This is a genomic window from Glutamicibacter arilaitensis Re117, assembly GCF_000197735.1.
Classification (GTDB): Bacteria; Actinomycetota; Actinomycetes; order Actinomycetales; family Micrococcaceae; genus Glutamicibacter; species Glutamicibacter arilaitensis.
Map to the genome: position 1 here is coordinate 3,452,304 of NC_014550.1, position 113,530 is coordinate 3,565,833.

Below are 113,530 nucleotides of genomic sequence, written 5' to 3' on the forward strand. Positions count from 1 at the left end.
CCGCCGGTGTGCCAAGGCTTCGGGCATAAGTCCACGGCTCCTTGAAGCCTCCTGCGGTTCACTCCCTGGCGCCGGTATCCGGGACGTGCCACCATGCAAATAATGCACCACGCATCCACCTCGTCTACCGGCCTGATCGACTTGGTCTTCACCAGCATTAGGATCTGGGAACGTCTTGATAAGCGATAATGCCCGGGCGCAGTCGGCTCATGGCTCAATGAGCGCATGGCGGCGAACCGGTCACCAGCGCCCGCGCTCCTTGATATCTTCAGCACTCAGCCGGTGCGACAAGCACCAGCAGTGCTTCCCCCTTTCCTTAGGATTCACTACCGCTGCGAAGTCCTCCATGCGAACCTCGCTCACTGGCTTGATGGACAGCCACAGCCGAGCGGAGTCCTGAACATCTTGAGTCGGTGACATCTGGCTATCCTGCGCCAGGCCCAGAGGGTTGCCAACCCCAAAGGCCGAATTCTTCGGGTTTTCCATAATGAAGTTCTCCGGTTCCCTCGGTGTTGGCGCTGACCTGTGCGCTCTAGTGTTGAGGTATGACTTCGACACCATGGAACTTGCCGGGCACCGCAACGGCCCGCCCGCCGTTGAAACTCGGCTACACGTTGTTGCATCTGGCTCTGCTGGGAAGCTTCGGAACCATAGTCCTGACGCTGTTCGCTGCCTGGCTTGCCGTGGGCATCGGGCTGACCCCGATCCTCGGCATAGGCCTGATCGTGCTCGTTGGCCTGCTTGCCGCCCTCTTCGGATTGGCACGCTTTGAAATCCTGCGCATCAGCGGCCTGTACGGCATCGAAGCGGTCCCACTGAGCTGGCCCCAGCGCCGGGGACCGGGCTTTGGCGAATACGTCCGCTCGGTGGGACGGGCACTGTCCAGCGGGAGGATGTGGGCGGCCGTTGGCAGCTTCGTCATCTCCTGCCTGTTCGGGGCGATCCTGCTCGGGGCGCTGGAGTCGTCGGTGCACTTCGCCGTTCTGTCCTTCGCTCCGCTGGCCGGCGTGGAGACGGTCCCCGGCCCGCTCTCCTGGGAAATCCCAGCTTCCCAAGCCCCATGGATGTTCTTGCTGGCCCTAGCCGGCGCAGGTGTGGCCGTCGGATTAGGCTTCTTGCACCGCAGCATCACCGTAGGCATCATCGGCTCGCTGGCCCGGGAAACCGAGCTGACCGAGCGCGTGCGTTCCACCGCGGTGCAGCGCGAAGGCGCAGTGCGTGCCGCCGAGGTTGAGCGCACCCGCATTGAGCGCGATCTGCATGACGGGGTCCAGCCGCGCCTGGTCTCGGTAGCCATGACCTTGGGCCTGGCGCACCAGCAGATCGATGAGAACCCGCAGAAGGCTAAGGAACTGGTGGCCGAGGCGCACGCCTCGACCAAGTCAGCCATTACCGAGCTGCGCCAGCTCACCCGCGGCATCTACGCTTCAGTGCTCGATGACCGTGGACTGGATGCGGCACTCTCGGCGGTAGCCGGCCGCTCGCATATCCCGGTCCAGCTCGATGTGCTGCTGGAAGGACGCTATCCCCGCGTCGCCGAAGCGGCGGTGTACTTCGCCATCGCCGAGGCGCTGACCAACGCGGCCAAGCACTCCCGAGCCCAGCGCTGCCTGGTCACCGTGCGAGTTCGCGAAACTAACGGGCAACCCCGCCTGTGGGCACGCATCGAGGACAACGGCGTGGGTTCAGCGCGCATCACCCCCGGCGGCGGACTGGACGGAATCAATAACCGCATCGTCGCAGCCGGCGGAACCTTGAGCCTGGACAGCCCGGCCGGAGGGCCGACAACATTGGAAGTGAGTGTGCCATGCGCGTACTAATTTGCGAGGATTCAGTGCTTTTGCGCGAAGGCCTGGTCCGATTGCTCGACCACAGCGGCCACCGCGTGGTGGCCGACCTGCCAGAAGCCAGCGGACTGATGCCCTTCTTGGACTCGGCATCCGAAGAAGACTTCCCGCAGATCTGCATTCTGGATGTCCGGCTTCCGCCGACCTACACCGACGAGGGCATCCGGGCAGCCCTGGAGGTGCGCAAGAAATACCCAGATCTGCCACTGCTGGTGCTCTCGCAGTATGTGGAGGAACGCTACGCTTCGGAATTGATTTCCACCCGCTCCGGGGCCATCGGCTACCTGCTCAAGGATCGCGTGGCAGATGTCAGCGAATTCGTCGCTTCCCTAGAGCAGATCGCAGCCGGCGGAACGATCCTCGACCAGGAAGTGGTGGCACAGCTGTTGACACGAAGAAACCACGATGACCGGATGCAGCGGCTCACCGACCGCGAACGCACCGTGCTGGCGGCCGTAGCTGAAGGGAAATCCAACCAAGCCATCGCCGCACTGCTCTTCCTCTCGGAAGCCAGCGTTGAAAAGTACATCACCTCCATCTTCCAGAAACTCGGCTTGGAAGCCGATGGAACGGGCAACCGGCGTGTGCTGGCAGCCCTGGCGCATATCCAGAACCTGGGCACGACCAACACCGACAGGACAGAATCATGACTCAGACACAACCAAGCCCGATGCCACCAGCTCCCGGTGCTCCCAAAAGCAGCGGCAACGCGCTGAATATCATTCTCGCTGTGCTCGGCGGCCTGGTCGTATTGACCTTGCTGATCGGCTCCGCCCGCAGCGCGTTCGCGGCTCTGAACCGCGACCAGTCCACCCACAGTGCAAGCGTGCAAGGGGTGACCGGCTTGGAGATCTCCGCTGGGGCCGGAAACTTCGACCTGCGCTTCGCAGAGGTCAATGAAGCCACCTTGGATGTGGACAGCACGAATTCCCGGGACTGGAAGCTGAAGCGCGAGGGCAGCAACCTGGTAGTCGATTCACCCAATGGCTGGGGCAACTGGTGCTTCTTTGGCTGCGGCAACTTTGAGAACGCTGCGGTGCTCACCTTGCCCGAGTCAATGAATGACGGCAGCCTGGATGCCTTGTTCGATCTGGCCGCAGGCGACTTCAATGCGGTGGGTTCCTTCAGGAACCTGGACGTGCAGGTAGGCGCCGGGGACTTGGATATCTCCGGAACCGCCCAATTCGCTACGGTGGAAATCGGTGCCGGTAGCGCTGAGATCTCCTTGGAGGACGTGCAGAAGGCCGACTTCGAAATTTCTGCTGGCGACTTGAAGGGGACGCTCTCGGGCAAGGCTCCTGAACTCATTGAAGCAACCGTGAGCGCGGGTTCCCTGGAACTGGAACTGCCAGATGCCACCTACGATGTGCGGCAGGATGTTGCTGCTGGCGATATCTCGAACTTGCTGGCCACCGACAAGGATTCACCGAACAAGATCTCGGTTGAGGTCTCGGCTGGCAACGCGAGTTTCTACCCGCAAGATTCGGGTCCCGGCCCGTGGGAAGACTGATCTTGCTCCGATAACGGCAAAACCTCCCTTCCACAGGTCCATTCAGATCTGCGGAAGGGAGGTTTTGCGTTCCCAGCTAAATTACCTGCCCAGGTCCGCTACGAACCTGTTGCAGAGCACAAGAAGCTAGGCCTGGTTCTTCTTCAACGCGGCCAGGCGGGCTTCAATCTCGGAAACCTGCGGCTGGCCGGCTTCGATTGCGGCCGCGTCATCTGCTTCTTCCAGCACATCCTGCGGTGCGCTGCTGGCCTTCATCGCCGCCAATCTTGCATCAACTTCACTGGCAGCCCCAAGGTCTTCGAGCTGGGCGAACTGCGCATCCAGCGAGGACGCCGCCAGCTCTTGGGCACCACGAACCTTGGCTTCGTCCTGGCGGATCTTCTGCTCGAAGCGGCTGATCTCGCTGGTCGGGTCATTGACGTCCAGCGCCTTGAGGGTGTCCATCATCTGGTTCTGGGTTTTGGCATTGCGGGCACGGGCAACGAGCTCATCACGCTTGGCTACGAGTTCCTGGCGCTTGGTCTGCATGGTGTTCAGACCGGTCTTCAGCTTGGCAACGACCTCACGCTGAGTGGTGATGGTCGATTCCAGGTTCTTGGCGCGCTTTTCAGCATCCATCTGGCGCTGGATGGCCACGGTGGCCAGCTGGTTGAACTTCTGCTGGTTGTCTGCATCGCCGGCAGCAGAGTATTCATCGGCCTTGTTGGACGCAGCCAGGGCCTTGCCGCCCCACTCCTTTACTTCCTGTTGGAGCTTGGAGTGGTCGTCCTCGGCCATGCGCAGGTTGCCGATGGTCTGGGCTACGGCCTGTTCGGCCTGGGCGATGTTGTTGGTGTATTCGCGAACCGACTGGTCCAGCATCTTCTTCGGATCCTCCAGAGCATCCAAAGCGGCGTTGGCGTTAGCCTTGCCGATACCGAACATTCGAGCCCAAATTGAGCGCTTCTTGGCCATAGTGCGTCCCTTCGTCTTCCGTTGCTTAAAGCTTAGGGGAATTAGCAGCGCCGCTCTAACCGAAGACCACGCTGCGTCGGCAATCTAGTCATTGAAATGGCGTAGGTACCGTCCCGGGGCATCCAGGAAAAGCCGCCAGTTCCGCACCATGTCCAACTCGTCGTAGTCCGATTCGCGGATTCCCCACTCGCCAATTTCATAGATTCTCGCCTCCGGCAAGGAAGCAAGAATTGGCGAGTGGGTGGAGAGAATCACCTGAGAACCGGAACGCAGCAGATCTGCAATATGCGAGAGCAGCATGAGGCAGCTATTGAAGGACAGCGCTGACTCGGCTTCGTCGAAGACCCACAACCCATTGACATACGAGCGCTCGGTGAAGAACTCGACGAAGGATTCGCCATGGCTCTGGAAATTGTGCTTTCCGCGCGAGCCGATGGAGCCCAGATAGGCGAAGTGCCCGTGCATGGTTTCTGCGCGCAAGAACACTCCGGCCTTGGACGCACCGGCTCCGCGTTCCAATTGCAGGTGCGAGGACAACCCGGATTCGGTGGGCTGGGTCTGGTGCATGCTGTTGCGGGTTCCGCCCTCGGCATTCAGTCCAAAGGCCGCTGCAATCGCCTCGACGAGTGTCGATTTTCCCGCGCCGTTTTCCCCCACCAGCACAGTCAGCTGGCCCAGTTCAAGGCCCTCGTCAAGAAGTTGCTGCACCGCCGGAATCTGGGCGGCCCAATCGGAACGATCCATGGGTGCCTTGGGATGTTCGGTGATGCGGCGAACCGGCAGAGTGTCGAAAAGTGCGCTCATGCACCCGAGGCTACCAGCAGCGCGCGACAGCTTGGCGGCAGTTATGCAGGCTTGGCCCCTTGGCCGCACCCATGGTTCAGCAGGGTGCGGCCAAAAGAGCCAATAGGGTTTCCTAGCCGTTGACCGGAAGCATGTTCCCCGCGAAGAACCCGGCGATTTCCTCGCGCGACTCCAGCGGGAAGATGCCGGCGACGTACTGGTCCGGGCGGACCACCACGATGGCACCGTCCTTGCTGATCTCGCGGTCGCGGAAGATGTCGCGGCCATGGCCGGCGGCGAACACCTGGTTGATGTCATGCAGGCCGAACGGCACCTTCAGCGGCTGGAAGGCCTTGGGCACGTCGTGCAGTTCCACCTGCGTGTAGTCCTGCTGGTAGATGGCCTTGGTGTCGAAGACCGCGTCCTCGTCCCCGCCCGCCGGGGTGTACAGGTTGCGCGGCGAGGTTGGGTCCGCGCTCCACCAGGCGGCGAAGTCGGCCATGGCGGTGCCTTCCAGCGCCGGGGCGGCGGCATCGGCGAAGGCGTAGACGCGCCAGCGTCCGTCGGCTTCGTGGAAGTGGCCCAGGTGGCGCCAGCGGTTATCCGAGCGGCGGATGACCTCGGCGGACTTGAATCTCTTTCCCACCGGGAAGCCCGGGGCCAGGTCCTGGTGCTCGGTGCCGGTGGTGATCGGTGATTCGGTGTACTGGGTCATGAAGCCGGCAGGGAATTCCTGGGTCTTGGTGTAGTACTTCTCCAGTTCGTCCGGGTCTTCCCAGTCATCCACGGACTTGGCCATCAGGGTGGACCATTCCTTGTCGAAGTCGATCAGGTTCTGCGCGATGACCTTGCGCTCTTCGGCGTAGGTATCCAGCAGCGCTTCGGGGGCACGGCCTTCGAGCACGGCGGCCAGTTTCCAGCCGAGGTTGAAGCCGTCCTGGATGGACACATTCATGCCCTGCCCGGCCTTGGCCGAGTGGGTATGGCAGGCATCGCCCATGATGAAGGCCCGTGCGCAACGGGTGCCGCGCTCGTGGTCTTCTACATCGTCGAAGCCGTCGGTGATGCGGTGGGCCACTTCGTAGACCGAGAACCAGGCGACGTTCTTCACGTCCATGGTGTACGGGTGGATGATGCGGTTCGCGGTGGCCACGATCTCTTCCACCGGAGTATTGCGGATGGCCCCGGCATCCTCGGCGGTCAGCTCGCCCAGATCCACGTAGAAGCGAACCAGGTAGCCGCCTTCGCGCGGGATAAGCAGGATATTGCCCGCGTCATGCGACTGGATGGAGCACTTGACCTGGATGTCCGGGAAGTCGGTGTTGACCATGACGTCCATGACGCCCCAGGCGTGCAGCGCGGCATCGCCGTGCAGCTTGTGGCCCAGCGAGCGGCGCACCTGGCTGCGTGCGCCGTCGCCGCCGACCAGGTACTTGGCCTTCACGGTGCGCTCTTCGCCTGCGCGTTCTCCGGCCACGTACTTGATGCGCGCGGTCACCGGGTATTCGGCCGACGGATCGATCTCGCAGCCGAGGTATTCCACGCCGTAGTCCGGGGTGATCTTGCCCGGGGCGCGTTCGGCATCACGCAGGAAGTAGTCCAGGATGCGCGACTGGTTCACGTAGATGTGCGGGAATTCGCTCATGCCGGTGGAATCATCGGCGGCGCGCGAGTGGCGCTTGATGTTCTCCGGGTTTTCCGGGTCCGGGGTCCAGAAGCACATCTCGACATTGCGGTAGGCCTCTTCGATGACCTCGTTGGCGAAGCCGAAGGCCTGGAAGGTTTCCACCGAGCGGGCCTGGATGCCGTCAGCCTGGCCCACTTCGAGGCGTCCCGGGCGCATCTCGATGGCGCGGGCGTTGATGCTCGGGAAGCGCGAAAGCTGCGCGGTCACCACGGCGGCGGCCGGGCCGGTGCCGACGATCAGTACGTCCATTTCATCTGGAATCTCTTCGGCGCGGTCGATTCCGTAGCCGGCCGCTTCCTTGACGCGCGGATCTCCGGAGACATATCCCCTGTGGTGAATCTGCATTGATGGCTCCCCTAATCGTCGTGCCGCCTAACATCATTGTCTCTATAGTTGCGACACTGTTCTAACTATAGAAACAATCGTAGCTTTCACGTAGGCTGAGGGCAAGACGTAGATCACACCGGGAACGGTGCGGCGCCATGCGCGCATGCCAGATGAAATGATTGGACCATGACTAAAACCACCGAAGGCGGTTCGCAGACCCTGGGCCGCGGGCTAGAAGCGCTGACCTTGATCGGGGAATCCGCGACACCGCTGAGCGTCTCGGAACTGGCCGGAAAGCTGGGCGTGCACCGCTCCATGGCCTACCGGCTGGTCAAGACCTTCGAGCAGTACGGTTTCGTGGAGCGCAACCCGGCAGGCGAACTCGAATTGGGGGCACGCTTGGGAGCGCTGGCGCGCAACGTCGCCAAGTCCCTGCAGGCCGCAGCCGCACCGCACCTGGCAACCGTCAGCGACGAACTGCAGATGACTGCCCTGCTGGTGGTCTTCGACGGCGAAGCCGCAGTCACCCTGAGCACTGCCGAACCCCGGCTTGCCGACGCAACCGTGGCTCAGCGGCCAGGCACGCGCCACCCGATCGACAACGGCGCACCGGGACGGGTCATCCGCTCCATGCTCAACCCCGAAGAGCACCCGGCCAAGCACTACGAATTCAGCCACGACGAAGTCATCCCGGGACTGACCTCAATTGCGGTGCCGCTGCTTCTGCCCCAGGGCAAACCAGCAGCCATCGCGGTGATCTATCCCCCGCTGGAACGCGATCAGGAGCATATTGCACAGGTTCTCAAGGAAGCATCCGCACGCATCTCGACCGCGCTGGGCCTGCGGCTTGCCTAGCTACGCGGTGCAGGCCTCATTGGAGCAGCCGGCATCGCGGGGGCGATAGGTGTCGGTTCCTTCGACTTTGTCCCAGACCACGTGGCGATGCTGTCCGCAGCGTTCGCAGGACGGAGCTAAGTACGTGCTTCGCTCTTCCATGGTGTATGCCCGGAAATCACCCATCTCAAACCTCCCACTGACTAGCCCCGAATCAAGGATTCAGGACTTGCTGGACCTGCTTGGTGCCTTCACTCTACGCGCGGACACCAGATCCGGCTAGAGGAAACCTGGAGCAGTTACCCACAGCCCCTCAAGCAACTGTCGCCGCCTCGTGCCAAACTAGTGCTGTGAATCGACACCAGCCGCTTTGCAAGCCAAGAATCCGCCACCAAGGAAGAACTCATGAGCACCTCTGAGCACAAGCTGCAGCGCTTGAAAGAGCGCATTACCCTGCTGCTGAACAAAGCTGAGAACACCACGTTCCCGCATGAGGCCCAAGCCTTCCAAGAACATGCCGAGCGGCTGATGGTGCGTTATGGCATCGGCCGGGCAGAACTCGATGCGCAAAGCGCCAAGGCCGGCAAGAAAAAGGAAGCCATCGTCGAGGAGCATTTCGATATGCATGGCGTCTACCGTCTGGGGCAGCGCGATGGCCTCAGCGCCGTAGGCAGGGCTTTCCGCACGGTCTCCATGCTGCAGACCAACTATTCAAAGTCCTGCCGGTTGTACATCATCGGCCACGAATCCGATGTCGCCACCGTCAAGAATCTCTTTACCTCGCTGATCGTCCAGGCTACTGCTGCCATGACGCACTGGTGGGCGGACGAGGGCAAGCTCTACACCCAGTGGTACTCCGACTCGGAGAAGAGCATTGAACGCCGAGAGTTCCAGCGCAGCTTCTACCTGCAGGTCGCCTCGCGCATTGCCAACCTCTATCGCGAGGAAAGCGAGAGCACCGGCAACGGCAACGGCACCGAACTGGTGCTGGTGAGCCGCAAAGAGCAAGTTGACGATTTTGTCAGCAGCAAGTATCCCTTCCTGCGCCGCAGCCGCAATCGAGCGGCCTCGGGCAGCGCCAATGCTTCAATTGCCGGCCGCATTGCCGGGACCAAAGCGGATTTGGGCTTTGGAAAGCATGTTGATGCTGCCGCTGCGGGAGAAGTCGCCAGTTAGAGGATCTCCTGCCGCTGCGCATCTTCGATGTACCGGGGCAGTCCAGCCATCACGCCGACCAGGGTCTGGAAGATGATCAACCCCGCGATAAGCAGCATCGGCGCGGTCCACGAGCCGGTGACTTCGTGAAGCACGCCGACCAAAAACGGTCCGGGGAAGGCCAGCAGATAGCCCGCTGATTGTCCGAAGGTGGACAGCCTGGACACGCCGGCTGCGGTGCGCGCCTTCAGCCCGATCATGGTCAGGGCCAGTGGGAAGTTCGATCCGCAAATGCCCAGCAACACAACCCAGAGCACTGCGTACTGCAGCGGAGCAATGAGCATGCCGATAATCGCGATCATGCCGACGACGCCGTTGACGATCACCAGCGGTGCCTGGTTGGCGAATTTCGCCGCCAAGGCCGGCATGACGAAGGACAGCGGCACTCCCACGCCCAGCAGGATTGCGAGCAAGGATCCGGCGAAGGCCGGGGACGCACCAAAGTCAATGAAGATCTTGGGCAGCCAGCCCATGAAAATATAGGCCACCGCAGATTGCCCGCCAAAGAACAGCGCTACCCACCAAGCAGTGGAGTTCTTGCTCATGGGGCCAAGATCAGCGGCCTGGGTATCGGTCTTGGCCTGCTGCTGATGGTGGCCAATCTGGTTCTTGAGCCCGAAATACACCACAACCCACAGGACAAGTGCCACCAACGCCAGCAATCCCCAGAAGCCCAGGCCCACACGCCAATTGCCGCCGAGCATCTGGTTCACCGGCACGGCGATGCCTGCGACGCCTGACGCGCCAAGGGCCACTGCGGTCGTGTAGGCACCGGTGGCAATACCCACCTTCTCGGGGAACCATCGCTTAACCAAGACCGGCATGAGGATATTGCCCACGGCAATACCAGCCAGCGCCAATGCAGTGCACAGCAGGAAGAACCCGGTTCCCGGTGCGACCGAACGCAAGGCGATGCCCAGCGGCACTGCTGCCATGGCGGCGACAACCACCAGCTCCGGACCGCGCTTGCCAGCTAGCCGCGGAGCCAAAGGGCCGAGCAATGCGAAGCACAGCGGCGGAATGCCGGTGATCATTCCGGCGACGAAGCCATTCATCTGCAGATCCTCGATGACCAGATCCAGCAAAGCCCCCAAGGAGGTGACTGCCGGACGCAAGTTCAGCGAGGCAAGAATAATGGCGATAATCAGCAGAACACCCAGGCTCTTAGGCAGGGTGAGACGGTTTTTCGGGAAGTCAGGCATGGTATTCACAGGGTAGCTCTTTCACATACCGGAACCTATATAACTGCTTCAGACTACGAAAACGGGCCGTCCCTCAGCAGGGACGACCCGTGAACGTTACGATAAATAGCGCTTAAGCCAGCTTGGCGCGAACCATCTGTGAGACAGCCTTGCCATCGAATCGCCCGGCGATTTCTGCACCCACCAGCTTCATGGCCTGGCCCATGTCTTTCATGGTCAGTTCGTGATCCGCGGCCAGCTCTCCCATAATGCGGTCAACGATGCTCTGCGCCTCGGCTTCTTCCAGCATCTTCGGCAGGTAGGTGGAAATGAACGCAGCTTCAGCCAATTCTCGTTCGGCCAGGTCCGTGCGGCCATCCTTGGCCGCCAGGGCAGCGGTTTCCTCGCGGTTGCCTACTTCTTTGCGCAGCAAGGTTTCAACGTCCTGATCGTTCAGTTCGCTCGGGTTCTTTCCCGACTTCTCCTTGGTGCCGATGGCACTGAGGATATTGCGCAGGGTGGTCTTCTCAAGCTCGTTGCCTGCCTTCAGGTGGGCAATGCTGTCATCGCGCAGGCGATCTTTCAAACTCATGGAAACTCGCTTTCAAAGTACGTGTGATTTGAATTTTACTCGCTTTGCTCCTGAGTATTTTTTCCTGCACCTGTTGAACAGGTGCCAAGGCCCATTTGATACAGTAGCTAGATGAAATCACTGCGCGCTGAGGCCTTCGGGATCGCGCTGGCCCTCGTCGCGGCAGTCCTGCTCATTTGGAAGCCTTGGGATTCATGTAACGCACCCAATGAGGTTTGCAGTTTCGCCTCCGCTGTTGCACAGCAGGAGGGCCTACTGGGCTACCAAGCCTCCGCTGGCACCGTGGAACACGATGCTCTTGCCAAGCCGGAGCTTGCTGTCCAGCTGCAGTTCGTGCTCTCAGATCAGCTCGATGCCGCGCAGGCTGGTGCTCTGGCGGAACAACTCGCGCAACAGGTTCAAGGCAAAGCTGCTGAACTGCGTTGGGCGCGCACCGAGCTGAGCCTAGTGGCAGGCACAGCAGAGCAGATGCAAGGCCTTGATCGAAAGAGCTACCCGCTGGAAGTCGCCGAGTCCTTTGCTCAAGACGCCCGCAACGAACAAGAGAAGCCCGTCGAACTGGGCAAGACTGCAGCCTTCGCGTTCAGCATGCATCATCTCGGCGCGCCTGAAGTCAGGAATTACTCGGCCACCGCGAACAGCTTGGAGCAGTTTCTGGTACTCGGAAAGTCCGCGGCGGAGCAGCTATCCCCCGCGGAACTGGCCGTGAGGGATTCTTTCATCAGCTACTCCCCCGGACGGCCCAGCGACTATTCCGAAATCGAGCTCATTGCCGAAGCCGTGAGAAGCGGGCGAGTTCAGAGCGTTCGCATCGCTGGTTCCGGGCTGGAAATGACGGTTCACGAAATGGAACCAGCCGGTCGGGCAAAGGACATCCAGAAATGGCTGGACCAGCATGAGGCTTTGAACCGGCCGATGCCTTACAGGCTGTTCTCCCATGACTACAGTGAAATCCTTGAAGGGTGGGTTGGCGGCATGAAACCGGATTGGCTGATTCCCAAGCCCGTCGACCTTCCCGAGAATATTGAAGCTTGGCCTCAGGACCCAGCAGCATCGATGTGCGCAGCCGATGATCTCCAGATCATGCTCGGTTCTCCCGACGCGGCGACCGGCTCACGATACATGTCCGTCTACGCCAAGAATATTTCTGCCCACGCGTGTGCGCTGAGGTCCTACCCGCAGATCGATTTCCTCAACGAGGCCGGCGAGCCCCAACAGGAGGTCCAGTTGCAACCTGAACCGGGCATCATGCTTGAGCGTGTTCTCATTCCTGCCGGCCAGGCGGCGATTTCAACACTGGAATGGAATGCCATGTCGACCTCGCTGGATCCTGATCAAACCGTTGCCCTGCGCATCCGCGCTGCAAAGGCCATGGCCTCGGATACGCTCACGCCCGAATACGACGGCCAACCGGTGAGCCTGGACATCCTGGACGGCGCCACGATCGCGCAAAGCCCATGGGCCCAGGCCCGCGATGGGTGGGCGACGGCGCAGGATGCACTCAAGCCCAGCTCCCCTAACGCCGCCAGGCCCTAGGGCTGCAGCGTGCGCGGCGGGAACTTCTTGTACTTGCGGTAATGGTTGACCGCGTTCAGCAGCAAGTAGAGCTTTCGGCGCAGGTTCTTTTCGGCTGCGAACTTCAACGGGTTGGAGACCTTGCCGGCCTTGAGCAATGCTTCTGCCTTGCGCCCGGTATCGCTGTCCAGAAAACGGCGCAGCAGGTGGTGCGGCAGCACGGTGAACAGCTGCTGGCGCGAGAGCTGCAGGACACCGGCTTCGGTATCCACCACGGCATCGGTTTGCGGGTTCGAATCATCGAACTGCGCTCCGAGGAACTCGGTGACGTAGAAGCGGGCCGGATTCACCCCGGCGGCGGTGAGATAGAAGTGGTTGCGACCCAGCCGCGGGTTGATCTCGAAGAATTTCACCGTGCCGTCACGGTGGTCGTACTTCGCATCGATCATGGCAATGCCCCGCCAGCCCAGTTCTTCAAGCATGCGGGCGCCATCGGCTGCCATCTGGTCATTGCGGCCGGTGACAATGGCCGCGGAGTTGCCCAGCACCAGTGGCGCGTGTTCCTCGATGACCACTTCGCCATAGCCGGCAAAGATGACTTTTTCTTCGTTGGTGGCGAAGTAGGTGCACAGGCGCATCGCGTCATCGCCGCCGGGAATGTATTCCTGGAAGATGTAGCCGGAGTTGTAGCCGCTGGCATCGATCTTGGAAACCAATGATTCGAGTTCATCGCGGCTGTTGATGGTGTGGATCTTCTGCTTGCCCACGAACTTGGCGGCGATCCAATCTGCGGAGCTCGATGGCTTGCCGATCACCGGGTAGGTGAAGGAACCTGCCAGCTGCGCCAGATCCGCGCCCGGGTAGTACACCGAGGTGCGCGGGTGGGCGATGCCCAGTTTTTCGGCGAGCGCGTAGAAGTTCTCCTTCACCGCGGCAGCTTCAATGGTCTCCAGCTGCGGGTATGGGATGACATAGTGCTCTTCGAGCGCTGCGCGGTTCTTGGCGATCAGCATGATGTGGAAGTCCAGCGACCCGAAAAGCATCAGCGGTCGATCTGCTTCCGACTTCAGTTCCCTGGCCAGCTCGGCCAGGGCGCTGGCGACACGGTCTTCATCGGCCATGGAGCCGATGGGCCGCAGTTCGATGGCTACCGAATGCTCGATGACCCCGTTGCCGGCTGCCGGAAGCACAACCGAACGCACCCCGTAGGCTTCATAGAATTCGCGCGCCAGGGTGTAGGTGCCGATATCTCCGCCGAGGATGACGGGGACAAAAGGCTGGGTTGGATCGATTGCCACAGTGCTGGATTCCCTACTTCTTGCGCCAGTTCATGTATTTTTCAAAGGCCCAGGCCAGTGGCTTGTTCAATGCCAGGTCCCATTCGCCGCTGGTCTGCACGATGTCGCAGCCGGTGTTGGTCTTGAACTTGGTCAGGCCCGAGAGGTGGTGCTCCTTATCCAAGGTGGCGCTCACCCCGCCCTGGTCCAGGTAGCGGCAGCCGGCGGCGATGGAATCGCTGACCATGTGCTGCATGATTGCCTTCGGCGCGAACAGCTTGCGCTGCTCGGAGGAAGAAGCACCGTAGAGGTACCAGGCGAGATTCGAGGAGCGGATCACGATGGCGGCAGCCAGATCCACGCCTTCGTTGCTGGCGATGTACAGGGTGCATGAGCCTGGCACGGCTTCGTTGAGCACGGTGTGCATTTTTTCGAAGTAGCTCAGCGGCCGGCCGGTGAACTCCTGGCGGTCCGCGGTGTGGTTGTACAGGGCATGGAAACGTGCCATGTCCTTGGTTTCGCCGATTTCGATTTCCAGGGTGCTCTTGAGCGCCTTGCGTGTTTCGTTGCGGGTGGTCGAGGAGTAGCTGGCCATGACCCCATCGGCATCCAGCTGGTTACCCTCATCGTCTTGCAGCGCGACGCGGGCTACGTATTCGGGCTGGCCGGCGGCAAAGTCCATGCCGACGTCTTCCTTGGTGAAGCCCAGCTTGGCCAGTGCATCGTTCAGCGCCAGTGCGGTCTGCGAACTGCTCTTGAGCTCAAGGTCTGCGAGCTGGCTGAAGCCTTCCTTGCCCAGGTTCTTGCGTACCGCAGCGGCACCCCAGGTGCGCACGGCCAATCCCGGACCCATCTTCAGCTGGAACGCGCCGCGATTCTTCAGGTAGGCGGACAGCGGAGCGATGACCTGCTCGGCTGCATAGCTGCCGAAATCGATGACCGGGCCATCGGGGATGTAGGCGAGGGTCTTCTTGATGACCGGGGCCGCGCGGTGCAGTACCAGCGCGGTTCCCACCAGTTCATCCTCCTCGAACCAACCGAGGGATTCTCCACGCCAGCCACTCTTGACCTGAGCCCACTCGGGACGCTGCAGGAAGCTGACGTCTTGGGCGGTCTCAAGGAATGCTGAGTGCTCGGTGCCGGAAATCGGACGCACATGAAGTTCGTTGTGGCTCACGGGTGAAATCCTATCGTGCTTCCCTTGCCTATTGGGGGATGCCACATACCCCCAGAGGGTACTTGACTTAATACCCCCTAGGGGTATAATCGAAGTATGGATACCACCCAGAACCCGAATGGGCACGCCGAACACCATGGCTATCACGCGGATAAAAGCGCACTTGAGCGTCGCTTGAAACGCATTGAAGGCCAGGTGCGCGGGGTTGCCAGGATGGTAGATGAGGACAAATACTGCATCGACATCCTCACGCAGATCTCCGCGATCAACGCCGCATTGCACAAGGTCAGCGCGCAACTGATCGATGACCACATCGGACACTGCGTCGTAGATGCGGCCAAGTCTTCTATCGAATCGGGTGACCCGCGCATCGTGCAAGAGAAAATTGCCGAGGCCACCGCCGCCATTTCGCGCCTGGTGCGATAAGCACCTGGATTACCCGAAGTTTCCAATTCACACCGAATTCATTGAAAGAGAGCAAGATCATGAGCCACAACTGCAATTGCGGATGCTCCTCGGAGAAGAACTCCAACCAGGGCCTGCAGATCATTCCACGTGAGCAGAGCAGCCCGCTGGCCACCCGGACGGAACTCAAGATTTCCGGGATGACCTGCGGGCACTGCGTAGCATCGGTCACCGAAGAACTGAAGGAAATTGTAGGCGTGCAGGATGTAGAAGTCATTCTCGACGCCAAGGGAGTCTCCACCGCAACGGTAACCTCCGCCAGTTCCCTGGACGAAGCGAGCATCCGCAGCGCCATTGACGAGGCCGGCTACACGCTCGAAGCCATTAATTCCTAGCCGAAAAAGCCAGGCGCAAAGCCTGGCAAGCGGCAAGAAAGTGTCAAGGTAAAAATCATGACTTCCCCTGCCCCGCACGAAACCCGCGCGGAACCCCGCACAGTCGAGCTGGATATCCAGGGAATGACCTGTGCATCCTGCGTGAACCGCGTGGAACGAAAACTCGGCAAGCTGCCCGGCGTCAGCGCATCGGTGAATCTGCCGCTGGAGACCGCCAAGGTCCAGGTTCCGGCAGATATCAGCGACGAAACGCTGATCAGCACCGTTGCCGCAGCCGGCTACACCGCTTCGCTGAAGCAGCCTGCGAAGCCGGCGCACGCAGATCATGCGGGGCCGGGAGAAGAAGACCACGGCGGACACGAGCATCTGGTTCCAGAGAATCTGCTGCGGCGCCTGATCGTATCTTCGGTCTTCACCATCCCGCTCTTCATCATTTCCATGATTCCCGGGGCCCAGTTCCCGCACTGGGGCTGGGTTGCCTTCGCACTAGCCACCCCGGTGGTCTTCTATGGCGCGTGGCCATTCCACAAGGCCGCGGCGATCAACGCACGGCACTTCGCCTCCACCATGGACACCTTGGTGTCCTTGGGCGTGCTCGCCGCCTACCTCTTCTCGGCCATTCAGCTGATCCTGGATCCGCAGATGACCGCGCACACCGGCATGTCGATGTCCGAACACGCACTGTACTTCGAAACCGCCGGCGTGGTGGCTACCTTGCTGCTGCTGGGCCGCTTCCTGGAGCACCGGGCGAAGTCTTCGGCATCCGATGCCCTGAAATCATTGCTGAGCTTGGGTGCCAAGGACGCGGTCGTGCTGCGCGATGGCAAGGAAGCGAGGATTCCGGCCGAGCAGGTCCAGGTGGGAGATCACTTCGTGGTGCGCCCGGGTGAGAAGATCGCCACCGACGGCGTGGTCGTTGACGGCGCAAGCGCCGTGGACACCTCGCTGCTGACCGGCGAATCAGTTCCGCAAAAGGTAGGTGCCGGCGACGAGGTCACCGGCGCAACGCTGAACACCTCCGGACGCCTGGTCATCGAAGCCACCCGCATTGGCTCCGACACCACTTTGGCGCAGATGGGCAAGTTGGTCTCCGAAGCCCAATCGGGCAAGGCTCCTATCGCCCGGCTGGCCGACAGGATCTCCGCAGTCTTCGTGCCCATCGTCTTGGCCATTGCCGTTCTCACCTTCGCCATCTGGTTCTTCACCAGTGGCGATACTTATCAGGCATTCACCGCCGCGGTGGCAGTTCTAGTCATCGCCTGCCCTTGCGCCCTTGGCCTGGCAACCCCGATCGGCTTGCTGGTGGGCACTGGACGCGGCGCGCAGCTTGGCATCTTAATCCGTGGCCCCCAGGTCCTGGAAGATACCCGAAAGCTGGACACCATTGTGCTTGATAAGACCGGAACCGTTACCACCGGCGTCATGACCCACCTGGGCACCGAAGCCATCGATGGCATCAGCCCCGATGAAGCCCTGATGCTGGCCGGCGCTGTGGAGCACCATTCCGAGCATCCGATTGCCCAGGCCATCGCCAAGGCGGCAGCCGAATTGGGCCCGTTGCCACAGGCCAGCGGCTTCGACTCGGATCCGGGCGGCGGCGTGCTCGGCATGGTCAACGGCCATCACGTAGTCGTAGGCCGGCACAGCTGGCTGGAACTGCAGGGCACCGTTCTGGACGCCACTGCGATGGCCATGCTGGAAGAAGCCGAACAGTCTGGCGCTACCGCCATCCTGGTCTCGGTAGACCAGCAGTTCCAGGCCGTGATCTCGGTAGCAGATAAGATCAAGGACACCTCGGCCAAGGCGATTGGCGAACTTCAGGACCGCGGCCTGCGCGTAGTGCTGCTGACCGGCGATAACAAGTCGGTGGCAACCAAGGTCGCCGCACAGGTAGGCATCAAGGCGGAGGATGTCTTTGCCGGGGTCTTCCCAGCAGACAAGGCCAAGGCGATCACCGCCCTGCAAGAGCAAGGCAAGGTCGTGGCCATGGTAGGTGATGGCGTGAATGACGCTCCGGCGCTGGCCCAGGCCGATCTAGGCATCGCCATGGGTTCTGGTACCGATGTGGCCATCGAGGCAGCTGACATCACCTTGATGGGCAACGACTTGCATCAGGTCACCCAGGCCATCGATTTGTCGGCCAAGACCCTGTCCACCATCAAGATGAACCTGTTCTGGGCTTTCGCCTACAACACCGCAGGCATCCCGATTGCGGCCTTGGGGCTGCTCAATCCGATGATCGCCGGAGCCGCGATGGCAGCCAGCTCGGTGCTGGTGGTCCTCAACTCCCTGCGTCTGCGCAGTTTCGGAAAATAAGACCTGGCAAAGGGCGAGCGGGGCATCGGTTGATCCGATGCCCCGCTTGCTGCCGTTCACAGCACTACTTGCACAAACGTTACGAAGCTGGAAAGCCTTATTTCGCGTAACGAATCCCCGGATTCGCATGCCTGCACGGAAAATTTGAGTCCAGAATGTGAAATGCGATTTGCGCCACATATTAAATTCTGGGCATACTGTGATCGCAATCACCACTTATGCCGCTGACGCGTGGCGGGAGAATTCCGTCCTAGCCAAGTGCGGGTGCCGTAGGAGCAATTTCCTCCCCAGGAAACTCTCAGGCCCCCGTACCGCCACGAACAAGGCAAATCTGGAAAGCAGTGCGGAAGCATCCGCACTCACCGAAGGAGCAAAGCTTCACCCAGTATTCGGGCCGAAGTGAAAACTCTCAGGTAGTAATACAGATTGGGGAGGGACCACGAACAGTGCCGCATCAAGCGCACCAGATTCGAGGTACTCCCCGTGGCATCCGCGACTGCTGCTCCGAGCGCAGCAATTCGTGCCTGCCTAGCTGGAATGCCGCGAATCGGATGTGTCAACCGAAGCGAGTATCTGCGCTCCAAGCCAACCAGGCTTGGAGGCAGGACACCTTCGGGGCGTCACGCCACACTCCTGGAAGGCAACCAGCATGAGTACCACAAGTTCCGATCCCACTCTCGAGCGCGGACTCTCCAATCGTCATATCCAGCTGATCGCCATTGGCGGCGCTATCGGCACCGGCCTGTTCATGGGCTCGGGCAAGACCATCGCGGTCGCCGGCCCATCGGTCATCTTCGTTTACATGATCATCGGCTTCATGCTCTTCTTCGTCATGCGCGCCATGGGCGAGCTGCTGCTGAGCAACCTCAAATACAAGACTTTCGCCGACTTCGCCGGCGATCTGCTCGGCCCATGGGCCGCGTTCTTCACCGGCTGGACTTACTGGTTCTGCTGGGTTGTCACCGGCATCGCCGACGTGGTGGCCATCGCCCACTACGTCGCCTTCTGGTGGGGCGACCTGCCGTTGTGGATTCCGGCTCTAGCCTGCATCGCATTGCTGCTGGTGCTGAATCTGGCTACCGTGAAGGCCTTCGGCGAAACCGAATTCTGGTTCGCCCTGATCAAGATCGTAGCCATCGGCGCACTGATCGTGGTCGGCCTGGTCATGGTCATCACCGGCTTCGAGCACGACTCGGCCACTGCTTCCTTCTCCAACCTGTGGACCGAAGGCGGCATGTTCCCAACCGGCTTCATGGGCTTCGTAGCCGGCTTCCAGATTGCAGTGTTCGCCTTCGTCGGCATTGAGCTGGTGGGCACCACCGCAGCAGAGACCAAGGACCCTGAGAAGACGCTGCCCAAGGCGATCAACTCGATCCCTGTGCGCATCCTGTTCTTCTACGTCGGTGCCTTGATCATCTTGATGACCGTGGAACCATGGAACCTGTTCTCCGCCGAGCAGTCCCCATTCGTGGGCATGTTCGCCCTGGCCGGCTTGGCCGGCGCCGCAGGCATCATCAACTTCGTGGTGCTCACCTCCGCGACCTCCAGTGCCAACTCGGGCATCTACTCGACCTCCCGCATGCTGCGTGGCCTGTCCATGGAAGGCGATGCGCCCAAGGGCTTCTCGCAGCTTTCGAGCCGCAAGGTCCCGAAGAACGCGTTGCTCTTCTCCTGCATGTTCTTGCTCGCCGGCGTCGCGCTGCTCTACAGCGGCGATTCGGTCATGGGAGCCTTCACGCTGGTGACCACCGTTTCGGCGTTGTGCTTCATGTTCGTCTGGACCATCATCCTGCTCAGCTACCTGGTCTTCCGCGCCCGCCGCCCGCATCTGCACGATGCATCGAAGTTCAAGATGCCCGGCGGACGCGTCATGCCTTACGTAGTATTGGGCTTGTTCGTCTTCATCCTCTGGGCGCTGACCACCCAGGCCGATACCTTCACCGCGTTGATCATCACCCCGGCATGGTTCCTGATCCTGGCTGCCGGCTACCTGTACGTCCGCCGCAACCCGCAGCACCAGGCGCTGCGTGACGCGCATGTGGCCAAGGTAGCGCACGAACGCTACGAGGCAGCCGCCTACCGTGATGCGAAATCCTTCGCCAAGCGCGAGGACGAATCCTCCGTGAAGGTCACCGAGGACATCAAGCAGTAGCTGACGCAGGCACCTGTTCCAACCAGATTGGCTCCGGCATCGATTGATGCCGGGGCCAATCTGCATAGACGCTGGGATTGCTACCGCACAGGCTCAGCGCGATGCGATCATGTCCGCAGGCATCAACCACTTGCATGAATCCATCTGCTGCAGCTTGGAGGACAGACTGATGACACCAACCGGTAGGATATCGAGCTTCGAACTGGCTCAAAAGCTTCTTTCGCTGCCCGATTGGACGCTCGATGGGCGCGGACTGCGGGCCGCTTACCGTTTCGATTCAGCCAGCACTGCCTTGCAGTTCATTGTCCAGGTCGGACTGCGCTGCGAGCAGGACAACTGGCATCCGCATCTGGATTGGCGGGTCACCACCGGACGCTGAGGCCATCAGTGCTTCAGCTTCGGCGCCGGCGGGCCATGAATAGCGAGATCACGATGCTCTGCACCGCGCCCACGCCCGCACCGAGCACGGTCATGGATATGCGGTCGATGAGCAGGGACGAGGCCGGTTCGGGGCTGACCATGTGGACCATCAGCAACGCGGTGACAGTCATGAAGACCATGCCCACCGCATAGTTGCGCAAGATCACCAGCTCAATGGTGAATTGCGAGGCCAGCGCGACGGCCAGAATCGCCCAGACCGGGGAATCGAAAGCGAAGACCGAAGCGGTCAGCGCAACGCCAACGCAGGTGCCTACGCAGCGCTGCAGCCCGCGGGCTACCCGCGCATAGGTGTCAGCACCGGTAACGTTGCTCATCGCCGCGGCCGTTTGGCGATCCTGGCGACTTTGGCCGTCCGCAATTCGTCGATGCGGACCAGCACCACGCCGCACACGATCAGCAGTCCGCCAAACAGCTGCACCGCACCGGGCAGCTCTGCCAGCAGCAGCCATGCCCAAAGCACCGCGAACAGCACCTCGGTCAACGAGATGAAGCTGGCGACCTTGGAACCCAGCTCCCGGGCAGCCATCACGCCGGTGGTGTAGGAGAACACTGTTGCGATCAGGATCAGCCCGGTCAGCGCCAGCCACCACGGGGTTTCGAAGCCGGCGAAGGAACCTGTGCCGGCGGCCCACTGCATGGGCAGAATGCCCAGGCCTCCCACGGCCAGCATGGTCACCGCGCCCACTGCCATGCCTCCGGCAGAGAGCATGATTGGCGGAAGCGCCCCATCGACCCTGGCGCTGATGAAGAAGTACACCGTCAGGCCGATAGCTGCTCCCAGGCCCCAGAGCACGCCAATCGGATCAATTCGTGTCGTTCCGGTCAGGTCAAGCACCGCCACCAGCCCGGCCAGCGACAGCAAGGTCCCGGCGATGGTCGCAATGGATGGACGTTTTTGGTGCTTGGCCCACAGCACCAGCACAATCAGCACCGGTGCCAGGTATTCCAGCAGCAGCGCGACTCCCACATCCAGTCGCTGCACCGCGAGGAAGTAGCACAGCTGGCAGGCCCCCACGCCGAACAGGCCGAAGAGCGCAATCGATACCCAGTTGGTGCGCAGCAAGACCCACCGCCCGCGCATTGCCATGAGAGCTGGAATAGCCAGGACCAGCGCCGCTCCGGCCATGCGCGCAGCGACCGCGGCGGTTGGACTCCATCCAGCTTCGAAAAGGCCCTTGGCGAAGGAGCCGGACAGCCCGAAGGCCGCCGAGGAGGCCAAGGCAATCCAGATGCCCCTGGACTGGCTGGGGAGGCGGGTTCCGGCCGGGTGCGGGGCTGCAGGCAATCCAGGGTCAGGCAGTTCGCTCATAAGGGTCTTTCGCGCAGAATTCCATGTCCCATTCAGGGGCAAAAGGGGATATGAGCATGACGATACGGTTAGGCTTGAGGGGCAGTCAATCCACCCACCTTCCAGGATCGAATTATGACCTTTGCCCCAGATATCGAAGCTTCGTTGAAGTCCGTGGTGAACCTGTTGAACACCGAGGTGCAAATCGTGGACATGCTCTCCACCGTCGCTGATCTCGATGAATTCCTTGATGCCGAAAATTTTGCCGGCTCCCGCGCGCACAACCAGGCAGAGCTTCGCTCCATTCGCCAGCTGCGCTCCCAGCTGAAGAACATCTGGACTGGCACCGAGGAAGAGTCGGTCTTCCGGGTCAATGCGATCTTGCGCAATGCCAACGCCCAGCCGCAGCTGATCAAGAGCGAATCGCTGGGCTATCACCTGCACGCCACCACCAATAGCACCCCGCTCTACGACCGCATGGCCGTGGACGCCGCGATGGCGCTGGCGGAAGTGATCCGCTCCGGTGGCTTGCAGCGGCTGCGGATCTGCGCGTCGGCGGATTGCGAGGCGGCGCTGCTGGACCTGTCGCGCAACCGCTCCAAGCTGTACTGCGATACCGGCAACTGCGCTAACCGGGAGCATGTGCGTGCCTACCGTGCGCGCAAATCCGGGAAAAGCTCGCGCTAGCAAGGCGCTCGCCTTTTGCCTGGTCGGGGCCCTATGATGAACATACCACCGGTATGCCGGCAGTTGCAGTAATGGAAGGGGCAGTTCATGACTCAGGAAACCCACGCTTCAGATGATTACGAGGCACGGTTGGAAGCTGCTGAAAGCGGCCCCTTGAAAGCCGCCGCTCGCTGGGTTGTCGCCCTGGCTTCCGCCACCCTGGGCGATGCCGAGTACGAAGCGAATGAGCCCCAGGTAGTCGTGCATTCCCGCCTGGATGATTCCGTGCTTCTGCGCATGACAACATCGAGTCTCGAAGAAGCTGAGCGGCTGATTGTCCAGATCCGCGAGGACCTCCAGGCCCTGAGCACCGAGGAGTTCAAGGCGGAGTGGGAAGGCGCCGGCGACAAGTCCTAGCCGGGCCAGCTGGCGCTTAGTTTTCGACGAGAATTCCGTCGATATCCGCATACACCATGGCACCCGGACGGATCTTCACGTCCCCGATGCTGATCACTTCATCCACTGAGCCATGCGAGCGCTTGACGGTTTTGCGCGGGTTGCTGCCCAGCGCCTTGATGCCAAGCTCCATGTCCGCCAGCGCGGCACGGTCGCGTACCGCACCGTTGATCACGACTCCGGCCCACCCGTTGGCCTCGGCGCTGGCGGCGATCATGTCGCCCATCAGGGCATAGCGCAGCGAGGCTCCGCCATCGACCACGAGCACCGCTCCATTGCCCGGGAAGCTCAGGATCTCCTTGACCAAGCCATTGTCCTCATGGCACTTCACGGTACGCGCCGGGCCGTAGAAGGACAGCCGGCCGCCGAAGTCCTGGAACTGCGCCGAGATTGACTGCAGGGCGTCGCCATGCTGGTCATAGAGGTCGGCCGTGCTGATCGGTTCCTGATGCATGGTGCTTCCTTCGTGAGCTGCGATACTGGTTCACCCCACAGCTTAGCCCCCAACGCTTGCGCACCTTCGGGCATGTCGGAAAGTTTAGCGTCCTACAGGTTCAGTTCCGCTTCATAGGCTTTGGCGTCCAAGGCGCCAAGTCGCGAGTTGCGGCGGCCGAAGCCCAAGTAGATGCCAGCTCCTACCGCCATCCAGATGCCGAAGACCACCCAGGTGATCCCCGCCAGGTTGAACATCAGGAACAGGCAGGCGGCAATGCCCAGGATCGGGGTGGCCGGGTACAGCGGAACTCGGAAGGTACGCGGGGTATCCGGCTGGGTTTTGCGCAAGTACATTACCGAGACGCCCACCAGCGAGAAAGCGAACAGGGTGCCGATACTGGTCGCCTCTGCCAGCTGGCCCAGCGGAATCAGCGAGGCGGCAATGGCCACGGCCCCGCCGGTAACGTAGGTGCCGATAACCGGGGTGTGGGTCTTCGGCGAAACCTTGGCGAAGAAGCGCGGGATCAGGCCATCGCGGCCCATGGAAAGCAGGATGCGGGTCTGTCCATATAGCGTGGTGAGCACCACCGAGACGATGGCGATGACCGAAGCAAGGGCGAAGGCCAGGACCATCCACTTCTGTCCGGTGATTTCGGAAACGATCTGCACCAGGGCCGCTTCGGAGTTCGCGAACCAGTCCCATTCGCGGGCGCCGATGGCGGCCACAGCAACCAGCACGTAGATCGTGGTCACCAGCACCATGGCAATCATGATGGCCCGGGGAAGGTCCTTCTGCGGGTTCTTGGCTTCCTCGCCGGCAGTGGAGGCCGCATCGAAGCCGATGTAGGAGAAGAAGACCATCGAGGCCGCGCCGGTGACGCCTGCCGCACCCATTGGCAGCAACGGAGCAAAGTTGCCGGCGTTGAATGCCGTGAAGGCGACGACTACGAAGAAGATGAGGATGGCGATCTTCACGATCACCATGGCAGTGTTGGCCAATGCCGATTCACGGGCACCGCGCACCAGCAGCAAGGTCGCCAAGATGACCACGATCAGTGCCGAGAGGTTGATGATTCCCCCATCGCCTGGACCGGCGGCCAAGGCTTGCGGCAAGGCCAGTCCGAAGATCTCCAGCGTCTGGTTCACATACGCGCCGGCTCCAACTGCCACGGCCGCCGCGGAAACTGCGTACTCCAGCACCAGGCACCAGCCGCAGATCCACGCCATGCCTTCGCCCAAGGTTGCGTAGGAATAGGAGTAGCTGGAGCCGGAGACCGGGACCATGCCAGCCATCTCGGCATATGACACGGCGGAAAGCAGCGCGGTGATGCCCGCCAGCACGAATGCGATCCAGATGGCTGGGCCGGCCACTGGCACGGCGGAGCCGAGGATCACCAGGATGCCGGTGCCCAAGGTGGCTCCGACCGAGATCATGACCAGCTGGGTGACGCCCAGCGAGCGCTTGAGCGAGCCGAGACCGGCGTTGTTAGCTGCGTCGTTGGCCATCGCCTCGATGGACTTGCGGCGGCGCAGCTGCTTGCCCAGTGGGGTGTGGCCGTACTGCTCGGGGGTACTCCTGCTACTCACTTGAAATCCTTGGTGCATGCTTGAGGCATCCTGCCTCGGTCAATTGGCCCGGCAAACGACAACGCGCTGGGACTATCTGTGAATGGATAGTCCCAGCGCGTCAGGCCGCGTGGCTAAGCTTTATTATCAGTCTTCAAACTTCTTATCCGGGTTGGCAGAGGATCGGTTGACCCCGGTCCCCTTGCCCAGTTCAGGATCATTGTCCTTGGCTGCCATGGTCATTACCGATATGACCAGCAGGCTTGCGATGAAGGCAATGCCGAAACATGCCAGGCCGATGTCGAAGCGCAACGGATTCTGCGACCCGCCGGTGGAGGTAATCAAACCGACTATCCCAGCGACAACCGCCAAGATCAGGGAGAAGCTCAATGGGCCTTTAATTGACTGGCTCCACGGTTGCTTCTTCTTGTTGTTTCCCACCAGAAACTCCGTTTCTACTTTTGCTTCAGACCTAAAGACTAGTTGTTTTCTTGGCCTGGCGTGTTGGTCGTGGTCGGGGCAGCTGCCTTCATTTCATGGCGATGGCCAAAGGCGGCAATCAGCGCGAAGACCGCAAGAATGATGGTGCCGCCGCCAATCAGGCCGAACAGCGAGTGCGCATCCATACCTCCGCTGAAGCACAGCGAGATGGCCAAGATCACGCCAACAGCACCAGAAACAAGCTGGTTCCTAAACGGCGGGAAGGCCTCGCGGTACTTGGCGAAGACGATCAATTCAGCAATACCGCCCGCCAGGAATGCCAGGGCACCCACATAGCCAACCCATGCAATCGAGGTGACGAAGATGATGGCGATACCAGCGAAAAGCATCAAACCTGCGCCCAGTGCATATGGTGCGCGCGATTTTTCCGGCGCACTTTCCACTGCTACGTACTGCCACATGAACACGCCAGTGACAACGAGGAATGCAGCTGTGGAGTACGTGACGACCTTGTCATCTGCGCCGATCCAGAAAATCGACATCAGGGCATAGGCCAGAGCCGCCAGACCACGCAGGAAGACTGGGCGGAATACATCAGCGGCTTGAACTGGGGTGGTTTTTGGTGCAGGCACAATTTCTATTCTACCGCTCATAGAACTAACCGCCACTTCGTGCGGGTAAATCACATCAGCTACGGCGGCGAATCAGCGACTCGTCCAGATCCTTGATGCTCGCAGCGCCCATCAGCTGCATATTCACTTCCACTTCCTTGGCCAGCAGTTCGATAGCCCGGCTCACGCCCTCCTCGCCGCCAGCCATCAGCCCGTAGAGGTAGGCACGGCCAATGAGCACGAAGTCCGCGCCAGCACAAAGGGCCGCGACAATGTCCGCGCCGGACATGATGCCCGAATCCATGATGATTTCCATCTCCGGGCCTACCTCTGCACGCACTTCGCTCAAGGCTTCGAAAGCAATTGGTGCGCGGTCCAGCTGCCGTCCGCCGTGGTTGGAAACTACCAGCCCATCGGCACCGGCGGCCTTGGCCTTGGCGGCATCCTCGGTGGTGAGCACGCCTTTGACGAAGAGCTTGCCCTTCCATAGCTCGCGGATCCACCTCAGGTCCTCGAAATCCAAGGAGGAATCGAACATGGAGTTGATGATCGTTGGCAGGTCCGCAGAGGTATCGGATAATGATGCGAACTTCAGCGAATCGGTAGTCAGGAAGTTGTACCACCACTCCGGGCGGTAGGAAGCATCAAGCACGGTCTTCAGCGTCAGCTCCGGCGGAATCTTCATGCCGTTGCGTGCATCGCGCAAGCGCTGCCCGGCCACCGGGGTATCCACGGTCACCAGCAGGGTGTCGAAGCCTGCAGCGGCGGCGCGTTCCACCAGTTTCTTGGACTTTTCCCGGTCCTTCCACAAGTAGAGCTGGAACCACTTGCGGCCTTCGGGAGCTGCTGCGGCGACTTCTTCGATGGAGCGGGTGCCCATGGTGGACAGGCTGAAGGGAATTCCTGCTTTCTGGGCAGCGCGCGAGCCGCCGATTTCACCTTCAGAATGCATGAAGCGGGTGAACCCGGTGGGAGCAATGCCAAAAGGCAAGGCCGAGGGGGCACCGGCAATGGTCGTGGAAAGATCCGAATGCGCGGTGCCGTGCAGGATGCGTGGCAGCAGCTCGACGGAGTGGAAGACCTGGCGGGCCCGGGTAGCGGTGATTTCGCGTCCGGCTGCGCCGTCCACGTAATCGAAAGCGGCGGTGGGTGTCCGTCGTTTGGCGATGGTCCGCAGGTCCCACACATCAGCGGCTGCGGCCAAGCGTACGGCTCGGCGGTTGGCCGAAGGCAGCTTGAACTTCATCAGGCTGAGCAGTTCAGCCACATCTGGTAGTTGGCGCTTGAGGTTGCCCATTACTTGTTCTTTCTCCTGCGAAATTATTGGTCAGTACAGCGTGCGCGAGCTGGCGCGGGTGCCGATGAAGATTGCGATGGCCGAGGATAGGCAGCAGAGGACCAGGTAGCCGGCCGGAGGCACGATGGAACCACTTCCTGCTTGCAGAAGTGCTGCTGCAATGAGCGGCGAGAGCCCGGCGACAATCGCTCCGTTGAGTTCTCGCGCTAGGGCAATCCCGGAAAAACGGACCGATACGGGGAACAGCTCGGTCAGGAACGCTCCTTGGGCGCCGGATGTACAAGGAATCACCAGTGCGTAGCCCACAGCGATGCCGAAGAACCCCAGAAGGAATTCGCCGGTGGAGAGCAACGCGAAGATGGGGAATGCCAGAATCAGCCCGGAGATGTTTCCGGCGGCCAGCACCTTGGAAGCACCGAATTTGTCAGCCAGCCATCCTCCCACCGGCGTGAGCACTACCGAAACCAAGGAACCCAAGGTCACTGCGAGCAATGCCTGGCTGCGTTCCATTCCGCTGGAGACCATCAGGCTCAGCGCGAACACCGCAAGGATGTAGTTCGTGGCGTTGTGCCCTGTGATGGCCAAGAATCCCAAGACCACCCGGCGCCAATGCCCAGCGAAAACCTGCACAATGGGAAGCTTGGCCTGTTGCTGGTTGGCACGTGCCGACGCCATGGCCGTGGCATATTCAGGGGTCTCTTCCAGCTTGTTGCGGATGTAGATTGCCACGATGAATAGCAGGGCCGAGATCAGGAACGGGATGCGCCAGGCCCAGCCGAGCAAGACTTCATCCCCGGCCAGCGAGACCAAGAAGAAGCAGACGGTAGCCAGGGCGATGCCTAGTGGCGGGGTGGAGAGCACCAGCGAAGTGTAGAGTCCGCGTTTTTTGGGCTCCACGAATTCGGCCACCAGGGTCATGGCGCCGGTCAGTTCCGCTCCAGCACCAAAGCCCTGGATCAGGCGCAGCAGCACCAGCAGGCCTACGGACCATACGCCCCAGGTTTGGGCGGTCGGCAGCAAACCGATACCTACGGTGGCGATGCCCATCAAGATGATCGAGAGCAGCATGGCAGGACGGCGGCCCACCCTATCCCCCAGATGCCCGATGAGCACGCCGCCCAGCGGACGGGCCACGAAGCCCACCGCGAAGGTGGCAAAGGAGGCGATGGATGCCGCTGATTCACCGGCGCCGGCGAAGAACAGCGGACCGATCACCACCGATGCAGCAGCTCCGTAGAGGGCGTAGTCGTACCATTCGATGGCCGTGCCGAAGACCGAAGCGAGCAGGGCTCGACGCCGGTTGCGCGCTTGCTGCGTGCTGGCTGAGTTCTGGGTGGTCGCCACAGTCTGAGTCCTTGGGTTGAAGTAGGCTAGCGTAAGATACCTGAAATATATTTCAACCCAGACTAGAGTGTTCTCCAGAAGGACGCCTAGAACAGGTCGCTAAGTTACGACCCATCAGAATCGGAGAAGCATGGCCAACTCGATCTCCGAAAGGCTCACGCAGACCCTGCGAGAACGCATCAACCGCGGAGAGCTCGCCCCTGGCACCCTGGTGATCGAACCGGCGTTGGCCCAGGAATTCGAGGTTTCGAAAACCCCGGTGCGCGAATCATTGCGCCAGCTCACCAGCGAAGGGTTATTGCAGGTGTTGCCCAAGAAGGGCTACCTGGTGCGGGCGATCTCGATGAACGATGTCTATGAAGTCCTGGAACTGCGAAGCCTGCTCGAGCCGCATGTGGCAGGACAGGTATCTGCCATGCACTCGGCAGCCTTGATCGTTTCCCTGGCCGGGCATCTAGAAGCCCAGGAAAAACTGGCCGTCAGCGACCCCATAGCCTCAATGCACGCTGCCCAGCGCTTTCATAGCGAATTGGCCGCGGCATCGCGCAACTCGCGCATTGTGGCCAGCTTGGAGAACTGCTTCACGCAGACCGCACGCGCGCACTATGTACTGCCCTCCATGCAGCCCTACATGTCGCAATCCGATGAGCTGAGCGAGCACCAGCAAATCCTGGCCACCATCCAGCAGTCTGACCCCGAAGCGGCCACCCGGGCCATGGCACTGCATCTGGACTCCATCCGGCGCGCGATGCTCGGACAAGCCTAGTTCCAGCACCCCCTCGAATCCCAAGGCAGCGTGGCACTGGGCGCAACGACATCTACTCGGGCAGGACCTTAGCTGCCCGCCGAGCGCTTGCCTGTCCCTGGCGGTTCAGCTGCCCAGGCGCATCCATGCAGTGCTCTTGGCACGAAGCGACAAGGTCACCCCGCGAGCAGCCATATAGCCAATGGCGAAGGCAACCCAAATCCACAAGATCGAACTGTGAGCATCGGAAGCAAACGCTTGGACTGCCCAAAGCATCGGTGCATAGAGAACCAGGTTCACTACGCCCACCAGTCCGAGGTAGCGGGCATCTCCGGCGCCAATGAGTACGCCATCAAGCACGAATACCAAACCGCACAACGGCTGGGACAATGCCAGGATCCATAGGCCTACCGTGGTCAGCTGGCGGATCTGCTCATCTGGTGTGAAGATCATCGGGAACACCCACGAGGTGGCCAACAGCAAGGCGCCTGTGGCGATGCCGAAGTAGATTCCCCAGCGGCTCATGATGCCGGTGAGCTTGCGAACCCGCGCCGCATCTCCACGCCCCAGTTCCTGGCCAATCATTGCTTGGGCGGCGATAGCCAGGGCGTCCAACGCGAAGGCCAGGAAGCTGAAAATGGTGAAGACCAGCTGATGCGCGGCCAGGGTCTGCGTGCCGGAATTGGTGGCAACAATAACGGTGAGCAGCAGTGCGGCGCGCATGCTCAGGTTGCGCAGCATCAGCCACGATCCGACTTGCCCGGTGGAGATAAAACCGGACCAGCTCGGAGCCATGGATATCCCCTGCTGGCGAATACGTGGCAAGATCATCCACAAATACACCGCGGCCATAATCCACTGGGCAATGGAAGTACCCAGAGCGGCACCGGCCACCGACATGTTCGCACCGTAGACCAACGAAAAATTCAGTACGATATTCAGGCCGAATCCTGCGGTGGCAACCACCAGCGGGGTTTTGGTATCTTGCATTCCGCGCAACACTCCGGTGGCGGCAAGGACCAGCAGCATGGCTGTCAATCCGGGCAACGAATAGTGGATGTAGTCCACGGCAAATTCTGCAGTGGCGCCCTGGCCACCCATCATCGAGACCAGGCCCTCCGCGGTGAAATATCCCAAGCTGGAGAGCACGATTCCAAGCACCACGGCAAACCACATGCCATCACGGCCAGCGGCCATGGCCTTGGGCAGATTGCCTGCGCCGATGGCTCTGGCCACGGCAGGAGTAGTGGCATAGGCCAAGAAAATCATGAGCCCTACCGCGGTCTGGAGCACCGTGGTGCCCAACGCGGCACCAGCCAATTCCTGGACGCCAAGGTGCCCCACTATGGCCGAGTCGGCCATGAGGAACAGCGGTTCAGCAATTAGCGCGCCCAAGGCAGGAACAGCTAAGGCAAGGATTTGCCGGGAAATGCTTCGCGGGGAATCAGTGGGGGTTGAAGGGTTCACGCTCCCACTTTACGAATAGCCGAGGTCTTTCACCATTTGCACCCGCCAGGCAAGACATCTTGGCGATATCGACAGCTCTGGAAGAAGGTGGCCGCAGCGACTACTTTGGAAGCACACAGCAGGCCAGTTTCTTGCAGCGTTTGAAAGGGCAGGTATACCCGTGGGCTCAGAATAAACCGGGCATTGGCAGTGTGCAGGATGCGCCGTGGAATTTCCGCCGGGAGCACAACCGTCTGGACAGTGTCCTATTTGCGCCGATGAACGCCAATACTTCCCCGGCGGCACACAGCGCTGGGTGCGGACCGAAGAGTTGCTCCAGGACGGTCATGAATTGACTTTGACCTCCCTGGAACCGGGCCTGACGGCAATTTCTTGCCCCGAGATCGGGATCGGGCAAGGCGCCTTGCTGGTGGAGAGCACCGAAGGGAATTTGCTGTTTGATGTTCCCGGACTGATCACTGACCAGATCATCGATTGGCTGAAGTCGCGTGGACGCTTGGCTGGAATCGTAGCCAGCCACCCGCATATGTATGGAGTGCAGCAGCAGTTCAGCCAGGCCATGGAAGATGCGCCGATTTATATTGCTCGCAAAGATGCCCAATGGGTGCAATATTCTTCTGCCGCGATGACCCTGTGGGACGACGAGTTCGAGGTGCTGCCTGGTCTGAAGCTGCTGCAAATAGGCGGACATTTCCCCGGGAGCACCGTTGCCGGTTGGGAGGCCGGTGCCGATGGGCGCGGGGTGTTGTTTGCAGGTGACGCAATTTTTCCGGTGGCCGATGGCAATGTGACTTTCCTGCGCAGTTACCCAAATAGGATTCCACTTTCCGCCGCTGTAGTGCGCCGGCTGGCCAAGAGCGTGGAAGCGCTGGAATTTGACCGGCTCTATAATAATTTCGCCACCTGCATCCAAAGCGATGCCCACCGCATCGTGCAGTTCTCTGCTGAGCGTTATGCCCGGTGGGTATCAGGAGAACTTGACCATTTAACCTGAGTTTTCCGGCTCAAGCATTAAATATGCCTTATTTGGAATATTTCTCAGGAGCGGAGTGAAGGATCGTTCTTCGACAAGAAGGAGGCCAGAATAACCGCTAGGACTTGCAGTCCTGCCACGCTGAGCACGACGCTTCCCCAGCCATAGTGGATGAAGGGGATACCAATGAGCCAGCCCAAGAGTGACGAGCCGACGTAGTAGAACAGGTTGTACAAGCTCGATGCCTGGGCGCGAGCTCCAGTGGCCAATACCGGAACCCAACCGCTGGCCACAGCATGGGCGGCAAAGAACCCAGCGGTGAAGATCAGCAAGCCCAAAATGATCAGTACCAAATTGCCGGCCAACGTCCCCAGCAGCCCCAGTGCGCTGACCAAGATGCTGATCCGCAGGGTGTTACGGCGTCCTAGCTTGGCTACTACTTTTCCACTGGCCACCGACGTATAGGTTCCAGAGAGATAAGCCAGGAACACCAGCGCCGCCAGTGACGGCGGGATCAAGTAGGGCGCGGCTTCGAGCCGGAATGCCAGATAATTGTAGACGGCGACGAATCCACCCATGAGCAAGAACCCCTGGGCATAGACCAGCGCCATCTTGCCGCGAAATGCGCGGGCGAATTTTCCGGCGATTGCACGCAAGCTTTGATTGCGGATCGGTTCGAAGCCTTGGGCATCCGGAGCTTTGAGCAAGAAGAACAGTGTGGCTATGGCAGCCATGATGCTCACCGCGGCGATCCCCCACCGCCATCCGGCAGGATCGCCCACGAAGCTGGCTACCAAACGTCCCGCCAGGCCGCCTAAGGTGGTCCCGGAAATATAGGTCCCGCTTGCCACCGCCACGGCCCGCGGGCTGATCTCATCGACGAGGAAGGCTAGTGCCGAACCGGGTACGCCGGCAAGAGCAACGCCCTCAAAGAAACGGATCACCACCAGCACTTCAAAGTTCGCAGATTGCGTGCTGAGCAATCCCAGAGCCACCGAGGAAACCAAAGCGACGCAGATGACCTTCCGCCGGCCCATCCGATCAGAAATAATTGCCCAGGGCGTTACTGCCAGCGCCAATCCAAGGGTGGCCGAGGAGACTGCCAAAGCTGCTTGGGAGGAAGAAATCTGAAAATAGCCAGCGATGACTGGCAGCAGTCCCTGTACCGCGTAGAGCTGCGAGAAGGTCGCAACACCCCCTACGAACAGTGCCAACAGCATGCCCCGATAGGCAGGAGTATGCGGTTCAATTCCGGTAAAGGGCACGCTTTAGACTCCCATGGGAAGCAGCGGGTACAGCAGGTACACCACCAGCAGAGCCACCGTGTTGTTGATGACGTGCAGCATGTAGGAATACGCCATGGATTTGCCCGAGAGGATGTAGGCAAGGCCCATCATCACACCGAGCATGAAGTACGGAACGACTTCGAGCCACGAGCTGATGCCCGCACCGATGAAGTGGATCCCTGCGAACAGCACCGTGGAGACCAACGCACAGAGCCAGACATTGAACTTGCGTGAGAGCTTGCCGATCAGCAGATGGCGGAACAGGTATTCCTCCACGAAAGGGCCGAAGAGCGCAGTCACCACCAGCATCACCGGAAGCGGAACGGTGCCGGCCATGGATTCCAATGCAGCTTGGTTCTCGCTTGTCACCGCTTGGCCGGTCAGTCCAGCGATGATTGCGTTCACCGCAATGGTCAGCATCCAGCCGCCTGGCAGCATCAACCATTTGGCCACGGGGTGATACCGCATGGTTTTGAAGGATTCGAAGAATTGCGGGCCGCATTGGATCATCGCGAGGATGAAGAAACTGACATACAAGATCAGGTTGATCCCGAACAGCGCTTGGTCAGGCGTTGAGAATGCATCCATATATCCGGGGATCAGGCTGATCAGCCCGGCGGCGCCGCCGACAAAGAAGATCAGATAGGCAAGAACGGTCCAGAAATCACCTTTGGTAAATTTTCCGGCATCAAAGGTGCGTTGCCTAGGCCTCGGTGCCAAATAGGGATTCATGTACTCTGGCCGTTGTTGCATATGACAAGCCTAATCGTCTTCCATGTGGATTCCCCTATAAGACCAACTGCCGGCATTCCCAGCGGCGGGGATCACTGTCCGTTGTATTCGAAGTGCCAGGCTTCCGCATAGGGATTGCGACTTCCATCGGCCCGGAACTCCTCCAGATTCTTTCGGTGCAGCCAGTTGTACTTCTTCGAGTTGGATTTCAGCCACTTGTAGTATTTCCCGCGGAACGAATAGGCATGGGACTCGGGCACATCGATGGCCAGTCCCCAACCGTGGTTCGAAGTACCCGGTTTCGCTGCAATATACGCGCCGAGTTCCTTGTAGTAGTACTTCTGCGTGTCCAAGGTGCGATAGGCCAGGTCTACGTCGATGTTCTTGCCGAATTTTTTCTTGAACGCCGTGTTCATTCGCGTGAGATCCGCGAGCGCAGGAGCGGCGATCAAGGTCTTTTCCTTGTCCCAGGGAATAGCGGCGAGCATCGATTCAGGCAGCATTCCATTGGCTTTCTTCACAACCTGTTTACGGGTGTAGTTCTTCGTGTTGGAGGTTGGTGCGGTGCTTTTGCGTGCCAACGCCGAAGCCTTCATCCAGCCATCCATTCCCTGGGTGCGCACGAAATACCAACCAGCCACCGGCCCACCGGCCTTCTCCCATCGCAGGTCCCGGTAGACAATCGAGTTTTTCGGAATATCCCCGATGCGAAGCCGCTTGCCGGCAGCCGCGTAGAGATCCGTGCCCGAGGACTTCGTGAAGTAGCGATCGTTCAAGCCGGCCCGATTGGTCGTGTAGGCACCGGTATCGACTTGGCAGCCCTTGACGCAGGTTTGCACATGCTTGTGAGAAACCCAGCCAGTTTTTTTCTTGTAGGTGATCTTGTACCACCCATTGCTGGCCCGAGCTACTGCTTTGACAGCCGCATTCTCGGGCAAGGAACCTATGATCTTATGGCTGGTGCCTGCCCCTTGGCGGATGTTGACAGCAGCGGTCGCGTTGACCCACAGGTTGATTTTCTTCGATGGGCCGGACTTCGGCTTGGGTGCCGGATGGCGCGAGACGGCCTTGGCATATTTGTTGGAGATCCAGCCTGTTTTCTTCTTGTACGACACTTTGTACCAGCCATTGGCTGCCTGCTGGGAAACAGGCACCGTGGTGTTCTTCGGAATCGTGCGCACGATTGCATATTTGGTGCTCTCGCCCTTGCGCATGTTCAGGTTGGCAGTGGTTTTCACACTGGCAACGCCGGTCTTAGCCAGCGGAACGGCAGCAGTCTCCACAGCAGCCAGCGCCGGTGCAGCTTGGGACGGAACACCCAGCCCTACGAGTAGCAGTGACGCAGCCATCAAGGCCGCCAAGAATCGTGGACGCAGGATTCGCATTGCCTGACCGCTCCTTGCTTTCCGTGTGAAGACCAGTGGAAGCCGCACAGTCCGGCATCAGCCGTTGCGCCTTTGCTGGCAGAGGATCGTACCTCCCGATCCCGCCAACTGCTAAGAACAGTCGCTGGATGCTTCGCCTATTATTTCATAAAACCGGTCGTCAGGATCTGTTAATTGCCCCACGAGCCAGTCCGACGCGGAATTTCTATTCGAAGGCATAGAACGGACTCCCGACGCAGTGCAATTTGAAATGCTTCGCGAATCCGTGACGTGCAGGCAATGCCTGCCGGCTGCACGCTAGTTTTTGTCGAATCCCCCAGGGGCCTTATCGGCAAAGTCTGGGAACTACATCTTGCAGCTGACTCAGGCAATCGCAGCACCAATGATTGGTGCCACGATAAGCACCCATAGCTGCCCCAGCGCTTCTGGGCCCGCGGACCATGCCACGCCCAACGAACGTGCAGAGCAATCCCCCTTGAGCTTGGACGCGACAATGCCGCAGCCAGAAGAGGTCTTCTTCGTGCTGCGGCATTGGTGTTGCTCGCCTGGATTTAGCTCGTCAGTGGCTGATCCGGATCGTTGGCCCCAGGAGCATCGGCTAGCGGCATGCCGCCGGTTACTGCGGCTACCGCTGCAGTATCGGGATTCGCATCCACGTCCTCAGCCGGACCGGCGAACTGCGACTGGTACAACCGGTAGTACGCACCGCGGGATTCAAGCAGCTTCTCATGGTTGCCCTGCTCGACGATCTTGCCCGATTCCATCACCAAAATGGTGTCGGCATCGCGAATCGTCGAGAGCCGGTGGGCAATCACGAAGCTGGTCCTGTCGCTGCGCAACGCGGCCATGGCCTGCTGCACCAGCACCTCGGTACGGGTATCCACCGAGCTGGTCGCTTCATCGAGGATCAACAGCGACGGGTTGGCGACGAATGCACGGGCAATGGTGATCAGCTGCTTCTCACCGGCCGATACGTTTGTTCCTTCTTCGTCGATGATGGTGTCGTAGCCATCTGGCAAGGCCCTGACGAAGCGGTCCACGAAGGTCGCATTGGCTGCTTCGATCACTTCCTCATCGGTGGCATCCAGGCGTCCGTAGCGGATATTTTCCATGATCGTTCCGCCAAAGAGCCATGCATCCTGCAGCACCATGCCCACCTTGGAACGGAGGTCGGCACGGGACAGCGCAGTGATGTCCCGGTTATCGAGCATGATCTTCCCGGAGTTCAACTCGTAGAAGCGCATCACCAGATTCACCAGGGTGGTCTTGCCAGCCCCGGTAGGTCCCACAATGGCTACCGTATGCCCCGGATCCGCGTCGAAGGACAGGTCCTCAATCAGCGGCTTGTCCGGGCTGTAGGAGAAAGACACGTTCTGGAAGGAGACATGACCGTCGGCACGGACAGGCAAGGTCTCCTTCGCGTCATCCGGATCCTGCTCCTCGGCATCCAGCAGCTCGAAGGTGCGCTCGGCCGAAGCCACGCCGGACTGCAGCATGTTCGCTACGCCCGCAATCTGCCCCAGCGGCTGGGTGAACTCTCGGGAGTACTGGATGAACGCGGTTGCATCGCCCAGGCTCATGGTGCCCGAAGCCACGCGCAGCCCGCCCACTACGGCGATGCCCACGTAGGCCAGGTAGGACACGAAGTTCATTACCGGCATGATCATGCCCGAGACGAACTGGGCGCCGAAGCTGGCCCTGTACAGCTCCTCGTTGCGCACGGTGAAGCGTTCCACCATGTCTTCTTCGCGGCCGAAGACCTTCATCAGCTCGTGGCCGGAGAAGGATTCCTCGATCTGGCCGTTAAGCGCTCCGGTGTTCTTCCACTGCGCAGTGAACAGCTTCTGCGCCCGGGTGCCGATGATGCCCGCGGCAGCCGCGGACAGCGGCAGGGCCACCAGCGCGATCAGCGCCATCTGCCAGGAGACCACGAACATCATGATCACGATGCCGATAACGGTCATGGCCGAGGAGACCAGCTGGCTCAGCGCCTGCTGCAGCGCATTCTGGATGTTGTCCACGTCGTTGGTCACGCGCGAGAGCAGATCCCCGCGCTGGCGCGTATCGAAGTAGTTCAGCGGCAACTTGTTGATCTTGTCCTCGACGTCCTTGCGCAAGTTGTAGACCACGCGCATGACCAGCTTGTTCAGCAGCCAGCCCGAGGCCCACGAGAAGAGCGAGGCGACGAAGTACATGGAGAGCACAATCAGGATGTACTGCGAAAGCTGGGTGAAGTCGATGCCCTGCCCGGGGACGAAGTCCACCTTGGAGAGCATGTCGGCCTGGGTTCCCTGCCCGGAGTCGCGCAGCTGCTGGATCACCAGCTCCGCCGGCGTGCCGGCCGGGATGTTCTTGCCGATCAGCCCGGCGAAGATCACGTCCATGGCCTTGCCCAGGATCCGCGGTGCGATCACCGAGAGCACCACGTACACGGTGATCAGCGCGAACACCAGGACCATGCCCAGCTTGTACGGGGACATCAGCCCGACCAGGCGCTTGGCCGATGGCCAGAAATGCTCGGCCTTGCGCACCGGGGCGCCGCCGCTCCAGTCGTCGGCTCCCGCCGCGGCATCGAATTCGTTGACGTCCGCAAGCTCGCTTTCGAGCTGTTCCGGATCGATATTCTTCTGCTTCTTCGCCATTTAGGCCACCTCCTCCACGCTCAGCTGGGATGCCACGATTTCCTGATAGGTTTCCGAGGTTTCGAGCAGTTGCTCGTGGGTACCCCGGGCCACGATTTCGCCATGGTCCAGGACCAGGATCTGGTCCGCACCGGTAATGGTCGATACGCGCTGGGCCACGATGATCACCGCGGCGTCCTTGGTCGGTTCGGCCAGGGCCGCACGCAGCCTGGCATCGGTGTTCACATCCAGTGCCGAGAAGGAATCATCGAAGAGATAGGTGCTCGGCTTGGCGGCCAGGGCCCGGGCGATGCACAAGCGCTGGCGCTGGCCGCCGGAGACGTTGGTGCCGCCCTGCGAGATCTTGGAATCCAATTGGCCCTCGCGTTCGGCGACGAACCCGTCGGCCTGCGCTACCTTCAGCGCCTCCCACAGCTCCTCCTCGGTGGCATTCTGGGCGCCAAAGCGCAGGTTGCTGCCGATGGTTCCGGAGAACAGGTAGGGGCGTTGCGGAACCGCGGAGATATTGCGCGAAATGGTGTCGCGTCCCAGTTCGGCCAGCGGCACCCCGCCAATCAGGATTTCGCCTTCGGTGGCGTCATAGAGCCGCGGGATCAGGTTCAGCAAGGTGGTCTTGCCGGCACCGGTGGAGCCGATGATGGCAGTGGTCTGCCCCGGCTTGGCGGTGAAGGAGATATCGTTCAGCACCGGCGCCTCGGCGCCGGGGTATCCGAAGCTGACGTTCTTGAATTCCACGGTGCCCGGGGTGGGCAGCGCGATCTGCCGTTCGGCGGCATCGAGCATGCTCGGCTCGCTGTCGAGCACCTCGGAGATGCGGTCGGCCGAAACCATGGCACGGGGAATCATCATGGCCATGAAGGTACCCATCATGACCGCCATCAGGATCTGCAGCAGGTACTGCAGGAAGGCGGTCAGCGCGCCGACCTCCACCTGGTTGTTATCCACCCGGTGCCCGCCGAACCACAGCACGGCGGCGGTGGACAGGTGCAGGATCATGGTGATCGCCGGGAACATCAGCACGAACAGGTTGCCGACCTTGACACCGAGGTCGGTCAGTTTCTGGTTGGCATCGGCATAGCGTTGGGTCTCATGCTCTTCGCGCACGAAGGCGCGCACCACGCGGATGCCGGTGATCTGCTCGCGCAGCACGCCGTTGATCCCGTCGATGCGGGTCTGCATATCGCGGAACAGCGGCATGAGCTTGATGACCAGCAGGCCCACGACAATGAGCACCAGCGGTACCGAAACCCAAACGAGCCAGGACAGTCCGGGATCTTCGCGGATGGCCATGATCACGCCGCCGATGGACATGATCGGCGCGGTGATCATGAAGTTCAGCGCCATCAGGGTGAGCATCTGGATCTGCTGCACGTCGTTGGTGCCGCGGGTGATCAAGGTAGCGGCGCCGAACTTGTTCACGTCCTGGGCTGAGAAGGTCGAGACCTTTTCGAAGACCGACTGGCGGATGTCGCGTCCCACGCTCATGGCGGTTTTGGCTCCGAAGTAGACGGCTGCTACCGCGGTGGCTACCTGGATGAGGGCTACCACCAGCATCAGTCCGCCGGTACGCCAGATGTAGTCGATATCGGCTTTGACCACGCCGACATCGATGATCTTGGCGTTCAGGCTGGGCAGGTACAGCGTGGCCACGGTGGTGGCCAGCTGCAAAATGACTACGGCAATGATCCACCCCATGTACGGCTTGGAGTGTTTCAAGATGAGCTTGAGAAGCATGTGGAAAATCCTCGCTGGCATCAAGCTCTCCGGCATGCTGGACCTTCGGATTAAGGGCAGCGTGATTGAAGAGCGATTGCCAGTCTAGCGCTCGCCTTGGACACTTTGAATCATCCTTGCGATTGATTTTTATCAATCACTGGCAGGCACCCGCATTCCCGCAGGATCCCGGGCATGGTGGCGTTAATCATAAACAGTGTATTTGCCGGCAGGACAGGTGCCGGTTACTTGCCGCCAGCTCCTCTTGCGGTGGACATCACCGTTCTGCCTAGTTCAGTGCCCCGCGGCCCAGATAGGCCTAGGCGGCCACCACCTGGGCGCGGGTTCCGGTTTCCAGGGTCGGATGGATCGCCGGGGCGAAGAATGACGAGTGGTTCGCCGGGATCTTCGAGGCAACGGTGCCCTCGGCGACCGCCGCCCGGTAGGCGTCCGGATCCGCGCAGCCCACCGTCCAGTAGGTGTACGGGACCCCGAAGGCATCGGGAATGGTGCTGAAGTCTTCCGAGGCGGTGGCCGGGTCGGCCTGGTAGACCTGCCCCTCGGCGAAATGCTCTTCAAAGGCCTTGGTGACCTTCTCGTTGGACGCCGCGTCATTGCTGGTCAGCGGGAACTGGTCGTAGAACTCGAAGTCCGGTTCCTGTGGCGAGCCGGCCGCGGCGCATTCGCCGCGCACGATGCGTTCGATGGAGTCGATGACGTGCTGGCGCAATGCCGGATCGTAGGTGCGGATGTTCAGCAGCAGCTGGGCCCGGTCCGGGATGATGTTCGCGGTGCTGCCGGCGTTCACTGCGCCCACGGTGAGCACGGCGAACTGCCCAGGGCGGGTTTCACGCGAAACGATAGTCTGCAGCTTGAGCACGATGGATGAGGCCAGCACCACCGGGTCCACGGAGTTGTGCGGCATCGAGCCGTGGGCTCCGCGCCCGTAGACGGTGATGCGCAGGCTGTCCCCGGCGGAGAGGAGCGGCCCTGCGGTGGTGCCGATTTTCCCGGCTTCCACCGGCATCACGTGCTGGGCCAAGGCCACCGCGGGCTTGGGGATCTTCTCCACCAGTCCGTCGGCCATCATTGCCTTGGCTCCTGCGGCGGTTTCCTCGGGCGGCTGGAAGATCGCGATATGGGTTCCGGTCCAGGCGTCCTTGTGTTCGGAGAGCAGGCGCGCTGCGCCCAAGAGGGTAGCGATGTGCATGTCGTGGCCGCAGGCATGCATCACGCCTTCGACCGTGGATGAGTAGTCCAGTCCCCGGTATTTTCGGTGACCGGCAGTGCGTGGATGTCGGCGCGTGCCAGCTCTGCAGGTCCTTGTCCGTTGGCCAGCACGCCCACGATTCCGGTGCCGCCGATCTTGTGGATCTCATAGCCCAGGGCACCGAGCTCCGAGGCGATCCGTGCGGAGGTGTCATGTTCTTCCAGTCCCAGCTCGGGATGCCGGTGGAAATGCTGGTAGAGCTCGCTCTGCCAGGGCAGTTGCTCCTGGAGGGAATCGATAATTTCCTGTACGGCACCCATTTTTCGTTCCTCTCAGGCCCTGGCATCGGTGTCCGCCGGGGTGGCGGACACTCGGGCTACGGTTCAATCTTCAACTTGTCCATCGGCGGGGACTCAGTCCCGAACATGAAGCAAGGCTTCTGGCTCAGCGGTCCGCTTCGGTGCAGAGGCAAAAGCGGTTCCCTTGCCGGTCCGTGGCCACGTAGAAGCCCGGCGCATACTGCTCATCGATCGCGACGCCCTGCTCCTTGAGCGCGTCCAGCACCTTTGCGCTTTGGGAATAGGGGTTCCAGATATCCAGGTGAAGCCGGTTCTCATTCGGGGTCGCCGTCTGCTGGAACCAGATGGCCGGCTTCCGGTGATCCGGGTCCGCCAGGCTGCCATCTTCTTGCACCTTGTACCCCAGCCCGGCAGCCCATTGCGCGGCAATGGCCGCGGGGTCATCGGTATCGATGCCGATTTCCACCGCACCGATCAGGTCCACCCGCGGTTTGGCTCCCAACGCTTCGGCCCGCTCGGAAATCTTGGAAGCCAGCGCGATATCCCGGGCAGTGATGGCTCCACCGGCATCATGGGAGGTCGTGGAGACGAAGAGGCGGTTATAGCGCCAGTCCACATCCGGGTGGTGGTTATCCATTTCCGCGGCCCCGGCGATATCGCTGAACAGCTCAATGGCCGCGGCGGAAGTCCTGGTCTGGAACACGGCCGCGATGGCTCCTGGAATTTCGCGCCAATGCGGCAGCTCCTCCAGGTAGTCACGCAGCTGCTGGTTGCTGAGAATATCTGTGTCGCTCATGGTTCTCCCCTTTCGACAGCAACTGTGCCACCGGCCACCTGCTGGTTCAAGACCTTGGCGGCAATTCAAAGCAGACCCGGGCCGCGCATCGCATCCTGCTCGAATCCTGTGAACTTCTGCGATGCCAGTGCCACTGGTGCACAGACGCGGATAGTCTCGAATCCATTGGGTCGAAGGAGCTCACATGGTCAATATCTTCCAGGCAGAAGTCAACGACTCCACCTTGGACGACGTCGTTCCAGAAAGTGCCAACAGGTGGCGCAGGCTGCTGAGCCTGATCACCCTTGCGGTGGTTGCCGCCCTCGTGATCGCGGCGGGCTTCGGGATTTTCGAGCAGGAGCGCTCCGCATCCGTTGGCAACGGCCAGCTGCAGATGGACATCGATTTCCCTGGCACTGTTCGTGCGGGCAACGAGATGGATCTGGCCATCTCGATCACTTCTGCGCAACCGCTGCCCGAAACGGTGGAAATTTCCATCTCACAGGAGTACTTGGATTTCTTCGAGGACTTCGCGGTGCTTCCCGAAGCGCAGTCGCAAAGCAGCGGACGGCAGAGGGCCGTCGACTTCGAGCTGTCCGCGCAGCCAGGAGCGCGCCATGCGGTCTTCCACTTCAAGGGGCGCGCCGCCGATGACTGGGCTCCGAGAACCGATGGACAGGTGGCAGTGGAAGTCGGCGGTTCCACGCTGTCTGCCGATATCAGAACATGGAGGATGCCATAAATGGATATTGTCATCCGCGCTGCGATCGCATTCATTGTGCTGTGGCTGGTGACCCGCGCCGCGGGCCGCTCCACCTTGGGCGAGCTGTCCTCATTCGAACTGGTGCTCTTCGTGGTCATGGGCGATCTGGTGCAGCAAGGCATCACCATGGAGGACCGCTCGCTGCTGGGCAACCTGCTGGCCGCATTCACCATGGTGCTGCTGGCGGCCATCCTGGCCTATGCCAACATGCGCTGGCCGAAGATCGGCAAGTTGACCCAAGGCCGGCCCATCGTGCTGATTCGCGATGGGAGCATCGACCGCAAGGCCCTGCATGCCGAGCGCATCGGACTCGATGAGCTGAGCATGCTTGCCCGGCTGGCCGGCATCGAGGACTACAATTCCATCCGGTTGGCGATCCTGGAAGCAAACGGCAAGGTTTCGTTCTTCACCCACGAGGCGCAATCCCAGCAATGAGCCTGCGCCCCGGCCGGATACCGGGGGCGTGGCCCATGCTCCGGGGACTATTGCTGATCGGGGTCCTGCCGCTGGTCCGGCAGGTTGGCGTCCGGTTCCTGTTCCAGCTCTTCGGCGTAGGCCGCAAGCTCGCTCTCATCCGCAGCTCCCTGCCTGCCATCAGGCTCGGGCAGCAAGGTTTCGGGATTCAGCGCCAGTGATTCTTCGTCGTTCTGCTCCAGTATCTGCTGGACGCCGTGCAGCGGGTCTTCGCCGCCATCGCCCTGCGGTGCATCCGGGGTGCCGGGGGCTGGCTGGCCATCTCGCCCATCCATCGGTTCATCCGCATCGCGGTCCTGGCGCACATCATCGAATTCCGAATTATTCAGTGACATGATTACTCCTTTTCCGATTTCCATTGGGAAATTATGTGGTTGGTTTCCAGCAGCTTCTGCCGGTGCTGCTTGCGCATGAATTCCAGCGTGGAGGATTCGAAATCCGGATCCCCGCTTGCGGTTGCATCCCTGGCCACCGCAACGGGAAGGTTCGCCGCGAAGGCATCCGCTGCCGTTGCGGAAATGCAGGTATCAGAGGAGACCCCGGCAATCACCAGGGAGTTGGCCCGCCGGACCAGCAGCAGATCGCCCAGCCCCGTGTTCCAAAAGGCGCGCTCCCGGCGCTTGATCACCTCGATGGCACCGTCCAGCAGCAGTTCCGGCAAATACGCGGCACTGCTGGTTCCCTCGAACAGGTAGCCCTGCCCATCCTCCAGCATCTTCAGGGTCCACGTTGACCTGTCTTCCTTGTGCACCGTGCGCACGCTGATCACCGGAATGCCCGCCGCGTTTGCGGCCGCTGCCAGCCGGTTGCAGTTGGCTGCCACCTGCTTACGGCTTCTTGCCAACGCGGGGTCGTCGAAGAAGCCGACTTGCAGGTCGATCAGCAGCAGCGCCGGATTGCTGAAGTCGCTGGTGGAAGATGTCTGGCTCAAGGCTCAATCGCATTCCGCGCAATGCACGCAGCAATACGCCAGCGGCTCGTGGCGCACCACGTGGCCCAAGATGGCGCACTCGAAGCTGTAGTAAGTTTCCCGTGCGCGTGCCTTTGGTGATCGAGAACAGCGGTTCAGTTCCATTCCGGCAGGTAGCGCAGGCTTGCATCGGTTGCCTCCTGGAATCGGCTTGCCCTGCGGCTATCGCGTCTCGGGCTCATCGCTGTACTGGTCTTCGCCATCCACGTCCATATCCGGATCGGTGCCGATGGCCGGATCCTCGGCTTGCGGGTCATCCTCCAGCTCGGAGGCATCCATATCGTCGTGCGGAAGGTGCTCGTCGTCGGGCTGTCCCAGCGGCCAGGCTTTCTCCACCAGATCCTGATCCGGATCCTTGAATCGCTCGGTCGCGTTCGCAATGGCTTCCTTGGCCTTGTCAATGAATCCCATGTTCCTCGTCCTTCCAAATTGCTTTGCGTCGGTCATCTACCAATTACCAGCTGGACCCCTGCCCGGTACATGCTTAATCGGGTGTTGTCAGGTTCCCGGCCCGTCCACCTGCCAAGAGTGTCTCCTACCCGGGCAAGGCGAAGATGAAGGAGCTGGCGGGAAAACACGTAGTTTTTCCGCCAGCTCCTTCGTGTCCCTGCGCTATCTGCCGTTGGCGTCGGTACCGCCGTGCGGATCATCCAGCGTGCTAGGTCCGCGGATCACCCGATACAGTCCGTACAGGAAGACCAGCGCACCCCATCCGGCAACAATCCACATGGGGCCGGAGGTGCTGTCCGGGGCGGCCAGCACCGCATAGATGGAGAAGCCGATGGCCAGCAGGCCGCCGACCACCACCAGCCAGATGCCGGGGCGGCGCTTTCGCTGCGCTCTTGCCGGATTTCCAGTCATGGCATTTCCTTTCGCAAATGATCGGGTTCATCCCGCGTCGTAGCGGTCCTCGTTTTCCTCTGACCGCTCTTCGGTGTTCTCCTTGATGTCGCCTCGACGGGCTACGCGCTCGTCACCGGGCTGGACTTCCTGGCCAGGTTCGGCTGTGCGGGCCGGGTTCTCTTCGTTCTTGCGGTCTTCCATTACCGATCTCCTGTTCTCGGGCGGTGGGTTATGAATTCCGCAGGGCCTTGATCAGCTCTGCCTTGCGCATCTTGGATCGGCCTTCGACACCGATTTCCCTGGCCCGATCTCGCAGCTGCTGCACGCTCCAGTCCTCGTAGTCCCCGGCTTTGCCCCCGCGCTTTCCCACGGCCGAACGGCCATCGCGGGCAGCGGCATTGGCGATGCGTGCGGACTTCTGCTTGGAGTTCCCCTCATCGCGCAGTTCCTCGTAGAGTTCTTCGTCCTTGATCCGGCTGCTGTCCTTGCCTGCCATTTCTCTCCTCTCCCGTGCGCTCGGCCAGCGATCGCTCCGCCGGCATAGTGGCCTTCTGCGCACCACGGTAGCCCGGTGCTTGATGCGGCAACAGGGTGGCGACAAGACTCTGCGCTGAATCCCAGACTCCTGCGCTAGCACAGTTCCATTGCCGGTGCATGAAGCTGGATCCTTGCCTCAAGAAGGCTGGCCGTTGCCGCCAAAACCGCCGTCCGCGATTCAGCTGCGCCGCATTCAGGCGAACACTGGAATCATCCTGGACGCCGCTGGCGGCTCCGCCCCGGCGTCCTTCCGGCAACAGCAGGAGGAAAATCATGGCAGAAAATAATTCCCATCATTCCGCCGGCCAAGAGACGGCCCCGGACGGAGCATCGGGCACCGGGCAGCAAGAGCGCGCCGGCAAGGAACGGATCAGTCCTCCCGAGCAGCGCCAGCCCGAACCGGGCCTGGACCAGGAATTGCGGCCCAAGGCGGATCACGGCGAGCACAGCTACAAGGGCAGGGACCGGCTGACCGGCAAGCGCGCACTGATCACCGGAGGCGATTCGGGCATCGGGGCTGCGGTGGCCATCGCCTTCGCGAGGGAAGGCGCCAAGGTGGCCTTGGCCTATCTGCCTTCCGAACAGCCTGATGCAGATGCCATCGCCGGGGTCCTGGAAGATGCGGGAGTCGAAGTGCACCTGCTGCCCGGGGACCTGCGCGACCGCAACTACCGCGATTCATTGATTGATGAGGCGGTGGCCGCGCTGGACGGCCTGGACATCCTGGTGAACAATGCCGGCAAGCAGATCAGCGTCGAGTCCTTGGAAGACCTGAGCGATGAACAGATCGAGGCGACCTTCGATGTGAACATCTTCGCGATGTTCGCCCTGAGCCGGGCGGCACTGCGGGTGCTTCCCGAAGGCGGATCCATCATCAACACCACGTCCATCCAGGCTTTTGATCCCTCGGATCATCTGATGGACTATGCCGCGACCAAGGGAGCTATCAGCAACTTCACCAAATCGTTGGCATCCCAGGCAGCGAAGAAGGGCATCCGGGTCAACGCCGTGGCGCCCGGTCCTATTTGGACTCCGCTGCAGCCCTCCGACGGCCAGCCCATCGAGGCGCTGCCGAAGTTCGGCCACGACACCTGGCTGGGCCGGGCCGGGCAGCCGGTGGAACTCGCCCCGGCCTATGTGTTCCTGGCCAGCGACGAGGCATCCTATGTCGTCGGTTCAACGGTGCACGTGAACGGCGGCAAGAACCAGCCGTAGACGGATCCTCCTGCATTACCGGGAGCCTGCCCCAACCGTGCATCCAGCACAGGGGCAGGTTCCGGACCGCTGGAGGCGCATTGGAATAAAGCGCTCATCCGAGGATTACTGAACGTCATCCTTGCTGATGATGAATTCCATATTCCGCCGCTCGTATTCGCGCTGGCTGAAGGTGGCACGCTGGACTTCCTTCACTTCATCGAAGCTGGATCCGATGGCGCCGCCCATGGTGCCCAACGATGACGCCAGCCACGCAAGGTTAATGTATTCGGCCAGCGTGACGTCGTGGCGCAGCTGGTAGGCAAGGTATTCCTGGTCAATGACAATCAGTGATCCTGCCAGCAGCGCCAGGAACATCAGCAGGTACATGGCGGTGGCTGCGAACCCGACGGTGAGCACTGTGGCCACGTTGTAAACCACGATCCGCTCGCGGCGGCGGTGGCCCTTGGGCTTTTCCCACAGCCGGTTATGCAGCAGCAGCCACAAGGTGAGGATCAGGATGCTGGCTACCGTGATCATCACCAGCCTGCGGTTGGGCAGGTAGTCGGCCATGGACCAGATGCTGGTGTAGAACACGCCGAAGGCGCCGGTGGCCACTGCGCCGGCCATCGCCGAAGAGAGCCTGGGGACCAGTTTCCATGGTCTGTTGCTGCGCACCATCCCGGCGATCAGCAGCAGCCGCCCGCGCAGGCCCTCGATGCTGTTGATCCGGTTGTGCTCGTTTTCCAAGTCCTGCCTGCTGGCGTGCACGCTCATGGCCCGTCCCAGCGGAGTGGGCGGCAAAGCAGGCCGGCGTCCGGTGGCCAGTTCCCTGACCAATTCGGCCAGTTCCTTGGCGACCGTGCGCGGACGGGCCAGTCCCAGGCTGGGCATGGAAAGCACCGCTGACCCCTCTGCAGGGGAAATGACGGTGCGCACGGGACGGCGCTGAACGTAGTGCGGCGCATCGGTGAGGTAGATGATGAAATCCCATCCGTGCTTCTGGCGCAGCTTGGGCACATGGTCGTTTAGCACCACGCGTCCTGATTCGCCCAACGGCAAAGAGAAGGGAGCAACTTCCACATTCCATTCGGAACCGTGTCCGTGCAGCTTCTCCAGCACCGATTCCAGACGTTGGCTCACCTTATTGGCCATGGCATGCGCAATGCCAGGATCGGCAATCACGCCTACCGTGCGCGCTTGGGTTTCTTCCATGTTCAAGGATGCCTCGCTGCTAGTTGGTTCCGGCCGGGGCCACATTGCCACCCACCCTAGGCACCTTGGCCCAAGACCGCAGGGCCATCCAGCCTCTTCGCAGGATCCACCAGCTCGCATCCAGTCTGGATCCGCGGAATTCCGGGGTTTCCAGATTCACAGGCAATGCCCACCCCGGCGGTCTTGTTGTCGCTTGCCGGTTATGGAATGGTCTGGGGCATCCAACCGAACAACCCAGGAGCTGAGCCATCGATGGATTCCACCGACCGCAAAGAAGAACAGCACCCCAGCGGTTCGGGCCAGCCCGGCGCGCAGCCGGAGCAGGACCTTAATGGAGAACAGAACCAAGAAGAGAACACTGTCGGGGAGCATCCGGATGCTTTCGAGCAGCCGGCCGAAGAGCAGGATCCGAGCAACGTGGACACCGACCAGTTCAGCACCGACTGATCTGCAGTCACCTTACCGGACGAGGAACGAAGGAGAAGCATTTTGAAGGCACTGACATGGCAAGGCAAGCGCAAGATCGGCTACAGCGATGTACCGGATCCGGTGATCCAGGACCCGGGAGACATCATCATCAAGGTCACTTCCACCGCCATCTGCGGCTCGGATCTGCATCTCTACGAGCTGCTGGGCCCGTATATGCATGCCGGTGACGTGCTCGGGCACGAAACCATGGGCATCGTGCAGGAGATCGGTTCCGGGATCACCAACTTGGCGGTGGGCGACCGCGTGGTGATTCCGTTCAACATCTCCTGCGGACACTGCTGGATGTGCGAGCACGGGTTGCAGTCCCAGTGTGAAACCACCCAGGTGCGCAAGCATGGCAAGGGTGCGCAGTTCTTCGGCTATTCCGAGCTCTACGGGCAGGTCCCCGGCGGCCAGGCCGAGTACCTGCGCGTGCCGCATGCCGACTACGGGGCGGTGAAGGTCGGCCAGGAGCTGCCGGACCACCGCTACCTGTTCCTCTCGGACATCCTGCCAACTGCATGGCAAGGCGTGGAATACGCCAATGTCCCGGAGAACGGCACTCTGGCGGTGTACGGGCTGGGACCGGTCGGCCAGTTGGCAGCGCGCATCGGACGCTACCTGGGCTACGAAGTGCTGGGCATCGATCCGGTGGCTGAACGCCGGGCCATGGCCGAACGCCACGGCATCAAGACCTTGAACTTCACCAAGGACACCGTGGGCGAATTGCGCGGGCGCACCGGCCGGGGACCTGACTCCGTACTGGATGCGGTGGGCATGGAAGCCCACGGCTCCCCGGTCTCCTCCATGTTCCAGCAGGCCACCGGCCTGCTGCCGGACAAGGCCGCGCAGCTTGCCATGGAAAATGTTTCCGCGGACCGCACCAGCGTGCTGGATTCGGCCATCGACGCGGTGCGCCGAGGCGGGACCCTGTCGATCAGCGGGGTCTATGCAGGCGCCGCCACCCCGATGCCGATGCTCAAGCTCTTCGACAAGCAGATCCAGATCCGCCAGGGCCAGTGCAACGTCCGTTCTTGGACCGAGCACCTGCTGCCGCTGGCCGAGGATCCCGGCGACCCGCTGGGCTTGGATGACCTGGTCACCCACGAGCAACCGCTTTCGGCCGGTCCGCAGATGTACGAGACTTTCCAGAAGAAGCAGGATGCCTGCATCAAGGTGGTACTCAAGCCTTGAGCCGCTAGGCGCTCTTCGTCCCGGAACCGGAGGCCTTCTTCTTGCTCGGCGAGGAGGAGGCCTCCTTCGCGGTTTTCTTCTTGGCCGCCTGCTTCTTCTTCGCGGCCGGCTTCTTTGCCCCGGTCTCCTTCTTGGCCACAGGTTTCTTTTCCGCAGGCTTTGCGCTCTCCCCGGACTGGCCGGCCCGGCTGGAGGACTTTGCCTTGCGCCCGCCGATGCTGCGCTTGAGCGCTTCCATCAGGTCAATGACATCCCCGGACCCCTCCTCGGATTCACCAGCTCCGAAAGTGGCCTCGGTATCCAGATCCTCGCCCTGCTCGATCTTCGCCTCGATCAGGGCCTGCAGCTGCACCTGGTAGTCATCCTCGAAGTCCTGCGGAGTGAAGTCCCCGCTGTACTGCTGGACCAGGGTTGCGGACATCTTCAGTTCCTGGGCGCTGATCTTCGGGGCTTTCTCCGGGGCCACCTGCTGTGCATCGCGCAGCTCATCGGCCCACATCACCGCCTGCAGCACGATCACCGTGGAGCGCACGCGCAGCACGCCCAAGCGCGTCTTCTGGCGCAGCGCGAAACGCAGCTCCGCCTACGAATTGGGAGGGCGCAGCGGCAGCTGGATCAAGATCAAGCACCAGCGGCACCAGGAAGTGGTGGTGATCGGCTGGCGGGCAGGCCAGGGATCGCGCACCCGCACCCTGGCCTCGTTGCTGCTGGCCGTACCGGGCGAGGACGGCTTGGAATACGCCGGCCGGGTGGGCACAGGATTCAGCGATGCGCAGCTGGCAAGCATCCGCGAGCGGCTGGGGAAGATCGAACGCCAAACTCCACCGGCCAAGAACGTGCCTGCGGCGCATCAGCGCGATGCCCACTGGGTCGACCCCGAGTACGTGGCCCAGGTGCGCTACAGCGAGCTGACCGGCGAGCGCCTGCTGCGCCATCCGGTCTGGCGTGGCTGGCGCGATGACAAGCAACCGGATCAAGTCCGCTGGGAAGCGGAGGATCTGGCCGAAGGACCCGATTCAAAGTAACTACTGCAAGGAGCACAACATGAAATTGCTGGTAAAGATCTTCGGAACCCTCGTCTCCCTGGGCGCAGGCTGGCTCGGAGCCAAGCTCGTCTCCGGGATATGGCACAAGGCCACAGGAGAAGAACCGCCCTCGCTGGCCAATCCGGACAAGCAGCAGCAGGCCGCTGCGGGCAAGGTCCTGGTCTTCGCGGTGATCTCCGGTGCCAGCGCCTCGGTCATCCAGGCGATGGCCAAGCGCTGGACGCAGAAGCTGGAGGCAAAGGCCGGAGCCCGCTAGCGGCTGCGCCTGGTCGAGGCGCTGCTTGGAACAAGTCCGCAGGTGCCGCTAGCTGTTGATCCGTGGCTCGGCTACGGAGGATCGCAGTCCAGCGGCACCTGCGGCCTGCCGTGGAACTGGTGGCCCGGGCTCTGGATAATTCCCCACCATAGGCATAAAATGAAATACGAATATCACAATACGAAAGTAGGAACAGATGTCGGAAAATTCCACCGTACTTGCCGCAGGGGATCAGGCTCCGGACTTTTCGTTGCGCAACGCCGACGGGGACACCGTTTCCCTGGCAGACTACGCAGGCAAAAATGTCATCGTGTACTTCTACCCGAAGGCTGCCACCCCGGGCTGCACCATTGAGGCCTGCGATTTCCGGGACAACATCAATTCCCTGCTCGGCGCCGGATACTCGGTGCTTGGAATTTCCCCTGACGAGCCCGCAGAGATCGCGCAGTTCGCCAACGATGAATCACTGAACTTCCCGCTGCTTTCCGACCCGGACAGCAAGGTTGCCAAGGCATACGGTTCCTACGGCGAGAAGTCCAAGAATGGCAACACTTTCGTGGGCACCTTGCGATCCACCGCGGTGGTGGCTCCCGATGGCACCATCAGCCAGATTGAATACGGCGTGGAAGCGCGGGGCCACGTGAGCCGCCTGCGTGAATCTTTGGGCGTCTAAGCGCTACCAGGCTTCCAGCCACAACGAAAACTGCTCCTTGGCAATCGAAAATGTTCCGATTGCCAAGGAGCAGTTGCCTTTGTGCGCTAGGGATACCCTAGCGGCCGGCGATCTTCACCAGCTTGTGGTTGATGAACTCATCCATGCCGTACTTGCCCAATTCGCGGCCGATGCCCGAGCGCTTCACCCCGCCGAATGGCAGCTCCGGGAAGGAAGCTGAAGGCTCGTTGATGGCCACCATGCCGCTTTGCAGCTGAAGCGAGATCCGCTCTGCGCGCTCAAGATCCTTGGTGTGGATCGAAGCGCCCAAACCGTAATCGGTGTTATTGGCCAAGGCCACCGCTTCTTCCTCGGAATCCACCTTGTAGAGCACCGCAACCGGACCGAAGAGCTCCTCGGAGAACGCACGCATCTGCTCAGTTACTCCGGCCAGGATGGTCGGCTCGTAGAACGCACCGTCGCCTTCTACCGGCTTGCCGCCGGCCAGCACCGTGGCACCCTTGTCGATGGCGTCTTGAACCTGGGCGGCCAAGCCATCGCGAGCGGCGGCTGAAGACAGCGGGCCCAGGAAAGTCTCGGCCTGGGTCGGATCTCCCACCTTGATTCCGGAGACCTGCTCCACCAGAGCCCGGGAGAAGTCCTCGTAGACCGAGGAATCGATGATGAAGCGCTTGGCCGCATTGCACGCCTGGCCGGTGTTGCCGAAGCGGGCGCGCATGCCCAGCTTTGCGGTACGCGCGATATCCGCATCGTCCATGACCAGGAATGGATCCGAGCCACCCAGTTCCAGCACGACCTTCTTCAGGTTGCGTCCGGCAATCTCCGCCACTGCGGAACCGGCACGCTCGGAACCGGTCAGCGAAACCCCTTGGACACGGCGGTCGGCGATGATGTCTGCAACCTGCTCGTTGGTGGCAAAGATGTTCACGTAGGCGCCCGCCGGGGCCGCCGCCTCCTTGAAGATCTCCTCCATGGCCAAGGCGGATTCCGGGCACTGCGGCGCATGCTTGAGCAGGATGGTGTTGCCGTTCATCAAGTTGGGTGCGACGAAGCGGGCCACCTGGTAGTACGGGAAGTTCCACGGCATGATGCCAAGCAACGCACCCACCGCTTCCTTGCGCACCAGCGCCTTGCCGCCCGAGGCGATTTCCAGCTCCTCGTCGGCCAGGAACTTCGGTCCGTTCTTCGCGTAGTAGCGGTAGATGGCAGCTACGATGCCGATCTCCCCCATCGCTTGCTTGATGGGCTTGCCCATTTCGCGGGTGATGATCGCTGCCAGTTGCTCAGCGCGCGCCTCGTAGATATCTGCCACGCGCTCCAGCAGGGCGACGCGTTCATCCAGCGCGGAAAGCGACCACTGGGTGTAGGCGCTATCCGCCTTGGCGATGGCATCTTGGATCTGTTCATCGGTGGCAGTCGGGTAGGTTGCTTCGACTCCGCCGGTGGCTGGGTTGGTTACCGCATACATGCTCATGCTGCTCCTTGGAAATCCCGTCGATTAGTGTCCACAGCCCAGTCTGCCAGCAATGCCCCGGCGTTTGGCAAGCAGATGCCGCTGGAAGTCCAACGCTCCATGCCACCGTGGCGCAAGCTGCCGCAGTCGAGCCCTGGTCTGGCAGTATCCAGGTCCAGCGGCAGTTGGCCAACCAGCTCATCTCAGGTTCTTTTTCCCGCAAAGTGGCGCGATAAATTGCACGAGCTGCTGGTGTTTCAGCGGATTGTTGATGCGCGTCTGCAATATGGGCACTTCACCCGCCCCGATGGACAGGCTCCCCCGTTGCTCCCCGGGCCAAGCCAGCGACTTCGTTCCGCCATTCATCGGCGCACTGCAACCCGTCTGGATCGCATTGCCGCGGCCCATGCATGCGCGGTGAGCTGCAATTCCTGAACGCTGCGCCTGGGAGTTGGCCGAACCCGCCCCGCAGCGGCCAAGGTTTCCATCACCTGCTTGACCACCTCAAACGCACTTAGTTGCCCGAGTTCTCCGGAACGCGACCCCGGCTGAAGGCACAAGTCGATTTCATTAGCTAAGCTAACCATCTAAGCCGCTGATCGGAGGAAAGAGTTCAAATGAACCAATCACCGCTGCCGTTGCAGCTCATGTGGTTCCGGGATGACCTGCGCACCGCAGACAATCCGGCCTTGTCTTCTGCGCTGGCCGCAGGGCCAGTAATCGCAGTGTTCATCCTTGACCAGCAGTCCCCTGGCATCCGTCCATTAGGCGGTGCGGCAAAGTGGTGGCTGCATCACGGGCTGAAGAGCCTGCGGGCCGCATTGGAGGACCTGGGCATACCGCTGGTGCTGCGCAAGGGTCCTGCGGACAGCATCATGACGGAACTGGCCCGGCAAACCAATGCGCAGGCCGTTCACTGGAACCGGCGCTATGGCCAACCGGAGCGCGCGGTGGATACCCGGGCCAAGACGGCACTGCGCGGCCTCGGGCGGGAAGCCCGCAGCTACCCCGGCACGCTATTGCACGAACCGTGGGAGCTGCTGACCAAGAAAGGGACCGGCTACAAGGTTTTCACCCCCTTCTACAACGCCCTGGGCGACAGCGCCATCAGGCCCCCACTGCCGGCGCCATTGGGACAGGACACCTTCAGCGCAGCCGGGATCCCGAACGGCCTCGAACTGGAAGACCTCGAGCTGCTGCCAGCCACGGCGCAATGGACAGCTGGATTGGCCGCGCAGTGGGAGCCAGGCGAAGCCCCTGCCCGCCATCGGCTAGAAAATGTCCTGGAGTCAATTGCCCAGGATTACCCGGAGCATCATGACCGCCCCGATCTGGACGGCACCTCTGCCTTGTCCCCGGCCCTGCGCTGGGGGCACCTGGGTGCCCACGAGATGTGGGACGCCCTGGGCCGGCTTGCCGCCGAGAATCCCAAGGCTGGTGCAGGTGCCACTGCCATGCGGCGCCAACTGGCATGGCGGGATTTCTGCTGGCACCTGTATTACCATCACCCGCAGCTTCCGGACAGGAATCTGCGCACGGATTTCGACCACTTCGACTGGGTTTGGCCCGAGCAGGACCAGCAGGTTGCCAGCTACGTGCAGCTATGGCAGAAAGGACGCACCGGCTTCGGGCTGGTGGATGCTGGCATGCAGCAACTATGGCAGACCGGATGGATGCACAACCGGGTTCGCATGGTTGCAGCCAGCCTGCTGGTCAAGAATCTGCAAGTGCACTGGAAGGTCGGCGAGCGCTGGTTCTGGGACACCCTGGTGGATGCGGATATCGCCAGCAATACCGCCAATTGGCAGTGGGTTGCTGGCAGTGGTGCCGATGCGGCACCCTATTTCAGGGTCTTTAATCCGGAATTGCAGGCGAAGAAATTCGACCCGCAGGGAAGCTATGTCTCTCAGTTCGCGCCGTTGGCCGCACAGCCGATCGTGGATCTGAAGCAATCACGGCTCGACGCATTGGATGCCTATGATCAGATGAAGCTCCGACTTGGCGAAATCTGAGGAACGCACCCCTGCCTTTCACGCAATTGCGCATTCCCCGGCTCCGGATCATGGCAGCTGCGGCATCTTGTGGTCGCGAGGCATCGCTGGACATTCAATGGAAAACTCATTCCGGCTTCCGGGCAACAGGAAGCTGAAGCCCGCCGATCCACGAAGATCTTCACCTGCTCCTCGTTGTTCTGATCCGTAACTTCTTCAGCTCACTTCTTCAGCGCATCGGCTTCCTTGCTGGAGGGATCCAGAGCGAATACACACAACCACGGGCTTGCGTGCACCCGAAGAGTTAAAAAGATCCGGTCAAGACCAATCCGTCTCCCGTCGTTCTCCGAAGAACTTCTACAGGGTTCCTTCCGGAACCCGCAGAACTCGACACGGACTAGAATCCGTGTCCCAGGAAGGACTGATTGCCATGCGCACATCGCCTAACCGCTTGCTCGCAACGATTTTCGGGGCCGTGTACCTCCTTGTCGGCCTGCTCGGGTTCCTTGTCACTGCCGGCGTGGACTTCTTCGCAACAGAGGGCGGGAAGCTGATCATTTTCGAGGTCAATCCACTTCACAACGTCATCCACTTGGCCATCGGCGCTGCGCTGCTCATCGCTGGGCTCGGATCCGTGCGTGCTTCGAAGCTCGCCAACACCACAGTGGGCGCCGTCTACCTCCTGGTTGGCATCCTCGGCCTCTTCTTGGCCTCAACAGCGCTGAACATCATTGCCCTGAACGGTGCAGATAACGTCCTGCATCTAGCCAGCGCGATTGTCCTGCTGTCGGTAGGCCTGTCCCAGGACCGGACGCCAGCAGCCCATACTGCACGGTCATGATTTCCCACGAGGCCATGGAGCCTGCCACCGAACCTGCCACGCAAGGGCGAGATGCAGTTGCGGGCTCCGTTGCCTTCGGCGGCCTCTATGCCGGGATCGCTGGTCTGGGAGTCGCGGCGCTGGCCGCGGCCTCCTCCGCCAGTCTGGCCTCGGCATTCGGGGTCGGGTCTGCCTCGGCACCGTGGTGGGCGTGGCTCGGCGCGATAGCATCCGCGGCCTGGGCCGGGGTGGCGCTGGTGTACGCCGTCGCCAGTCTGCTGAAGGCAGCGGCCCCTGCCGTGAAGCTTGCGGTCCCCTGCCTGGCGCTCGTCTCCTCCGTGCATTTAGCCAGCATTGTTGCCGGCCTTTGGGGGTTCCCGGAGGGAGCGAAGAATCTGGATCTCACTATTGCTTCCTTGCTGCTGCTTGAGCTGTCGGTGCTGGCGGTCTTCGTGTGGCAGCGCAAGCGGCGGAAGAACTATCCGCACCGGGCAGTGCGGTCCAGCAGCCTAGTTGTCCTCGGGAGCATGTTTGCCGGTTCAGTTGCGGTTGCGGCGGTTGCCAGTTTGGGGTTGGCAGCTTCGTCCGCCGGAGAACTGGCGGTACCGCATTCCGAGCACGGCATTCACCATTCGGGAGACATCGACCCGGGAATCATTGGCAAGATGAAACAGGCAGAACACCACCACTAGCCGCAGCCCGGGGGCCAGTGCCAGGTATCCTACTGGCCCCCCATAGCCGAGGATTGCTGGCTACGCCCGCGGATCAACGATGATCTTCACGTGTTCCTCGTTGTTGTTGATCAGCTGGTCAAAGCCTTCGGACACCAGTGCATCAAGTCCGATGCGCCCGGTGATGAACGGCGCGAGATCCAACTTGCCGCTTTGCACCAATGCAATGGTGTCCGGATGGTCATTGGCGTAGCCAATGGTGCCGCGCAGGTCGATTTCCTTTAGCACCAGCTTGGGCATGTCCACTTCAGGCTTATGCCCCCAGATCGAGACGTTGACGATCACCCCGCCGGGAGCCACCGCGTCCAGGAGCATGTCCAGCACCGCCGGGACCGAGGAGCACTCGAATCCGGCATCCGCACCACGGCCGCCGGTCGCCTCGCGCACCTTGTCCGCCACGTCCCCGTCCCTCGGGTCGAAGACCTCGTCGGCAACCCCGGTTTCCCGTGCCTTAGCCTTGCGGGCCTCGGAGAGTTCCGAGATGTAGACCGTCAGCCCCTTGGCTTTGAGCACCGCTGCGGTCAGCAGGCCGATCGGGCCGGCCCCGCCCACGATGGCTACCTGCCCGGCCTGAGCACCGGAGCGGACGAAGGCGTGGTGGGCTACGGACAGCGGCTCGATCAGCGCGGCTTCATCCAGTGGGATCTTGCCGATGGGATGCACCCAGCGGCGTTCCACGACGATTTTCTCGGATAGCCCTCCGCCGCGGCCGCCCAGGCCGATGAAGTTCATGTCCCGGGAGAGCTGGTACTGCTGGCCTTCGCCGGTGTCCACATCCTCGTGGATGATGTAGGGTTCCACCACGACGTTCTCGCCGACTTCGAGGCCAGTGACGCCCTCGCCCAGGGCGGTAATGGTTCCGGAGAATTCATGGCCCATGGTCACCGGCGCGCTCTCCCCGGAAATCGGGTGCGGATGCCCTGCCGGCGGGATGAAGATCGGGCCCTCCAAGTATTCGTGCAGATCGGTGCCGCAAATGCCGCACCAGGCCACGTCGATGGCCACTGTTCCCGGTTTCAGCTGCGGCTCATCGATGTCCTCGATCCGGATGTCCTTCTGGTCGTAATACCGTGCTGCGCGCATGGTCCCCCTCGATTCTTCTGCCTGTTGTTGACCGGCCCGATGCCGGCCGGTGCTTCCAGCACCCAAGCTACTACGGCCGCCAGGGTTTGAGAACCGTTGCAAAAGGTTTCATTCCGGAAACCCAGCAAGCCATCCAGCCAAGGCCCAGCCATAGGCACACGACTTCTTGGCGGCGCACAATGGACTATGGACATCATGTCGGCGGCGCAGCGTTCGGCGCTCATGTCGCTCATGTCGCGCATTTCCAGCAAGGACACCGGGCCGGAACTGGCCTTGCGCCGATTGCTGCATGCCGCCGGGTACCGCTACCGCGTGCACGGCATCCTGCCCGCGCGGCAAGTTGCCCAGCTGCGTTCTTCGCATCCCGAGATCCCATTGCGGGGCGGAAAGCTCCCCGGTTCCCCGGATCTGGTCTTCAGCGCCCGGCGCAAAGCCATCTTCGTCAACGGCTGCTTCTGGCACGGCCATGACTGCCCGGTGGGCCAGCGCCGACCCGCGTCCAATACCGGCTATTGGAACCCCAAGCTGGATGCCAACATCGCCCGGGACCAGCGGAACCTGGATCATCTGGCTGCTCTCGGCTGGGAATCGCTGACGCTGTAGGAATGCGAGCTGAAGTCCATGGATAACGTCTTGCGCAGAACTGCAAGCTTTCTCGGCCCGGCACGAATACTGCCGCGCGGCGCAACCCCGCAGCCGCCGGGCCATGGTGTTGGCTAAGATCGGAGAGTCCACCCGGCCCAGAGCACCGCGGCCGCGCACTATAACTTTCCCAGAGGGCCATGAAAACCAGCACGTCCCGCTTCGAAGTCCCGGTACTCCTGGGGACGCAGACGCTGTTCAATATCGGCTTTTACGCTGTCGTTCCCTTCCTCGCGGTAGTCCTGGCAAACGATTTCCTGCTGGCATCAACGGCAGTGGGTCTGATTCTGGGCATCAGAACCTTTGCCCAGCAGGGGCTGTTCTTGGCCGGAGGAACTCTTGCGGACCTCTTCGGTGCCCGCACCATGATCCTGATCGGCTGCGCGGTCAGAGCCGCGGGCTTCCTGACCCTGGCAGCCTCCTTATGGGCCAGCACTCCCATGCTGTGGCTGTTCGTCCTTGGCACCCTGCTAACCGGATTCGGCGGAGCACTGTTTTCACCCGGGCTGAGCATTCTGGTGGCCGCCGCGCAAACTGCCCGGGATCAACGCCAACGTCAAGAAGTTCGCAAGACCTCGCTTTTTGCTTGGCTGAGTATCACGGGAGAAATCGGCGCCGTCACCGGGCCACTGGTGGGTTCCGCCCTGTGGGGCTGGGGCTTTTCCACCGTGGCAGGATTCGGAGCGGCATTCTTTGTGGCCATTGGCATTTTCTTGGCCATCACGTTGCGCGGCGAAGGCCACGCAAGCTCCACGGGGCCGTCCGATAAAGCGAAATCAATAGTTTCCAAGCCGCGTGGCAGCCTGCGTCACTGCATGAAAGATCGCGCGTTCCTTGCCTTCTGCGGATTGCACGCCTCGGACCTTCTCGCCTACAACCAGCTGTATTTGGCTATCCCCTTGGAGCTGGATCGCCAGGGGTTGGATACGCAGTGGCTGGGCTTCATTTTTGCATGGATATCCATCTTGACCCTGGGCCTGCAGCTTCCCGTTGCCTGGGTGGGCGCAAGAATCGGTGCTGCGTCAACGTTGCGCGCCGGCTACTTGCTGAGTGCCGCGGGATTCTGCGTGCTCGCGTTTGTCCCCGCTTCAGTTTTCGGGGACGGCACCAGCCCGGCACGCATTCTTTGCGCGGTAACCCTGCTGACTTTGGGCCACATGAGCGTCCATCCCACCGCGCTGGGACTGGTCCCCAAATTTGCTGGCCGAAATGCCTCCGGTTCTTATTTTGGCTTGCTCTCCAGCTGTGGCGGCCTGGCAGTGCTTATGGGCAACGTGCTCTTCGGCTGGCTGCTGGCGCAAGCCGAGGCTTCGACCATTGTGCCGTTCCTCCCATGGATGGTGCTGATTGTTCCGCTGGCACTTGCATCATGGCTTGGCTCGCGGGTGGTTCAACGGCGCGCACTGGATCAATACCGAGCATGAACTACGACACATAACGTGAAATTCCGGTGGAACTTCCACGGCTTACAAGAACTTTTCACTACTCAGCCGGTGTTCCCCTGATGCCGCAAATTCCTTTGGTGCACGGGATGCTTTCGGCAAGCTCACGACCTCAGGAAAACAGAGGTAATTAGGGTACGCTTACCAAGGCCCTAATGCATTAGATGCCAATTCATCACGTATTGCCGAAGGATTTCCATGAACCTTGGACGACTAAGCGCAGCCGCAGGATTTGCGGCCCTTGCCCTCGTACTGACATCTTGCAGCTCCACCGCTACTCCCTCCCCGGACGCAGCGGCAGACTCGGAGGCCCGCGTAGTCGTAGCGAACTTCCGTGCCCCAGTGTCCAACTGGGCCTTGGAAAGCGATGATGCCTATGTGCTCTCTATCGCCGGTTGCCTGGAAACCCTGTCAAAGTATGACCAGACCGAGAAGAAGGTTGAGCCGATGCTCGCCACTTCTTGGAAGCAAACCTCGGATACCGTGTGGGACTTCGAGCTGCGCAAGAACGTGAAGTTCCAGGATGGCACCGCATTTGATGCCAAAGCTGTGGCCGCGTCGCTGAATCATGTCCTTGAAGCCACTGCACCAGCACGTGCAGTGAACCCCAAGACCATCAAGAAGGTCGAGGCCGTTGATGCTGATACCGTTCGCGTCACCACCCCGTCCGCTGATCCGCTGCTCCCTTACCGGATGGCGAGCGTGAACGCTGGCGTGCTCTCCCCTGCCGCATACACCGATAAGGGCATTGACCCGATGAACCACTGCACCGGGCCCTTTGCCCCGGTCTCGGAAAAAGCCGGGCAGTCCCTGACCTTGGACCGCAATGAGAACTACTGGGACGGAGAGGTGAAGCTGGCTGGCGGCGAAATCCGCTACATCACCGAAGGCGCCACCCGAGCCACCCAGGTGCAGACCGGCGAGGCTGACATTTCCATGTCCATCCCGGCCACCAGCCTGGCTACCTTGGAAGCCGATGACAAGATCAGCGTGCTCAAGGCCGACTCGCCTCGCACCTCGACCCTGTACCTGAACAACTCGCGCGCTCCATTCGAGAACCTGGACCTGCGCAAGGCCGCCACCATGGCCTTGGACCTGCCGGCCATGGCCGCCAGCGTCTACGAAGGCGCTGCGCAGCCTGCCACCGGCCCCTTTGCCCCGAGCGAGCCTTGGGCCAACCCGGACCTGGCCGTACCGCAGGTGAATATCGAAGAAGCCAAGAAGCTGGTGGAAGCCTCCGGATACCAGCAGGACAAGCCGCTGGAAATCATTGCGATCACCGAACGCGCGGAGTTCGCCGGGGTGGGCTCCATCATCCAGGAGCAGTTCAAGCAGATCGGCTTGCAGGCCAACGTGGTGACCAAATCCTATGGCGCAGCCGAGCCCGATGTGCTGGCCGGCAAGTACGACATGATCCTCAGCCAGCGTAACCGGATGATCGACATCGCTGACCCGATCGGCTTCCTCCAGTCCGACTACAGCTGCGAGGGCGGCTACAATCTGAGCCACTACTGCAACAAGGACTACGACTTGCTGGTCGGCCAGGCACTGGTGGAGAAGGATGAAAGCAAGCGCCACGACCTGTACCGCAAGGCAGGCGATATCCTCGCCGATGACGCGGCGAACGTCTGGCTGGTCAACGAGCAGGCAATTGACGCCGTGGGAGCCAAGGTCCAGGGCTACGTCCAGGACCCGCTGACCCGATACGTGCTGACCAAGGATCTGGCGAAGACCAGCTAGCGTGCTTCCTCTAACCACCATGCTGCGCCGAGTCCTTGGACTCGGCGCAGCAGTTCTGCTTTCATCCTTCGCGGTATTCCTGGTCCCCTTTGTTTCTCCCGGGGACCCCGTGCGGTCCTTGCTGCGCGCACGCATGGATATCGGGGCTGCCGACGAGGCCACGGTGCAGGCCTACGCGCAGCAATTCGGCCTGCACGACCCGATGCTGGTGCAGTTCGGAAGGTGGCTGGGCCGGTTCGCCACCGGAGACATGGGCATCTCGCATATCAGCGGCACCCCGGTAGCCGACCAGGTGCTGCCAGCAATTGGCGTCACCCTGTCCTTGGCCGGCAGCGCCCTGGTGGTGGCCATCGCTGTGTCCATTGTCCTGGGAGTACTTTCGGCCACCCGTGCCGGGAGGTGGCCCGATAGGCTGATCACCTCGATAACCCATGCGCTGATCGCGATCCCCGAATACGCGCTGGCTCCGTTGCTGGTCCTGCTCTTCGCGGTGCGCTGGTCATTGCTTCCCTCGGCCGGTTTCGATTCCCCGGCCTCGTTGGTGCTCCCGGTCTTCATTCTGGCCTTGCGCCCCATCAGCTTTTTCACCGTAGCGGTGCGCTCGGGGGTGTGCCAGGCTTTGGACTCCGAGCATGTGCTGGCGGCCCGTGCCCGCGGGCTGAGCAGCACCCAAGCTTTGGTTCGCCATGTGGTTCCCCATGGATTGCTGCCGTTGTGGACCATGGTGGGTGTCTGGTTTGCCGGGTTGCTGGGCGGGTCGGTCATCGTGGAAGTCATCTTTGCCATTCCCGGCATGGGACGGTTGATCTTCGACTCCATCGTTGATGCTGATATCCCGGTAGCCCAGGGAGGCGTGGTGGTGGTAGTGACCTGTGCCGTGGTGGTGACCGGAATCGTTGACCTGGTGCACAAGATCAGTGATCCCAATGTGAGGATTGGTGTACGACATGGCTAGGAATCATTCCAAGGAAATCCTGCTTGCCCCTCCCGCATGCATTTTGCTGACGGTGGTCATCCTGACCATCGCCGCCCCGTGGATTTCCCCCTATGACCCTGATGCCCAGAGCTTGGCGGACCGGTTGCAGGGGCCCAACCTGTCCCACCTGCTGGGCACAGATGCCCTGGGCCGCGACACCTTGAGCCGGGTGCTGCACGGTGGCCGGTTCTCGCTGTCGGTAGCGCTGATCACCACGCTGTTCTCGCTGCTGGTTGGCACCGCACTGGGCCTGCTCAGCGCGCTGCGCGGCGGGTGGCTGGATGAGCTCTTCCTGCGCGTGAACGACTTGCTGCTTGCGCTGCCCGAAATCGTGATAGCGCTGCTGATCATCGCGGTCATGGGTCCCGGATTCTTCACCATGGTGCTTTCCGTGGGCGTTGTGGCGTGGACCCCCACCGCACGGTTGGTGCGTTCCATGGCGGCCCAGGCATTGAGCACCCACCATGTCGAAGCCTCCAAGCATGTGGGCGCTTCGCGCTGGTTCATCCTGCGCCACCACGTCCTGCCCTTCGTGGCTGGACCGGTGCTGGCACAGGCCGCATTGCGCTTCGGGCTGCTGCTCGTATTGCTCGGCTCATTGTCCTACTTGGGCATCGGTGTCCAGCCGCCGCAGTCGGACTGGGGCTCGATGCTGGCCGAGGCCCAGCCTCATGCAATCCGTTCCCCTTGGGGCTTGATTGCGCCGGGCGCCGCCATCTTCCTGATCAGTTTCTGCGTCACCCTGCTGGGCAATCGAATCACCCAGGTGCTGGGCGGGCAGGACGTGCTTGCTACCGAGGCCAAGGCGGAAGCCCATGACTAAAGAACTTGAATTCATTGATCTTTCGGTCAGCTCCGGCGATCAGCGATTGCTCTCCGAAGCGCGCGGTGCCCTGCGAGCCGGCGAATTGGTGGCGGTTGTCGGGCGTTCCGGTTCCGGCAAGACGCTGCTCACCAAGGCCATTATCGGCCTGCTGCCCCAGCAGCTGCGTGCTGAGGGGCAGATCCTGCTTGATGGCCAGCGCCTTGACCAGCAGGGCGAGAAGGCCATGGACCAGATCCGCGGACGGCGCATCAGCATGTTGTTCCAGCAGCCCAAGCGCGTGATGAACCCGCGGCTGACCATCCGCGCGCATCTGCTCGAAGCCCTTGGAGCCCACGGCTGGGGCAAAGCCCGCCAGCACGAGGAGCAGGTGCTGTCCCTGCTCGAAGAAGTAGGCCTGGCCCCCGCCAAGCAGATTGCCGGCAAGCGCCCGGACCAGCTCTCCGGCGGCATGGCCCAACGCGCCATGCTGGCCATCGCCCTGGCCGCTGACCCGGAGTTCATCCTGGCAGATGAACCGACTTCATCGCTGGATTCAATCCTCAAGTCCGAGGTGCTGCAATTGCTGCGCCGCAAGCAGCAGGAACGTGGCGTGGGCGTCCTGTTCATCACCCACGACATTGCCAGCATCCAGCACATTGCCGACCGCATCGTGGTAGTCAGCGACGGGCAGATTGTGGACCAGTGCCCCACCGCGCAGATCTTTTCCAAGGACCGCCACGCCAAGACACGCGAGCTGGTCGAGGCCAGCTTGCCTCCCCTGCGCACGCCACGAGCGAAGGATTCGCAATGCTTGCTGGAAGCGGTAGACGCGGGCAAGAACTACACGCGCCGCGCAAAGGGCCCTGCAGCATTGAAGCCCACGAGCTTGCGCCTGCACGGTGGCCAGGTCCTGGGAGTGGTAGGCCGTTCCGGCTCGGGCAAGAGCACCTTCGCCAGGCTGCTGGCCGGGTTGGAACAGCCAACGACCGGACGGATCATTCAAACGCACCATAATGGCGAAGCAACGCGGGTGCAGGTCATTGCCCAGGAACCGTACTCTTCCTTCGATCCCCGGCTTTCCATCCGCACTTCGATGAGCGCGGCAGTGCACCGGCTGCCGGCAATCCAGGCCGGGGAGCGCATGGCGCAAGCCATGGCCCAGGTGGGGCTGCCCGGGGAATTACTGGATCGCAGGCCGGGCCAGTGCTCAGGCGGCCAGCTCCAGCGGCTGGCTATCGCACGAGCGCTGCTGACCGACCCTCAGATTTTGATCTGCGATGAATCCACCTCGGCACTGGATTCGGTAGCCCAGCGCCACATCCTTGATCTGCTACTTAAGTTGCGCGACTCCATGGGGTTGAGCCTCGTGGTCATTTCCCACGACATGGACGTGATCCGCTATGCCAGCGATGACGTGGCCGTGTTCTACGAGGGCGAGCTGGTGGAGCATCGTCCGCTCTACGAGTTCCTGGGCAATGCGGAACACCAGCACAGCAAGGATCTCGTGGCTGCGCTGGATATCACTGCGGCGGTTCCTTCCGCCAGCTGATTTCCGCCGTCTGACAAAGGACGGATCTCCTTTGCCCTGACTTGGACCGCATATGGATTAATGGACTCTGACCGGCAGCTCACAAAAGAATCTTTCCAAAACCGACCGGAATTCCATTGCCTGACCTACCTGTTGCATAGTTCCTGCCGGGTTATGCGGCTCTATCCCAGATTTTCCAGCAACACCAAAGAACCTGTTTCAGAGGGGAGACGGAAGCCCGGCTGGTAGGAAGCCGAAACACACAAGGCCAGCAACAGCGGAAGTTGCTGGGCCAGCGACTATTCAGGTCCGAAAGCCGGAGGGTTAGCCGGAAATCCCGATCATGATGACAATAATTCTTGCCATGTCGATGAATGCGGGAACCGAGTTCATCCAGACCAGCTGGACGGTTTTGATCCCGAACTTCTTCTTCCGCGCGATAACGTCCTGGGCGAGGCCTGCATGTGCAGGTAACGCATTAAGAACCACTCTGGGATCGTGGAATTTCATAATAGTTGCCCCATACCCGCTACAGTGGAAACCACCTTTCCGGTGGACGGTAACGGAGGAAGACATGCAGGTAGTGGTCCGATCACTCGAAGTACTGAGGATCTTGGCACGATCCCCGAAGGGAATGACTCTTGGGGAAATCAGCGATCGGCTCGACCTGCCCGTCGCCAGTGCGCACAGAACAGCGGCAGTGCTCGAACGCGAGCGATTCATTACGCGTTCCGCCACCAATAGGCGTTATTTTCTGGGTCCGGCTGTCTTAGAGCTTGTCCAGTCAGATTACTCTCGCGAATCTCCACTCGTGACCGCGCATAAGGCGGTCGCAGAAGCAAGCAGGCTCAGCGGCGAAACTGTCTTCCTTTCAGAGTTCTCCGGCGACAAAGTCGTGTGTCTTGCGCTGTCCGAATCCAGATATCCTTTGCGTCTCTATGTACGAGTAGGGCAGACGATGCCATTACATGCTGCCGCAGCCGCGCGCACGCTGCTAGCGTGGCAGCAGCCAGAAACCGTGCAGAAATTGCTGTCAAATTCCGAGCTGACTCCATTTACGCCCGACACCCCTAGCACGATTAATGCGGTAATGGATCATTTGGCGGCCATCAGAGCCACGGGCTATGACATTTGCGAGTCGGAACTGGACGAGAACGTTTGGGCAGTTTCCGCGCCAGTTAGATCCTCCACTGGCCAAGTTGTCGCTTCAATAACCCTGGCTTCGCCGACGCAGCGAATGGCACGAGCCGATATTCGAGATGAGGCTGTACGGCTCACTTTGGCCGCTGCGCATGAAATGGCATCCGATCTGGGCTATGAAGAACCAGAGACCTAGGCATTAGAGAACAGCCCCTATCACGCTGCAGGATTTCCGTATATCGCTCGAATCGCTTGCCGCACACGCAGTTCATCCTGCCCATTTTGGAAACGCGGATCAAGTATTCCGTCGTGACTGGTTAATGGAATCTGCGTTGGGCCAACCGCCAACACCGCAGGTCTTCCCTCTCCTGAGCGCACGGTTATTGCGAACAGAAACGATTTGGGCTCTCAGGGTCATCTGCGTTGCTCCACGCGATCACTTCCGGGAATCCATTCCTGCCTCGAACCCGATGCATCCACCCCTAGAAACGGGAGCTCCTCCGCTTCTCATGCTCTCGGTAAATCATTCGTGCACTATGACCTCAGCACCTTTATATGAAATGGCATCGTTCACTAGCAGCCCTCGCCCGCAAGCATGCAGGCTTCTTTGCGTCATAATTCGGTCAAATTTGATGATCCAAAGACCATATTTGTCAAAGTTTTTTTAATCATCATTTTCCACTTCGCATGCCAAAAATCCGTTTGTGTTTTCACCTAGCGGATGAAATGGAAACTTCATCACCCGTTGCGTAGAATTCAGTGAAATGCCGTTCATTCAGCGTCGAAATCAACGAAGATCGGGATCTTGACAGGTACTTGTGATGCACCTCATGCTTGTCATAAGTTCACGTCACGGATTAAGGGATTTTGCCAAATGGAAAATGAGGTTTTACTCGACAGCCCGTCGAGCTGCGAAAAGAAGCACGCGACTGATGCTGGGGCGGATTTATCAATCGCCCTGGGCGAGCTTTCTCTGGCTAATCCGATCATGCCGGCATCGGGTTGCTTCGGACCTGAGCTTGCTCCGTTCCTCGCTTTCGACCAGCTTGGAGCGGTGGTGACCAAAACAGTCTTTTCAGTGCATCGAGCCGGGAATCCAGCCCATCGATTGACTGAAACGGAATTTGGAATGCTCAACAGTGTGGGTATTCCAAGTCTGGGCAGCGAGGGGTTTAGAAATGGGCTTCTCAAGGAATACCAGGCTAGCGGAACTCGCGTTGTAGTCAGCATTGGTGGCCTCTTCACCCAAGAGTATTTCACGGTTGCCGAGGAGCTGGGCCAGGAAGACGTCGACGCTTTCGAGGTGAATGTTTCATGTCCAAATTTGGAACATGATGGCTTGCCGATCGGAACCTCTCCCGACCGAGTTTTCGAAGTGATTCAGGGAATCCGCAAACATACTGATCATCCCTTATTCGTCAAGCTCACCCCCACGGTCAACTCGATAGGAGAAATAGCAAAAGCTGCGGAAGATGCTGGTGCAACTGCGGTAACTGTAGCTAACAGCTTTTCGGGTCTAGCTATCGACGCCCCGCGGCGGAAAAGCGTATTGGGCAGTGGAGCCGGCGGATACACCGGCCCGGCCGTCAAGCCCTTGGCACTGAAGTTAGTGCGGGATGCTGCGCAGGCAGTCACCATTCCTGTCATCGGATGCGGCGGAATCACCACATCGCGGGACGTTGCTGAATTCATGATCGCAGGTGCGACTGCAATTCAGGTAGGGACAGCAACATTTACGCGGCCCACGGCAATGGGTGAAATTCTTGCTGGATTAGATGCTCTTTGCCACCAATTGAAGGTTTCCAAGCTCTCGGATCTAATCGGAACCCTTGACACCCCTATTCCCTCCCGGAGGCTAGCATGACAAATAATCACCTGACTTCTGATCTCAAAGCGAGGCGAGGCAAGTCGTCCAACAGAACGGACGAGGAACGCTACGGACGCAAGGCCGTCTTCGCTTCCGCCATCGGCTACGGACTAGATGGTTTCGATCTCTTGATCCTCAGCTTTGCCTTGTCGGGAATTATCGCAACTTTCGGGCTTACGGACATTGAAGCAGGGTCTCTTCACACTATTACCTTGCTGGGCGCGGTTCTGGGAGGCATTGTCTTTGGCGTTTTGGCCGACAGGTTTGGCCGCGTAAAGATGTTGACCTACTCGGTAGTGCTCTTTGCGCTCTTTACGGGTTTGTCAGCCGTTGCCACTGGATTCGCGGATCTTGCGGCATACCGATTCATTGCAGGCATAGGTATCGGCGGTGAATTCGGCATTGGCATGACGCTAGCGGCAGAAGCCGTGCCAGCGAAGATGCGTGCTCGCGCTACTTCCTGGGTGGCGATCGGTTTCCAATTCGGTGTACTCGCCGCCGCCATACTTTCGGCACCTGTCATCAGCGTATTTGGCTGGCGCGGACTTTTCGTTATCGGAGCCGTCCCCGCGATCGTCGCAATCGTCCTGCGAAAGCGCTTGCACGAACCCCCGAAATTCCTCGAAAAAGTCCACAATGATGGTCAGAACTCGCAAACTAAGGCCAAGTCCAACCCATTGCGTCTGCTAGTAGGCAGCAAGAAAGCTGTACGGATCACGCTAGCCATGATCATCCTGACGTCTGTTCAGAATTTTGGATATTTCGGAATCATGAGTTGGCTTCCTCGATACCTTAATACGCAGTTCAACCTCAATTTGATGAGTTCTTCCATTTGGACGGCAGTAACCGTTGTTGGCATGATGTCCGGAATCCTCGTCTTCGGCCAACTAGCTGATCGAATTGGCCGACGCAAGACTTTCTGGATATTCCAAATTGGCGCGGCAGTTTCCGTTCTAGCCTACAGCCAGATGACCGACGCAACCTTGCTGCTCATAGGCGGCTTCGTCATGGGTGCCTTTGCCAATGGCATGCTCGGCGGCTATGGCGCTCTCATGGCCGAGTTGTATCCAACTGAGGCTCGGGCCACCGCACAGAATGTTCTATTCAACATCGGCCGCGGTATCGGTGGTTTTGCCCCAATCGTGATCGCACTCATCGCATCCCAGTACGGTTTCGCTTTCGCTCTGGGGCTTCTGCCAGCAATCTATCTTCTTGCTTTCCTCACCATGTTCCTCGTCCCCGAACGCAGCGGAGCAGAACTCAACTAAGCCCGACAGGCCGCAAGTGCATGCGGCATTCTTCGCGCCCTCAGGCAAAGGAAAACCAATGACCACGCTCTCAACAACTACTCCGCCAGAAATTGTCCAAGACAGCTCCGAGCAGCGGCTGGATCTATTGGCCGATTTGAAAGCCCTGCGACCAACCGAAGGAGACCTGCCGGACGCTCGCTTGGCCCTTCATCGTCCAGCAATATTACGACGTCTCGCGGAATCCCTTGCTGCCCGTATTCCTGCAGGCGTTGACCGTCTCGTAGCCCAGTCAGGGACAGATGCCATTCTCGCCACTGCGGTATCGCTGCACAGCGGCATCGCCTTCGCACTGGTAGATCTCGCTAACCCCGAGATCTTAGGAGAAATGCACCGATCTGAACGAACTCTACTTATCGGATTCGAACTGGACGCAAATACGCCTGGCCTCCTAGCCATCCTCCAGGCATCCGGAACAGCGCCGGAAATGAGCTTGCACGTTCTCGATACCCGGTACTCGCAGACAGCATCTCCGGACTTGACTACCCACACGCTGTTCGACTTCACTGAACTCTCACACCCTATCCAGGAGAGACACCATGACTGACAACACCGCAAGCATTCTCGAATTCGCACACACCCTCGCCCAACCAGCTGAGGCCAGCAAGATGACCTCTGTCCAAGCACCCACCGTCGCTGAACTTCTGGGAAAGGAACTGGCATCGGCCTTGGGTTCCTCCCCTATCTCCACAGTGGTGGTCTGGGACCAGATCGAGTCTGCAGTTCTTGGCCACGTCGTGGCCCGGGAACTGGATGCTGAATTAATTTACGCCTTCTCAGTTGAGGGTTCACTCGGCCTGTCCGCAGAGCTCCGCTCCGATTCACGAGTGGCCCTGATCAGCTACGACTGGTCCGAGCTCCATGGCCTAAGCGCTTTGGCCAGTTTCGTAGAGTCAAAGGGAGCAACAGTCCTCAGCGTCGGCTCGGTCATTTCTGAACCCAATCTAGAAATCGCAGCCGGAATCAAAACGCATGCCCTAACCGGCAGCCAACTTGAAATACCAGACTCATTAAAGGAACAACATGTCGTCGACAACGGCTGAAACAACTGGAGCCCTTTCGGAGTTCGCCGCTGAGCGGGTCCAATCGCACATTGAGGCATTTGCTTCCGTGTGCGAACCCGCCAGCGGTCCCGGGATCACCCGGCTGGGCTACAGCGCCCTAGAACGCAAGGCCCACGAAATCTTCCAGTCCTATATGGCGGGCCTAGGCTTAGAGGTAAGCACTGACGCTGCAGGGAATTCAATAGCGGAATTACCGGGCCAGGATCCTTCGCTACCCGCCATAGGTACTGGCTCCCACCTTGACAGCGTCCCGAATGGTGGCGCCTTCGACGGCATCGCCGGCGTCGTAGCCGCGATGGAAGTTGCCAGAACGTTGAGCACGGCAAGTCAACCGCCGCGCCACCCCATCCGATTCGTGGCTTTCGCCGCAGAAGAGGGAGCCAGATTCGGCCAAGCCTGCACCGGAAGCCGTATCATATCCGGACTGACCAAGGCCAGGGATCTGCCGGCATTATTGGATCAGGACGGAATTAGTGTCGCTCAGGCCATGGCGGCCCTCGGTATCGATCCTCTTGCAGTTGAGAAAGCCCAATGGAATCCAGACGACTGGGCCGGTTTCATAGAGCTGCATATCGAGCAAGGAAGCGTGCTCACCGACGCCGGCATGCCAATCGGAGTCGTTGACCTGATCTCCGGAAGCACGCGCATTAAAATCGAGATCAAGGGGCGTGCTTCGCACACAGGCGGAACCCCGATGCACCTTCGTGCAGATGCTCTAGCGGCAGCCTCCGAAATCGTGCTGGCGGCAGAGTCCCTTGCAAACGACCCAGGTCACCACGGGACACGCATCACGGTCGGAAAGATGGACGTATTCCCGGGTTCGATAACCACTATCCCGGGAGAATGCCAGCTTCACATTGACGTGAGGGATACGGACCCCGCGCGCCAACGCGTGTCCACATCAGAATTGATTTCACGTGCATACGATATCGCGAGTTCCCGGAAAACCGAGATCAATGTTGAAATACTCGCAGATGCTTCTCCAGTGATTCTGCCCATTGCGATCCGCAACGCAATTACGACTTCAGCAGCATCACAAGGTATTGAGTATCGGGTAATGCCCTCAGGGGCCAGCCACGACACCCAGATGATCAACCATGTTTGCCCTAGCGGAATGATCTTTGTCCCCAGCCAGAACCATGGTGTAAGCCATTCACCGGACGAGCTGACAACCTATTCTGATCTTGCCGTAGGCATCGATCTCCTCACAGTGAGCTTGCGAGAGCTCGATAGTTCCCTCAACACCCAAAATTCCCACTAGGAGCTTGCCATGTCCACAACTTCTAACGTGCCCGTGCTCAGCCCGGACAATGCTCCCTGCGCCGACGGCTGGGAACTGGCCAAATTGCCACGCAAACCACGCCCACGAGCCACCGCCGGTCATTATCAGGTCATAGACCATCGTCCGCTCGGGGACCGCTACATGGCCCTCACGCTGCATGCCCCCGCTATAGCCGAGTCTGCTCAACCAGGCCAATTTCTGATGTTGACCGCTGCCCGCAAGGGTGAAGCCACGCCTGCTTTGCCACGACCCATGGCAATTTACTCTACCGACGATGACAGCGGAAATATCGAAGTTTTCTATGGCGTTGTCGGATCTGGCACAGAACGGCTTAAATCCTTCCGAGTGAGCGAGGAAATGTTCGTTGTCGGCCCCTTGGGCCGGGCATTTGAAATCGAAGAGAATGTACAGCGCGTTTTGCTTATCGGACGGGGAATCGGCACCTGCTCATTGACCACCGTCGCGCAGCATAACGCCAAGCGGAATCTCCAGATCACAGCAGTGACCAGTGCAAGAGACTCTACGGCATTGATTGGCGCGGATTTCTACCGGGACAATGGCGCAAAGGTATATGAAGTTACCGATGTCGAAGGCACAAGCACACCAGAAGCGCTATTTGCCACGCTTACCTCTGATCTTGATTCCAATCCCCCACAGGTCATCATGACTTGTGGTTCAGAAAGACTCACGAAGTTGTGTGAAGCCCTGGCTTCCCGTTGGGATGCGAAAATCCAAGTCTCTGTGGAGGCCCATATGGCCTGCGGCTTGGGCTACTGCCACGGATGCGCTTCAGGGGCTCGCAGTGAAGGAGATGAAAGCCCTCTGATCTGCAACGATGGTCCCGTTTTCTCTTGGACCCCGGTTTCCCCAGAATTGCAGGTCCCATGAAAACGGCCGCTGCACACTGGAGCATCGGCTCATCCCTCGGCGACATGATTCTCACCGGCGTCCTTCCCTATGGTGGCCCGCCAGCTGATGTCCTGATTTCTGATGGAAAGTTCGTTTCTTTCGTTTCCCAGGATCAAGCTCGCAATCCAGAGGCCCAGGTAGTGGATTGCCAAGGACTGATCATGATGCCAGGATTCGTCGACCTCCACACCCATCTCAGAGAACCCGGCGGTGAAGCGGCTGAGACCATCTCGACCGGAACACGCTCGGCGACGGCAGGAGGCTACACCGACGTGTTCGCGATGGCCAATACCGATCCTGTCACGGATTCAGCTGAGCGCGTTCGGAACCTAGTCGCATTAGCCAACCTCCATGGTGCGTGCCGTGTACATCCGGTTGGCGCCCTGACGAAAAACTTGGAAGGAAATGAATCCGCTCCCTACGCAGAAATGGCCGCCGCCGGAGCACACATTTTTTCAGATGATGGCCGATGCCTTGACAACGCCAATCTCACTCGCCAGGGACTTCAAGCTGTTGCCGCATTTGGCGGAGTTCTTGCTCAGCATGCCCAAAGCGCCGATTTGGCAGGTCAAGGACAGATCAATGCCGGTCCAGCTGCCCAATCGACTGGGATTCCGGCGTGGCTGGGAGTTGCCGAAGAAACGATTATCGCCAGGGATGCCATCCTGGCCGCAGAAACCGGTGCCCATTTGCACGTTTGCCATATATCGACGCGTCGATCAGCAGACATAGTCCGCTGGGCAAAATCGCAAGGTTGGCCGGTTACCGCTGAGGTCACCCCGCATCATCTGTTGCTCTCCGATGAGCTGGCAGCTCTTGCAGATACCCGTTACAAGGTCAACCCGCCTTTGCGCTCAGTGGATGACGTGCTGGCCTTGCGCGCGGCGTTGCTGGACGGAACCATTGATGCTGTCGCCACTGATCATGCCCCGCACACTGCGGAAACAAAAGCCAGAAACTGGTGCGATGCTCCCTTCGGAATGACTGGACTCGAGACCGCACTGTCCGTTGTTGCCAAAGTGCTAGAGGATGCAGAACATCTGGATTGGAATCTCGTCGCAGCTGTCATGTCTGAGGCGCCGGCGCGGATAGGCGGTATCAGCGAATTCGCAGGGCGCCCGCTAGCCGTCGGAGAACCTGCCTCATTCTGCCTAATTGAAGATCAGCAGTGGACAGTAACTTCTGAAAACCGGTATTCGAAGTCCGATAATAATCCCTTCCGGGGAAATAGTTTCCGCTACAAAGTTGTAGCGACTGCCCTCGAAGGTCGCCTAGTCCACCTCGCGAATGAAAGCCGTTGACATCACCATGCCACTAATTAGCGCTTCCCATGCAGGTTCCAGAATCGAACACGATCTCATTGGAAACTACGCAATCCCCAGCTATGCGTACTACGGTGTGCACACGGCCCGTGCCGCCGAGAACTTCCAGCTCAGCGGATCGGTGCTCAGTTCGCAGCCCGTCTTCATTGCTGCTCTGGCCGCCGTTAAGCAGGCCGCCGCGATCGCAAATAAAGCCACCGGGCAGCTGAGTGCTGAGAAGGCAGATGCAATCATCTTGGCTTGTGACGAAATACGCTCAGGAAAGTTACACGACCAGTTCATCGTAGACATGATCCAAGGCGGTGCTGGGACTTCGACAAATATGAATGCCAACGAGGTTGTCGCCAACCGGGCTTTGGAACATCTTGGCTACAAAAGGGGCCAATACGAGTTCCTTCATCCGCTCCAAGACGTAAACATGGGTCAGAGTACGAATGATGTGTTCCCGACAGCGCTCAAGCTTGCGTTGGACAACCATATTCTCAGTCTCCTGGAGAGTTTGGCCCACTTGAGACGTGCATTGCAACGGAAAGCGGAAGAGTTCGCCAACGTCATCAAAATGGGCCGAACGCAGCTCCAAGATGCAGTACCGATGACACTTGGACAAGAATTCTTGGCCTATGCAGTAACTCTTGGTGAAGACGAGGCCCGGCTCCGCGAAGGACGCTTGCTGTTGCACGAGTTGAATCTCGGGGGCACTGCCATCGGTACCGAGCTGAACGCTCACCCAGAATACCGTGCACATGCAATCGACGCGCTTAGATCAGCTACCGGGATCGATAGCCTGGTATCGGCTGCCAATCTTGTCGAAGCAACTTCAGACGTTGGAGTCTTCGTTCAGCTGTCTGGGATCCTGAAGCGTGTCGCGGTCAAATTATCCAAAACGTGCAACGATCTCAGGCTTCTGTCCTCAGGGCCACGTTCCGGGTTCAATGAAATCAATCTGCCAGCAAGGCAGGCTGGTTCGAGCATAATGCCCGGTAAAGTGAACCCTGTTATCCCGGAAGCGGTTAACCAGGTGGCTTTCGAAGTAATCGGTAACGATGTCACCGTGACATTGGCAGCCGAAAGCGGACAGCTCCAGCTCAATGCCTTCGAACCAATAATCGCCAGGGCACTCTTTGCGAATTTGCAGCAACTCGGTGCCGCTAGTCGAATGCTGGCAGATAAATGCATCGATGGAATCACTGCTAACAAAGAGTTCCTCGAACAACGCGTTACTGAGTCGATCGGGCTGGTTACTGCTCTCAGCCCACGAATCGGTTACGAGAATGCAACACGTATCGCTCAAGAAGCCCTGATCACTGGGCAAGGAGTGACCGAGTTGGTACTATCATCAGGGCTGCTAACTCAGCAGGAACTTGCGATTGTGCTGTCGGAGATGCTTACCGGTGCGGGGAGGCAATTCCAAGAAGGCCAATCCGCAGAAGCCACATTGTAGTCCGCATGCAATTCAGCGACGTTGGCGAGATGAAGCGCATTTCGCCGACGTCGCGTCGAAAGGGTCTAGCTTGAGCAACCGATATAAGACGAACACCGTCTGTGTCTCCTGTCGCTAGCTTGATCAGTACTCCGTTTCACCCACGTATTTGGGGAATTCACGAAACGGACTTGACTCTTGCACCCTGACTTGGACGGCTTATAGATTGATGGACTATGACCGACAGTTCACAGAAGAATCCGTCCATTACCCGCCGGTTGCCGTTGCTGGTCCTATGCGCAGCCTTGTTCCTTTCAAGCTGTTCGGCTCCAGCCCCGGAATCCGGCGACGTCCAGAAGCCAGTTTCCGACAGCACCAGGCTGGATAGCGTTGTTGAAACCGGAACGTTGAAGGTCTGCACCACCGGCGACTACCGTCCGTTCACCTACCTCGACCCGGATTCCGGGGAATGGTCGGGAATCGACATCACGATGGCGAAAAATCTTGCCGAGACCATGGGCGTCGAACCAGAGTTCATCCAGACCTCGTGGAAAGACTTGATGCCGGACTTCCTCTCCAAGTGCGATATGGCAGTAGGCGGGGTTTCCATTTCCATGGAACGTGCCCAGCAGGCCTACTACAGCGAAGCCACGCTGGACGAGGGCAAGACGCCAATCACCCTGTGCGAGAACGTGGAGAAGTACGACACGATCAAGGAAATCAACCAGCCCGGGGTCCGTTCCATCACCCCGATCGGCGGTACCAACGAGAAGTTCGCCGATGCGAATTATCCCGACGGTGAGATCATCCGCTTCGAGGACAACAACAAGATCTTCGATGAGATCATTGCCGGGCGTGCCGACGTGATGACCACCGATGCCTCCGAAACTCGGTGGGTGGCCAACGAGCACCCCGAGCTGTGTGCGGTGCACCCGGATAAGCCGTTCAATTTCTCCCAGAAGGCCTATCTGCTGCCGCTGGGCGATGACGAGTTCCAGGAGTACGTGAACCAGTGGCTGAACATGGCCAAAAACGATGGGACGCTCGCGGCTGCCGAGAAGCCCTGGTTCGGCTAACGGCCGCCAGAACATGACAATAAGCCAGTGGCCACGCCTCGAACTCTTCGGAGCGTGGCCACTGGCTTCTTCTTTTCCTTGAACTTGCCCGGACCCAGAACTGCTAATGCATGTGGCTGCCACCATTGATGTCAATGGTGGTGCCGGTCAGGTAGGAAGCACCTTCGGATGCCAGGAAGCCGATGACCGATGCGACTTCTCCAGTGGTTGCGGTGCGCCCAATGGGGATCCCCGCGGCAATGGCCGCTTCCTGCTCGTCGGTGCTGCCAACACGGATGTTGGTATCCACAGCGCCTGGTGCAATCGCGTTGACGGTGACGCCGCTAGCCGAGATCTCACGGGCCAGCGCCTTGGTGAAACCGAGGATTGCCGCTTTCGCTGAGGAATAAGGGACCTTGCCGAAGACTCCGCCGCCACGTTGGGCTGACACGGAAGACATGTTGATTACTCGTCCCCATCCACTCTCGATCATTTCCGGCAGGAATGCCTTGGTGACCAGGTACGTGCCCGTGGCGTTGACGTTCATGATCTTGTTCCAGATATCCAAAGTCGTATCCAGGAAATCCACCGGGGAGGTAATTCCCGCGATATTCACTACGGCGCCGGCAGGAGGCAGCTCCCCCGCGGCGACGCGGGCTGCCACTGCCGCTTGTGCGGTGGCGACCGAGGACTCGTCGGCAACGTCGATCTCGTGGCCGAATGCCGGCACGCCAAATTCTTCTGCAATCTCCGCGGCTACGCGCTCGGATGCGGAGTGGTCCAGATCCAGAATCGCTATTCCCCAGCCTTCCCGGGCCAAGTGCCGGGCGGTTTCGATGCCGATCCCCTGTGGCGAGGTGGCACCGGTCAGTACTGCAGTGCGCTGGATTTGATTCATAGGATTCCTGCTTTCAATACGGCTCGCCCGAACAACGATGAGGCGAACTTGGTGGTTGCGGCGCGCTGCCCTGGGCGAGAGCACCAGAAGTTTGTGGTGCACACCACGATAGTTTTGTTTACTGTTGACAGTCAACTGTTAAATTTCTTCTTGACAGGACTTGTGTCGACACTCACACTGCTATTAGTGTTGACTGTCAACAATGAAAGTTGCCCGCATCCCACAACTCACGAAGGGAGCCACCCATGAGCAGTGAAGCTCTAGAAATGCGTGGCCCGATCCACGGCACCAAGGACGCCAAGCGCGTCGCCATAGGCTCCAGCGTTGGCGCCACCATCGAAACCTACGATTTCATCGGCTTCGGCACCGCGGCCGCCCTGTATTTCGGCCACGCGTTCTTCCCGGGCACCGATCCGCTGCTCGGAACGCTGGCATCCTTCGCCACCTTGGGCGTAGGCTTCGCCGCCCGGCCCCTCGGCGGAATTATCGGCGGCCATCTCGGTGACAAAATCGGGCGCAAGCCGGTGCTTGTCACTTCGCTGATCGTCATGGGCCTGGCCACTTTCTTCATCGGTTTGCTGCCCACCTATGAGCAAGTTGGCGTGCTGGCTCCAGCACTCCTGGTTTTTGTGCGCATCGTCCAAGGACTGGCCTTCGGCGCCGAATGGGGCGGGGCAATCCTGATGACCTATGAACACGCACCATGGATGCAAAAGGGCAGGTTCACCGGGATCGTCCAGTCCGGATTCCCGGTAGGGTTGCTGCTGGCCAATCTGGTGTTCCTGCTCAGCGTGCAACTGCCTGGCGACTGGGGCTGGCGTGTTCCGTTCCTTGCCAGCCTCCTGCTGGTCATCGTTGGATTGGTCATCCGCTCGAAGGTCCCGGAGTCGCCTGTGTTCGACGATGTCAAAAACTCAGGGCAGATCGTCAAGTCGCCGATTATGGATGTTATCCGCACCGACTGGCGCAATATCCTGCGCGGCATCGGGCTGCGCATTGCCGAGACCGCAGGCTACGCGGTCTCCATCACCTACATGATCTCCTACCTGCACACCACCGGCTTGGCGGCGAACTGGCAGACGCTGACCGCCTTGAGCATCGCCGCGGCCGTTGGCATCTTCGCGACCTACCGCTGGGGCAGGCTCACCGACCGCGTCGGACGGCGCACCGTCTACCTATTCGCTTGCGCCTTTGCCGCGCTCTTCGGCATTCCGATGTTCCTGATGGTCAACACTGGCTCGTTCCTGATGATCATTGCCACGATCGTGATCTCCTACGCAATCTGCCAGAACTCCATGGCCGGCGCCCAGGGTGCCTGGATCCCAGAGCTCTTCCAGGCCAAGACCCGCTCTTCCGGCGCATCGCTGGCCTACCAGATCTCAGCCATGGTTTCAGGTTTCACGCCATTCATCACCACCTTGCTCTTCATGCAGTTCGGCTGGATGGGCCCGGCCGCGCTCTTCATCAGCTACGCGCTGATCGGCTTGTGGGCGGCATTAGCCACCAAGGAAACCTGGGGCGCACGCGAACGGCGTCTCGCCGACCAGGCCATCGCCGCGAATCCGCAGAAAAGCTGCGTCTGACCCCGGGCAGCAACCCCGGACACCGACCCGTTGAATTCCTGAAAGGACTTCCCATGGCAATTGCAGCCACCGACAACCAGACGCTGAATTTGGGCCAGCGCACCGAAAGGGTCCGCGACGCCGCCTACCGCATCCGCCACCACTCGCTGAACATGGGCGAGGTGCAGGGCCAAGGATATGTAGGTCAAGCATTGGGCGCTGCGGACATGTTCGCGGCCGTCTACGCGGACCAGCTGGACTTCCGTCCGGCAGAACCGGACTGGGAGGACCGCGATCGCTTCCTGCTTTCCACCGGCCACTACGCCATCGGCTTCTATGCCGCACTGGCCGAAGCGGGCATCATTCCGGTCGAGGAGCTGGAAACCTACGGTTCGGATGACTCAAGGCTTCCGATGTCCGGAATGTCCACCTACACCCCCGGCATGGAAATCTCCGGAGGCTCCCTGGGCCACGGCCTGTCCGTCGCGGTGGGCATGGCCCTGGGACTGCGCCACCAGAACAGGACCCAGCGGGTGATCAATTTCCTTTCCGATGGCGAACTGGATGAAGGCTCCACCTGGGAAGCGGCCATGGGTGCCGCCCACCACCAGCTCGGCCAGCTGACCGCCATGGTGGACATCAATGCCCTGCAGGCCGATGGCGCGACCGCCGGCGTGCTGCGCACGGAACCGGTCACCGAGAAATGGGAAGCCTTCGGCTGGTACGCCCAGCGGATCAACGGCAATGACCCGCGAGCGCTGCTGCAGGCCTTCGACAACATCGCGGCCCAAGCGGCCCTCGCCTCGCGCCCCTCGGTCATCCTGTGCGACACCAAGGTAGGCCGCGGCGTTCCGCTGCTGGAAAACCGCGAGAAAGCCCACTTCATGCGCATTGAAGACAACGAATGGCAGATCTGCCGCGACCAACTCACCGAAGGCTTCGAAGGGAGCAACTCCTAAATGTCTGCCACCGCTAAACCACGGCTGAAAACCTCGGCCATGATTGCCTCCTTCGCGGAGCCCGGCCAGAAGACCGCGCCAGCGCCTTTCGGCCATGCCCTGGCCAAGGCGGCCGAGCAGGATCCGCGCATCGTGGGCCTGACTGCCGATCTGGGCAAGTACACGGATATGCACATCTTCGCCCAGCAGCATCCCGAGCGCTTCTTCCAGATGGGCATGGCCGAGCAGCTGCTGTTCGGGGCCGCCGCGGGCTTCGCCGAAACCGGCATGATCCCCTTTGCTTCCACCTATTCGGTGTTCGCGGCCCGGCGGGCCTATGACTTCCTGTGCCTGGATATCGCCGAGCCGAACCTCAATGTGAATATCGTGGGCGGCCTGCCCGGGCTGACCACCGGCTATGGCCCGAGCCACCAGGCCACCGAGGACATTGCCATCTTCCGCGGGATGCCGAACCTGACCATCGTGGATCCCTGCGATTCGGTGGACATCGAGCAATCGGTGCCGCAGCTAGCGGCTTGCGAAGGGCCAACCTACCTGCGCCTGCTGCGCGGCAAGGTGCCTACCGTCCTGGATGAATACGACTACAGCTTCGAATTGGGCAAGGCAAAAGTACTACGCGGTGGACGTGACGTCGTCTTCGTCTCCAGCGGCCTGATGACCATGCGCGCGCTGGACGCCGCGAAGGAACTGGCCAAGCACAACGTGGATGTTTCGGTGGTGCACTCCCCCACAATCAAGCCCTTCGACTCGGAAACAGTCCTGAAGGAGGTCAGCGGGGACCGCCTGGTGGTCACACTGGAGAACCACTCGGTCATCGGCGGGTTGTTCGAGACCCTGGCTTCCACCATGATCCGCGGCGGGGTTTCCTCTAAGGTCATTCCCATCGGCCTGCCCGATGAATTCTTGAACGCAGGCGCGTTGCCGACACTCCATGACCGCTACGGGTTGTCGATCAGCGCGATTGTGTCCAAGGTCCTGGCAGCGCTTAGCTAGATCTGCCTCGATCATCTTGCTGATTCGTCTTGGGAGGGTGCAGTGCTCGCACTGCACCCTCCCAAGGCGCTAAAATCAACAGTTAACAATCGACAGTTGAATTCCAATCCCTAGGGGTGCTCCATGGCCATCGCCGATTCTTCCTTGGTAGGCCTTCGCAAGAAGAGCCTGCGCGAGCAGGCCCTGATTGCGTTGCGCCGTGCCATCACCACCGGCGAATTGCAGCAGGGAACCCACCTGGTGGAAACCGAGCTGTCTGCGTCCATGCAGATCAGCCGGGGCACCTTGCGCGAAGCCTTGCGCCAGCTGGAGCAGGAGGGATTGGTGTCCGCCGGAGAACGCGGACGACTGTCCGTTCGCCACCTGGACAACAAGGAAATCCAAGACATCTTCGCGGTGCGCGCCTCGCTGGAAACCCTGGCGGCCACGACGCTGCTGCAGCGCGAAGACCTTACCGATGCGCTCGCGCAGCTGCGCGCCGCGGTCAGCACCATGGAGCAACTCGCGGGCCATGAAATCGAGGAGCGGATCGAAGCGGATCTCGAGTTCCACCGCACCCTGTGCCGGCTGTCCGAGAATGACACCCTGCTGCATGCCTGGGAGCAGCTTGAGGGCTCCATCCGCATGTCCATCATGTTCGGCGGCTACGAACGCGGGGTGCGCAATATGGATGTCGCACGCCATTTCAAGCTGGTGGACACCATCGAGGCTGGCGACAGCGCCGCAGTGAGCTCGGAAATCTCCGAGCATATGCGCATTGCCGCCGAAACCCTGATGGGCTCGTAGGAATCTTCTGCGGTCTGCCCATCTCGCTCCTCGAGGTGTTTGTGTTACGCCTCGATGCGGCGGGGCCCAACCGGACTTGTACCGGTTACGGGGATACGGTCTGGGAAAGCTGGATCGGTCATCGAACAAAGCGTTCAGTCGCCCCTGACAATGACGCCGGACGGGAACGTTGATCCGCGCCTTTTTCCACGTGCTGCCCCTCGACTGGTTACGTCGCCACCACGAACCACCAAGCGGAAAGTGATAGCAACACGGATCCTTACTATCATTTTCTAAGAAAGTGATAGTAAGGGAAATTCATACCATCGCTTTGGAGGGACCCATAGCTGGCTCTCTTTACGCCTGGCCTGCGTTCAGCTCCCCTATTTTGAGGTGCCAAGAGCACTTCTGACTGCCGAAAATCCTCATATCTTCTCCGGTGCTGAAGTTCAGCGATCGAGATGACTTGGACTCTGCGCAAATGAAAAAGCTCATCAAGAGCGATTTGACGCAAAAGCTTTTGCTATTGAGACCTCCCTGTCGTCCAGTGACCTAAGCCCAAGTGCACGTTCATTCACATTAATGAAAGTGAACAAACGTACACTTTCGTAAAAGTGTACGTACATTCACTTATAATAATGTGCATATACGTGCACAACAGGAGGTTTCATGAATCGCGACGTTTCGACCCAAAAGGAACTCGGAGCATTCGTGCATGATGCCCGGATGAAACTCGGCCTCACTCAAGAAGCCCTAGCCGACCGCGCAGGCGTTTCGCGCAAATGGCTTATAGGCCTGGAGCAGGGTGTACGCACGAGAGCTGAACTCGGCAAGGTGTTAGATACCTTTGAAGCACTCGGGATATCAATAAATCTTTCTTTCAATGCTGAACTCGAAATCGAGTCATCAGATGAAGACCGCTACCATTCGATAGCTCGTATCTCTCCGGCCGCGTCGGAAGCAATTAGAAAAGCCTCGAGTTTGGATCAGTCCTCTTTCCCAAGATTGGCACCCTCGAACATAGGTCAATCGGCCTTCCGAAAACTAGCCGCATCGGGGCTCGGCGAATCCTCATTCCAAAAGTTCGCCAAAGAACTGCGCATCCAAACAGGCATCCGAAACCTAGCCGCCTCCGATCTCGGTCAATCGGCGTTGCAACAGTCCCTTAGAAAAGGGTTGCCTAGTTCAGATGCTTCGACTTTCGATCGCAACTCAAGTACAGCGAACGACGTAGAAAGCGAGCAGGATCAAGCACTTCTTGATAATGACGAATGCAATGAACCGGACAATAAAGATGAGAACAACGAACAGGGCCCGCGATGAAAGAACTCGTGACCTTTTTATACGGGCAGCCTGTCGGAATCCTTCAACAAGATCATTTTGGTAACAGAAAATTTCAATTCGTCCCACAAGATTCTAGACAAGCCAGATTATCCCTGGCAATGCCCTATCGAGAGACCCCTTACCAGCGCTCTATTACTGATCCGTTCATCGAGGGGCTAATTCCGGAAGGCGAAGCTGTCCGCCAGTCGTTCGCTGATGACTTTGGCATTTCGGCAAAGAATCCCTTCGCCTTACTTGAGCATATTGGGTTTGAATGTGCAGGCGCAGTGCAGTTCGTACGGCCGGATGAAATTGATGAGTTCATTCACATCCCCGGTGAACTGGTGGCGTGCAGTGACAAAGAAATCGGTCAACGTATCAGGGCCTTGTCTTCGTCCCCAAGAGGATCGTGGACCGTCAATCGCGAACGATGGTCACTAGCTGGAGCCCAAAGCAAATTCGCTTTGCGCTGGCAAAACGGGTGGCATGAAGCCACAGGCAGTGAACCGACAACCCACATTTTCAAACCTGGAATCCAAGACTTTCGAGATCAGGCACTCAATGAGCATCTGTGCCTGAAGACGTTAGGACTCGTGGGGATGCAAGTCGCCGAGACCAGCTTCATGCAGTTCGACGGGCAATCGGCAATCGTGGTGAATCGATACGACCGGCTCGTCGAGGGAAACACCGTCTACCGGGTCCATCAGGAAGACTTCTGCCAAGCCACATCAACCGTACCGACCAATAAGTACGAGTCGAACCGAGGGCCCAGCGCATTAAAGATCATCAATACCCTCCGGGAAGCCCGCGCTCCCGAAACTGAAGTCCACAAATTCGTTGAAGGCCTCATTGGAAATTACCTTTTGGGGGCTCCCGACGCACACGGCAAGAACTACTCGATACTTCATCTTCCCGACGGTGGCGTACAGCTTGCACCGTTTTACGACATTGCGTCTGGCTTGCCTTACGAACACGTTGATAATGACGGTTTCCCAAAGAGAAATGATGGACTGCGGATGGCAGCCATGGCCATCGGGGGCGAGCGAAGGTTCGGACGAGTCTCATCACGACACTGGTCAAGATTTGCTCGAGAAGCAAAGATCAATGAAGAGTGGTTGCGGAATACGGTCAGCGCGATGACATACGCTCTGCCCATCTGTTTGGCACAAGTTCTCGAAAATGAATCAGAGGCTATCGGCAACAGCGAACTCCCGAGCAAGCTTTATCAAAAAGTTGAACATCTCTGCGCGACAACTCAAACACTTCTAGCTCACGATTTGTAATCCAGTAAAACAAAGAAGCCACCGCTTTCGTTCAAAACATTGAACGAAAGCGGTGGCTTCCTCAAACCTGAGTCAGTCATTTCGAAGACTTAGTTCTCCCAGAATGGGTAGTCGATGTAGCCCTTGGGACCTTCGGTGTAGAAGGTCGCGAAATCTGGTTCATTCAGCGGCAGCTGCTCCTTCCACCGGCGCACCAAATCCGGGTTGGCAATCGCAGGGCGTCCCACGACTACCGCTTCGCCCCAGCCTTCGGCAACCACGCGTGCGGCTTCCTCATAGGTGGTGATCTCCGCGAAGCCGGTGTTCAGCAGCACCGGTCCGCCAAAGGCCTTGCGCAGCGACTGGACCAGCTCGCCGGCTGGGTCATGGTGCAGGATGCTCAAGTTGGCCAGCCCCAGTGGCGCGATGCCCTGGACCAGCGCGGTGTAGGTAGCCAGCACATCCGCACGATCATTTTCTACCGCACCCTGGACATTGTGTTCCGGCGAAATGCGCAGGCCGGTCTTGCCAGCGCCAATGGCGTTGGCTACGGCGGTCACGACTTCGATGACAAAGCTGGCCCGGTTCTCCGGGGAACCACCGTAGTTGTCGGTGCGGGTGTTGGCCGAAGGCGCCAGGAACTCGTGCAGCAGGTAGCCGTTAGCCCCGTGAAGCTCCACTCCGTCGAATCCGGCGGCGATGGCATTGCGCGAAGCAGTGACGAATTCCTCGATGATCCTCGGGAGTTCTTCGGTGGCCAGGGCATGCGGAACCGGATACGCGTGCTTGCCGGTGTAGGTGCGCGACTCTCCTTCAATCGCGATGGCGCTTGGCGCCTCGACGTAGTCAGCACCGGTGGTCTCAGGGTGGGTGACACGTCCGGCGTGCATGACCTGGGCCACGATGAGGCCGCCTTCGGCGTGCACCGCGTCGGTGACCTTCTTCCAGCCGGCAATCTGCTCCTCGGTGACCAGGCCCGGCTGGCGGACGAAGCCCTGGCCGGCAAAGCTCGGGTAAGTGCCCTCGCTGACAATCAGACCCAGTGATGCGCGCTGGCGGTAGTACTCGACTACGTCGGCGTTGGGTACGCCGTCCTTGCCCGAGCGGGAGCGGGTCAGCGGTGCCATAACCAGACGGTTGGACAGCTTGAGGTCGCCGAGCTCTAGAGGGGAAAACAGATCCATGGGTGAGACTCCTGAAGGTGGAAATTGTAGTTGCACAGCGTAACTACCGCCGCTAGCAACTTATTCCTCTCCAGCGCACAATATGAGTTGGCTAACAGCACTCAGCACCTCAATCCGTGGATGCGGAGCTAGCGTGCCCCGCATCCACGGATTCAGGCGATTGCGCTAAATTGCGGTGTAGCCGCCGTCGACCAGATGATAGCTGCCGGTGACGAAGGAGGCAGCATCGCTGGCCAGGAAGGCGACGAGAGCCGCCACTTCCTCTGGCTGGCCCACGCGGGCAATGGGGTGCTTGGAAACCAAGGCATCATAGGCGTCTCTTGGCATCTGCTTCAGCAGCGGGGTCTCGATGAATCCGGGAGCCACGCTGTTCACGCGCACCCCGTCGGTGGCGTATTCAACTGCGGCGGTCTTGCTCAGGCCCACCACGGCATGCTTGGTGGATACATAGGCCGAGCTGCCGGCGAAGCCCACGGAACCGAGGATGGATGCCATGTTCACGATGGAACCGCCACCGTTCTGGCTCATGGCGTTGGCCTGGGCACGGGTTCCGCGGAAGACGGCATTCAGGTTCACGGAGATGACCTTGTCCCAGTCCTCATCGGTGAGCTCGCCCACCTTGGCAGCACGTCCGCCGATGCCAGCATTGTTGACACCGATCTTCAGTGGAGCCATGGCGTTGGCTGCCTGGATGGTTTCGTCAATGACCTCAGAGGAGCTTGCGTCTCCAGCGACAGCCACCGCTTCTCCGCCTGCGGCCTTGATGGTGCCCACGGTGCCCTGGGCAGCTTCGCCGTTCAGGTCCTGGACAACGACTTTTGTTCCGTTGGCGGCCAGGAGAATTGCAATTGCTTGCCCGATACCTGATCCGGCGCCGGTAACTACTGCCGAACGATCTGCCACATCATACTGAGCCATGATGCACTCACTTTCCGTTTCGAGATGGTCACGGGATTTCCGTTGGCCTCATACCTTGGACGCTACTCCGATCCATCCCAAAAGTCGATGACGTGTCAATCAAACACCTGTCTCCTTCGCCACCATTACCTCATCAGGTGCACCCGGTGGGCAACGCTTTCCATGAATCGCTTATCATGGGTAGAGAGAATAACCGCTCCCCCGCGTTCCAAGACCGCCGCGATAGTTTCTCGGAGCTTGGCTTCTCCGGCTTCATCCAAGGCTTCAGTCGGCTCGTCCAGCAACAGGATCTGCGGTTTGTGGATCACCACGGTTGCCAAGGCCACTAGCCTGCGTGCGGAGGCGGGCAACTCATAGGGGTGGGTTAGCGCAAAGGATTCAAGGCCTAGTTGCGCGAGCACCTCGGAGATACGATTTAGCATTGCACTTTTCTTTGGAATTCCAAACGACACTTCTCGAAAAACCGTGCGTTCAAAAAGCTGATCAGAAGAATTTTGAAGCAGCATCCCCGTCTGTCCGAAAGTCCCCAGCGTTCCTGCCGAGGGCTCAAGCAAACCAGCAATGGCTTTGAGCAGGGTCGTCTTCCCCGAGCCGTTGGCGCCCGCAAGGCCAAGGCATTCTCCAGATCGGAGTTGAAGATTCACATCTTGCATTACGGGTTTAGTGGAACCGGGATAAGCCAAGTGCACAGAGTCCACCTTCAGCAATATCCGCGAGTCCGCAGGTATTGGCTGGCGGTGCGTCGTTGGGCTTTCAAGCTCACGTTGCAGTTTCTCGGATGAGATCCGTTGCAGAGTCCCTCGGTCCAACGCCCAGAGCTGATCTGCCTCATGGGCCCAGGGCTGCATCGAGTCAGCCAGCACTACGAGAGCCGTTCCATTCGCGCGAAGCTTGTTGATCATCTCTGAAACAAGTCCGGTGGCATGCCTATCCAGCCCGGCCAGTGGCTCGTCCAGAACAAGGACTCCAGGCTCGCTAATAGCCAGCGCAGCCAAAGCGACTAGCCGCTCTTGCCCGCCGGATAATTGCTTCGGATTTCGCTCCAGCAAATGCTCCAGGCGAAGCCTCCGGGCAAGCTGGGTGACTTGCCGATGCATCTGTTCTCTCGGAACGCCTGCGTTTTCCAGCGAAAACGCCAGTTCCTCTGCGACCGTCCCTCGAATGCCGGATAGGTAATGTCCAGCATCTTGAGGCAGTAGACCTACATGCTTGGCCCACTGAGCGACATCAACGCGTGGAGTCGAAGAATGGGAAAATTCAATCTCGGTTCCGTCTACATGGACGGTTCCGACAAGTTGATCCATGCCGTGGCGTGGCAGCAGGCCAGCAAGTATTGCTCCCAGCGTTGATTTACCGGAGCCCGAGTGCCCTGAAATTACGGTGAGGGAACCTGGGTGCACATCCAGCTGTAGGTCCCGCAGGGTTGCGTCCGCCCCATCGAGGTAGGCGAAGCTGCGAAGGTTCAATCCAAGTACCGCGGTAGATTGATGAGAGAGTTTTCGGCGCATGACTACTTGCTCCCAAATCCTGCTAGCGCCAGGATCAGCACCGGTCCAAGCACTGCGCAGACCAAGGCAGCCCACCGGATGCCACGCTGGACCGAAGAGTCCGGGACCGTTCGCAAACGGGTTCTGGATCCCGTGGCAGGAAAACCTCTCGCCGAAAGGTGAACGGCACGGTCCTGAGCATCCTGCATGGAAGCAAGAACCAGCGGTACCGCACGCAGGCGCATGCGCTGGAACCACCCTGCCAGCCCAGTTCCGGTGCCCATATTGCGCAGGGTTTGCGCTTCGCCAATCTGGCGTTGCTTCTCCGCCATTTGCGGTAGCAAAAACAACGTCGCCGCCAACAAATATCCCATCTGCGGTGGAACTGGCGAAAGATCAATGGCAGCCACCAGCTGGTGCTTGTCGATGAGCAATCCGCAGAGCAGGCCAACCACGACAAGAACTGCCGTCCTCAGGCCCAGCGACAACGCCACTTCCAGACCATGGAAGGTCACGCGCAGCAGCCCCCACTGCGCAATGGCAGGAGACTGATCCCGGGAGATCAGCCCATGAATCAACAGCAAGGAAAGGAATGTTGGCAGCAGCATGGCACCGCTGAGAATTGCCAACTTTTTCAGGTGCCCCGCCCATCCCGCGATAAGCAGGCACAGTGCCATGACGGCGCAGCTCAACCACCATAGGCTGGCAGCAGTCGTCATGGTGATAACTGCTATCGCAAGAGCCAGAATGGTGAATGGGTGAAGTTTGATGGTGCGGGGCATGGGTTGTCGCTTACTTGCTGACGCGCTTTCCCAAGACCCGGTAACGACGGACAAAGGCGAAGCTGCCGCTCAAGCGCTTGGGCAGTGCGTACACCAGAAGAGCTGCGATCAGGAAGACCACTGCCTTATCCCCTGGATCCGAAATCAATGCCTGCTTGGTGACAGCAGAGAGCAGCGAGTCACCCATGGAGTTAAAGGCGGCAACCAATGCGCCGGTACCCACGCCCGAGGTGCCGCCGTAAACGAAGGTCGCTACCGGCGAGGAAACCACGCCAACCAGAACACCGGCAACTAGGCCAGCAATTGGCGCCAAGTAGATGCGACGCAGTGCACCGTAACGTGCAGCGGTTCCTGCAAGGAAACCGACAAGTGCGGCACCGGCCGCGAAAGGCAGAACAGTGGGTGCAAACAGCGACCAAACCAGGGTGCTCAGTACACCGGTGGCAGCACCAGCACGGCGTCCTGCCAGGAAGCCGACAATGACAGTACCGATGGAGTCGATGTAGAGAGGGATCATTACCGAGCCGACAAACTGCCCAAGGATGATGTTCAACGCCAGTGCTACTGGAATCAAGGTCAAGGTGGAGACAGGAAGATCAGGCAATACCGCCAGCAACAGAAGAACGGCAGCTGCAAGGTAAGCGGCGAAGGTCCCGAGAGCAACGCCCTGTCCCAGTCCCTCGACGATTCCCATAGGCTGGGTGGTGATCAAGGTCAGGTAGGTCGCGACGAGGATTACAGTTCCTGCGAAAGCCAAGAATCGGCGGCGTAGGGTTTGCGACGATGATTCTTCAGGCAATAAAAGATTTGATGACATGATGAGGCAGTCCTGAGGTACGAGAATGACTGCGCACCAATAGTTCTGGCTGGCGCGCGCGAGCTGCGGGTCTATGTCACCTCGACCCGGTAGATGATTCTAGCTCACTCGGCTTGGCGGCTAGGAATCGTTGTCTAGTTTTCGGGCCAGCTCACCGAGGCGTTTAACCAGTTCTTCAAAGCCTGCTTTTGGATCGTTTCGGGAGACCACATGGGCATTTGCTGGTTTACCCCAGAGTCCCCGGAAATCCGCCACGGTAGTTCCAAACAGTAATTGTGATTCTGTCTCGACATCGATAGTGGCGGGACGAGTTTCATATTCTAGGGTTCCTGCTGCGACTCCTGCGGCGAAGTAGTCGTGGACATGGGCAATGTAGCCCTGGTCGTAGTGCCGGTGGAACTCGAAGTAGAACCGCAAGGCATCAGAAAGATAGCGCACTAGTGGGTTGGATGCTTTGCTGAGCGTGCCTTCGGCGTCGCTGGCTAGAACCCATTCTGGTTCTTCGCAGCCTGCTTCTTCAGCCAGTTTCGCCAGGAACTCCGGCTGCATTTCAAAACGTTCCGTGGTGTCCAGCGAACAGACGATGGGGAGTTTCTCGGATTCGATGCCCTGTTCAGCTGCTGCAGTGTAGGCGGCAAAGACTTCCTTGGCTGCGTGCGGGTCCACATGGGTATTCCACTCTGCGGTGGGAGTCGTGTTGCCTTGGTGGTAGAAAGCACCGCCCATGATTACTACTTTGCGCAACAACCACGGTAGCTTTGGTTCACGGCGCAGAGCCAGCGCGAAGTTGGTCAGTGGCGCGCTAAGAAGGACCGTGAGTTCCCCGGGGTTGGCGCGGGCTGCTTCAATCCAACTGTCGACAGCGTCATGGTTGGCGATGGTGCTAGGGTCTGGATCAGGGAGTGTTGCGTAGCCAACGCCTTGAGGTCCATGGGTTTCCGGGGTCGTTACCAACGGAATTTCTAGGGGCTCGCGGGCACCGCTGAGCACCGGAACTTCAGACTTTCCGCACAGCTTGAGCAGAGCCGAATTGTTTGCAGCGACTTGCTCGACATCAACATTACCTGGAGTGCTGGTGACTGCCTCGATTTGCACATTATCGAGCGCGCAGAGATATGCCAAGGCCAGGGCATCGTCGATGCCGGTGTCGCAGTCGATGAGTAAACGATTCAAGAAATCGTTCTTTAGCTGCGATCCATCATGGCTATCCTGAGTCATTGTTCTCCCTCCCTTTTGACACTGATCCCGACCGATGCATGTCCCGTTGCACGGGTCGGTCACTACGTCAGGTCGCTATTCGGGCTCAGATAGTCGTACAACGCGCTGTCGATAGAATCTTCGAAGTGCAAATCCATCGTTACAACATCGAGAGGTTCGTTGTCCTTGCCCGCCATCTTGGCCTGTTGCGCATTTCGAGAGTCAGCTTTACCCAGATAGAAGAACTCGGTTCCTTCGGCATCGTCTTTCTTTACGAAGACGTGAAGATCCACTTCATTGTTGACGATGCGACGGACTTCATCGCTTGTCAACGTACGCCGTGACCTCGTGAACCATCGCAAATGCGAAGGATCCACCAGCTCATCCTGATAGGCAGTACTTGCGGAAACGTCCTCGGACTTATGGAGCGTCACGAAAATTGGACAGGTTTTGGATTCCATGTCGACTTTGTAGCCATAAAGAGTTGAAGTCCATTTTCTCGGCACTCCGAGCAACCTGGTGACTTCTTTGCGAGAGTACTGTCCCCCGACGATGAACGGATATCCTCCAATGTACCGATCGCTGACCAGCGCCACTCCAGTTTGGAGCAGATCATCAACTTCCTCAGTAAAGGATCCGTGCGTCCGGTAGGAATGCCTGAACCCAGCGTCCGGTGTGATGCTGTCATTTTCGATTGATGCTAGTCGGATGCCATAACGCGTCTGATCCACCTGGGCGTGGTTAGCGAGGCTTAGGGTCTCGACTGCGCTGAGCAATTCACGTTTAGTGGGTTCCAGCCCATACTCTCGAACCGCCGCAGCGAATTGATCGAACGTGATTGAGTCGTTCGACAACAATTCGCGGACCAGAACGAATTCGTGGATCCGCTTCGAGGTCAGCACTTCGTGCGACAGCAACGAAAGTGCACGCAGCTCATCCGTGCCGAGGTCGTGATCAATACTGAGCAGGCTTTTCACGAGCGTCGGGTAATTCTCCTTCTTCGTTGCGAGCAGAACGGGGTCGACTGATTTGAAGCGATAGAAGTCGAAAAGCCGCGGAGCTTGCCCAACACGGTTCTGCATGGCTTGCATCGATCCTCGCAGCTTTTGAATGCTGTCTAATGCCGTTGTCCTGATCGAATCAAGAACGCGCTGCTGGGCAATCTTGTCGAATCGAATACTCGATAGGCCAGCCATCACACCTGCTTGTTCGGTTGCGATCAGCTTTTCCTTCAGGGACTCCTTATTCAAGGATTCATCACCGAACAAGGCAATTGGAATCATGTAGTTGTTCGCATAGTTGCCAATGAAGTCAATAACAACCAGGTAATCCTTCATTGGCGCCTTGCGAAGTCCACGCCCAAGCTGCTGGACAAAGACAATCGCTGATTGCGTTTGCCTCAACATCACAACTTGATTCACACTTGGGATGTCGACCCCTTCGTTGAAGATATCCACCGTGAGGATGTAATCGAGATCGCCCGCTTCAAGCTGGGAAACAACTTGCTCGCGCCGCTCAATCGAGTCATCACCACTGAGGCTTAGGGTTCGGAGTGCTTTTCCGCGAAGTTTCTGCTGATTCAGGGCGGCAGACAAGGCATTAGCTTCGTCTTTCCTGGAGCAGAAAATCAACCCTTTGGGCGCGGCACCGGCCTGTCCATACTTGGTTAATGCATCGACCACATGATGTACACGATCCGCGGTCACGAGGTGCGATAGATCTTCGGAACTATCGCGGACCGATTCATCATCAAGGGTAACGTCCGCGATTCCGTAATAGTGGAATGGACTGAGCATGTTCTCTTCTAATGCATGGTTCAGCCGAATCTCGTATGGAACGTTGTAATCGAAGAACTCAAATACGTTGAACCCGTCGCTACGTTCTGGAGTCGCTGTCAGCCCAAGCAAGAACTTCGGTTTCAGATAGGCCAAGACCTTCTTATACGTCGGCGAGCCGACCCGGTGAGCCTCGTCGACAATGACATAGTCAAAGGTGTCTGGCTCAATCAACTGCAGCACTACATCCTGAGACAGGGTCTGAACTGTCGCGAAAACATACTTTCGATCGCTCTGCTTCGAAACACCAGCCAGCTTGCCAAACTGGTCTGCATCCCCACCGATGACTCGTCGGTACTCCTTCATTGTCTTGTCCAGGATTTGTTCTCGGTGAACAACAAAAAGGAATCGTTGCGGATGTGCAGCCCGGACTTCAAGAGCTGACAGAATCGTTTTTCCGGTACCCGTAGCCGAGATAACGATGGCCTTGGACTCCCCACTAAGGCGAACCTTTTCCAATGCTTTAAGTGCTTCGGACTGCATCTGATTGGGAAGAATCGGCATGAGCTGGTCAGCCCAATTGATGTCGCCGCCTAGACCGCTAGATCCGGAAAGTCCTGCAGCAACTTCGTCGATGAGTTGTTCGTCCGCCTGTTCCTGTTTCTTGGCAATCTCGATCTTCTTGCGTGGCGGAGGCGGCGTGTATTGCGCCGCATACAAATCAATCCATTCCTGACTCAACGGCTGAGAGTCGGCCAGTTGATTTCCAGCTAGATCAGCTAGCTGGACCGCCAAGTCGCTGTTGTTCGCGGCCGTGACTTTCAGATTCCACTCATGGTTTTTGACGATGGCGTTGCCAGTAAGGTTCGAGCTACCGATCATTGCTGTAACCACATCAGCCGACTTAAAAATGTAGCCTTTCGGGTGGAAGGCATCAGCACTATGAATTCGGACGTCAATGCCAAGGTTTGCCAGGTTCAACAGTTCGCTGAATGCAGACGGAGAGTTGAATCCTAAGTAGTCCGAAGTGACAATGGTGCCGCGGCCAGAAAACTCCACGAGCTCTTGTTTGAGCATGGCAATTGCGTTGGGAGTTACGAAGGCAACCGAGAATATGAACTCATCGCATCTTGCTAACTCCTCGCGGAGGATACGTAGAACGGTATTGCCATCAGCGTTCAAAACCACGCGTGGGTGGTGGTGACGGCGAGACTGTATTTTCCCATCCAGAAAGCCGTAGGTGACATCACCAGAAAGACCACCGGTGAACGCAATATCAGCGTTGAGTGCCATCATGCAGCCTGGATGATTTCTACAGCGGGAATATCCGCAGGGGCCCATTCTAAGGCACCAAGCTCGCCGCGTTTCAACCATTTAGTTGCTTCATGTTCCGTGAGCTGCGGTTCACCATCGACCAGCTCGCAGTAGAAAGTCGTCAGTGTAACAATCCCAAAGTCGTATTCGTACGTTGTGGTGACCACTTCGTCAGCTACTGTGACGGTACAGAGCAATTCCTCTTGAATTTCGCGTTCGAGAGCCTGTCGGGGCGTTTCGCCAGATTCAATCTTGCCACCAGGGAATTCCCACATGCCTCCGAGACTGCCACCGAGTCCACGCTGCGCGCAAAAAATCTCATCATTCCGAACAATAACTGCCCCGACAACATTGATTTGCTTCTTCAACATAATCCCCCACTGACGTCTCTATTGATCAAAAGTTTCCGCTACTTGCGATCATATCTGGCACGCAAGACAATTTGCAGGCTCGTGAGTGAGCCGATGTATCCGGTCGAAGTTGCCCAGAGCAAACCATACTTAGACAGGCTTGTATAAACACAGAAAAGACCACGCTTCGATTCCCGTGTGGAAAACGAAACGTGGTCTCTAAAGATATTAAGAGGATCACTATCCTTCGACGCGCTGTACCTGACCGACCAAGAAGACATAAGACAGGATGCCAGCTGCCGCAATGACCGTCATGTAAATGAAGGCTGGACCGAAATCGGTCGCCGAGACCAGCAAGCCAATCACGATCGGGGTGGCAATCGAGGACAGGTTGCCGATGAAGTTGAACATGCCACCAGTCAAACCAATCAGGCGTGACGGTGCCAGTGCAGAAACCAACGACCACGTAATCGAGGCCAGGCCATTGCCGAAGAAGGCGATAGACATGAACGTGATGACCAGTGCGGTGCTGTCGGTGAAGATTGCACCAATCATGCTCATGGAGAGCAACAGTCCGGTGATGATTGGCAGCTTGCGGGAAGTGCCCAGGCTTACTCCACGCTTGAGCATGTAGTCAGAGAGAACACCACTGATCAGTACGCCGGCCAAGGCCGCAATGAATGGCAAAGACGTCAGGAATCCGGTCTTGATGTAGTCCATGTGACGGTAGGTCACCAAGTAGGTTGGGAACCAAGTCAGGAAGAACCACAATGTGGAGGTCAGGCAGAACTGGCCGATGTAGATGCCCCAGAGCTTGCGGCGTCCCAGCACCAGAGCAAAGTCAGCCTTGCTCAGCTTCGGTGCAGCCGTCTTGTTCTTGGCGCTGCCTAGATCAACTAGTCCGCCACCTTCACGGATGTACTCAATTTCAGCGGCGTTTGCCTTCTTGGAATCCACTGGGTTTCGGTACATGAAGAACCAGATCAAACCCCAGATGACGCCAACGCCACCGGTCACCACGAAGACCCAGTGCCAGGTCAATGCGTGCTGCAACCAGATCAATGCTGGAGTCAGCAGCGCCAGGCCAATGAACTGGCCCGAGGTGTAGAAGCCAATGGCAGTAGCGCGTTCGCGCTCGGGGAACCACGCGGTGACCACCTTGTTGTTGATGGGGTACGCAGGGGCTTCAAAGCCACCAACAGCCAACCGCAAAACAATCAAAGCAATGAAGCTTCCGGCCATGCCCATGAAGATCGTGGCCACCGACCACAGCACCAGGCAGATTGGATACAGCAGACGAGGCTGAACTCGGTCTACCAGCCATCCGCCGGGAAGCTGCATGGCAGCGTAGGTCCAGCCAAAGGCAGAGAGCAACAGACCTTGCTGTGCTGTGTCCAGGCCGAATTCTTCGGAAATCAAGGGCGCTGCAACCGAAAGGTTTGAACGATCCATGTAGTTGATGACTACGGTCAGGAACAACATGAACGCTACGGCGTAGCGCATCTTTGTGGCTTTGCCCGAGACCTTGTGTGTGGCAGCTGACGACACTGTCGACTGAGACATGCGATTTACCATTCTGCGAAGGATCCGTCCTTGTGACGCCAAATTGGGTTGCGCCAGCGGTGACCTTCAGCTGCGCGTTCAATGACGTACTCTTCATTCACGTCAATGCCTAGTCCTGGACCCTCGGGGATGGCGACCATGCCATCCTCGTAGGCGAAGACCGACGGATCATTGACGTAGTCAAGGAGATCGTTGGATTTGTTGTAATGAATTCCCAGGGACTGCTCCTGGATAAAGGCGTTGTACGCACCGGCATCGATCTGCAGGTTCGCTGCCAGTGCGATGGGGCCCAGTGGGCAGTGCAAGGCCACTGCAACGTCATAGGCTTCAGCCATCGCAGCAATCTTGCGCGCTTCAGTGATGCCACCACAGTGCGAAGGATCCGGCTGAATGATGTCCACCGCTCCGCTGGCCAAGACATCCTTGAAGTCCCAACGGGAGAACAGCCGCTCGCCCAAGGCAATCGGAGTACTGGAATTGCGCAATGGCTCCAGCATGGAGTTCACGTTTTCACTGAGTACCGGTTCTTCAATGAACATCAGCTTGAAGGGCTCTAGTTCCTTGAGCAGGACTTTGGCCATTGGCTTGTGCACTCGACCATGGAAGTCAACGCCGATGCCTACGTTCTCTCCTACTGCGTCGCGGACAGCCTGAACGTTCTCCAAGCACCCCTGAACCTTGTCCCAGGTATCGATGTACTGGAGTTCTTCGGTGCCGTTCATTTTCACTGCAGTGAAGCCACGTTCAACAGCGGCCTTCGCGGCGGCTGCGGTATCCGACGGGCGGTCGCCGCCAATCCATGAGTACACGCGGATCTTGTCGCGCACCTTGCCACCGAGTAGCTCATAGGCAGGAACCCCAAGGGCTTTGCCCTTGATGTCCCACAGCGCCTGGTCGATGCCGGCCAAGGCGCTCATCATGATGCCGCCACCGCGGTAGAAGCCGCCGCGGTACATTACCGTCCACAGGTCCTCGATGTTTCGCGGATCCTGGCCGATGAGGTAATCCGAAAGTTCCTCAACTGCTGCGGCAACAGTGGATGCGCGGCCTTCGAGCACTGGCTCGCCCCAACCGACAATTCCCTCGTCGGTTTCGATCTTCAGGAACAACCAGCGAGGTGGCACCATGTACGTGGTCAGTTTTGTAATTTTCATGCAGACTTCCTCATCTCATGGATCGTTTGGTAGGCAGAGACAAGATTGCCTGCCCTCGTTTTCAGGTCTTCAAGGCTTCGTCCGGACTTGTAAAGGGAGGAGCCGATGCCAAAACCTGTGGCCCCGGCTTCCAGCCATTGCGCCATGTTCTCCTCGTTGATGCCCCCGACAGGGATCAGGCCAATGCCGGAGGGAATCACGGCGGTCCACGCCTTGAATCCCGCTAGGCCTACTTGCTCGGCAGGGAAAATCTTGACGTTCGTCGCTCCGGCTTCAATGGCATCAAAGGCGTTGCTCGGAGTAGCAGCACCTGGGAACGAATCCATGCCCAGCGCCACCGTTTCTTGAATAACCCGCACGTTGGTGTTTGGTGAAACAATGATTTGCGAGCCCGCCTCGTGGCACGAGCGAACTTGGTCTACGGTGAGCACAGTACCTGCACCAACTACTGCGTCTTCAGGTAGCGCACCGCGTAAAATTTCGATGCTCTTCAATGGCTCCGGGGAATTCAGCGGTACCTCCAAAGACCGAAAACCGCTGGCATAGAGCGCTTCGCCAACGCCTTGAGCTTCCGAAGGATGAAGACCTCGCAAAATGGCTACGAGTCCGGCAGCCTTCAAAGTTGTCGTCAGTTCATTCACGGCAAAACCTTTCTTGATAAATCGTGTGGCAAGTTGGTGGCTCAGACCGAGGGGGTCTGCAGGAGGCCTTGTGCGCTTGCAACGGCCCAGATTCCCCGAGGGGCTGTGCCTTGCAGTTCGCGCACCTGATCAATTCCGAAAATATTCAGCGCCCTGGTGTACCTGGAGCTGAGTTCCTTATTGCCGCAGATGGTCAGCGACAGGGCGTCGTTGGTGGCTTGCTTGCCAAGAACGGAACAGATTTCAGCACCGATCATCAGGCCAGAGAGATAGTTACTGACTTCGTTTTTTTCCAAACGCTCGGTCAGAACCAAGGTTCTCGCAGAGAAGGCCGTGAGCATCAGATCCGCAGCGCCCTCGCCCGATTGCGATACCTTCACACCTCGCTCAAAGGCCGACCAATTCGCCGATGGTGCTGGCTCGATGAGCTTGGAGAGGATGGACTGGGTGCTGAGCAGTGCAAACGTCTCACCAGTCATGGAAGTGCAGAATTCTGTAATCGTGCGTCCGGAGACCTTGACCCATTTGGAGTGCGTCCCCGGGAGCAGGAACAGCTGCTCTTCGGAGTCATCTGCGTTCAGGGCGGCAAGATCAATGGCACCGAGGATTTGAGTTTCTTCGCCCCGCATGACGTCTGGAAGTTCTTTGAGGTCCAAGACGCCGGGAATGATCTGCATCGTTCGGCCCGGAGCGATCTCCACTGATGCCAACTCGAATGCTGGATCAGCCAAATTGGCTGGAACTGGTCGGTAGGCCGCTTCGGTCCAGCCCTGCTGACTGCCCACCATTCCGCAGGCGATCACGGGGACATTCTCGAAGTTATCCAGCCAATCGCCGCACAGTTCGGTCAGCGTCGCCTTGAAGGCCTCATCGAGGGACTGGGTCTCGGCTTGCGCCTTCGAGGCCACTTGCATGATGCCAAGAGCTGCACTGCGTTCCGCCACGATGTGGCCATCGGCGCCCATGAGGTAGGCGCGTGCGGACGTAGTTCCCCAGTCCAAGGCGATCAACTGGGCTTCGGCGATGTTTGTCATAACTCCTGTTTTCATTTCATGGACTGCACAAGATCGTTCAGCTGTGCTCCCCTTCACATCTGAATAGTGTCGGAGGTATCCCAATAGTTCAAAAGGCGTTGTATATAGTGGGATGAAATACTCTGATCTTTTCATACCAAGGAACACGTCATGACCATGAATCCCGAACCCACCACAGACGATTCAATTGACGCTCCTCCTCCGGGCACGCTCACACTTTCTCGCGGACTGGAGATTCTGCGCGCTGTTGGCCGCGGTGCGACGAATCTGAATGAAGTGGCAGCCGCAGCCAATATCGGAAAGAGCGCTGCGCAACGCATGGTGAAGCTCCTGGTGCAACGCGGATTCTTGCGCAGCACCCATGGCACCGATTTCAGCCTGGGTCCGGCACTGATCGAGCTGGGTTTCCATGCCCTCTATCAAAGCCCGGTCCCTGTTATTGCGAAACCCATTTTGGAAGAGCTCGCCCGCAAGTACCAGGACACGGTGCATCTGGCGGTGGAAGACGAAGCGCAGGTGCTTTATGTCGACAAAGTCCCTGGAACTCGCGGCGCGCAAATGCGCTCACGAGTCGGACAGCGCATGCCTCTAAGCCGCACCGGCATCGGCAAAGCGCTCCTGCTTGATACTCCCCTGCGCTGGGAATCCACCTTTGATTCCGAGTCGCCTGTAGAACAGGCCTCGCATCAAACCAAGGAGGCGTTCCTGTCCAGGATGAAAGCCTACGCAAAAGAAGGCATCGCATTGGACCTGGAAGACAATGAGCCTGGCATCCGATGCGTCGCCGCACCGATCCGCGACGGCAGCGGCCAGATCATAGCCGCCATCAGCATGTCTGCCACCAATCCCTACATGCCTGACGAGCGGATGAAAGCGCTCAAGTCCGTGATGGGATCTACCGCCACGCAAATTTCGCGCAAGTTGGGCTACTCGGGCAAGACCTTCTAGGCCACTTCGCATTTAGAGTGCGAAGAGGTAGTCCATACCTAGATGGGGACCGGATGTCCCTCCGTCTATTCGACATCGATAAGCACCGATTCCGCGAAGTCCGCCACGCGTGGGACAGCACTAGGAAAGTCGTGCGGATTGAGCCCTGGTCGATCGTGTTTACTGATCTGGATAATGGAAAGAACTTGGATATCGTGGACGGACGCCGTGACACAGCAGTGAAACGATGGTAGAAATCCGGCCACGGTATTGGCGTCAAAGGGTGTAGTACGTCGCAAAATACAAGTCATCGGAATTCTGCAAGGCGGTGCGAGATAATCTGCCGAACATTAAGGTCAGTGTGGACCATTTCCACGTGATTCAGCGGGCGATCCTGATGATCATGCAGGTCCGCCGGCGCAACTCCCACGAAGTGCACGAGCGTCGCGGCCGGGCGGCTGATCCGGCCTACAAGTACCGGCACCTTTTGAAAGCCGCGGATACCCATGAATTCCAATCCAGATGGGCGGTGCAGGAGAAATCCCTGATAAGAACAAAATGGTTGAGATGAAGTCGATGTACCGCACATTCGCTGCGTGAAGGAGTGAGTTTTTGGTGTTCAGCCGAGCGAGGCTGCCGAACGCCACGAAAGAGGCAGCGAATCTGACAGCGAAGAACCTGAAACGCATCGGTCGAGGCTATAGGGATCATGGTCATTATCGGCTTCGGACTCTCGTACGTGAATACTGGAACGTCCGCAACCAACGCTTCCACCATGAAGACGCACGTCAGCACCCAAGCCTCTGGCAAGAGTCGAAGCCCAGCAGGGTCAAGAATTCTGATATTGGTTCCAAACTATCGAACGTAGGTGATGATGTGCGCATTCAGGCAGCCGAGTCCAAACGAACCGCGTAACCAAGCCGTTCATGTTCCTCAGCGGTAATCGTTGAAGGCAGGTGCCTTGCCGCGGGACCATCATCCGGGTTCGGGTACGGCGTTGGGAAAGCCTCCATCTTGCTCCTGCGGTTCCGCGTCGTTGGAATATCGCAGCGATTTGCTCTCAGCTGAATACTTAAGTGATAATCATTCTCATTATGAATAACGAAAATGCCGTTCAAGTTTCCTTGCGCGGCGAGCCATCACCAGGCCATCCGGTCTTCCAGCTGCGAAACGCCCGCCTGTCCGTGCGTGCAAGTGCGCAATCACTGCTGGCGGTCGATGAACTCACGCTATATCCTGCAGAACGCGTCGTCATCACCGGCCCCTCGGGAGCCGGAAAATCCCTGCTCTTGTCCATGATCACCGGACGCTGGGCGCCCGCGCTGGAATTCTGCGGCACCCGTACCTGCCATGCTTCGCGCATCGGCTATATTCCACAGCGCGGACAAGACGCCCTGCATCCGTTGCTGCCCCTGGGCCGGCAACTGGCCAAGGCCACCGCCGCCGCCGCGCAACGGGTTGGCGAAGTCCTCGCCGCCGTGGGGCTCGATGATCCGAGACTGCTTGGCAGGCGTCCTGCCGAGCTCTCCGGCGGACAGGGGCAACGCGCAGCCATCGCACTAGCAGTGCTCAGCGGTGCGCCGCTGATCTTGGCCGATGAACCAACCAGCGCGCTGGACCACAGCTCACGAGACCGCACCCTGTCAATGCTCCAAAGCGTCCTGACCGAAAAGCAAACCCTGGTCATGGTCACCCATGATCCCGTGGCAGCCCAGGCGCTGGCCACCCGGCAGCTGGCCGTGGACTCGGGAAGAATCATCCCCCTCCAGTCCGCGGCAGCGCAACGGGCCACCGCATGAGCGGCCCCGCACTAGAGGTTGCGGAAGTCAGCGCCTCGCATTCGCGTGGCACCGGAACCCGCCAGGTCCTGGCCCCATTGTCCTTCAGCCTGCCCGCCGGCCAAACACTGGCCATCACCGGAGAATCCGGGGCCGGGAAGAGTACCTTGGCCGAAATCATCCTCGGTCTGCGTCCGCCGGCCACAGGCCAAGTCAAGGTGCACGGAGAAGCCTGGGTCGGGCCACGGCGCCCGGTCCAGCTGCACCAGCGCCGGCTGGTCCAAGGGGTCCCGCAGGACCCGTCCGCGGCCTTCGTGCCGCGCTGGAGCATTCGCGCTTTCATGGCGCAGGCCATCTCCCGCTTGGTTCCCGGGGGCAATGCCCGGGAGCTGATTTCCATGGCCGCGCAGCTGGCCCAGCTTGAAATGGCCCTGCTGGACCGACGCCCGCAGGAACTGTCCAGCGGCCAGCTGCAGCGAGCGGCCCTGGCCCGCGCCGTCGCGGTGCAGCCCCATGTGCTGGTCGCCGATGAACCCACCAGCGCATTGGATCCACGCACCGCCGAACAGGTTGCCACCCAGCTGTTCTCCGCCGCGTCACTGACCGGCACCACCTTGCTGCTGGTCACCCACGATCCGCAGCTGGCCGCGCGATGCTCGCGCACCATCGACATCCACCCGCCCCAACGCCGCATCACCCACCCAAGGAGCTTCCCCGCATGAGACTTACCCGCCGTACCCCGGCCTGGCTCGCCCTGGCCATCTGCTCGTCCTTGTCGCTCACCGGTTGCTTCTCCGCAGCCGCCGAACAGGCCTCGGGCGAAGACCGGATCAGCGTGGCGCATATGCAGCCGCCGCGATCGGGGCTCAGCCCGCTAAGCGATGACGCGTTCAAGCTCTCGCGCTGGTCCGCCGCCGAAACCCTGGTGACCCTGGACGAGGACGGAACGGCCCAACCGGGACTCGCCACCGGCTGGGAGCGAATTAGCGATCTGGTCTGGGAATTCTCCATCCGGCAGGAGGTCACTTTCCACAACGGGAAGCCGCTCACCGCGCAGGCCGCAGCGCATTCCCTGCAGCAGGCCATTGATTCCATCCCGGTACCGCGCATCCTCAACGGCACCACGCTGGAAGTCGACGTGCACTCCGCAGAGAAAATCCGGGTCGCCACCGCGGATCCGGACCCGCTGCTGCCCCAGCGCCTGTCCAGCCCGCAGCTGGCGATCTTCGATGCTGCGGCCTATGCCGCTAACGGGGTGGATCCGGCAGGTACCGGAACCGGCCCCTTCCGAATCGTGGCCGTGGACGGAATTTCCGGCGCGACCTTGGACCGCTACGACGGCTACTGGGGCGAGCCAGCCGCAGCTGCGGGCATCGACGTGAAGTTCGTGCCCGATGGCACCGCCCGCGCCGCTGCGCTGCGCACCGGAGAAGCGGACATTGCCGAGGCCATCCCGGCCGGCCAGGCCGCCTCCGTGGATCAGCAGCTGCTCACCGAAGTTGCGATGCCGCGCACCAATACGCTGTACCTGAATACCGAATCGGGGCCTTTTGCCGATCCTGCGGTCCGCGCGGCCGCACGCGCCGCGGTGGACCGGGTAGCTATTGTGCAATCGGTGTACGAGAGCCGCGCCGATGTTGCCGAGGGGCTGCTGGGCCCGGCCCTGCCCTACGCGGCGAAGCTGCGTGAATCCGAAGAATACCGCCAGTTGCTGGAACAGCGCGCCGAGCCGGCCAAGGTCAAAGACGTGAAGATCAGCCTGGGCACCTTCACCGACCGCGCCGAGCTGCCTGAGGTTGCCGTCATCTTGGAGCAGCAACTCGAAGCGGCCGGCTTCGATGTGCAACAGGATGTGCGCGAATACCAGTACATCGAAGCGGACGCACTGGATGGGGCTTTCGACGCCTTCATCCTCTCGCGCGCCACCGTCCTGGACTCCGGTGACCCGGTAGCCTACCTGGCCTCGGACTTCACCTGCACCGGCGGTTTTTCCATCGCACAGCTGTGCGACAAGTCCGTAGACCGGTCTATCGACATCGCGTCGCAGACCGAAGCCGGGACCGAACGGCAGCAGCGCATCATGCTGGCCGAGGCCCAGATCCTGGGCACTGATGCGGCCATCCCCTTGCTCCATGAGCGCGTGATCCAGGGCGAAGGCTCCACGGTGCGCAACGCTGCACAGGATCCACGGGAACGCCAGCTGGTGACCGCAAAGACCCAGCTGGATGACAAGTAGAGCAATAAATCCATGAAATTCTCCATCCTCCGCCAACAGGCCGGTTCCGGGCTACCCGCGCTCTCCTGCCTGCTCAGTGCGCTGGCGCTGCTTTTGCTGGCTGGTGCCCTGCCTTGGCTCTCGCGTACCGATCCGGCCGCGGCAGTGCTCCGTGCGCGCTACGCCGAGTTGGAACCCACCGCGCAAGCGCTGGACGCGGTCCGCAAGCAGCTGGGCCTGGATCATGGTCCGCTGGCAACCAGCTGGCGGTGGTGGTCCGGGGTGCTGCAAGGAGATTTGGGTACCTCATGGGTTAGCGGTGCCGAGATTGCCCCTGGCCTCTGGCGTGCGCTGTCGGTGTCCGCTACGCTCACCGCTTTCGCCACCGTTGTTGCCCTGCTCGTGGCCGGGGCGCTGATCCTGCCGGCGGCGCTGCGCGTGCTGCGTGACCGCCCGCAGTCCGGTTCGGGCCCGCTGGGGGTAGCCCTGACCGCACTGCCGGAATTCCTGCTGGCCAGCTTCCTGCTGGTGCTCGTGGCCGTGCAGTGGCAGTGGCTTCCGCCCTACGGGTGGAGCGGCATCGAGCATGCCATCTTGCCTTCGCTGGCCTTGGGCATCCCTGCTGGAGGGCTGCTGGGGCGCTTGCTTGGCGATTCCATCGCCTCGGTGGCGGCCGAACGCTGGGTGGACATTTGGCGGTTGGCTGGCGCCTCGGGCCCGGTGATTTTCTCCGGGGTGCTTCGCCGGGCTTCGGCGGCCATCATCGACCAGCTCGGGCTGGTCTTCATCGGGATGCTCGGCGGCGCGGTCGCCGTGGAGCAGGTTTTCGCCGTCCCGGGGCTTGGACGCTACCTGCTCGGCTCGGCCAACGCGCAGGATCTGCCGGCGCTTCAGGGCGGTTTGCTGTTCATGGCCGTGACCGCGCTGCTGATCGGGTTGCTGGCAGCCGCCGCTCGCCGCGTCCTGCGCGGCGGGCCCCTGCCCGCAGGGTCGCTTCCAGCACCGCCCGAGGCACGAGGCAACCGCCGGGTCCAGCGGTGGACCGCGGGGCTCAGCTGCGCCGCGCTGCTGGCGATGCTAGGCGCGGGACTTCCCCGGGATCCTTATGCGATCAACTACTTGCGGCTCCAGGCGCCAAGCTTGTCCTTGCCGTTCGGAGCCGATTCCAGCGGGCGCGATCTGCTGGCCAGGGTGGCTCATGGCACCCTGGGCACGATTCTCCCGGCCATCCTGATCGTGCTGTGCGCGGTCTTGATTGGCTTGCTGCTGGCCGGGGCCGGCGACATCTCGCGCGGACCGTCGATGATTGCCAATGCGACTCCGCCAATTCTCGCCGGCGTCATCATTGCGGCCCTGGCCGGTCCCTCGGTGGGCGGCGCGGCAGTCGCGGTGCTGTGGGTGACCTGGCCGCCACTGGCCACTCATGCCGCTTCCTTGCTGGAGGAAGCCCGTGCGATGCCGCATATCCGCTGGCTTCCGCTGGCAGGCCTGGGCCGGGGGCAAATTTGGTTCCGGCACCTGCTGCCGGCGGTGCTTGCGCCTTTGCTGCGCCATGGGCTGCTGCGCCTGCCCGGTGTTGCGCTGGCCTTGGCTGCGTTGGGTTTCCTCGGGCTCGGCGCCCAGCCGCCAACCCCGGAGTGGGGCCTGCTGCTTGCTGAAGGCATCGGCTACGTGGAGCGTGCGCCATGGACGGCCGTGGCACCAGCCCTGTGCCTGGTGCTCGTCTCGGTCTGCGCGGTAGCTGCCGCGGGGATGAGCTCCTCGCAGCGTCCTCCGAAAAATTCTGGCTATACCGGTGCTGGAACCACCGTGGCATCTTCGAATGCGCCCGCGGACACTTCTGCTGCCCCCGCTGACGGCACGGTGCCCAGCCGCTGAACAAATGGCGAAAGACCCTGGATCCAGTAGTGCGGCTGGGTTTCAGGGATCTTTTCCCGGTCCATTCGATCCTGCCTGGAATCCGGACCCGGTGTCCGGCCTGTCAGTTCTGCGCGAAAAGCACGGCCGCATCGTCCACTACCTGCTTCGCGCCGCCGCGCTGCCAGCTTTCGCGCTGGCGCCGGGCACCATTTCCCCGATTCGCCAGCGAAGCCAGGTAATTGACCACGAATTCCTCGTCTCCATTACGATGCAATTGCTTGCAGGCGTAGTCGAGGACCCCTTCGAGCATGGTCTTGGCGCTAACGCGTGTATTGGATGCCGGGTCGAAATAGGTGCCGTACACCCCTTCCTTGGCGCTTTGCCACAGGCCCAGGTCAAGAGAGTGCGAGGATCGCGGTTCCATGACGTCCGGTGTTGTTGCGGCGGTATCCACAATCGCCCGGATCAGCAGCGCCAGCGCTACTGATTCACTAGCCTTGATTTGCGTATCCGCAGCTCGGACTTCAATGGTCGGATGGTTCACCGACAAGCGGGCAAACCATCCCAGGTGGCCCGGATCAAGCAGGGCGCCGGAGGCAACCATCGCCGAGACGTGCTTCCCGTATGCTTCAGCAGATTCGAAAGCAGGCGGAATCCCGGAGGCAGACCACCGGCGGTAGTGCACGGCCCGCCAGGATTCGAAACCGGTCAGTTCGCCATTCCAAATTGGCGAGTTGGCGCTCATTGCGGTGAGCACCGGCAACCAGCCGCGCAAGGCATTCAACGCCCTGACCCCGGCTTCCGCATCCGGGACATGAACATGGATATGCAGTCCGTTGATGAAGTGTTCCCGGGCGATGCCCGGAACGAATTCATGAATCTTCGCATAGCGCTCGCCCTCAGTGAATCGCGCAGTTTCCGGAAGCAGCAGCGGAGTTCCCGAAGCAAAGGGGGCAACACCGTGCTCACGGCAAATGCGCATGATTGCTGCCCTGCGTTCAGCCAGGGCACCAAGAGCTTGCGCAGCTGAGGTGCAGATCCCGGTGACGACTTCCAGCTGGGAGGCCAGCAGTTCGCGGTGCACCGTGGTCCCGTCCAATTCCTGCCCCAGCAGCTGCGAGCTCAGTTCATCGCTCATCGGGATGGGGACGGACGTCTCGGGATCCACGAGGAAGAACTCTTCCTCGATCCCAAAGGTTCTGGTCATTGGACCTCGTTCTCTTCATCTGCTCATCGATATCAATCGAACACTAAACCGCACTGAACCAACCCCCTGCTTTTCCTCTCCCAAACACAGCTATTTTCCAGAAACGCATTGGGCTGGGGGCCATACGCTGAATTCCGGATCGGGGTAGGCGTGGATCGATTTTCCCAGCCGATGCCAAGCGCATTGCCACCCGGGCACAAGCCGCCAATCGCCGGGTTGCAAAGTGTGCGATGGTCGACTCATCGCGGTCCGGTACGCACCGCGGAACAAAAAGCTGTCAACCGTCACGCCCGCATTGAGGCGCAGCTTCAGCTGGCGGCCCGCAAGGGACGCCGAACTGCATTTACTGAATGACCCGATATTCAAGCGACGCAGGAGGAAAGACGAATGATCAGCACAGAACAGCTCAATGAGCTAAGCCTTATCGGCGGCACCGTGGTCGGTCCCGATGGCCAGAAGATCGGCAAGTTCGGCCAGGTCTTCATCGATGACCGCAGCGGAGAACCTGCTTGGGCCACCGTCCACACCGGCTTCTTCGGCCTGTCAGAGAGCTTCATTCCACTGAGCGAAGCAGCCATTGCCGGAGATACCTTGTCGATTCCCTACGACAAGCAAACGGTGAAGGATGCTCCGAACATCGAGCCCGAAGGCCGCCTGTCCGAGGCAGAAGAGCAGGAGCTCTACCGCTACTACTCTCTTGCCTGGGATGACGCGGACCAAGCCGCCGTGCAACCTGGCGTCCCGGAATCAGAGGCGCGCACCGAGTACTCCCGGGACGATGTGCGCGAACCGGTGGCTGGCGGCCCGGAAGCCTCCATGCTCCGTTCCGAGGAACAGCTGCATGTGGGAACCGAGAATGTGGAAACCGGCAAGGTGCGACTGCGCAAGCATGTCGTCACCGAAGATGTCACCAGGACCGTTCCGGTAAGCCACGAGGAAGTCCGGCTTGAACGCGAGCCCGTGGCCGATGCCCCAGCAGCAGGCGCCTTGGGCGGCGAGCTTGCCGAGGATGAGAAAAGCACCGAACCGGTGGAGCGGGTGAGCCTGGAGAAGGAAGCAGTCACGGAAGAAGAACGCCTCAAGGCTGAATTGCGCAAGGAGCAGGTCGAGACAGAGGGCTTGAGCGACGGTCGGCAGACCCGCTAGCCGTTCATGCAAAGCACTGCACGCAACCCCGATTCAGCTGGGACAGGAGCGGAATCCGGTTTCCTGCCGGGTTCCGCTCCGGCATTTTTCCAGTTGGATCCCTTGCCGTGCGCTGGAAGAACAATGATCTGTTCGACTCCCGCTGCCGTTCCGGCGAGATTGGCCTGCACCGGAAAGCAGATCCTTGCAAAAGGGCAAACGGCACCAGGGATCTCATGAAACGCGTGCCGCAATCCTTGCCGCACACCTGGATCGGCCCATGGGCGTGCTCGGCGTGGCGTTCCGCTTTGTCGTGCTTGGCCAGCTACTTTGCGCCATGGAATCAAGTACGGATTATTCGGAAGCGCTTTACGAAGCGACCATGGCTACGATTACCGGTTCGGGGATCACCAGCACCGATGCCTTTTCAAAAGCACTCCAGCTTGTCCTGGCCATGTATTCGGTGGTCATCTTCGCAACCCTTGCCGGCTCACTGGGAGCGTTTTTCCTCCAGTCCCAAGTTGAAGGCAAGCGCGGCGTGAATGCCTCACGCCACTAGCTGGCAGAGAACCCCTTGGCTCCTAGGCGTATTCAAGGACGCAGTCGCGGCAGACGATTCCATCCCCGGTTTTCTTCTCCGCCTGGCTTCGGTGCCGGATGGTGAAGCAGCTGCAGCACACGAATTCATCCTGGGCCTGCGGTATGACATCAACAGAAAGCTCTTCATCCACAATCGCGCCGGGAAGCTCCAGTCCGTCGGTCAGATCGGTCTCGTCGAGATCCGAAACGACGCTCTTGGCATCAGGCGCATCGGCTTTCTGCACAGCTTTGAGTGTCTTCTCTGATGCTTCGGCAACGTCGGGTCGAACTTCATCGTAGTCTGCAGCCATGGTCCATTCTCCACAAATCGGGGACACGCGATGCCTTCGGCATCGTCGGATGCCTGGCCTGCTGGCAAGCCTGCCAAGCTATCCTCGCTAGATTACATATCCCCAAGTCATCCAGTTTGCAGGTGGGAAAATTACTAGCAACTCCCAAGGTTCGGTGAACCGTTCTGGCGGATCCGGGCGTCTACCGGTTCTCGAATTTGTTCAGCTTATGCGTCCCATCGCAAAAAGGCTTGATTGCTGAAGCCCCGCACCGGCACAGCGCCACGGTCCCCCGGCGTGAATCCAGTTGCTGGTTATCCTCATCGAGGATCTCGAAGTCTCCGCGTACCAGCAGCGGTCCACGGGGGCACACGGTGATTGAGGTTTCCTTCGGCTCGCTCATGCGTTCACCTCCGCGGCTTCGTACAGCGCGCTGGTCCCGTTCTGCCAGGCATTCAGTTGCCATTTGCCGGCCAGCACATCAACTGCGGCCGCCGCCTGGGCACCGAAGAAAACATCCGCCATCAGCTGAGGTTCCGCTTCCACCAGTCCACCTGCCAGGTCGCGTCCGGCAATCTGCTCATGGACCGCATCTGCTTCCACATGCTCATCGAAGTAATCGGTCACCGGGGATTCGAAGCCCAGCCGGCGGAATCCCCGGGCATAGGCGGCGTTGGGAATCGAGGAGGTCATTTCATAAATCGCCAAGTGGCCGGCAATGGCACCACGCAGCCTCCGGTGCATTCCGAACAGCGAAATCAGGTTCACCGATGCCAAGAAAATTGCCGGTACCTTATCGACGTAGGCTCCGAAGGAATCATCCAGTCCCAACCCGCGCATGGTGGCCCGATACAGTTCGCTGTGCATCTTGGGCAGCGAGCCGCCGCCGTATTCATCGGCTTGGATTTCCACCATCGCCGCCTTAGCCCGGCCGTCGAGCTTGGGGATGGCCCAGGTGTGCGGATCAGCTTCCTTGAGCTGGTACATGGATTTGAGGATGAGAAATTCCCTTGCCTGCTCCTTAGTGGCGTTGCGGGCAACATAGCGGGAGACGGAAGGACCTGAGCCATCTGCAGCCAGGGCGAAGAGTGCATCGGCTACGTTGGCCGCCTGCGGTTCTGCCTGCGGGGCGGGACCTGCGATGGCGCGCAGGCGTTCTTCCAGTACGGCTTCGATGCGCTGGCGCAGCGAAAGCAGGCCCGGGTCCCATTCCCAGTTCTCATCAGCATCTTCAAAGCCCCGGTAATGCAGCTCGTAGAGCATGAAGAGGCTGAGCTGCAGATCATCATCAAAGAGGACATCACCTTGCTCTGAGAGCTTGGTGTCCAATGCTGATTGAAGCTGATCGAATTCTGCCGCATCCGGTGCTGCGCGAAGCACGGCCGCCAGCGACTGGGAAACCTGTCCACGTGGTGTCGGGAGATGCATTTTGCTCCTTCTTGCTCAACGCCAGCTTCCTGCCGCTGGCAATGCAGCTATCTTGCCAGCGGGCCGGTTAGCGAGCCACCGCTAACAGGAAAAGCCAAGGTAGGCTCTTTTGCCCATGGCCTGGCGGCTCGCACCGGCATGGCGAAGCCGCCCTCGCGGCACTTCGGCGGCGAGGGCGGCCTTGGTTTTGAATTCCGGGAGCCGCCAGGTCCTCAGGCGCTGAGCTCCTTGGCGATTGCTTCATTGAAGGCCACCAGGTCCCCTGGATTGCGTGAAGTAATCAGTGCGAAGCCATTGGCCGGGCAGCGGAATACCGAAACGTCTTTCCAACTGCCGCCGGCGTTGATGACGTCGGTCTTGATTGAGTTGTAAGAGGTCAGAGTCTTTCCCTGGACCAGTCCGGCTTCAACCAGCAGCCACGGTCCGTGGCAGATGGACGCTACAGGGCGTCCCGATGAGGCGAAGGATTTCACGATGCGGTTGGCATCGGCATCCAGCCGGAGGTTGTCGGCGTTCAGCGTTCCACCGGGAATGAGCAGCAGATCGAATTCGGCTTCGTTCACCGATGCCAAGGTTTGGCCGGCTTCAAATATCTCGCCCAGGTCCCAGTCCCCGGTCAAGGTCTGCACCTTGCCGGTTTCCGGCGCTGCGATGACCACCTCGGCACCGGATTGGCGGAGCATGTTGACGGGATCCTTCAGCTCGTCCTGTTCCACGCCGCGGTTGGAAACGATCGCAAGAACTTTCTTTCCTGATAGATCTGGCATTTGCAGCATCCTTTCGTTGGGTTCCATCCCCAACCCTGCCCTGCATGCCCTCCTGGGGCAACGCGTGTTCAGGATCCATACAGCGAAGGTCGAAGCACCTGCGCCACACGCGATGCTCCGACCTTCTGAGGTGGCAATCGATGTCCACTCGTTTGCCGCTTCCTAAGCTACGGCCTGCCCGCCGCGCTTTCACTGCCCTTCGAATTCTCCAAGCTGGCTTCAAGGTTCGTGCACTCCACCGGGCGGCGACGCGTTCCTTCTCCGAGCCTGGCGATGTTGCAGGAGGTGACCCGAAGCTGGCAACTTCATGCCAGCATATTTCATGCAAGATTAGACCGCGCCGCTCCAAGGTGCCGTTGCGGGGCGCGGAGCGCAACATCGATTCCTCCCAAAAACCGTGTTCCCCGCATTTTCACTACGCCAGAACCAGTCAATTGCGCGTTCGGCGTGCGGCCTCTAGCAGAATTAGTGTCACGTTGGAATCGTCTTTCGCCTACCCGTTCATGGCTTGCAGTTGCGAAATGGGCATTGCTACGTTGGCTTTATTGGCTTGGCGCTTCTCAGCAGTCCGGAGCCAGGGATACCAGCTCCCCCGCAGACCGGACGGAACGCCGCAGATCAAGCTTAGGAAGATGTGGAGGTAGTACAAGTGACAGGACGAATTGTTAGGTCCAGAACTGCTGAGCGCGCAGCTGAACTCCTAGGGTCCCGCGAGGGCAGGAAGCATTTGTCCCAGCATGGATGGACCCAGGGAATGCCGGTAGTCATGGCAGGGGCCCAAGAACTCTTGGATGATGTCATGGGGTTGGTATCTGTCCACGGGCGTGCCGCACTCATTGCCATGATCGACCCCCGCAGCGATGACCTGCAGTTCCTGCATGTCTCCGCACCCAGCCCGGTATTGGAAATTGTCACCCCTGCGGCTGCGCGAACCCGGATCGCTTCCCTGTTCGCCGCCGCACAGGACGAAGGCATGCAGACCTTCCGTGTGAAGTACTGGCAGCACAGCGCAGTAGCGCACTTGATTCCCGCCTGCCACCGGTCCGCAGAGGAAGACCGCCTGTCCTATCGCCCCAAGCTGTCCTCCTGATCCAATGGCTTGAAGAGCATCAACAGCAAGATAGCGCCCAGCGGATGCTGGGCGCTATCTTGCTATTACGGAACTCAGTGCTGGAGCCTGGCCTTTTCCACCCGGAAATGCGCTCTGTGAATTCGTCCTGACAGAATGCTTCGAAGCCTCGCCCACTGCGGTTCGCTGGTCACTGAGTGATTCGGCCAAAACCAAGGAATTGATCCAGGCCCACATGGCCGCAGTGAAGGCGATGGGCCCGAAGATGTTCGCGAACCTGATGGCCTAGCGCCGGCCGGTGCTTGCCTCCGCGAACTGCGACACACCCATTAGGCCGGGTGATGGTTGAAGGTTACAGTGGAAATATGGCTCTCATGGTTTCAACGCATGCGCAGCGGTTGTCCGCTGCCGTTTTCCCTAAGGGAAAACTGTTGACCAAGCGCGCCAGCGGCACCAACGGCTGGTTAAGTTCCTGGGGAACCAATGCCCACGGTGAAATCGCTGGTTGCCCACCGCCGCGCCGCTAGTTGCGCGGCCCACTTTCTGATCGTTCTCCAGTGGATTCCGCGCGCCTTCGCGCCCTTTTTCCCGGATCCCAGAAAGACCCGTTATTTTGCCATACCCTTCTGACCCCTCGCCCCGACAAGCACCTCACGCCATCTGGCGCGGCATCCACCAAACCCTGAAGCAAGACTCGATCGGTGGACTACTGTTGCTGTGTGCCACCATGGCAGCGCTGATCCTTGCCAATTCGCCAGCCGCACCCTGGTACCAGGCCCTGCGTAATTTCACTTTCGGCCCTGAAGCGCTGCACCTGAACCTCTCGGTGAGCACCTGGGCCGCCGACGGACTGCTCGCGATTTTCTTCTTTGTCGTCGGTCTGGAGCTCAAGGAAGAGTTCGTCGTGGGCAAGCTGCGCAATCCGCGCACAGCCATCGTGCCGGTAGCTGCCGCCGTCGGTGGAGTTGCCTTGCCTGCCTTGTTCTATGCCCTGGTTATTTCAATGTCAGGCAGCGACGCCATCAAAGGCTGGGCCATTCCGGCAGCCACCGATATCGCTTTCGCGATTGCCGTGCTGGCCGTGGTGGGCAAATTCTTGCCTGCCGCACTGCGTACCTTCCTGCTCACGCTCGCGGTGGTCGATGATTTGATGGCTATCTCCATCATTGCCATTTTCTATACCGATCACCTGGCATGGCTGCCATTGCTCTTGGCGCTGCTCCCGCTGGCGGCCTTTGCGATCGCAGTGCAACGAGGGGTGCGTGCCTGGTGGATCCTCATGCCATTGGGTATTGCGGTGTGGGCGCTGGTCCATGCCTCGGGAATCCATGCCACGGTAGCTGGCGTGCTGTTGGGATTCATGGTGCCGGTCATCGCCACCAAGCGTGCCGGTGTCCACGTCGGATCAAACAGCAAGGGCGAAAAGGTCTATGAAGGCCTAGCGGCCCACTTCGCGGATCGTTGGAGCATTCCCTCGTCCATCATTGCCGTACCGGTCTTCGCTTTCTTCGCTGCTGGCGTCCCCGTAGGCGGCCTTTCAGGTTTCATGCAGGCTCTGACAAGCCCAGTAGCCCTTGGCATCATGGCGGGTCTGGTCCTAGGCAAAGCTATCGGCATCACCAGCGCTACGTTCCTGGTGACTAGGCTTCCGGGAATCACACTGGATCCAAGCCTCAAGTGGCTCGATGTGCTGGGCATGGCCTTTGTCGCCGGTATCGGATTCACCGTGTCGCTGCTCGTTGGCGAATTGGCCTTTGGCCAAGACGGCGCCGAGACCCAATACATGAAGGTGGGGGTACTCTGCGGATCGCTGCTGGCTGCCTTCATCGGCGCGGCGATTCTAACTGCCCCCAATCGCAGCTACCGCGCAGCGGCAAAGCGCTGATCCCAATTGGGAAGCGGCGGTACCCTCTGGTCGGAGGGCACCGCCGCTTCCCATTTTCAGGACTCGTGGAAGGAGCTGCTACGGCCTCACGCTGATCGAATCGATCGCGACCCGGGCGTCCTCTGCCAGATTCTGCGGCATCGGTGCGCTCTTGGCGGAGTCGGCCGCGACCTTCTGCCCTTCATCGCTGACCACGTACTGGCCGAAGGTCTTGATCAGTTCCACGGTTTGCGGGTCTTGGTAGCTGCTGCAGAAGAGCAGATACGAGACCAG

Annotated in this window: 114 protein-coding genes, 1 pseudogene and 1 riboswitch (1 of these 116 running past the window's edge); of the genes and pseudogenes, 59 read left to right on the top strand and 56 right to left on the bottom strand. The window is 59.9% G+C overall.

All coding sequences use genetic code 11. The features are described 5' to 3' along the window. Positions 1–240: 240 nt before the first annotated feature. The gene (locus tag AARI_RS20175) at positions 241–420 is read right to left on the bottom strand and encodes a hypothetical protein (RefSeq protein WP_231849406.1); all 180 of its coding nucleotides are present in this window, start codon (positions 418–420) and stop codon (positions 241–243) included. A gap of 125 nt (positions 421–545) precedes the next feature. On the opposite strand from AARI_RS20175, the gene AARI_RS16515 reads away from it, so the two are divergent. The 3 genes from AARI_RS16515 to AARI_RS16525 are packed head-to-tail and all read left to right on the top strand — an operon-like array spanning position 546 to position 3,357. Then, the gene (locus AARI_RS16515; RefSeq protein WP_013350382.1) at positions 546–1,820 is read left to right on the top strand and encodes a sensor histidine kinase; all 1,275 of its coding nucleotides are present in this window, start codon (positions 546–548) and stop codon (positions 1,818–1,820) included. Next, on the top strand, positions 1,808–2,497 hold the full coding sequence (locus AARI_RS16520) for a response regulator transcription factor (protein WP_013350383.1): 690 nt from the start codon (positions 1,808–1,810) through the stop codon (positions 2,495–2,497). Before AARI_RS16515 ends, AARI_RS16520 begins: the two co-directional genes overlap by 13 nt. After that, entirely contained in the window at positions 2,494–3,357 is an 864-nt protein-coding gene (locus tag AARI_RS16525; RefSeq protein WP_013350384.1) for a DUF4097 family beta strand repeat-containing protein, read from the top strand. The genes AARI_RS16520 and AARI_RS16525 overlap by 4 nt, the downstream gene beginning before the upstream one ends. Positions 3,358–3,483: 126 nt before the next feature. Here AARI_RS16525 and AARI_RS16530 read toward each other — a convergent pair whose 3' ends face one another. From AARI_RS16530 to AARI_RS16540, 3 genes are all read right to left on the bottom strand, one after another. Further along, the gene (locus AARI_RS16530) at positions 3,484–4,311 is read right to left on the bottom strand and encodes a PspA/IM30 family protein (RefSeq protein ID WP_013350385.1); all 828 of its coding nucleotides are present in this window, start codon (positions 4,309–4,311) and stop codon (positions 3,484–3,486) included. An 84-nt stretch (positions 4,312–4,395) separates the two neighbouring features. Continuing rightward, positions 4,396–5,115 carry an AAA family ATPase gene (locus AARI_RS16535; protein ID WP_013350386.1) on the bottom strand — a complete coding sequence of 240 codons (720 nt, stop codon included), beginning with the start codon at positions 5,113–5,115 and terminating at the stop codon, positions 4,396–4,398. Positions 5,116–5,227: 112 nt separating this feature from the next. Beyond that, entirely contained in the window at positions 5,228–7,126 is a 1,899-nt protein-coding gene (locus AARI_RS16540; protein ID WP_013350387.1) for an FAD-dependent monooxygenase, read from the bottom strand. 168 nt (positions 7,127–7,294) lie between these two features. Between AARI_RS16540 and AARI_RS16545 the strand changes: the two genes are divergently transcribed. Continuing rightward, entirely contained in the window at positions 7,295–7,963 is a 669-nt protein-coding gene (locus tag AARI_RS16545) for an IclR family transcriptional regulator (protein ID WP_013350388.1), read from the top strand. Here the strand turns inward: AARI_RS16545 and AARI_RS19900 are convergent, their stop codons facing one another. Beyond that, positions 7,964–8,128 carry a hypothetical protein gene (locus AARI_RS19900; protein WP_013350389.1) on the bottom strand — a complete coding sequence of 55 codons (165 nt, stop codon included), beginning with the start codon at positions 8,126–8,128 and terminating at the stop codon, positions 7,964–7,966. Positions 8,129–8,347: 219 nt separating this feature from the next. On the opposite strand from AARI_RS19900, the gene AARI_RS16550 reads away from it, so the two are divergent. Next, positions 8,348–9,118 (top strand): DUF2786 domain-containing protein, encoded by a 771-nt coding sequence (locus tag AARI_RS16550; RefSeq protein ID WP_013350390.1) that lies wholly within the window; start codon positions 8,348–8,350, stop codon positions 9,116–9,118. Here AARI_RS16550 and AARI_RS16555 read toward each other — a convergent pair. Both AARI_RS16555 and AARI_RS16560 read right to left on the bottom strand, forming a co-directional pair. Beyond that, on the bottom strand, positions 9,115–10,359 hold the full coding sequence (locus tag AARI_RS16555; RefSeq protein WP_231849489.1) for a CynX/NimT family MFS transporter: 1,245 nt from the start codon (positions 10,357–10,359) through the stop codon (positions 9,115–9,117). The two genes, AARI_RS16550 and AARI_RS16555, sit on opposite strands and share 4 nt — an antisense overlap. A 112-nt stretch (positions 10,360–10,471) precedes the next feature. Beyond that, entirely contained in the window at positions 10,472–10,930 is a 459-nt protein-coding gene (locus AARI_RS16560) for a GatB/YqeY domain-containing protein (protein ID WP_013350392.1), read from the bottom strand. 111 nt (positions 10,931–11,041) lie between these two features. Here AARI_RS16560 and AARI_RS16565 point away from each other — a divergent pair, with 111 nt between their 5' ends. Then, positions 11,042–12,466: a DUF4232 domain-containing protein gene (locus AARI_RS16565; protein ID WP_013350393.1), complete on the top strand. Its 1,425-nt coding sequence runs from the start codon at positions 11,042–11,044 to the stop codon at positions 12,464–12,466. Here the strand turns inward: AARI_RS16565 and AARI_RS16570 are convergent. Further along, entirely contained in the window at positions 12,463–13,743 is a 1,281-nt protein-coding gene (locus tag AARI_RS16570; protein WP_013350394.1) for a carboxylate--amine ligase, read from the bottom strand. The genes AARI_RS16565 and AARI_RS16570 overlap by 4 nt on opposite strands. Before the next feature lie 13 nt (positions 13,744–13,756). After that, positions 13,757–14,899 (bottom strand): lipid II:glycine glycyltransferase FemX, encoded by a 1,143-nt coding sequence (locus AARI_RS16575; RefSeq protein WP_013350395.1) that lies wholly within the window; start codon positions 14,897–14,899, stop codon positions 13,757–13,759. Between the two features lie 96 nt (positions 14,900–14,995). On the opposite strand from AARI_RS16575, the gene AARI_RS16580 reads away from it, so the two are divergent. The 5 genes from AARI_RS16580 to AARI_RS19800 all read left to right on the top strand — a co-directional run bounded on the left by AARI_RS16580 (position 14,996) and on the right by AARI_RS19800 (position 20,546). Continuing rightward, positions 14,996–15,325 carry a metal-sensitive transcriptional regulator gene (locus AARI_RS16580; protein ID WP_013350396.1) on the top strand — a complete coding sequence of 110 codons (330 nt, stop codon included), beginning with the start codon at positions 14,996–14,998 and terminating at the stop codon, positions 15,323–15,325. A gap of 59 nt (positions 15,326–15,384) precedes the next feature. Further along, positions 15,385–15,699 carry a heavy-metal-associated domain-containing protein gene (locus tag AARI_RS18830; protein ID WP_013350397.1) on the top strand — a complete coding sequence of 105 codons (315 nt, stop codon included), beginning with the start codon at positions 15,385–15,387 and terminating at the stop codon, positions 15,697–15,699. A 57-nt stretch (positions 15,700–15,756) separates the two neighbouring features. Continuing rightward, positions 15,757–18,015 carry a heavy metal translocating P-type ATPase gene (locus AARI_RS16590; protein ID WP_013350398.1) on the top strand — a complete coding sequence of 753 codons (2,259 nt, stop codon included), beginning with the start codon at positions 15,757–15,759 and terminating at the stop codon, positions 18,013–18,015. 225 nt (positions 18,016–18,240) lie between these two features. Further along, positions 18,241–18,339: riboswitch (glycine riboswitch) on the top strand. 325 nt (positions 18,340–18,664) lie between these two features. Beyond that, the gene (gene cycA, locus AARI_RS16595) at positions 18,665–20,167 is read left to right on the top strand and encodes a D-serine/D-alanine/glycine transporter (protein WP_013350399.1); all 1,503 of its coding nucleotides are present in this window, start codon (positions 18,665–18,667) and stop codon (positions 20,165–20,167) included. A 169-nt stretch (positions 20,168–20,336) separates the two neighbouring features. After that, positions 20,337–20,546: a 4a-hydroxytetrahydrobiopterin dehydratase gene (locus AARI_RS19800; protein ID WP_157867183.1), complete on the top strand. Its 210-nt coding sequence runs from the start codon at positions 20,337–20,339 to the stop codon at positions 20,544–20,546. 13 nt (positions 20,547–20,559) lie between these two features. On the opposite strand, the gene AARI_RS16605 is transcribed toward AARI_RS19800, so the two are convergent. Next, positions 20,560–20,922, bottom strand: a complete 363-nt coding sequence (locus AARI_RS16605; RefSeq protein WP_049862684.1) for an FUSC family protein — start codon at positions 20,920–20,922, stop codon at positions 20,560–20,562. Continuing rightward, a complete protein-coding gene (locus tag AARI_RS16610; RefSeq protein WP_013350401.1) occupies positions 20,919–21,917 on the bottom strand; it encodes an EamA family transporter in 999 nt (332 codons plus the stop codon). Before AARI_RS16610 ends, AARI_RS16605 begins: the two co-directional genes overlap by 4 nt. A 114-nt stretch (positions 21,918–22,031) precedes the next feature. Here AARI_RS16610 and AARI_RS16615 point away from each other — a divergent pair, with 114 nt between their 5' ends. Then, on the top strand, positions 22,032–22,583 hold the full coding sequence (locus AARI_RS16615) for a CGNR zinc finger domain-containing protein (RefSeq protein WP_013350402.1): 552 nt from the start codon (positions 22,032–22,034) through the stop codon (positions 22,581–22,583). Positions 22,584–22,670: 87 nt separating this feature from the next. Then, positions 22,671–22,979: a hypothetical protein gene (locus AARI_RS16620; protein WP_013350403.1), complete on the top strand. Its 309-nt coding sequence runs from the start codon at positions 22,671–22,673 to the stop codon at positions 22,977–22,979. Positions 22,980–22,995: 16 nt separating this feature from the next. Here the strand turns inward: AARI_RS16620 and rraA are convergent, their stop codons facing one another. From rraA to AARI_RS16650, 6 genes are all read right to left on the bottom strand, one after another. Then, positions 22,996–23,472, bottom strand: a complete 477-nt coding sequence (rraA, locus tag AARI_RS16625) for a ribonuclease E activity regulator RraA (protein WP_013350404.1) — start codon at positions 23,470–23,472, stop codon at positions 22,996–22,998. Positions 23,473–23,564: 92 nt separating this feature from the next. Continuing rightward, the gene (locus AARI_RS16630; protein WP_013350405.1) at positions 23,565–25,058 is read right to left on the bottom strand and encodes an amino acid permease; all 1,494 of its coding nucleotides are present in this window, start codon (positions 25,056–25,058) and stop codon (positions 23,565–23,567) included. A gap of 108 nt (positions 25,059–25,166) precedes the next feature. Then, positions 25,167–25,460 (bottom strand): hypothetical protein, encoded by a 294-nt coding sequence (locus AARI_RS16635; RefSeq protein ID WP_102599195.1) that lies wholly within the window; start codon positions 25,458–25,460, stop codon positions 25,167–25,169. Positions 25,461–25,498: 38 nt separating this feature from the next. Next, entirely contained in the window at positions 25,499–26,092 is a 594-nt protein-coding gene (locus AARI_RS16640; RefSeq protein ID WP_013350407.1) for a DUF308 domain-containing protein, read from the bottom strand. 55 nt (positions 26,093–26,147) lie between these two features. Continuing rightward, on the bottom strand, positions 26,148–27,368 hold the full coding sequence (locus AARI_RS16645; RefSeq protein WP_013350408.1) for an alpha-hydroxy acid oxidase: 1,221 nt from the start codon (positions 27,366–27,368) through the stop codon (positions 26,148–26,150). 30 nt (positions 27,369–27,398) lie between these two features. Next, positions 27,399–28,712 carry an MFS transporter gene (locus tag AARI_RS16650; protein WP_013350409.1) on the bottom strand — a complete coding sequence of 438 codons (1,314 nt, stop codon included), beginning with the start codon at positions 28,710–28,712 and terminating at the stop codon, positions 27,399–27,401. 130 nt (positions 28,713–28,842) lie between these two features. Between AARI_RS16650 and AARI_RS16655 the strand changes: the two genes are divergently transcribed. Beyond that, positions 28,843–29,478, top strand: coding sequence for a GntR family transcriptional regulator (locus AARI_RS16655; protein ID WP_013350410.1), 636 nt, complete (start codon positions 28,843–28,845; stop codon positions 29,476–29,478). A 105-nt stretch (positions 29,479–29,583) separates the two neighbouring features. On the opposite strand, the gene AARI_RS16660 is transcribed toward AARI_RS16655, so the two are convergent. Beyond that, a complete protein-coding gene (locus AARI_RS16660; RefSeq protein ID WP_013350411.1) occupies positions 29,584–30,924 on the bottom strand; it encodes an MATE family efflux transporter in 1,341 nt (446 codons plus the stop codon). Between the two features lie 205 nt (positions 30,925–31,129). Here AARI_RS16660 and AARI_RS16665 point away from each other — a divergent pair, with 205 nt between their 5' ends. Further along, complete coding sequence (locus AARI_RS16665) at positions 31,130–31,918, top strand: MBL fold metallo-hydrolase (protein WP_013350412.1); 789 nt, start codon at positions 31,130–31,132, stop codon at positions 31,916–31,918. Between the two features lie 44 nt (positions 31,919–31,962). On the opposite strand, the gene AARI_RS16670 is transcribed toward AARI_RS16665, so the two are convergent. From AARI_RS16670 to AARI_RS16700, 8 genes are all read right to left on the bottom strand, one after another. After that, positions 31,963–33,162 carry an MFS transporter gene (locus tag AARI_RS16670; RefSeq protein WP_013350413.1) on the bottom strand — a complete coding sequence of 400 codons (1,200 nt, stop codon included), beginning with the start codon at positions 33,160–33,162 and terminating at the stop codon, positions 31,963–31,965. 3 nt (positions 33,163–33,165) lie between these two features. Further along, entirely contained in the window at positions 33,166–33,936 is a 771-nt protein-coding gene (locus AARI_RS16675) for a CPBP family intramembrane glutamic endopeptidase (protein ID WP_013350414.1), read from the bottom strand. A gap of 71 nt (positions 33,937–34,007) precedes the next feature. Beyond that, on the bottom strand, positions 34,008–35,300 hold the full coding sequence (locus AARI_RS16680; protein ID WP_013350415.1) for an SH3 domain-containing protein: 1,293 nt from the start codon (positions 35,298–35,300) through the stop codon (positions 34,008–34,010). Positions 35,301–35,851: 551 nt separating this feature from the next. Next, on the bottom strand, positions 35,852–37,942 hold the full coding sequence (locus AARI_RS16685; protein ID WP_013350416.1) for an ABC transporter ATP-binding protein: 2,091 nt from the start codon (positions 37,940–37,942) through the stop codon (positions 35,852–35,854). Further along, the gene (locus AARI_RS16690) at positions 37,943–39,676 is read right to left on the bottom strand and encodes an ABC transporter ATP-binding protein (protein WP_013350417.1); all 1,734 of its coding nucleotides are present in this window, start codon (positions 39,674–39,676) and stop codon (positions 37,943–37,945) included. It abuts the gene before it with no gap. Positions 39,677–39,974: 298 nt separating this feature from the next. Next, positions 39,975–40,865: an amidohydrolase gene (locus tag AARI_RS16695; RefSeq protein ID WP_322786089.1), complete on the bottom strand. Its 891-nt coding sequence runs from the start codon at positions 40,863–40,865 to the stop codon at positions 39,975–39,977. A 20-nt stretch (positions 40,866–40,885) separates the two neighbouring features. Beyond that, positions 40,886–41,185, bottom strand: coding sequence for a zinc-binding metallopeptidase family protein (locus AARI_RS20375; RefSeq protein WP_322786090.1), 300 nt, complete (start codon positions 41,183–41,185; stop codon positions 40,886–40,888). A gap of 124 nt (positions 41,186–41,309) precedes the next feature. Next, positions 41,310–41,960 carry a 4a-hydroxytetrahydrobiopterin dehydratase gene (locus AARI_RS16700; protein ID WP_013350418.1) on the bottom strand — a complete coding sequence of 217 codons (651 nt, stop codon included), beginning with the start codon at positions 41,958–41,960 and terminating at the stop codon, positions 41,310–41,312. 184 nt (positions 41,961–42,144) lie between these two features. Here AARI_RS16700 and AARI_RS16705 point away from each other — a divergent pair, with 184 nt between their 5' ends. Both AARI_RS16705 and AARI_RS16710 read left to right on the top strand, forming a co-directional pair. After that, positions 42,145–42,681 (top strand): hypothetical protein, encoded by a 537-nt coding sequence (locus AARI_RS16705; RefSeq protein WP_013350419.1) that lies wholly within the window; start codon positions 42,145–42,147, stop codon positions 42,679–42,681. Beyond that, positions 42,682–43,137, top strand: a complete 456-nt coding sequence (locus AARI_RS16710; protein ID WP_013350420.1) for a DUF421 domain-containing protein — start codon at positions 42,682–42,684, stop codon at positions 43,135–43,137. Positions 43,138–43,184: 47 nt separating this feature from the next. Here AARI_RS16710 and AARI_RS16715 read toward each other — a convergent pair whose 3' ends face one another. The 6 genes from AARI_RS16715 to AARI_RS16735 form a co-directional block, all read right to left on the bottom strand. After that, entirely contained in the window at positions 43,185–43,511 is a 327-nt protein-coding gene (locus AARI_RS16715; RefSeq protein ID WP_013350421.1) for a hypothetical protein, read from the bottom strand. 2 nt (positions 43,512–43,513) lie between these two features. Next, positions 43,514–44,107: a cysteine hydrolase family protein gene (locus tag AARI_RS16720; RefSeq protein WP_013350422.1), complete on the bottom strand. Its 594-nt coding sequence runs from the start codon at positions 44,105–44,107 to the stop codon at positions 43,514–43,516. Between the two features lie 201 nt (positions 44,108–44,308). After that, positions 44,309–44,557, bottom strand: a complete 249-nt coding sequence (locus AARI_RS16725) for a hypothetical protein (protein WP_013350423.1) — start codon at positions 44,555–44,557, stop codon at positions 44,309–44,311. 201 nt (positions 44,558–44,758) lie between these two features. Beyond that, positions 44,759–45,007, bottom strand: coding sequence for a hypothetical protein (locus AARI_RS16730; RefSeq protein ID WP_013350424.1), 249 nt, complete (start codon positions 45,005–45,007; stop codon positions 44,759–44,761). 27 nt (positions 45,008–45,034) lie between these two features. Continuing rightward, positions 45,035–45,190: a hypothetical protein gene (locus tag AARI_RS19805; RefSeq protein ID WP_013350425.1), complete on the bottom strand. Its 156-nt coding sequence runs from the start codon at positions 45,188–45,190 to the stop codon at positions 45,035–45,037. Positions 45,191–45,218: 28 nt separating this feature from the next. Then, the gene (locus tag AARI_RS16735) at positions 45,219–45,485 is read right to left on the bottom strand and encodes a DUF7218 family protein (RefSeq protein WP_013350426.1); all 267 of its coding nucleotides are present in this window, start codon (positions 45,483–45,485) and stop codon (positions 45,219–45,221) included. A gap of 314 nt (positions 45,486–45,799) precedes the next feature. Here AARI_RS16735 and AARI_RS16740 point away from each other — a divergent pair, with 314 nt between their 5' ends. Then, positions 45,800–46,741, top strand: coding sequence for an SDR family oxidoreductase (locus tag AARI_RS16740; RefSeq protein ID WP_013350427.1), 942 nt, complete (start codon positions 45,800–45,802; stop codon positions 46,739–46,741). Positions 46,742–46,846: 105 nt separating this feature from the next. Here the strand turns inward: AARI_RS16740 and AARI_RS16745 are convergent, their stop codons facing one another. Then, complete coding sequence (locus AARI_RS16745) at positions 46,847–47,935, bottom strand: hypothetical protein (protein WP_049862685.1); 1,089 nt, start codon at positions 47,933–47,935, stop codon at positions 46,847–46,849. Positions 47,936–48,100: 165 nt separating this feature from the next. On the opposite strand from AARI_RS16745, the gene AARI_RS16750 reads away from it, so the two are divergent. Next, positions 48,101–48,382, top strand: a complete 282-nt coding sequence (locus tag AARI_RS16750) for a hypothetical protein (RefSeq protein ID WP_013350429.1) — start codon at positions 48,101–48,103, stop codon at positions 48,380–48,382. A 42-nt stretch (positions 48,383–48,424) separates the two neighbouring features. Further along, the gene (locus tag AARI_RS16755; RefSeq protein ID WP_013350430.1) at positions 48,425–49,597 is read left to right on the top strand and encodes an alcohol dehydrogenase catalytic domain-containing protein; all 1,173 of its coding nucleotides are present in this window, start codon (positions 48,425–48,427) and stop codon (positions 49,595–49,597) included. A gap of 4 nt (positions 49,598–49,601) precedes the next feature. Here the strand turns inward: AARI_RS16755 and AARI_RS16760 are convergent, their stop codons facing one another. Then, complete coding sequence (locus tag AARI_RS16760) at positions 49,602–50,144, bottom strand: Ku family protein (RefSeq protein ID WP_226910473.1); 543 nt, start codon at positions 50,142–50,144, stop codon at positions 49,602–49,604. Here AARI_RS16760 and AARI_RS16765 point away from each other — a divergent pair. From AARI_RS16765 to bcp, 3 genes are all read left to right on the top strand, one after another. Further along, positions 50,119–50,622, top strand: a complete 504-nt coding sequence (locus AARI_RS16765) for an ATP dependent DNA ligase (RefSeq protein ID WP_049862687.1) — start codon at positions 50,119–50,121, stop codon at positions 50,620–50,622. The two genes, AARI_RS16760 and AARI_RS16765, sit on opposite strands and share 26 nt — an antisense overlap. Before the next feature lie 19 nt (positions 50,623–50,641). Further along, entirely contained in the window at positions 50,642–50,899 is a 258-nt protein-coding gene (locus tag AARI_RS16770) for a DUF4235 domain-containing protein (RefSeq protein ID WP_013350431.1), read from the top strand. 196 nt (positions 50,900–51,095) lie between these two features. Continuing rightward, positions 51,096–51,572 (top strand): thioredoxin-dependent thiol peroxidase, encoded by a 477-nt coding sequence (gene bcp, locus AARI_RS16775; RefSeq protein ID WP_013350432.1) that lies wholly within the window; start codon positions 51,096–51,098, stop codon positions 51,570–51,572. Between the two features lie 97 nt (positions 51,573–51,669). Here the strand turns inward: bcp and AARI_RS16780 are convergent, their stop codons facing one another. After that, positions 51,670–53,046, bottom strand: coding sequence for an NAD-dependent succinate-semialdehyde dehydrogenase (locus AARI_RS16780; RefSeq protein WP_041649128.1), 1,377 nt, complete (start codon positions 53,044–53,046; stop codon positions 51,670–51,672). Between the two features lie 596 nt (positions 53,047–53,642). Between AARI_RS16780 and AARI_RS16790 the strand changes: the two genes are divergently transcribed. From AARI_RS16790 to AARI_RS16800, 3 genes are all read left to right on the top strand, one after another. Further along, the gene (locus tag AARI_RS16790; protein ID WP_013350434.1) at positions 53,643–55,037 is read left to right on the top strand and encodes a cryptochrome/photolyase family protein; all 1,395 of its coding nucleotides are present in this window, start codon (positions 53,643–53,645) and stop codon (positions 55,035–55,037) included. Between the two features lie 409 nt (positions 55,038–55,446). Then, positions 55,447–55,857: a DUF4383 domain-containing protein gene (locus AARI_RS16795; protein ID WP_041650329.1), complete on the top strand. Its 411-nt coding sequence runs from the start codon at positions 55,447–55,449 to the stop codon at positions 55,855–55,857. Then, complete coding sequence (locus tag AARI_RS16800) at positions 55,854–56,528, top strand: hypothetical protein (RefSeq protein WP_013350436.1); 675 nt, start codon at positions 55,854–55,856, stop codon at positions 56,526–56,528. The genes AARI_RS16795 and AARI_RS16800 overlap by 4 nt, the downstream gene beginning before the upstream one ends. A gap of 60 nt (positions 56,529–56,588) precedes the next feature. Here AARI_RS16800 and AARI_RS16805 read toward each other — a convergent pair whose 3' ends face one another. Then, complete coding sequence (locus AARI_RS16805; protein WP_013350437.1) at positions 56,589–57,650, bottom strand: 2,3-butanediol dehydrogenase; 1,062 nt, start codon at positions 57,648–57,650, stop codon at positions 56,589–56,591. Between the two features lie 195 nt (positions 57,651–57,845). On the opposite strand from AARI_RS16805, the gene AARI_RS16810 reads away from it, so the two are divergent. The 6 genes from AARI_RS16810 (at position 57,846) to AARI_RS16835 (ending at position 64,804) form a co-directional block, all read left to right on the top strand. Further along, positions 57,846–58,253: a very short patch repair endonuclease gene (locus tag AARI_RS16810; RefSeq protein ID WP_013350438.1), complete on the top strand. Its 408-nt coding sequence runs from the start codon at positions 57,846–57,848 to the stop codon at positions 58,251–58,253. A 179-nt stretch (positions 58,254–58,432) separates the two neighbouring features. Then, the gene (locus AARI_RS16815; protein WP_013350439.1) at positions 58,433–59,716 is read left to right on the top strand and encodes an MFS transporter; all 1,284 of its coding nucleotides are present in this window, start codon (positions 58,433–58,435) and stop codon (positions 59,714–59,716) included. A 216-nt stretch (positions 59,717–59,932) separates the two neighbouring features. Then, positions 59,933–61,474: an ABC transporter substrate-binding protein gene (locus tag AARI_RS16820; RefSeq protein ID WP_013350440.1), complete on the top strand. Its 1,542-nt coding sequence runs from the start codon at positions 59,933–59,935 to the stop codon at positions 61,472–61,474. Between the two features lies 1 nt (position 61,475). Further along, complete coding sequence (locus AARI_RS16825; RefSeq protein WP_013350441.1) at positions 61,476–62,429, top strand: ABC transporter permease; 954 nt, start codon at positions 61,476–61,478, stop codon at positions 62,427–62,429. Further along, positions 62,422–63,273 carry an ABC transporter permease gene (locus AARI_RS16830; protein WP_041649130.1) on the top strand — a complete coding sequence of 284 codons (852 nt, stop codon included), beginning with the start codon at positions 62,422–62,424 and terminating at the stop codon, positions 63,271–63,273. The genes AARI_RS16825 and AARI_RS16830 overlap by 8 nt, the downstream gene beginning before the upstream one ends. Continuing rightward, positions 63,266–64,804 carry an ABC transporter ATP-binding protein gene (locus AARI_RS16835; protein ID WP_013350443.1) on the top strand — a complete coding sequence of 513 codons (1,539 nt, stop codon included), beginning with the start codon at positions 63,266–63,268 and terminating at the stop codon, positions 64,802–64,804. The genes AARI_RS16830 and AARI_RS16835 overlap by 8 nt, the downstream gene beginning before the upstream one ends. 303 nt (positions 64,805–65,107) lie before the next feature. On the opposite strand, the gene AARI_RS19870 is transcribed toward AARI_RS16835, so the two are convergent. Further along, positions 65,108–65,293 carry a hypothetical protein gene (locus tag AARI_RS19870; RefSeq protein ID WP_013350444.1) on the bottom strand — a complete coding sequence of 62 codons (186 nt, stop codon included), beginning with the start codon at positions 65,291–65,293 and terminating at the stop codon, positions 65,108–65,110. A gap of 64 nt (positions 65,294–65,357) precedes the next feature. On the opposite strand from AARI_RS19870, the gene AARI_RS16840 reads away from it, so the two are divergent. From AARI_RS16840 to AARI_RS16885, 10 genes are all read left to right on the top strand, one after another. After that, the gene (locus AARI_RS16840) at positions 65,358–66,119 is read left to right on the top strand and encodes an IclR family transcriptional regulator (protein ID WP_013350445.1); all 762 of its coding nucleotides are present in this window, start codon (positions 65,358–65,360) and stop codon (positions 66,117–66,119) included. A gap of 678 nt (positions 66,120–66,797) precedes the next feature. Continuing rightward, on the top strand, positions 66,798–67,787 hold the full coding sequence (locus AARI_RS16845; RefSeq protein WP_013350446.1) for a dihydroorotate dehydrogenase: 990 nt from the start codon (positions 66,798–66,800) through the stop codon (positions 67,785–67,787). After that, complete coding sequence (locus AARI_RS16850) at positions 67,784–69,058, top strand: MFS transporter (protein WP_013350447.1); 1,275 nt, start codon at positions 67,784–67,786, stop codon at positions 69,056–69,058. The genes AARI_RS16845 and AARI_RS16850 overlap by 4 nt, the downstream gene beginning before the upstream one ends. A gap of 58 nt (positions 69,059–69,116) precedes the next feature. Then, positions 69,117–69,644 (top strand): hypothetical protein, encoded by a 528-nt coding sequence (locus tag AARI_RS18835; RefSeq protein ID WP_013350448.1) that lies wholly within the window; start codon positions 69,117–69,119, stop codon positions 69,642–69,644. Then, positions 69,637–70,140 (top strand): hypothetical protein, encoded by a 504-nt coding sequence (locus AARI_RS16860; protein WP_013350449.1) that lies wholly within the window; start codon positions 69,637–69,639, stop codon positions 70,138–70,140. The genes AARI_RS18835 and AARI_RS16860 overlap by 8 nt, the downstream gene beginning before the upstream one ends. Then, a complete protein-coding gene (locus AARI_RS16865) occupies positions 70,121–71,422 on the top strand; it encodes a Zn-dependent hydrolase (protein WP_041649131.1) in 1,302 nt (433 codons plus the stop codon). Before AARI_RS16860 ends, AARI_RS16865 begins: the two co-directional genes overlap by 20 nt. Before the next feature lie 162 nt (positions 71,423–71,584). Beyond that, a complete protein-coding gene (locus tag AARI_RS16870) occupies positions 71,585–72,331 on the top strand; it encodes an iron-sulfur cluster-binding protein (RefSeq protein ID WP_162094129.1) in 747 nt (248 codons plus the stop codon). A gap of 44 nt (positions 72,332–72,375) precedes the next feature. Further along, entirely contained in the window at positions 72,376–73,653 is a 1,278-nt protein-coding gene (locus AARI_RS16875; RefSeq protein WP_041650344.1) for a dihydroorotase, read from the top strand. Next, positions 73,640–75,115: an aspartate ammonia-lyase gene (locus AARI_RS16880; RefSeq protein WP_231849407.1), complete on the top strand. Its 1,476-nt coding sequence runs from the start codon at positions 73,640–73,642 to the stop codon at positions 75,113–75,115. The genes AARI_RS16875 and AARI_RS16880 overlap by 14 nt, the downstream gene beginning before the upstream one ends. A gap of 215 nt (positions 75,116–75,330) precedes the next feature. Beyond that, positions 75,331–76,170, top strand: coding sequence for a transporter substrate-binding domain-containing protein (locus AARI_RS16885; protein WP_013350454.1), 840 nt, complete (start codon positions 75,331–75,333; stop codon positions 76,168–76,170). 103 nt (positions 76,171–76,273) lie between these two features. Here AARI_RS16885 and AARI_RS16890 read toward each other — a convergent pair whose 3' ends face one another. Continuing rightward, complete coding sequence (locus AARI_RS16890) at positions 76,274–77,047, bottom strand: SDR family NAD(P)-dependent oxidoreductase (protein ID WP_013350455.1); 774 nt, start codon at positions 77,045–77,047, stop codon at positions 76,274–76,276. 245 nt (positions 77,048–77,292) lie between these two features. On the opposite strand from AARI_RS16890, the gene AARI_RS16895 reads away from it, so the two are divergent. The 6 genes from AARI_RS16895 (at position 77,293) to AARI_RS16920 (ending at position 83,932) form a co-directional block, all read left to right on the top strand. Then, entirely contained in the window at positions 77,293–78,630 is a 1,338-nt protein-coding gene (locus AARI_RS16895; protein ID WP_013350456.1) for an MFS transporter, read from the top strand. A gap of 53 nt (positions 78,631–78,683) precedes the next feature. Beyond that, entirely contained in the window at positions 78,684–79,568 is an 885-nt protein-coding gene (locus tag AARI_RS16900; RefSeq protein ID WP_013350457.1) for a transketolase, read from the top strand. Beyond that, the gene (locus AARI_RS16905) at positions 79,569–80,561 is read left to right on the top strand and encodes a transketolase family protein (protein WP_013350458.1); all 993 of its coding nucleotides are present in this window, start codon (positions 79,569–79,571) and stop codon (positions 80,559–80,561) included. 123 nt (positions 80,562–80,684) lie between these two features. Continuing rightward, positions 80,685–81,347, top strand: a complete 663-nt coding sequence (locus AARI_RS16910; RefSeq protein ID WP_013350459.1) for a GntR family transcriptional regulator — start codon at positions 80,685–80,687, stop codon at positions 81,345–81,347. 648 nt (positions 81,348–81,995) lie between these two features. After that, on the top strand, positions 81,996–82,649 hold the full coding sequence (locus AARI_RS19000; RefSeq protein WP_013350460.1) for a helix-turn-helix domain-containing protein: 654 nt from the start codon (positions 81,996–81,998) through the stop codon (positions 82,647–82,649). Further along, the gene (locus AARI_RS16920; RefSeq protein ID WP_013350461.1) at positions 82,646–83,932 is read left to right on the top strand and encodes a type II toxin-antitoxin system HipA family toxin; all 1,287 of its coding nucleotides are present in this window, start codon (positions 82,646–82,648) and stop codon (positions 83,930–83,932) included. The genes AARI_RS19000 and AARI_RS16920 overlap by 4 nt, the downstream gene beginning before the upstream one ends. Positions 83,933–84,021: 89 nt before the next feature. Here the strand turns inward: AARI_RS16920 and AARI_RS16925 are convergent, their stop codons facing one another. The 12 genes from AARI_RS16925 to AARI_RS16980 form a co-directional block, all read right to left on the bottom strand. After that, positions 84,022–85,095, bottom strand: coding sequence for an alkene reductase (locus tag AARI_RS16925; protein ID WP_013350462.1), 1,074 nt, complete (start codon positions 85,093–85,095; stop codon positions 84,022–84,024). 165 nt (positions 85,096–85,260) lie between these two features. Beyond that, entirely contained in the window at positions 85,261–86,013 is a 753-nt protein-coding gene (locus AARI_RS16930; protein ID WP_013350463.1) for an SDR family NAD(P)-dependent oxidoreductase, read from the bottom strand. A gap of 125 nt (positions 86,014–86,138) precedes the next feature. Beyond that, on the bottom strand, positions 86,139–87,521 hold the full coding sequence (locus tag AARI_RS16935; protein WP_013350464.1) for an ABC transporter ATP-binding protein: 1,383 nt from the start codon (positions 87,519–87,521) through the stop codon (positions 86,139–86,141). 2 nt (positions 87,522–87,523) lie between these two features. Next, positions 87,524–88,282 carry an energy-coupling factor transporter transmembrane component T family protein gene (locus tag AARI_RS16940; RefSeq protein ID WP_013350465.1) on the bottom strand — a complete coding sequence of 253 codons (759 nt, stop codon included), beginning with the start codon at positions 88,280–88,282 and terminating at the stop codon, positions 87,524–87,526. Between the two features lie 10 nt (positions 88,283–88,292). Further along, positions 88,293–89,099 carry a hypothetical protein gene (locus tag AARI_RS16945; RefSeq protein WP_049862688.1) on the bottom strand — a complete coding sequence of 269 codons (807 nt, stop codon included), beginning with the start codon at positions 89,097–89,099 and terminating at the stop codon, positions 88,293–88,295. Between the two features lie 120 nt (positions 89,100–89,219). After that, entirely contained in the window at positions 89,220–90,317 is a 1,098-nt protein-coding gene (locus tag AARI_RS16950; RefSeq protein WP_013350467.1) for a nucleoside hydrolase, read from the bottom strand. Positions 90,318–90,379: 62 nt separating this feature from the next. After that, positions 90,380–93,367 carry a DUF3427 domain-containing protein gene (locus AARI_RS16955; RefSeq protein ID WP_013350468.1) on the bottom strand — a complete coding sequence of 996 codons (2,988 nt, stop codon included), beginning with the start codon at positions 93,365–93,367 and terminating at the stop codon, positions 90,380–90,382. Further along, entirely contained in the window at positions 93,364–93,756 is a 393-nt protein-coding gene (locus AARI_RS16960; protein ID WP_013350469.1) for a (deoxy)nucleoside triphosphate pyrophosphohydrolase, read from the bottom strand. The genes AARI_RS16955 and AARI_RS16960 overlap by 4 nt, the downstream gene beginning before the upstream one ends. 219 nt (positions 93,757–93,975) lie before the next feature. Continuing rightward, the gene (locus AARI_RS16965) at positions 93,976–95,298 is read right to left on the bottom strand and encodes an MFS transporter (protein ID WP_013350470.1); all 1,323 of its coding nucleotides are present in this window, start codon (positions 95,296–95,298) and stop codon (positions 93,976–93,978) included. A 5-nt stretch (positions 95,299–95,303) separates the two neighbouring features. Further along, on the bottom strand, positions 95,304–96,452 hold the full coding sequence (gene dgoD, locus AARI_RS16970; RefSeq protein ID WP_013350471.1) for a galactonate dehydratase: 1,149 nt from the start codon (positions 96,450–96,452) through the stop codon (positions 95,304–95,306). Further along, complete coding sequence (locus AARI_RS16975; protein WP_013350472.1) at positions 96,449–97,093, bottom strand: 2-dehydro-3-deoxy-6-phosphogalactonate aldolase; 645 nt, start codon at positions 97,091–97,093, stop codon at positions 96,449–96,451. Before AARI_RS16975 ends, dgoD begins: the two co-directional genes overlap by 4 nt. Positions 97,094–97,134: 41 nt before the next feature. Then, positions 97,135–98,127: a 2-dehydro-3-deoxygalactonokinase gene (locus AARI_RS16980; RefSeq protein ID WP_013350473.1), complete on the bottom strand. Its 993-nt coding sequence runs from the start codon at positions 98,125–98,127 to the stop codon at positions 97,135–97,137. 150 nt (positions 98,128–98,277) lie between these two features. Between AARI_RS16980 and AARI_RS16985 the strand changes: the two genes are divergently transcribed. From AARI_RS16985 to AARI_RS17010, 6 genes and pseudogenes are all read left to right on the top strand, one after another. Then, complete coding sequence (locus AARI_RS16985) at positions 98,278–99,075, top strand: IclR family transcriptional regulator (RefSeq protein ID WP_013350474.1); 798 nt, start codon at positions 98,278–98,280, stop codon at positions 99,073–99,075. 47 nt (positions 99,076–99,122) lie between these two features. After that, positions 99,123–99,792: pseudogene (locus tag AARI_RS19435) on the top strand (ISL3 family transposase); the annotation flags it as partial. A gap of 356 nt (positions 99,793–100,148) precedes the next feature. After that, positions 100,149–100,853 (top strand): ATP-binding cassette domain-containing protein, encoded by a 705-nt coding sequence (locus AARI_RS16995; protein ID WP_013350475.1) that lies wholly within the window; start codon positions 100,149–100,151, stop codon positions 100,851–100,853. After that, positions 100,850–101,554 (top strand): ATP-binding cassette domain-containing protein, encoded by a 705-nt coding sequence (locus tag AARI_RS17000; protein ID WP_013350476.1) that lies wholly within the window; start codon positions 100,850–100,852, stop codon positions 101,552–101,554. The genes AARI_RS16995 and AARI_RS17000 overlap by 4 nt, the downstream gene beginning before the upstream one ends. Next, on the top strand, positions 101,551–103,068 hold the full coding sequence (locus AARI_RS17005) for an ABC transporter substrate-binding protein (protein WP_013350477.1): 1,518 nt from the start codon (positions 101,551–101,553) through the stop codon (positions 103,066–103,068). The genes AARI_RS17000 and AARI_RS17005 overlap by 4 nt, the downstream gene beginning before the upstream one ends. 12 nt (positions 103,069–103,080) lie before the next feature. Next, positions 103,081–104,925 (top strand): ABC transporter permease subunit, encoded by a 1,845-nt coding sequence (locus tag AARI_RS17010; protein WP_013350478.1) that lies wholly within the window; start codon positions 103,081–103,083, stop codon positions 104,923–104,925. A 103-nt stretch (positions 104,926–105,028) separates the two neighbouring features. Here the strand turns inward: AARI_RS17010 and AARI_RS17015 are convergent, their stop codons facing one another. Then, the gene (locus tag AARI_RS17015; protein ID WP_013350479.1) at positions 105,029–106,114 is read right to left on the bottom strand and encodes a carboxylate-amine ligase; all 1,086 of its coding nucleotides are present in this window, start codon (positions 106,112–106,114) and stop codon (positions 105,029–105,031) included. A gap of 387 nt (positions 106,115–106,501) precedes the next feature. Between AARI_RS17015 and AARI_RS17020 the strand changes: the two genes are divergently transcribed. Both AARI_RS17020 and AARI_RS17025 read left to right on the top strand, forming a co-directional pair. After that, on the top strand, positions 106,502–107,260 hold the full coding sequence (locus tag AARI_RS17020; RefSeq protein ID WP_013350480.1) for a DUF2382 domain-containing protein: 759 nt from the start codon (positions 106,502–106,504) through the stop codon (positions 107,258–107,260). A 184-nt stretch (positions 107,261–107,444) separates the two neighbouring features. Further along, on the top strand, positions 107,445–107,798 hold the full coding sequence (locus tag AARI_RS17025) for a hypothetical protein (RefSeq protein ID WP_157867186.1): 354 nt from the start codon (positions 107,445–107,447) through the stop codon (positions 107,796–107,798). A 22-nt stretch (positions 107,799–107,820) separates the two neighbouring features. Here AARI_RS17025 and AARI_RS17030 read toward each other — a convergent pair whose 3' ends face one another. The 4 genes from AARI_RS17030 to AARI_RS17045 form a co-directional block, all read right to left on the bottom strand. Beyond that, positions 107,821–108,129 carry a DUF4193 domain-containing protein gene (locus AARI_RS17030; protein ID WP_013350482.1) on the bottom strand — a complete coding sequence of 103 codons (309 nt, stop codon included), beginning with the start codon at positions 108,127–108,129 and terminating at the stop codon, positions 107,821–107,823. Between the two features lie 181 nt (positions 108,130–108,310). Continuing rightward, complete coding sequence (locus AARI_RS17035; RefSeq protein WP_013350483.1) at positions 108,311–108,511, bottom strand: CDGSH iron-sulfur domain-containing protein; 201 nt, start codon at positions 108,509–108,511, stop codon at positions 108,311–108,313. Next, entirely contained in the window at positions 108,508–109,536 is a 1,029-nt protein-coding gene (locus tag AARI_RS17040) for an iron-containing redox enzyme family protein (RefSeq protein ID WP_013350484.1), read from the bottom strand. The genes AARI_RS17035 and AARI_RS17040 overlap by 4 nt, the downstream gene beginning before the upstream one ends. A 212-nt stretch (positions 109,537–109,748) precedes the next feature. After that, a complete protein-coding gene (locus AARI_RS17045; protein ID WP_013350485.1) occupies positions 109,749–110,303 on the bottom strand; it encodes a type 1 glutamine amidotransferase domain-containing protein in 555 nt (184 codons plus the stop codon). Between the two features lie 727 nt (positions 110,304–111,030). Between AARI_RS17045 and AARI_RS17050 the strand changes: the two genes are divergently transcribed. From AARI_RS17050 to nhaA, 3 genes are all read left to right on the top strand, one after another. After that, complete coding sequence (locus tag AARI_RS17050) at positions 111,031–111,393, top strand: hypothetical protein (protein WP_226910472.1); 363 nt, start codon at positions 111,031–111,033, stop codon at positions 111,391–111,393. Positions 111,394–111,737: 344 nt separating this feature from the next. Further along, complete coding sequence (locus AARI_RS19810; RefSeq protein WP_013350487.1) at positions 111,738–111,899, top strand: hypothetical protein; 162 nt, start codon at positions 111,738–111,740, stop codon at positions 111,897–111,899. Between the two features lie 86 nt (positions 111,900–111,985). Next, positions 111,986–113,257: a Na+/H+ antiporter NhaA gene (nhaA, locus tag AARI_RS17055; protein ID WP_013350488.1), complete on the top strand. Its 1,272-nt coding sequence runs from the start codon at positions 111,986–111,988 to the stop codon at positions 113,255–113,257. Between the two features lie 78 nt (positions 113,258–113,335). On the opposite strand, the gene pstS is transcribed toward nhaA, so the two are convergent. Next, positions 113,336–113,530 carry the final stretch of a phosphate ABC transporter substrate-binding protein PstS gene (gene pstS / locus AARI_RS17060; protein ID WP_013350489.1) on the bottom strand. Its footprint extends 948 nt past the window's final position, so only the last 195 of its 1,143 coding nucleotides appear in the window; its start codon lies off the right edge, out of view — the gene reads right to left on this strand; it ends in the stop codon at positions 113,336–113,338.

Coding starts and splice junctions, on each gene's coding strand:
- AARI_RS20175 (WP_231849406.1), bottom strand. CDS start 420: ATGTCACCGACTCAAGATGTTCAGGACTCCGCTCGGCTGTGGCTGTCC.
- AARI_RS16515 (WP_013350382.1), top strand. CDS start 546: ATGACTTCGACACCATGGAACTTGCCGGGCACCGCAACGGCCCGCCCG.
- AARI_RS16520 (WP_013350383.1), top strand. CDS start 1,808: ATGCGCGTACTAATTTGCGAGGATTCAGTGCTTTTGCGCGAAGGCCTG.
- AARI_RS16525 (WP_013350384.1), top strand. CDS start 2,494: ATGACTCAGACACAACCAAGCCCGATGCCACCAGCTCCCGGTGCTCCC.
- AARI_RS16530 (WP_013350385.1), bottom strand. CDS start 4,311: ATGGCCAAGAAGCGCTCAATTTGGGCTCGAATGTTCGGTATCGGCAAG.
- AARI_RS16535 (WP_013350386.1), bottom strand. CDS start 5,115: ATGAGCGCACTTTTCGACACTCTGCCGGTTCGCCGCATCACCGAACAT.
- AARI_RS16540 (WP_013350387.1), bottom strand. CDS start 7,126: ATGCAGATTCACCACAGGGGATATGTCTCCGGAGATCCGCGCGTCAAG.
- AARI_RS16545 (WP_013350388.1), top strand. CDS start 7,295: ATGACTAAAACCACCGAAGGCGGTTCGCAGACCCTGGGCCGCGGGCTA.
- AARI_RS19900 (WP_013350389.1), bottom strand. CDS start 8,128: ATGGGTGATTTCCGGGCATACACCATGGAAGAGCGAAGCACGTACTTA.
- AARI_RS16550 (WP_013350390.1), top strand. CDS start 8,348: ATGAGCACCTCTGAGCACAAGCTGCAGCGCTTGAAAGAGCGCATTACC.
- AARI_RS16555 (WP_231849489.1), bottom strand. CDS start 10,359: ATGCCTGACTTCCCGAAAAACCGTCTCACCCTGCCTAAGAGCCTGGGT.
- AARI_RS16560 (WP_013350392.1), bottom strand. CDS start 10,930: ATGAGTTTGAAAGATCGCCTGCGCGATGACAGCATTGCCCACCTGAAG.
- AARI_RS16565 (WP_013350393.1), top strand. CDS start 11,042: ATGAAATCACTGCGCGCTGAGGCCTTCGGGATCGCGCTGGCCCTCGTC.
- AARI_RS16580 (WP_013350396.1), top strand. CDS start 14,996: ATGGATACCACCCAGAACCCGAATGGGCACGCCGAACACCATGGCTAT.
- AARI_RS18830 (WP_013350397.1), top strand. CDS start 15,385: ATGAGCCACAACTGCAATTGCGGATGCTCCTCGGAGAAGAACTCCAAC.
- AARI_RS16590 (WP_013350398.1), top strand. CDS start 15,757: ATGACTTCCCCTGCCCCGCACGAAACCCGCGCGGAACCCCGCACAGTC.
- cycA (WP_013350399.1), top strand. CDS start 18,665: ATGAGTACCACAAGTTCCGATCCCACTCTCGAGCGCGGACTCTCCAAT.
- AARI_RS19800 (WP_157867183.1), top strand. CDS start 20,337: ATGACACCAACCGGTAGGATATCGAGCTTCGAACTGGCTCAAAAGCTT.
- AARI_RS16605 (WP_049862684.1), bottom strand. CDS start 20,922: ATGAGCAACGTTACCGGTGCTGACACCTATGCGCGGGTAGCCCGCGGG.
- AARI_RS16610 (WP_013350401.1), bottom strand. CDS start 21,917: ATGAGCGAACTGCCTGACCCTGGATTGCCTGCAGCCCCGCACCCGGCC.
- AARI_RS16615 (WP_013350402.1), top strand. CDS start 22,032: ATGACCTTTGCCCCAGATATCGAAGCTTCGTTGAAGTCCGTGGTGAAC.
- AARI_RS16620 (WP_013350403.1), top strand. CDS start 22,671: ATGACTCAGGAAACCCACGCTTCAGATGATTACGAGGCACGGTTGGAA.
- rraA (WP_013350404.1), bottom strand. CDS start 23,472: ATGCATCAGGAACCGATCAGCACGGCCGACCTCTATGACCAGCATGGC.
- AARI_RS16630 (WP_013350405.1), bottom strand. CDS start 25,058: ATGCACCAAGGATTTCAAGTGAGTAGCAGGAGTACCCCCGAGCAGTAC.
- AARI_RS16645 (WP_013350408.1), bottom strand. CDS start 27,368: ATGGGCAACCTCAAGCGCCAACTACCAGATGTGGCTGAACTGCTCAGC.
- AARI_RS16655 (WP_013350410.1), top strand. CDS start 28,843: ATGGCCAACTCGATCTCCGAAAGGCTCACGCAGACCCTGCGAGAACGC.
- AARI_RS16675 (WP_013350414.1), bottom strand. CDS start 33,936: ATGCAACAACGGCCAGAGTACATGAATCCCTATTTGGCACCGAGGCCT.
- AARI_RS16680 (WP_013350415.1), bottom strand. CDS start 35,300: ATGCGAATCCTGCGTCCACGATTCTTGGCGGCCTTGATGGCTGCGTCA.
- AARI_RS16685 (WP_013350416.1), bottom strand. CDS start 37,942: ATGGCGAAGAAGCAGAAGAATATCGATCCGGAACAGCTCGAAAGCGAG.
- AARI_RS16690 (WP_013350417.1), bottom strand. CDS start 39,676: ATGCTTCTCAAGCTCATCTTGAAACACTCCAAGCCGTACATGGGGTGG.
- AARI_RS16695 (WP_322786089.1), bottom strand. CDS start 40,865: ATGCACATCGCTACCCTCTTGGGCGCAGCGCGCCTGCTCTCCGAACAC.
- AARI_RS20375 (WP_322786090.1), bottom strand. CDS start 41,185: ATGGGTGCCGTACAGGAAATTATCGATTCCCTCCAGGAGCAACTGCCC.
- AARI_RS16700 (WP_013350418.1), bottom strand. CDS start 41,960: ATGAGCGACACAGATATTCTCAGCAACCAGCAGCTGCGTGACTACCTG.
- AARI_RS16705 (WP_013350419.1), top strand. CDS start 42,145: ATGGTCAATATCTTCCAGGCAGAAGTCAACGACTCCACCTTGGACGAC.
- AARI_RS16710 (WP_013350420.1), top strand. CDS start 42,682: ATGGATATTGTCATCCGCGCTGCGATCGCATTCATTGTGCTGTGGCTG.
- AARI_RS16715 (WP_013350421.1), bottom strand. CDS start 43,511: ATGTCACTGAATAATTCGGAATTCGATGATGTGCGCCAGGACCGCGAT.
- AARI_RS16725 (WP_013350423.1), bottom strand. CDS start 44,557: ATGGGATTCATTGACAAGGCCAAGGAAGCCATTGCGAACGCGACCGAG.
- AARI_RS16730 (WP_013350424.1), bottom strand. CDS start 45,007: ATGACTGGAAATCCGGCAAGAGCGCAGCGAAAGCGCCGCCCCGGCATC.
- AARI_RS19805 (WP_013350425.1), bottom strand. CDS start 45,190: ATGGAAGACCGCAAGAACGAAGAGAACCCGGCCCGCACAGCCGAACCT.
- AARI_RS16735 (WP_013350426.1), bottom strand. CDS start 45,485: ATGGCAGGCAAGGACAGCAGCCGGATCAAGGACGAAGAACTCTACGAG.
- AARI_RS16740 (WP_013350427.1), top strand. CDS start 45,800: ATGGCAGAAAATAATTCCCATCATTCCGCCGGCCAAGAGACGGCCCCG.
- AARI_RS16745 (WP_049862685.1), bottom strand. CDS start 47,935: ATGGAAGAAACCCAAGCGCGCACGGTAGGCGTGATTGCCGATCCTGGC.
- AARI_RS16750 (WP_013350429.1), top strand. CDS start 48,101: ATGCCCACCCCGGCGGTCTTGTTGTCGCTTGCCGGTTATGGAATGGTC.
- AARI_RS16770 (WP_013350431.1), top strand. CDS start 50,642: ATGAAATTGCTGGTAAAGATCTTCGGAACCCTCGTCTCCCTGGGCGCA.
- bcp (WP_013350432.1), top strand. CDS start 51,096: ATGTCGGAAAATTCCACCGTACTTGCCGCAGGGGATCAGGCTCCGGAC.
- AARI_RS16780 (WP_041649128.1), bottom strand. CDS start 53,046: ATGAGCATGTATGCGGTAACCAACCCAGCCACCGGCGGAGTCGAAGCA.
- AARI_RS16790 (WP_013350434.1), top strand. CDS start 53,643: ATGAACCAATCACCGCTGCCGTTGCAGCTCATGTGGTTCCGGGATGAC.
- AARI_RS16795 (WP_041650329.1), top strand. CDS start 55,447: ATGCGCACATCGCCTAACCGCTTGCTCGCAACGATTTTCGGGGCCGTG.
- AARI_RS16800 (WP_013350436.1), top strand. CDS start 55,854: ATGATTTCCCACGAGGCCATGGAGCCTGCCACCGAACCTGCCACGCAA.
- AARI_RS16805 (WP_013350437.1), bottom strand. CDS start 57,650: ATGCGCGCAGCACGGTATTACGACCAGAAGGACATCCGGATCGAGGAC.
- AARI_RS16810 (WP_013350438.1), top strand. CDS start 57,846: ATGTCGGCGGCGCAGCGTTCGGCGCTCATGTCGCTCATGTCGCGCATT.
- AARI_RS16815 (WP_013350439.1), top strand. CDS start 58,433: ATGAAAACCAGCACGTCCCGCTTCGAAGTCCCGGTACTCCTGGGGACG.
- AARI_RS16820 (WP_013350440.1), top strand. CDS start 59,933: ATGAACCTTGGACGACTAAGCGCAGCCGCAGGATTTGCGGCCCTTGCC.
- AARI_RS16830 (WP_041649130.1), top strand. CDS start 62,422: ATGGCTAGGAATCATTCCAAGGAAATCCTGCTTGCCCCTCCCGCATGC.
- AARI_RS16835 (WP_013350443.1), top strand. CDS start 63,266: ATGACTAAAGAACTTGAATTCATTGATCTTTCGGTCAGCTCCGGCGAT.
- AARI_RS19870 (WP_013350444.1), bottom strand. CDS start 65,293: ATGAAATTCCACGATCCCAGAGTGGTTCTTAATGCGTTACCTGCACAT.
- AARI_RS16840 (WP_013350445.1), top strand. CDS start 65,358: ATGCAGGTAGTGGTCCGATCACTCGAAGTACTGAGGATCTTGGCACGA.
- AARI_RS16845 (WP_013350446.1), top strand. CDS start 66,798: ATGGAAAATGAGGTTTTACTCGACAGCCCGTCGAGCTGCGAAAAGAAG.
- AARI_RS16850 (WP_013350447.1), top strand. CDS start 67,784: ATGACAAATAATCACCTGACTTCTGATCTCAAAGCGAGGCGAGGCAAG.
- AARI_RS18835 (WP_013350448.1), top strand. CDS start 69,117: ATGACCACGCTCTCAACAACTACTCCGCCAGAAATTGTCCAAGACAGC.
- AARI_RS16860 (WP_013350449.1), top strand. CDS start 69,637: ATGACTGACAACACCGCAAGCATTCTCGAATTCGCACACACCCTCGCC.
- AARI_RS16865 (WP_041649131.1), top strand. CDS start 70,121: ATGTCGTCGACAACGGCTGAAACAACTGGAGCCCTTTCGGAGTTCGCC.
- AARI_RS16870 (WP_162094129.1), top strand. CDS start 71,585: ATGGCCCTCACGCTGCATGCCCCCGCTATAGCCGAGTCTGCTCAACCA.
- AARI_RS16875 (WP_041650344.1), top strand. CDS start 72,376: ATGATTCTCACCGGCGTCCTTCCCTATGGTGGCCCGCCAGCTGATGTC.
- AARI_RS16880 (WP_231849407.1), top strand. CDS start 73,640: ATGAAAGCCGTTGACATCACCATGCCACTAATTAGCGCTTCCCATGCA.
- AARI_RS16885 (WP_013350454.1), top strand. CDS start 75,331: ATGACCGACAGTTCACAGAAGAATCCGTCCATTACCCGCCGGTTGCCG.
- AARI_RS16890 (WP_013350455.1), bottom strand. CDS start 77,047: ATGAATCAAATCCAGCGCACTGCAGTACTGACCGGTGCCACCTCGCCA.
- AARI_RS16895 (WP_013350456.1), top strand. CDS start 77,293: ATGAGCAGTGAAGCTCTAGAAATGCGTGGCCCGATCCACGGCACCAAG.
- AARI_RS16900 (WP_013350457.1), top strand. CDS start 78,684: ATGGCAATTGCAGCCACCGACAACCAGACGCTGAATTTGGGCCAGCGC.
- AARI_RS16905 (WP_013350458.1), top strand. CDS start 79,569: ATGTCTGCCACCGCTAAACCACGGCTGAAAACCTCGGCCATGATTGCC.
- AARI_RS16910 (WP_013350459.1), top strand. CDS start 80,685: ATGGCCATCGCCGATTCTTCCTTGGTAGGCCTTCGCAAGAAGAGCCTG.
- AARI_RS19000 (WP_013350460.1), top strand. CDS start 81,996: ATGAATCGCGACGTTTCGACCCAAAAGGAACTCGGAGCATTCGTGCAT.
- AARI_RS16920 (WP_013350461.1), top strand. CDS start 82,646: ATGAAAGAACTCGTGACCTTTTTATACGGGCAGCCTGTCGGAATCCTT.
- AARI_RS16925 (WP_013350462.1), bottom strand. CDS start 85,095: ATGGATCTGTTTTCCCCTCTAGAGCTCGGCGACCTCAAGCTGTCCAAC.
- AARI_RS16930 (WP_013350463.1), bottom strand. CDS start 86,013: ATGGCTCAGTATGATGTGGCAGATCGTTCGGCAGTAGTTACCGGCGCC.
- AARI_RS16935 (WP_013350464.1), bottom strand. CDS start 87,521: ATGCGCCGAAAACTCTCTCATCAATCTACCGCGGTACTTGGATTGAAC.
- AARI_RS16940 (WP_013350465.1), bottom strand. CDS start 88,282: ATGCCCCGCACCATCAAACTTCACCCATTCACCATTCTGGCTCTTGCG.
- AARI_RS16945 (WP_049862688.1), bottom strand. CDS start 89,099: ATGTCATCAAATCTTTTATTGCCTGAAGAATCATCGTCGCAAACCCTA.
- AARI_RS16950 (WP_013350467.1), bottom strand. CDS start 90,317: ATGACTCAGGATAGCCATGATGGATCGCAGCTAAAGAACGATTTCTTG.
- AARI_RS16955 (WP_013350468.1), bottom strand. CDS start 93,367: ATGATGGCACTCAACGCTGATATTGCGTTCACCGGTGGTCTTTCTGGT.
- AARI_RS16960 (WP_013350469.1), bottom strand. CDS start 93,756: ATGTTGAAGAAGCAAATCAATGTTGTCGGGGCAGTTATTGTTCGGAAT.
- AARI_RS16965 (WP_013350470.1), bottom strand. CDS start 95,298: ATGTCTCAGTCGACAGTGTCGTCAGCTGCCACACACAAGGTCTCGGGC.
- dgoD (WP_013350471.1), bottom strand. CDS start 96,452: ATGAAAATTACAAAACTGACCACGTACATGGTGCCACCTCGCTGGTTG.
- AARI_RS16980 (WP_013350473.1), bottom strand. CDS start 98,127: ATGACAAACATCGCCGAAGCCCAGTTGATCGCCTTGGACTGGGGAACT.
- AARI_RS16985 (WP_013350474.1), top strand. CDS start 98,278: ATGACCATGAATCCCGAACCCACCACAGACGATTCAATTGACGCTCCT.
- AARI_RS16995 (WP_013350475.1), top strand. CDS start 100,149: ATGAATAACGAAAATGCCGTTCAAGTTTCCTTGCGCGGCGAGCCATCA.
- AARI_RS17000 (WP_013350476.1), top strand. CDS start 100,850: ATGAGCGGCCCCGCACTAGAGGTTGCGGAAGTCAGCGCCTCGCATTCG.
- AARI_RS17005 (WP_013350477.1), top strand. CDS start 101,551: ATGAGACTTACCCGCCGTACCCCGGCCTGGCTCGCCCTGGCCATCTGC.
- AARI_RS17010 (WP_013350478.1), top strand. CDS start 103,081: ATGAAATTCTCCATCCTCCGCCAACAGGCCGGTTCCGGGCTACCCGCG.
- AARI_RS17015 (WP_013350479.1), bottom strand. CDS start 106,114: ATGACCAGAACCTTTGGGATCGAGGAAGAGTTCTTCCTCGTGGATCCC.
- AARI_RS17020 (WP_013350480.1), top strand. CDS start 106,502: ATGATCAGCACAGAACAGCTCAATGAGCTAAGCCTTATCGGCGGCACC.
- AARI_RS17030 (WP_013350482.1), bottom strand. CDS start 108,129: ATGGCTGCAGACTACGATGAAGTTCGACCCGACGTTGCCGAAGCATCA.
- AARI_RS17035 (WP_013350483.1), bottom strand. CDS start 108,511: ATGAGCGAGCCGAAGGAAACCTCAATCACCGTGTGCCCCCGTGGACCG.
- AARI_RS17040 (WP_013350484.1), bottom strand. CDS start 109,536: ATGCATCTCCCGACACCACGTGGACAGGTTTCCCAGTCGCTGGCGGCC.
- AARI_RS17045 (WP_013350485.1), bottom strand. CDS start 110,303: ATGCCAGATCTATCAGGAAAGAAAGTTCTTGCGATCGTTTCCAACCGC.
- AARI_RS19810 (WP_013350487.1), top strand. CDS start 111,738: ATGGCTCTCATGGTTTCAACGCATGCGCAGCGGTTGTCCGCTGCCGTT.